Annotated in this window: 111 protein-coding genes and 1 pseudogene (2 of these 112 running past the window's edge); 21 read left to right on the top strand and 91 right to left on the bottom strand. The window is 45.6% G+C overall.

Features of this window, described 5'->3' with window-relative positions; all coding sequences use genetic code 11:
• From GQF01_RS34630 to GQF01_RS34685, 12 genes are all read right to left on the bottom strand, one after another.
• Positions 1–127 carry the 5' portion of a uracil-DNA glycosylase gene (locus GQF01_RS34630; protein WP_161411867.1) on the bottom strand. 548 nt of this gene lie to the left of the window's left edge, so only the first 127 of its 675 coding nucleotides appear in the window; its start codon is at positions 125–127; its stop codon lies beyond the left edge, outside the window.
• 13 nt (positions 128–140) lie between these two features.
• Positions 141–2,408, bottom strand: coding sequence for a type IA DNA topoisomerase (locus GQF01_RS34635; RefSeq protein WP_161411868.1), 2,268 nt, complete (start codon positions 2,406–2,408; stop codon positions 141–143).
• Between the two features lie 141 nt (positions 2,409–2,549).
• On the bottom strand, positions 2,550–3,926 hold the full coding sequence (locus GQF01_RS34640) for a BclA C-terminal domain-containing protein (RefSeq protein ID WP_161411869.1): 1,377 nt from the start codon (positions 3,924–3,926) through the stop codon (positions 2,550–2,552).
• Positions 3,927–4,027: 101 nt separating this feature from the next.
• Positions 4,028–5,191, bottom strand: coding sequence for an exosporium glycoprotein BclB-related protein (locus GQF01_RS34645; RefSeq protein WP_161411870.1), 1,164 nt, complete (start codon positions 5,189–5,191; stop codon positions 4,028–4,030).
• Between the two features lie 152 nt (positions 5,192–5,343).
• Positions 5,344–5,898, bottom strand: coding sequence for a hypothetical protein (locus tag GQF01_RS34650; RefSeq protein ID WP_161411871.1), 555 nt, complete (start codon positions 5,896–5,898; stop codon positions 5,344–5,346).
• Positions 5,879–6,307 (bottom strand): hypothetical protein, encoded by a 429-nt coding sequence (locus GQF01_RS34655; protein ID WP_161411872.1) that lies wholly within the window; start codon positions 6,305–6,307, stop codon positions 5,879–5,881. The genes GQF01_RS34650 and GQF01_RS34655 overlap by 20 nt, the downstream gene beginning before the upstream one ends.
• Positions 6,295–6,618, bottom strand: coding sequence for a hypothetical protein (locus tag GQF01_RS34660; protein WP_161411873.1), 324 nt, complete (start codon positions 6,616–6,618; stop codon positions 6,295–6,297). The genes GQF01_RS34655 and GQF01_RS34660 overlap by 13 nt, the downstream gene beginning before the upstream one ends.
• Positions 6,619–6,786: 168 nt before the next feature.
• A complete protein-coding gene (locus GQF01_RS34665; RefSeq protein WP_161411874.1) occupies positions 6,787–7,092 on the bottom strand; it encodes a hypothetical protein in 306 nt (101 codons plus the stop codon).
• 85 nt (positions 7,093–7,177) lie between these two features.
• Positions 7,178–9,082, bottom strand: a complete 1,905-nt coding sequence (locus GQF01_RS34670) for a glycosyltransferase (RefSeq protein WP_235960811.1) — start codon at positions 9,080–9,082, stop codon at positions 7,178–7,180.
• Complete coding sequence (locus GQF01_RS34675; RefSeq protein ID WP_202556849.1) at positions 9,079–10,143, bottom strand: glycosyltransferase family 2 protein; 1,065 nt, start codon at positions 10,141–10,143, stop codon at positions 9,079–9,081. Before GQF01_RS34675 ends, GQF01_RS34670 begins: the two co-directional genes overlap by 4 nt.
• A gap of 25 nt (positions 10,144–10,168) precedes the next feature.
• A complete protein-coding gene (locus tag GQF01_RS34680) occupies positions 10,169–10,864 on the bottom strand; it encodes a glycosyltransferase (RefSeq protein WP_161411876.1) in 696 nt (231 codons plus the stop codon).
• Complete coding sequence (locus GQF01_RS34685) at positions 10,857–11,513, bottom strand: class I SAM-dependent methyltransferase (protein ID WP_202556833.1); 657 nt, start codon at positions 11,511–11,513, stop codon at positions 10,857–10,859. Before GQF01_RS34685 ends, GQF01_RS34680 begins: the two co-directional genes overlap by 8 nt.
• Before the next feature lie 265 nt (positions 11,514–11,778).
• Between GQF01_RS34685 and GQF01_RS34690 the strand changes: the two genes are divergently transcribed.
• From GQF01_RS34690 to GQF01_RS34700, 3 genes are all read left to right on the top strand, one after another.
• Positions 11,779–12,906 (top strand): glycosyltransferase, encoded by a 1,128-nt coding sequence (locus GQF01_RS34690; protein WP_161411878.1) that lies wholly within the window; start codon positions 11,779–11,781, stop codon positions 12,904–12,906.
• 154 nt (positions 12,907–13,060) lie between these two features.
• Positions 13,061–14,161 carry a WD40/YVTN/BNR-like repeat-containing protein gene (locus GQF01_RS34695; protein ID WP_161411879.1) on the top strand — a complete coding sequence of 367 codons (1,101 nt, stop codon included), beginning with the start codon at positions 13,061–13,063 and terminating at the stop codon, positions 14,159–14,161.
• Between the two features lies 1 nt (position 14,162).
• Positions 14,163–14,438 carry a MoaD/ThiS family protein gene (locus GQF01_RS34700; RefSeq protein WP_161411880.1) on the top strand — a complete coding sequence of 92 codons (276 nt, stop codon included), beginning with the start codon at positions 14,163–14,165 and terminating at the stop codon, positions 14,436–14,438.
• A 25-nt stretch (positions 14,439–14,463) separates the two neighbouring features.
• On the opposite strand, the gene GQF01_RS34705 is transcribed toward GQF01_RS34700, so the two are convergent.
• Positions 14,464–14,961: a metallophosphoesterase family protein gene (locus GQF01_RS34705; RefSeq protein ID WP_161411881.1), complete on the bottom strand. Its 498-nt coding sequence runs from the start codon at positions 14,959–14,961 to the stop codon at positions 14,464–14,466.
• Between the two features lie 184 nt (positions 14,962–15,145).
• On the opposite strand from GQF01_RS34705, the gene GQF01_RS34710 reads away from it, so the two are divergent.
• Positions 15,146–16,447, top strand: a complete 1,302-nt coding sequence (locus GQF01_RS34710) for an AAA family ATPase (protein ID WP_161412118.1) — start codon at positions 15,146–15,148, stop codon at positions 16,445–16,447.
• Positions 16,448–16,458: 11 nt separating this feature from the next.
• A complete protein-coding gene (locus GQF01_RS34715) occupies positions 16,459–18,168 on the top strand; it encodes a vWA domain-containing protein (RefSeq protein WP_161411882.1) in 1,710 nt (569 codons plus the stop codon).
• 994 nt (positions 18,169–19,162) lie between these two features.
• On the opposite strand, the gene GQF01_RS34720 is transcribed toward GQF01_RS34715, so the two are convergent.
• The 4 genes from GQF01_RS34720 to GQF01_RS34735 all read right to left on the bottom strand — a co-directional run bounded on the left by GQF01_RS34720 (position 19,163) and on the right by GQF01_RS34735 (position 21,549).
• On the bottom strand, positions 19,163–19,699 hold the full coding sequence (locus GQF01_RS34720; protein WP_235960815.1) for an MOSC domain-containing protein: 537 nt from the start codon (positions 19,697–19,699) through the stop codon (positions 19,163–19,165).
• A 37-nt stretch (positions 19,700–19,736) separates the two neighbouring features.
• Positions 19,737–20,414, bottom strand: a complete 678-nt coding sequence (locus GQF01_RS34725; RefSeq protein ID WP_161411883.1) for a PIG-L deacetylase family protein — start codon at positions 20,412–20,414, stop codon at positions 19,737–19,739.
• Positions 20,415–20,437: 23 nt separating this feature from the next.
• The gene (locus tag GQF01_RS34730; RefSeq protein WP_161411884.1) at positions 20,438–20,806 is read right to left on the bottom strand and encodes a hypothetical protein; all 369 of its coding nucleotides are present in this window, start codon (positions 20,804–20,806) and stop codon (positions 20,438–20,440) included.
• Positions 20,807–21,069: 263 nt separating this feature from the next.
• Entirely contained in the window at positions 21,070–21,549 is a 480-nt protein-coding gene (locus GQF01_RS34735) for a glutathione peroxidase (RefSeq protein ID WP_161411885.1), read from the bottom strand.
• Positions 21,550–21,728: 179 nt separating this feature from the next.
• On the opposite strand from GQF01_RS34735, the gene GQF01_RS34740 reads away from it, so the two are divergent.
• Positions 21,729–23,891: a HelD family protein gene (locus GQF01_RS34740; protein WP_161411886.1), complete on the top strand. Its 2,163-nt coding sequence runs from the start codon at positions 21,729–21,731 to the stop codon at positions 23,889–23,891.
• Positions 23,892–23,954: 63 nt separating this feature from the next.
• On the opposite strand, the gene GQF01_RS34745 is transcribed toward GQF01_RS34740, so the two are convergent.
• The 3 genes from GQF01_RS34745 to GQF01_RS34755 form a co-directional block, all read right to left on the bottom strand.
• Complete coding sequence (locus tag GQF01_RS34745; protein WP_161411887.1) at positions 23,955–24,800, bottom strand: DegV family protein; 846 nt, start codon at positions 24,798–24,800, stop codon at positions 23,955–23,957.
• Between the two features lie 18 nt (positions 24,801–24,818).
• Complete coding sequence (locus GQF01_RS34750) at positions 24,819–25,667, bottom strand: DegV family protein (protein ID WP_161411888.1); 849 nt, start codon at positions 25,665–25,667, stop codon at positions 24,819–24,821.
• Positions 25,668–25,800: 133 nt separating this feature from the next.
• Positions 25,801–26,571, bottom strand: coding sequence for an SDR family NAD(P)-dependent oxidoreductase (locus GQF01_RS34755; RefSeq protein WP_161411889.1), 771 nt, complete (start codon positions 26,569–26,571; stop codon positions 25,801–25,803).
• Positions 26,572–26,631: 60 nt separating this feature from the next.
• Here GQF01_RS34755 and trhA point away from each other — a divergent pair, with 60 nt between their 5' ends.
• Positions 26,632–27,264, top strand: a complete 633-nt coding sequence (gene trhA, locus GQF01_RS34760) for a PAQR family membrane homeostasis protein TrhA (RefSeq protein WP_161411890.1) — start codon at positions 26,632–26,634, stop codon at positions 27,262–27,264.
• On the opposite strand, the gene GQF01_RS34765 is transcribed toward trhA, so the two are convergent.
• Together GQF01_RS34765 and GQF01_RS34770 are read right to left on the bottom strand one after the other, a co-directional pair.
• Entirely contained in the window at positions 27,265–27,918 is a 654-nt protein-coding gene (locus GQF01_RS34765; RefSeq protein WP_161411891.1) for a GDSL-type esterase/lipase family protein, read from the bottom strand.
• Positions 27,919–28,010: 92 nt separating this feature from the next.
• Positions 28,011–28,295, bottom strand: coding sequence for a hypothetical protein (locus tag GQF01_RS34770; RefSeq protein WP_161411892.1), 285 nt, complete (start codon positions 28,293–28,295; stop codon positions 28,011–28,013).
• Between the two features lie 157 nt (positions 28,296–28,452).
• On the opposite strand from GQF01_RS34770, the gene GQF01_RS34775 reads away from it, so the two are divergent.
• Positions 28,453–29,619, top strand: a complete 1,167-nt coding sequence (locus GQF01_RS34775) for a M20 family metallopeptidase (RefSeq protein ID WP_161411893.1) — start codon at positions 28,453–28,455, stop codon at positions 29,617–29,619.
• A 296-nt stretch (positions 29,620–29,915) separates the two neighbouring features.
• Here GQF01_RS34775 and GQF01_RS34780 read toward each other — a convergent pair whose 3' ends face one another.
• The 5 genes from GQF01_RS34780 to ytxJ all read right to left on the bottom strand — a co-directional run bounded on the left by GQF01_RS34780 (position 29,916) and on the right by ytxJ (position 34,446).
• Positions 29,916–31,238 (bottom strand): MFS transporter, encoded by a 1,323-nt coding sequence (locus tag GQF01_RS34780; protein WP_161411894.1) that lies wholly within the window; start codon positions 31,236–31,238, stop codon positions 29,916–29,918.
• A gap of 73 nt (positions 31,239–31,311) precedes the next feature.
• Positions 31,312–32,193 carry a DMT family transporter gene (locus tag GQF01_RS34785; RefSeq protein WP_161411895.1) on the bottom strand — a complete coding sequence of 294 codons (882 nt, stop codon included), beginning with the start codon at positions 32,191–32,193 and terminating at the stop codon, positions 31,312–31,314.
• Positions 32,194–32,401: 208 nt separating this feature from the next.
• On the bottom strand, positions 32,402–33,466 hold the full coding sequence (locus GQF01_RS34790; RefSeq protein ID WP_161411896.1) for a DUF1648 domain-containing protein: 1,065 nt from the start codon (positions 33,464–33,466) through the stop codon (positions 32,402–32,404).
• Positions 33,463–33,849: a GntR family transcriptional regulator gene (locus GQF01_RS34795; protein ID WP_235960817.1), complete on the bottom strand. Its 387-nt coding sequence runs from the start codon at positions 33,847–33,849 to the stop codon at positions 33,463–33,465. Before GQF01_RS34795 ends, GQF01_RS34790 begins: the two co-directional genes overlap by 4 nt.
• A 255-nt stretch (positions 33,850–34,104) precedes the next feature.
• On the bottom strand, positions 34,105–34,446 hold the full coding sequence (gene ytxJ / locus GQF01_RS34800) for a bacillithiol system redox-active protein YtxJ (protein WP_161411898.1): 342 nt from the start codon (positions 34,444–34,446) through the stop codon (positions 34,105–34,107).
• A 148-nt stretch (positions 34,447–34,594) separates the two neighbouring features.
• On the opposite strand from ytxJ, the gene GQF01_RS34805 reads away from it, so the two are divergent.
• The gene (locus tag GQF01_RS34805) at positions 34,595–35,464 is read left to right on the top strand and encodes a metallophosphoesterase (RefSeq protein ID WP_161411899.1); all 870 of its coding nucleotides are present in this window, start codon (positions 34,595–34,597) and stop codon (positions 35,462–35,464) included.
• A gap of 30 nt (positions 35,465–35,494) precedes the next feature.
• Here GQF01_RS34805 and GQF01_RS34810 read toward each other — a convergent pair whose 3' ends face one another.
• From GQF01_RS34810 to GQF01_RS34840, 7 genes are all read right to left on the bottom strand, one after another.
• Positions 35,495–37,093, bottom strand: coding sequence for a PucR family transcriptional regulator (locus GQF01_RS34810; RefSeq protein ID WP_161411900.1), 1,599 nt, complete (start codon positions 37,091–37,093; stop codon positions 35,495–35,497).
• 207 nt (positions 37,094–37,300) lie between these two features.
• A complete protein-coding gene (locus tag GQF01_RS34815; protein WP_161411901.1) occupies positions 37,301–37,717 on the bottom strand; it encodes a PaaI family thioesterase in 417 nt (138 codons plus the stop codon).
• A 63-nt stretch (positions 37,718–37,780) separates the two neighbouring features.
• Entirely contained in the window at positions 37,781–39,451 is a 1,671-nt protein-coding gene (locus GQF01_RS34820) for a long-chain-fatty-acid--CoA ligase (RefSeq protein WP_161411902.1), read from the bottom strand.
• 36 nt (positions 39,452–39,487) lie between these two features.
• Positions 39,488–41,260 (bottom strand): acyl-CoA dehydrogenase family protein, encoded by a 1,773-nt coding sequence (locus tag GQF01_RS34825; RefSeq protein WP_161411903.1) that lies wholly within the window; start codon positions 41,258–41,260, stop codon positions 39,488–39,490.
• Positions 41,261–41,536: 276 nt separating this feature from the next.
• A complete protein-coding gene (locus tag GQF01_RS34830) occupies positions 41,537–42,718 on the bottom strand; it encodes an acetyl-CoA C-acyltransferase (RefSeq protein ID WP_161412120.1) in 1,182 nt (393 codons plus the stop codon).
• A gap of 76 nt (positions 42,719–42,794) precedes the next feature.
• Positions 42,795–45,188: a 3-hydroxyacyl-CoA dehydrogenase/enoyl-CoA hydratase family protein gene (locus tag GQF01_RS34835; RefSeq protein WP_161411904.1), complete on the bottom strand. Its 2,394-nt coding sequence runs from the start codon at positions 45,186–45,188 to the stop codon at positions 42,795–42,797.
• Between the two features lie 37 nt (positions 45,189–45,225).
• Positions 45,226–47,259, bottom strand: a complete 2,034-nt coding sequence (locus GQF01_RS34840; protein WP_161411905.1) for a heterodisulfide reductase-related iron-sulfur binding cluster — start codon at positions 47,257–47,259, stop codon at positions 45,226–45,228.
• Between the two features lie 245 nt (positions 47,260–47,504).
• On the opposite strand from GQF01_RS34840, the gene GQF01_RS34845 reads away from it, so the two are divergent.
• The 4 genes from GQF01_RS34845 to GQF01_RS34860 all read left to right on the top strand — a co-directional run bounded on the left by GQF01_RS34845 (position 47,505) and on the right by GQF01_RS34860 (position 50,614).
• Positions 47,505–48,092 carry a TetR/AcrR family transcriptional regulator gene (locus GQF01_RS34845; RefSeq protein WP_145654979.1) on the top strand — a complete coding sequence of 196 codons (588 nt, stop codon included), beginning with the start codon at positions 47,505–47,507 and terminating at the stop codon, positions 48,090–48,092.
• A 39-nt stretch (positions 48,093–48,131) separates the two neighbouring features.
• Positions 48,132–48,896: an electron transfer flavoprotein subunit beta/FixA family protein gene (locus tag GQF01_RS34850; RefSeq protein WP_161411906.1), complete on the top strand. Its 765-nt coding sequence runs from the start codon at positions 48,132–48,134 to the stop codon at positions 48,894–48,896.
• A gap of 19 nt (positions 48,897–48,915) precedes the next feature.
• The gene (locus GQF01_RS34855) at positions 48,916–49,899 is read left to right on the top strand and encodes an electron transfer flavoprotein subunit alpha/FixB family protein (RefSeq protein WP_161411907.1); all 984 of its coding nucleotides are present in this window, start codon (positions 48,916–48,918) and stop codon (positions 49,897–49,899) included.
• 298 nt (positions 49,900–50,197) lie between these two features.
• The gene (locus GQF01_RS34860) at positions 50,198–50,614 is read left to right on the top strand and encodes an ester cyclase (protein ID WP_161412121.1); all 417 of its coding nucleotides are present in this window, start codon (positions 50,198–50,200) and stop codon (positions 50,612–50,614) included.
• Positions 50,615–50,693: 79 nt separating this feature from the next.
• Here GQF01_RS34860 and GQF01_RS34865 read toward each other — a convergent pair whose 3' ends face one another.
• The 4 genes from GQF01_RS34865 to GQF01_RS34880 all read right to left on the bottom strand — a co-directional run bounded on the left by GQF01_RS34865 (position 50,694) and on the right by GQF01_RS34880 (position 53,426).
• Positions 50,694–51,638: an alpha/beta fold hydrolase gene (locus GQF01_RS34865; protein ID WP_161411908.1), complete on the bottom strand. Its 945-nt coding sequence runs from the start codon at positions 51,636–51,638 to the stop codon at positions 50,694–50,696.
• Between the two features lie 121 nt (positions 51,639–51,759).
• A complete protein-coding gene (locus GQF01_RS34870; RefSeq protein ID WP_145654988.1) occupies positions 51,760–51,969 on the bottom strand; it encodes a YezD family protein in 210 nt (69 codons plus the stop codon).
• A 21-nt stretch (positions 51,970–51,990) separates the two neighbouring features.
• Positions 51,991–52,821, bottom strand: a complete 831-nt coding sequence (locus GQF01_RS34875; protein WP_161411909.1) for an alpha/beta hydrolase family protein — start codon at positions 52,819–52,821, stop codon at positions 51,991–51,993.
• A gap of 185 nt (positions 52,822–53,006) precedes the next feature.
• Positions 53,007–53,426 carry a DUF4395 domain-containing protein gene (locus GQF01_RS34880; protein ID WP_161411910.1) on the bottom strand — a complete coding sequence of 140 codons (420 nt, stop codon included), beginning with the start codon at positions 53,424–53,426 and terminating at the stop codon, positions 53,007–53,009.
• Positions 53,427–53,844: 418 nt separating this feature from the next.
• On the opposite strand from GQF01_RS34880, the gene cysT reads away from it, so the two are divergent.
• The 4 genes from cysT to GQF01_RS34900 are packed head-to-tail and all read left to right on the top strand — an operon-like array spanning position 53,845 to position 57,694.
• Positions 53,845–54,651, top strand: a complete 807-nt coding sequence (cysT, locus tag GQF01_RS34885) for a sulfate ABC transporter permease subunit CysT (RefSeq protein ID WP_328803593.1) — start codon at positions 53,845–53,847, stop codon at positions 54,649–54,651.
• Positions 54,648–55,454: a sulfate ABC transporter permease subunit gene (locus GQF01_RS34890; RefSeq protein WP_161411912.1), complete on the top strand. Its 807-nt coding sequence runs from the start codon at positions 54,648–54,650 to the stop codon at positions 55,452–55,454. Before cysT ends, GQF01_RS34890 begins: the two co-directional genes overlap by 4 nt.
• A gap of 13 nt (positions 55,455–55,467) precedes the next feature.
• On the top strand, positions 55,468–56,553 hold the full coding sequence (locus tag GQF01_RS34895; RefSeq protein WP_161411913.1) for an ABC transporter ATP-binding protein: 1,086 nt from the start codon (positions 55,468–55,470) through the stop codon (positions 56,551–56,553).
• A 34-nt stretch (positions 56,554–56,587) separates the two neighbouring features.
• The gene (locus GQF01_RS34900) at positions 56,588–57,694 is read left to right on the top strand and encodes a sulfate ABC transporter substrate-binding protein (protein WP_161411914.1); all 1,107 of its coding nucleotides are present in this window, start codon (positions 56,588–56,590) and stop codon (positions 57,692–57,694) included.
• Positions 57,695–57,764: 70 nt separating this feature from the next.
• Here the strand turns inward: GQF01_RS34900 and GQF01_RS34905 are convergent, their stop codons facing one another.
• The 12 genes from GQF01_RS34905 to GQF01_RS34960 form a co-directional block, all read right to left on the bottom strand.
• Complete coding sequence (locus tag GQF01_RS34905; RefSeq protein ID WP_161411915.1) at positions 57,765–58,559, bottom strand: TIGR00266 family protein; 795 nt, start codon at positions 58,557–58,559, stop codon at positions 57,765–57,767.
• A 77-nt stretch (positions 58,560–58,636) separates the two neighbouring features.
• On the bottom strand, positions 58,637–58,912 hold the full coding sequence (locus GQF01_RS34910; protein WP_161411916.1) for a hypothetical protein: 276 nt from the start codon (positions 58,910–58,912) through the stop codon (positions 58,637–58,639).
• Between the two features lie 129 nt (positions 58,913–59,041).
• Positions 59,042–59,524, bottom strand: coding sequence for an acyl-CoA thioesterase (locus GQF01_RS34915; protein ID WP_161411917.1), 483 nt, complete (start codon positions 59,522–59,524; stop codon positions 59,042–59,044).
• 46 nt (positions 59,525–59,570) lie between these two features.
• Positions 59,571–60,749, bottom strand: coding sequence for a formate-dependent phosphoribosylglycinamide formyltransferase (gene purT / locus GQF01_RS34920; protein WP_161411918.1), 1,179 nt, complete (start codon positions 60,747–60,749; stop codon positions 59,571–59,573).
• Positions 60,750–60,903: 154 nt separating this feature from the next.
• The gene (locus GQF01_RS34925) at positions 60,904–62,799 is read right to left on the bottom strand and encodes a nitric oxide reductase activation protein NorD (protein WP_235960819.1); all 1,896 of its coding nucleotides are present in this window, start codon (positions 62,797–62,799) and stop codon (positions 60,904–60,906) included.
• Between the two features lie 25 nt (positions 62,800–62,824).
• Positions 62,825–63,706 (bottom strand): ATP-binding protein, encoded by an 882-nt coding sequence (locus GQF01_RS34930; RefSeq protein WP_161411920.1) that lies wholly within the window; start codon positions 63,704–63,706, stop codon positions 62,825–62,827.
• 73 nt (positions 63,707–63,779) lie between these two features.
• Positions 63,780–64,013: a hypothetical protein gene (locus GQF01_RS34935; protein ID WP_161411921.1), complete on the bottom strand. Its 234-nt coding sequence runs from the start codon at positions 64,011–64,013 to the stop codon at positions 63,780–63,782.
• Positions 64,014–64,147: 134 nt separating this feature from the next.
• Positions 64,148–64,855 carry a YhcN/YlaJ family sporulation lipoprotein gene (locus GQF01_RS34940; RefSeq protein WP_161411922.1) on the bottom strand — a complete coding sequence of 236 codons (708 nt, stop codon included), beginning with the start codon at positions 64,853–64,855 and terminating at the stop codon, positions 64,148–64,150.
• A gap of 22 nt (positions 64,856–64,877) precedes the next feature.
• Positions 64,878–65,036 (bottom strand): hypothetical protein, encoded by a 159-nt coding sequence (locus tag GQF01_RS34945; protein WP_161411923.1) that lies wholly within the window; start codon positions 65,034–65,036, stop codon positions 64,878–64,880.
• A gap of 369 nt (positions 65,037–65,405) precedes the next feature.
• Positions 65,406–65,891, bottom strand: a complete 486-nt coding sequence (locus GQF01_RS34950) for a hypothetical protein (RefSeq protein WP_161411924.1) — start codon at positions 65,889–65,891, stop codon at positions 65,406–65,408.
• 62 nt (positions 65,892–65,953) lie between these two features.
• Positions 65,954–66,589, bottom strand: a complete 636-nt coding sequence (locus GQF01_RS34955) for a trimeric intracellular cation channel family protein (RefSeq protein WP_145655003.1) — start codon at positions 66,587–66,589, stop codon at positions 65,954–65,956.
• A gap of 16 nt (positions 66,590–66,605) precedes the next feature.
• Complete coding sequence (locus GQF01_RS34960) at positions 66,606–67,682, bottom strand: Gfo/Idh/MocA family protein (RefSeq protein WP_161411925.1); 1,077 nt, start codon at positions 67,680–67,682, stop codon at positions 66,606–66,608.
• A gap of 291 nt (positions 67,683–67,973) precedes the next feature.
• Between GQF01_RS34960 and GQF01_RS34965 the strand changes: the two genes are divergently transcribed.
• On the top strand, positions 67,974–68,195 hold the full coding sequence (locus tag GQF01_RS34965; RefSeq protein ID WP_127451768.1) for a hypothetical protein: 222 nt from the start codon (positions 67,974–67,976) through the stop codon (positions 68,193–68,195).
• On the opposite strand, the gene kapB is transcribed toward GQF01_RS34965, so the two are convergent.
• From kapB to GQF01_RS34980, 3 genes are read right to left on the bottom strand one after another with little or no spacing between them, the layout of a single operon-like run.
• Complete coding sequence (gene kapB / locus GQF01_RS34970; RefSeq protein WP_235960820.1) at positions 68,192–68,581, bottom strand: kinase-associated lipoprotein B; 390 nt, start codon at positions 68,579–68,581, stop codon at positions 68,192–68,194. The two genes, GQF01_RS34965 and kapB, sit on opposite strands and share 4 nt — an antisense overlap.
• Positions 68,582–68,600: 19 nt before the next feature.
• Positions 68,601–68,918, bottom strand: coding sequence for a thioredoxin family protein (locus GQF01_RS34975; RefSeq protein ID WP_161411927.1), 318 nt, complete (start codon positions 68,916–68,918; stop codon positions 68,601–68,603).
• Between the two features lies 1 nt (position 68,919).
• A complete protein-coding gene (locus GQF01_RS34980) occupies positions 68,920–69,438 on the bottom strand; it encodes a hypothetical protein (RefSeq protein WP_161411928.1) in 519 nt (172 codons plus the stop codon).
• Positions 69,439–69,511: 73 nt separating this feature from the next.
• Here GQF01_RS34980 and GQF01_RS34985 point away from each other — a divergent pair, with 73 nt between their 5' ends.
• Positions 69,512–69,724, top strand: coding sequence for a hypothetical protein (locus GQF01_RS34985; protein WP_161411929.1), 213 nt, complete (start codon positions 69,512–69,514; stop codon positions 69,722–69,724).
• Positions 69,725–69,781: 57 nt separating this feature from the next.
• Here the strand turns inward: GQF01_RS34985 and GQF01_RS34990 are convergent, their stop codons facing one another.
• The 25 genes from GQF01_RS34990 to GQF01_RS35110 all read right to left on the bottom strand — a co-directional run bounded on the left by GQF01_RS34990 (position 69,782) and on the right by GQF01_RS35110 (position 97,412).
• Positions 69,782–71,395, bottom strand: coding sequence for an ABC-F family ATP-binding cassette domain-containing protein (locus GQF01_RS34990; protein ID WP_161411930.1), 1,614 nt, complete (start codon positions 71,393–71,395; stop codon positions 69,782–69,784).
• 37 nt (positions 71,396–71,432) lie between these two features.
• Positions 71,433–73,394 (bottom strand): ABC-F family ATP-binding cassette domain-containing protein, encoded by a 1,962-nt coding sequence (locus GQF01_RS34995; RefSeq protein ID WP_161411931.1) that lies wholly within the window; start codon positions 73,392–73,394, stop codon positions 71,433–71,435.
• A complete protein-coding gene (locus GQF01_RS35000; RefSeq protein ID WP_202556852.1) occupies positions 73,391–74,413 on the bottom strand; it encodes a M42 family metallopeptidase in 1,023 nt (340 codons plus the stop codon). The genes GQF01_RS34995 and GQF01_RS35000 overlap by 4 nt, the downstream gene beginning before the upstream one ends.
• Positions 74,414–74,594: 181 nt before the next feature.
• Positions 74,595–74,885, bottom strand: coding sequence for a Dabb family protein (locus GQF01_RS35005; RefSeq protein WP_161411933.1), 291 nt, complete (start codon positions 74,883–74,885; stop codon positions 74,595–74,597).
• Positions 74,886–74,906: 21 nt separating this feature from the next.
• Positions 74,907–76,469, bottom strand: a complete 1,563-nt coding sequence (abc-f, locus tag GQF01_RS35010; protein WP_161411934.1) for a ribosomal protection-like ABC-F family protein — start codon at positions 76,467–76,469, stop codon at positions 74,907–74,909.
• Positions 76,470–76,564: 95 nt separating this feature from the next.
• Entirely contained in the window at positions 76,565–78,007 is a 1,443-nt protein-coding gene (locus GQF01_RS35015; protein ID WP_161411935.1) for a DUF6382 domain-containing protein, read from the bottom strand.
• A gap of 14 nt (positions 78,008–78,021) precedes the next feature.
• The gene (locus GQF01_RS35020; protein ID WP_161411936.1) at positions 78,022–78,513 is read right to left on the bottom strand and encodes an A24 family peptidase; all 492 of its coding nucleotides are present in this window, start codon (positions 78,511–78,513) and stop codon (positions 78,022–78,024) included.
• A gap of 43 nt (positions 78,514–78,556) precedes the next feature.
• Complete coding sequence (locus GQF01_RS35025) at positions 78,557–79,222, bottom strand: TadE/TadG family type IV pilus assembly protein (RefSeq protein WP_161411937.1); 666 nt, start codon at positions 79,220–79,222, stop codon at positions 78,557–78,559.
• 17 nt (positions 79,223–79,239) lie between these two features.
• Complete coding sequence (locus tag GQF01_RS35030) at positions 79,240–81,522, bottom strand: TadE/TadG family type IV pilus assembly protein (RefSeq protein ID WP_161411938.1); 2,283 nt, start codon at positions 81,520–81,522, stop codon at positions 79,240–79,242.
• A 14-nt stretch (positions 81,523–81,536) separates the two neighbouring features.
• Complete coding sequence (locus GQF01_RS35035) at positions 81,537–82,610, bottom strand: TadE family protein (protein ID WP_328803594.1); 1,074 nt, start codon at positions 82,608–82,610, stop codon at positions 81,537–81,539.
• Positions 82,531–82,761, bottom strand: a complete 231-nt coding sequence (locus tag GQF01_RS35040; RefSeq protein WP_328803595.1) for a Flp1 family type IVb pilin — start codon at positions 82,759–82,761, stop codon at positions 82,531–82,533. The genes GQF01_RS35035 and GQF01_RS35040 overlap by 80 nt, the downstream gene beginning before the upstream one ends.
• Positions 82,762–82,773: 12 nt before the next feature.
• Positions 82,774–83,349 (bottom strand): type II secretion system F family protein, encoded by a 576-nt coding sequence (locus tag GQF01_RS35045; RefSeq protein WP_235960822.1) that lies wholly within the window; start codon positions 83,347–83,349, stop codon positions 82,774–82,776.
• 292 nt (positions 83,350–83,641) lie between these two features.
• Positions 83,642–84,526, bottom strand: coding sequence for a type II secretion system F family protein (locus GQF01_RS35050; protein ID WP_161411942.1), 885 nt, complete (start codon positions 84,524–84,526; stop codon positions 83,642–83,644).
• Positions 84,523–85,785 carry a CpaF family protein gene (locus GQF01_RS35055; RefSeq protein ID WP_161411943.1) on the bottom strand — a complete coding sequence of 421 codons (1,263 nt, stop codon included), beginning with the start codon at positions 85,783–85,785 and terminating at the stop codon, positions 84,523–84,525. Before GQF01_RS35055 ends, GQF01_RS35050 begins: the two co-directional genes overlap by 4 nt.
• Positions 85,782–86,900 (bottom strand): P-loop NTPase family protein, encoded by a 1,119-nt coding sequence (locus GQF01_RS35060; protein WP_161411944.1) that lies wholly within the window; start codon positions 86,898–86,900, stop codon positions 85,782–85,784. The genes GQF01_RS35055 and GQF01_RS35060 overlap by 4 nt, the downstream gene beginning before the upstream one ends.
• Positions 86,901–87,162: 262 nt before the next feature.
• Positions 87,163–87,675 carry an acyl-CoA thioesterase gene (locus GQF01_RS35065; protein WP_161411945.1) on the bottom strand — a complete coding sequence of 171 codons (513 nt, stop codon included), beginning with the start codon at positions 87,673–87,675 and terminating at the stop codon, positions 87,163–87,165.
• Between the two features lie 74 nt (positions 87,676–87,749).
• The gene (locus GQF01_RS35070) at positions 87,750–89,342 is read right to left on the bottom strand and encodes a serine/threonine-protein kinase (RefSeq protein ID WP_161411946.1); all 1,593 of its coding nucleotides are present in this window, start codon (positions 89,340–89,342) and stop codon (positions 87,750–87,752) included.
• A 136-nt stretch (positions 89,343–89,478) separates the two neighbouring features.
• The gene (locus GQF01_RS35075; protein WP_161411947.1) at positions 89,479–90,516 is read right to left on the bottom strand and encodes an SAM-dependent methyltransferase; all 1,038 of its coding nucleotides are present in this window, start codon (positions 90,514–90,516) and stop codon (positions 89,479–89,481) included.
• Positions 90,517–90,536: 20 nt separating this feature from the next.
• Positions 90,537–91,304, bottom strand: coding sequence for an ABC transporter ATP-binding protein (locus GQF01_RS35080; protein ID WP_161411948.1), 768 nt, complete (start codon positions 91,302–91,304; stop codon positions 90,537–90,539).
• A 22-nt stretch (positions 91,305–91,326) separates the two neighbouring features.
• Positions 91,327–91,680: a cyclic-phosphate processing receiver domain-containing protein gene (locus GQF01_RS35085; protein ID WP_161411949.1), complete on the bottom strand. Its 354-nt coding sequence runs from the start codon at positions 91,678–91,680 to the stop codon at positions 91,327–91,329.
• A 35-nt stretch (positions 91,681–91,715) separates the two neighbouring features.
• Positions 91,716–92,552, bottom strand: a complete 837-nt coding sequence (locus GQF01_RS35090) for a deoxyribonuclease IV (RefSeq protein WP_161411950.1) — start codon at positions 92,550–92,552, stop codon at positions 91,716–91,718.
• A gap of 15 nt (positions 92,553–92,567) precedes the next feature.
• Positions 92,568–93,377, bottom strand: a complete 810-nt coding sequence (locus GQF01_RS35095) for an Fpg/Nei family DNA glycosylase (protein ID WP_161411951.1) — start codon at positions 93,375–93,377, stop codon at positions 92,568–92,570.
• A gap of 71 nt (positions 93,378–93,448) precedes the next feature.
• On the bottom strand, positions 93,449–94,852 hold the full coding sequence (locus tag GQF01_RS35100) for a ribonuclease H-like domain-containing protein (protein ID WP_161411952.1): 1,404 nt from the start codon (positions 94,850–94,852) through the stop codon (positions 93,449–93,451).
• On the bottom strand, positions 94,849–97,137 hold the full coding sequence (locus GQF01_RS35105; protein WP_161411953.1) for a DEAD/DEAH box helicase: 2,289 nt from the start codon (positions 97,135–97,137) through the stop codon (positions 94,849–94,851). Before GQF01_RS35105 ends, GQF01_RS35100 begins: the two co-directional genes overlap by 4 nt.
• Positions 97,138–97,196: 59 nt before the next feature.
• The gene (locus GQF01_RS35110; protein WP_202556835.1) at positions 97,197–97,412 is read right to left on the bottom strand and encodes a hypothetical protein; all 216 of its coding nucleotides are present in this window, start codon (positions 97,410–97,412) and stop codon (positions 97,197–97,199) included.
• A gap of 153 nt (positions 97,413–97,565) precedes the next feature.
• Here GQF01_RS35110 and GQF01_RS35115 point away from each other — a divergent pair, with 153 nt between their 5' ends.
• The gene (locus GQF01_RS35115) at positions 97,566–98,168 is read left to right on the top strand and encodes a nitroreductase family protein (RefSeq protein WP_161411955.1); all 603 of its coding nucleotides are present in this window, start codon (positions 97,566–97,568) and stop codon (positions 98,166–98,168) included.
• Positions 98,169–98,414: 246 nt separating this feature from the next.
• Here the strand turns inward: GQF01_RS35115 and pilO are convergent, their stop codons facing one another.
• The 8 genes and pseudogenes from pilO to GQF01_RS35150 all read right to left on the bottom strand — a co-directional run bounded on the left by pilO (position 98,415) and on the right by GQF01_RS35150 (position 105,900).
• On the bottom strand, positions 98,415–99,020 hold the full coding sequence (gene pilO / locus GQF01_RS35120) for a type 4a pilus biogenesis protein PilO (RefSeq protein WP_161411956.1): 606 nt from the start codon (positions 99,018–99,020) through the stop codon (positions 98,415–98,417).
• Positions 99,004–100,608, bottom strand: coding sequence for a pilus assembly protein PilM (pilM, locus tag GQF01_RS35125; protein ID WP_161411957.1), 1,605 nt, complete (start codon positions 100,606–100,608; stop codon positions 99,004–99,006). Before pilM ends, pilO begins: the two co-directional genes overlap by 17 nt.
• 15 nt (positions 100,609–100,623) lie before the next feature.
• Positions 100,624–101,082: a prepilin peptidase gene (locus tag GQF01_RS37000; protein WP_328803606.1), complete on the bottom strand. Its 459-nt coding sequence runs from the start codon at positions 101,080–101,082 to the stop codon at positions 100,624–100,626.
• An 81-nt stretch (positions 101,083–101,163) separates the two neighbouring features.
• Positions 101,164–101,382 (bottom strand): annotated as a pseudogene (locus GQF01_RS37005) (prepilin peptidase); the annotation flags it as partial.
• Positions 101,383–101,454: 72 nt separating this feature from the next.
• Positions 101,455–101,910 carry a type II secretion system protein gene (locus tag GQF01_RS35135; protein WP_161411959.1) on the bottom strand — a complete coding sequence of 152 codons (456 nt, stop codon included), beginning with the start codon at positions 101,908–101,910 and terminating at the stop codon, positions 101,455–101,457.
• 44 nt (positions 101,911–101,954) lie between these two features.
• Complete coding sequence (locus GQF01_RS35140) at positions 101,955–103,163, bottom strand: type II secretion system F family protein (RefSeq protein WP_161411960.1); 1,209 nt, start codon at positions 103,161–103,163, stop codon at positions 101,955–101,957.
• Entirely contained in the window at positions 103,163–104,215 is a 1,053-nt protein-coding gene (locus GQF01_RS35145) for a type IV pilus twitching motility protein PilT (protein ID WP_161411961.1), read from the bottom strand. Before GQF01_RS35145 ends, GQF01_RS35140 begins: the two co-directional genes overlap by 1 nt.
• A 20-nt stretch (positions 104,216–104,235) precedes the next feature.
• Positions 104,236–105,900, bottom strand: coding sequence for a GspE/PulE family protein (locus tag GQF01_RS35150; RefSeq protein WP_161411962.1), 1,665 nt, complete (start codon positions 105,898–105,900; stop codon positions 104,236–104,238).
• Positions 105,901–106,264: 364 nt separating this feature from the next.
• Here GQF01_RS35150 and GQF01_RS35155 point away from each other — a divergent pair, with 364 nt between their 5' ends.
• Positions 106,265–110,827 carry a DUF5057 domain-containing protein gene (locus tag GQF01_RS35155; protein WP_161411963.1) on the top strand — a complete coding sequence of 1,521 codons (4,563 nt, stop codon included), beginning with the start codon at positions 106,265–106,267 and terminating at the stop codon, positions 110,825–110,827.
• A gap of 42 nt (positions 110,828–110,869) precedes the next feature.
• Here GQF01_RS35155 and GQF01_RS35160 read toward each other — a convergent pair whose 3' ends face one another.
• The 5 genes from GQF01_RS35160 to GQF01_RS35180 form a co-directional block, all read right to left on the bottom strand.
• Complete coding sequence (locus GQF01_RS35160) at positions 110,870–112,663, bottom strand: pilus assembly PilX family protein (protein WP_161411964.1); 1,794 nt, start codon at positions 112,661–112,663, stop codon at positions 110,870–110,872.
• Positions 112,664–112,675: 12 nt separating this feature from the next.
• Positions 112,676–113,212, bottom strand: coding sequence for a prepilin-type N-terminal cleavage/methylation domain-containing protein (locus GQF01_RS35165; RefSeq protein ID WP_161411965.1), 537 nt, complete (start codon positions 113,210–113,212; stop codon positions 112,676–112,678).
• Entirely contained in the window at positions 113,196–113,771 is a 576-nt protein-coding gene (locus GQF01_RS35170; protein WP_161411966.1) for a type IV pilus modification PilV family protein, read from the bottom strand. The genes GQF01_RS35165 and GQF01_RS35170 overlap by 17 nt, the downstream gene beginning before the upstream one ends.
• A 197-nt stretch (positions 113,772–113,968) precedes the next feature.
• On the bottom strand, positions 113,969–114,964 hold the full coding sequence (locus tag GQF01_RS35175; RefSeq protein ID WP_161411967.1) for a metal-dependent hydrolase: 996 nt from the start codon (positions 114,962–114,964) through the stop codon (positions 113,969–113,971).
• Between the two features lie 34 nt (positions 114,965–114,998).
• Positions 114,999–115,343, bottom strand: partial view of a lysophospholipid acyltransferase family protein gene (locus GQF01_RS35180; RefSeq protein WP_161411968.1) — the final stretch only. Its footprint extends 603 nt past the window's final position; the window shows 345 of its 948 coding nt (coding positions 604–948); the start codon falls outside the window, past its right edge; it ends in the stop codon at positions 114,999–115,001.

Genomic DNA, 115,343 nt, shown 5'->3' on the forward strand with positions numbered 1-115,343 from the left:
CATCTTGTTCCGGATAAATCGTGTGATCTTGGTATTCGTCTATGAGAAAGTCACATAATGTTTGAAAATAAGGCTCTCCAAGCTCGGAGCCCACGACTTTAGCCCAATCGTTTGTTAAATGAAACACTGTAGATCCTCCATTACTCGGTCTCCGTGCCAAGCTCTCCTGTATCGATGTTTTTCAATACAATACGTCCGTCTGCTGCAGTTCCGTCTGAGAGCACGAGCTTCAATTTGGTCGTTTTCCCTTTATTCACAAGTGCTTGCACCTGCGTATCGGTCAAATTCCGTCCAAAACTTTCCTTCCAGATGACAAATTTGCAGCCTTCCTTATAGTGAGAGCACCCGTACCCTTTACGCCCCATAAAAAGAGATCCCCCACAGCCTGGCCGTGGACAAGTCGCCAGAAAAGTGCTTGCACCATCTGACGGACTGGTTTTGGATTCCGCTGATTTCTTTGGCGCTGCTTTCGTTTTGGTTGCGCTGGATGAAGAAGCTGACGAGCTCGCACGTGCCGTCGATCCTCGCTTATTACCCCCAGCTGGTGGAGTTTCACCTTCAAAGGCTGTTTTGGAAGCTCTTGGCTGCACCCGCACTTTGTCAACGATCAGTGTTGCGAATCTTTTGACATTATGCATAAACTGCTCGTCCGACGCTGTGCCGCGGGAGATCTCGTTGAGCCTGCGCTCCCATTGGCCCGTCATTTCAGGGGATGTGAGCAGCTCGATCCCGGCTCCGCGAATGAGTTCGACGGCCATTCTGCCCTTCTGGGTAAGCACAATCTTCTTGCCCTGCATGTCGATATAGCCTACCTTCTTCAACCGTTCAATTGTCGCTGCGCGTGTCGCAGGCGTTCCGAGACCGGAATCTTTCATCGCATCGCGAAGCTCCTCATCCTCAATCTGCTTGCCTGCGCTTTCCATCGCTTTGAGGAGTGTGCCTTCATTGAAATGTTTTGGCGGCTGCGTATCTTTCTCTTTGACGACGGCGTCACTGCAAACAACTTGACCTTGAGCATCGATCGAAAAAGGCTCGCTGACTTCTACCTCTTCGTCTTCTTCCTCTTCCTTCTCTTTGCCCTTCGTACTTTTGGGCTTTTCTTTTTTCTGATCGGCATAAATGACCTTCCAGCCCAGATGGAGAAGTTCTTTGACAGTCGTCTTGAACATCTCTTGCTCGACCTCAGTCATTACCGTATGAACCTTATACTCGGCAGGCGGGTAGAATTGGGATAGAAACCGTCTCACAATCAAATCGTACAATTTCTGCTCATCCGGTGTGAGTCCAGATGCCTTACGATTCGTTGGCAGAATCGCATGATGATCCTCTACCTTGGACGGATTGCAAATATTTTTATTGTTTTTGTGCACCAGATTACGATTAGCGCCTTGCACAAGCTCATGATAAGCGGTGCCTTGTAAGGCCGATAAGGACTTGTGCATTTCCGGAATATTTTGCTCCGTGACATAGTTGGAATTCGTCCTAGGATACGAAATGACCTTATGCTTCTCGTATAGCGCCTGAGCGGTATCGAGCGTCTTCTTCGCCGAGAAGGCATATTTCCCATTCGCCTCGCGCTGTAGCAGCGTTAAATCATACAATTTAAAGGGATATTCCTTCGTTTCCTTTACTTCATAGGAAATAATGCGTGCCGGTTTTCCTTTCACTTTGGCCGCCAATGCTTCCACTTTCGGTTGGTCAGTTAAGCGGTCGCCCTGCCACATACCTCGATATGTGGTATCGCCTTGTGTAAAGTATCCCTCCAGCTCGTAAAACTTGAGTGAGGAAAAGGCTTCAATTTGTTTCTGGCGATCATAAATGAGGGCAAGAACCGGTGTTTGAACGCGGCCAACAGAAAGCAGGACATTATGCTTCGTTGTAAAAGCACGTGAGCCGTTCATGCCGATTAACCAATCTGCTTCACTTCGGGAGCGTGCGGCCCGAGTCAGATTCTCATATTCGGACCCGTCTTTCAGTGTTGCAAAGCCATTGCGAATCGTCTCGGATGTTAAGTCAGAAATCCAGAGACGTTTCACCGGCTGCTTCAGTCCAAGATGCCGCTGAATCAATGAGAAAATATGCTGCCCCTCTCGCCCGGCATCGCAGGCGTTGACAAGTTGATCACATTTTTTCGCAAGTTCAGCAATCACTTTTAATTGATCATACGTCCGCGGATTGGGAATCAGCTTAAATTCCTCCGGAATGATCGGGAGATGGCTTATGTTCCATTTTTTATATTTGTCATCATATTGATCTGGTTCAGCCAACTCGATTAAGTGTCCGATCGCCCAGGTGATAATGTACTGCTCACCCTCCAGATAGGACCTAAGATTTTTGGCTTTAGGTTCTATTGCGGCGGCTATATTTCGCCCCATGTCCGGTTTTTCCGCAATAATTAGTGTCTTCAAAAGAGTATCGCTCCTTATTCATACTTTCTAAATGGATCTCATCTATCGACTCAGTGTATCCCACTTTATTCACCTCTGCAATATGGCAAAGGTCGAATTTATGAATTCCACAGAGCAGGAAGACGGCTCATTTCGTCCATATTAGCTAAGTCGAATGATATTTATGGTCGCTCCCGGAGGTGACAAAACTACGGTAGCAACTAGTCCGAATAGTTGGAGAATTATGGTCGACCCCGACGTCACAGTAATGATAAAATCGGCTAAATAAGAGGACGCAGCAACCGCAGGCGATGTCACCGATGCTGGAATCGAAACACCGTTTAACATAACGCGAGATTGTGCGAGCACGCCAGCAGTGGCGCTTATTTTATAAGAAATGTAATACCGGCCCGCATTCGCAAGAGTAAAAGTCGTATTTGCGCCATTAATCGTGATCCCTGGGCCAATATCTTGGTTATTCGGCAGCGGAATATTAAGTCCACCCAAGACAACCAATAAAGTGCCTGATGTGTTTGATGCAAACGCTGAATTGGCGGTCAGACTGGTTCCAGTCTCTCCTGTCGCGCCGGTTGCCCCTGTGGCTCCAGTTGCCCCTGAACCTGTTGCGCCAGTTGCTCCTGTTGCACCTGTTGCTCCTGTTGCTCCCGTCGCTCCCGTTGCACCTGTTGCTCCCGTAGCTCCCGTAGCTCCCGCCGCACCCGTAGCTCCCGTTGTACCCGTAGCTCCCGTAGCTCCCGCCGCACCCGTCGCTCCCGCTACTCCCGTTGCTCCCGTCGCACCCGTTGCTCCCGCTACTCCCGTTGCACCTGTCGCTCCCGCTACTCCCGTTGCACCTGTTGCTCCCGTTGCACCCGTTGCTCCCGCTACTCCCGTTGCACCTGTCGCTCCCGTTGCACCTGTTGCACCCGTTGCACCCGTTGCTCCCGCCGCACCCGCTACTCCCGTCGCCCCCGTTGCTCCCGCCGCTCCCGTAGCTCCCGTTGCCCCCGTTGCTCCCGTTGCCCCTGTCGCTCCCGCTACTCCCGTTGCACCTGTTGCTCCCGTCGCACCTGTTGCTCCCGTTGCTCCCGCCACTCCTGCCACTCCCGTTGCACCCGTCGCTCCCGCTACTCCCGTTGCCCCTGTTTCACCAGTTGCGCCTGTCACACCAGTTTCCCCTGTTGGTCCTGATGGACCGCCGAGAGGACCCGTCGGTCCAGTTGGCCCTGTAGGACCTGGCAACGTTTGAGCGGCTAAAATATCTGCTAATTTAGCTTGCAGAATAGCTTCCTCAAGACTTACCGCTGCAATCGTATTCTTAATGCTTTCATTGACAAGCAAGATGTCGCTAATTGTTGCTGGGATAGGAGTTACGCCAGGCAGAGTCCCTAAAACATACTGGAGCTTCTCACCTTCAGCGTTCAAAATATGACTTAATCCTAGTTCCTGCAGGGCGATTGAGGCTAGAAGCAGATTAATGGCTTCTTCCCTTGTAATCGAGATGTTCGGTGAAATATTAGGAAAGTCACTTAAAGACATTATGAGATCCCCCCATTCTCTTCTATGGAATCATTGAAAAACGAAAAGAGTTGACTATTTGCAGAAGTCAACCCCTTTTTCGTTATGTTTTAAATTTCAAATTAAACCATGGCAACCCCAGCGCTTGCATAACCAATCACCGTATTAACCAAAGAAAGTCCAGCAGCCGTGCAAGAGAATACAAGTAAGAGCCTTGTTTGAGCTGTTACTGGAATCGTTAAACCAGTCGTGATTCCATTTGAAATTGTGCCAATCGGTAAAAGTCCGGTTAAGGCTGGAGCCAAAGTAACCACAGCACCTGGAATAGCTGTAAAGTTGTTACTCGGCGTCGCTGAGCTAAATAATTGAGCAGTAATTGTTACAGTAGTACCCGTCAATAACAAAGCTGCAGTTGTACTGAAATAGGCAGCGATAGACGTTATCGTTCCTGCCCTAGGCATGGAGAAGGCAAGGTTTAGCAATGTACCTCCAGCACCTGTTAAATCAATGATTCCACCTAAAATAGAAACACCTGGCGCCATGTTGCCAAAGCCTACTAGACTTGCGGTCCCCACCGCTCCGCCAAGAATAGTTGTCAAACTCGCTGGTAATCCCGATGCGAATGGAATAATTGGTCCAGATCCATCCAGTCCCGTTGCGCCCGTTGGTCCAGCTACCCCTGTTGCTCCCGTTACCCCTGCCCCAGTCGGACCCGTTACACCAATCGATCCTGTTGCTCCCGTCGGTCCAGCTACACCAGTTGCACCTGTTGCACCAGCTCCAGTCGGCCCCGTCACTCCGATTGAACCCGTTGCGCCCGTTGGACCAATGTCACCTGTTGCACCAGTTGCTCCTGCCCCTGTTGCTCCAGTCAGCCCCGTTGCTCCAGTCGCTCCTGCAATACCTTGCGCTCCAGTCGGACCTGTTGGACCAACGGCTGGCCCACCAGTCGGACCTGTTGGACCCGCCGGACCTGTAGCTCCTACAGAAATAGGAGTCTCAAGAATGCTTTCCAACTTGGATTGTAGAAGGAATTCTTTTCTAGCTACCGTGTTAATCGTGCTTTTCATGCTCTCATTAATAAGTAAGATATCGCTGATTGTCGCCGGCGGTCCCGTTAACCCCGGCAATGTGCCCAGTACATACTGAAGCTTCTCACCTTCTGCATTAAGTATATGGCTTAATCCAAGTTCTTCCATCGCAATCGAAGAAAGCAATAAATTAATTGCATCTTCACGCGTTACAGTTATAGTAGGTGATATATTAGGTATATTAGCCTGTGACATGTTTCCCAACCTCCATTCGATAGTTACAGCGTATTCCCAGATCTTGGAATGGTGATCGCATGCATACCTAATTTTGGAAAATAAAATGAAAACGTCTACAAAATCAAAAAAGGCCGTCCCAACCAGTCAATTAATGACTGTGGGGCGGCCCTTCATGAGCGTCTATTCTTATTACGCTTTCTTTCACGCTGAGTAAACATAAGCGGTGGTGAGACTGGCGTATAGATTGGTTTGCTCGTATTTTCCTCCACGTGCTGGGGACTTACCGTTGGTATTTGTTCAGATACAGCTACACGTTTGTCTAAACTGAACAGCACACTTTCATTCTGAATCGGATTATCCCGATGATAGAAAAATTTTATCTCATTTAACCTCTCCACACATTCTTTCTTTGATGGAAGATCCGTTTGTTGGAGTAGTGTTTCTATATGACTTATCATCCCACTCACTTCCGAGGATGAAAAGAGCTCATGCTTGACTTTTTCAATCCAGGAAAGACTTTGGTGTTTACGTTGTTGAGCGGCATGAACATCCAGTAAAGACGTGAGTAAGACACAAATTTGAAAAGACAGAACGTCCCTGTCTTCATCCACTTCGCTTTGAATCCGGTGCAATAAAGCCTCTACAAGTTGGAAAATAGATAAACTTAACTGAGAGATAGCGGCTGCACATTGGTTTACGGTTTGATCAGTAGTCGAAATGCTCATACTCCAAGTTTTCCAGTTCCATAATATTTTCTGGCTCCCCTTCTTTAAGCAGCGTTGTTGATCTAGTTTGAAGGAACTGCATATGAGAGATGGTGTGCAGCTTCTTAAGCATTAACCACTGGGTCATCACCATAGAATCCAGGAATTGTATAACACTGTGATTATAAAGAAGAATTTCCTGTGTGGTTGGTGCCGTAGGGAAATCGAGATCTCTTCCTACAAAGGATGATGTTTTATCCGCTTCTGTTCGCATTAGTTTCGCGAGGGATTCCTCTTCAGAAGCAATAGACTGCAGTAGATGAGTGATCGCAGCCGAGTAGGATGGAGGTACTTGCTCAAATGGGAACTTTGCATGGACACTCAACGATTCACTCCCCTTTTGCCGGAAAATAACATCTATTCTTCGCATTCATCTATAAGATACTCCGTAATCTCTTCCTTTTCTTCGAGTTTCATGATGTCCGATAACTTAAAGGTCAGGAGCATCTGATTACTAATAATATTTCGCATCATTCGATCCACGCTGGAATTAATAAGCAATGCTTCATTAATGGTCAGGCAACGATCTTTCAGAACGTGCTGTAATTTCTCCGCTTCGGCATTAATAATGTGGGAAAGTCCGATCTCTTCAAGAGCAATTGAGGTCAATAATAAATTAATAACTTCTTTTCTCTTCAGGATAATCTCAGGTTTAATGTCAGGAATATTAGGCATGGACATGTCTTTCAACTCCTGTATAGGTAAGATAGGAACTTTTCGGCATATATCCGCACCTTCTGTTTAGTATATGATGGTTGTCTCCATTCATGATTTTTTCGATCTCTTTTTGGAAAATAAAAACAGAAAAGCCCCTGCGGGCTTTTCTGTTATCAAACCATTTATTGAACTTTAAGTTGGGAAAATCTCCATAATATTTTCCATTTTAAATTGCAGCAGCATTTCTTTCTTTATTACATCTTGTAAAGTTTTCCTAACACTGTCATTAATCAACAACAAATTCGAGATGCTAGTCACTGGCGGTGTAACTGTTGGAAACAATGTACCAACCACATATTGTATTTTCTCTGCTTCCGCATTGACGATATGCGCTAAGGCAAGTTCTTCCAAAGCGATGGAAGCCAATAATAAATTCACAGTCCCGCCTAATGTAAGTGATATGATAGGAGTAATATTTGGTATATTCGCTTGTGACATTTTCTTCCCTCCAATCTCACTTGAGAAGCTTAAGTTGCTAATATATATGCAAGAGAACTTGGTTTATGGTTCATTTATTTTAGTGCTAGTTAATTCCAATCTGTTCAAAATACCGTTGATTATGAATAACAGATGGATGTGTAGGGTTATAGGAATAAGAGATATCATGATGAAATTTCGCCTTATCCAACTTACCGATCCGGTCGTAGCACAAACACAACTGAACATGTGGCAGCCACGTCCAGGACGAATGATCCAAAAAGCCCATTGATTCCTTCGGCTTAGGAAACTGCGCAGCGGACTCATACCAATAAATAGCTTGCAAATATTCTTGTTCCTCCAGAAATATAGAGCCGATTCGGCAGCAGCAGTCTGCACGTGGGGTATCAAATTCAAAAGCCCTGAACAACGCCAAGAGCTGTTCATCTCTCTTCCCTAAATGGCTGTAACAAGTCGCCAGATGAAGTGCAGCAGAGATTTTATCTTCCAGCCAACCGTCTGGCGATTGAAGAAAATCTTCATAATACATCACAGCTTCTTCATAAAAACCATGCTCTCTGCATTCGTTAGCATAATAGAACTGGTCACGTAAACTTAATATTTCTCCTTTGGCGAGTTTTTTCCGATATATTTGTAAATTGCGGTCCGTATGCTGTTTATCTTTTCGATGTGTGACTGCAATTTCACTATGGAGCACAGAACCGCTTGCCGCTAAATATTCATGCACAGCGCCAATCCATTGGAACTGGCACTCTCGGCGCACTAGACGATTCCTACGCAGGCTGTATGACACGTTCTGATTCTCGTCAAAGCTGAGATTGTAATTCATCGTTAACCGATCCACAGGCGATTCCAATGTGCGAATCAACTCGAGGAACAGCAATCGATCTTTCTCTGTCAACGTATCATCAGCGTCCAGCCATAGGATATATTGCTGCGTGGCTTTGGAAAAAGCAAAGTTTCGGGCAGCGGCAAAATCATCCATCCAAACAAAATCATAAATTAGATCCGTATAGCTTGAGGCGATTTCCTTTGTCTTATCTGTGGAGCCCGTGTCGACAATAATGATTTCATTCGCAATCCCACGAACGGAATGGAGACAAATAGGAAGCGCGTTTTCTTCATTTTTGACAATGATGCATAAACTGATTGTGATTTTACGCTCAGCGTCTTTCACCTCAATACCGCCTTGCTTATAGGCATCAACTCCTGCTAATTCGGATTGACGGTAAATATGATATGCCGGAAAATGGGTGTCTACATAGAGTGGAAACCCCAGAGCACGCGCGCGTATGCAAAAATGCCGATCTTCTCCCCAAAATGATAAGTTGGGAATTTCTGCAAATCGAACACCGGCTTGAATAGCTTGGCGGCTGATTAATGTACATGCTCCAAGCCCGCCAACTTCATAGATACCTGGGACTCTTAGTTGAGCAAAAAACTGCCAGGTCCGCCTAGCTGACTCCTCATCGGATAATGATTCCTGTCTGTTTTTGTGATACAGCGTATACTGGTCACTCAGCCACACTTGGGGCATTTCCATCGTATCCGGCTGCCATTTCGTCCAAAAAATATTGGAGATAATCGGTTTGTTCGCCGAAACAAGCTGCTCTAGTGTATGGGGATGTAAAATGAGATCGGAATCAATCAAAAATACATAATCGAATCTGTTTTCCAAGGCATAAGTAAGGATTGCGTCCTTCATTCTGGCTACTTTCCAAATCGTTCCTTCCGGCCAATAGTGCGTGAATTCATCCTTCTCATAAGTTTCGGGCTGATTCTCCTCGTTGTGAATGACTGTCCTGCCATACTTCGTTTGAAAATCAATTAATAATTGCTTTGAATTTTCTAGCTCGTTATCGTCAATGAATAAGTAACTCACCGTGAAGTTTTTTCGCTCAAGCTCTGCAAGTGAAGACAGAAAAGGACTAAGAATTTCGGGTATTTGACGAATAGGACTTCCAATCAGCACACGCTTTTTAGGACTCAAAGTGCCTTCTCCTCTCGGCGGAGATTAGCAAAATAAACTTTATTATACATGATACTGGGATGGGTCGGGTTGTAGACGGATGCAATCTCATTATGCAGCTCCGCCTTCTGCTTCTGTCCCATTCGGTCGTAACACAAACAGAGCTGTAGATGCGGCATCCACGTCCAAGCCGCATGATCGACTACACCCGCATAGTCGGTTGGTTCTCCCAAGGATGTTGCTTTCTGAAACCAATAAATTGCGAGTTCGAGCCGATTGTCTTCGAAGAAAAAGTTGCCTACCCGGCAGCACATCTCCGCTCTTGGCTTTCCATAGAGTAAAGTTCTAAACCAAGTTCTCAGCTGCATCTGACGATTCGTCAGATTGCCGTAACAATCTCCCATTTTTAAGCAAGCGGCAAAACAATCCTCACGCCAACCTTGTTTGGTAGCAAGAAAACGCTCGTAGTACGTAGCCGCCTTTTCATCAAGGCCATGATCTTTGAGCTCATTTGCGTAATAGTACAGATCACGGGGAGAAAAGATTTCATCTGCAGCCTCGCGCTGCTGATATATCCGCAAATTTCTGTCGGTATACTCCTTATCTTTCTTATGTGTAATGGCTATGTCGGAGTGAATCACGTGCCCGCTGACAATCAATACTTCGTGAACGGGACCCTCCCAACGAAATCCGCATGCTCGCTTAACTAAACGGTTGCGCTTAAGGCTCGTGATTACTTTGTTATCCGCGTCAAAAGCTAAGTGATAAGGCATCATCACGCTGTCAACGGACGGATCTAAGGAAGCTTTAAGCGCTTTGAATTTCAGTCGGTCCTCTTCTTCTAGCTCATCATCCGCATCCAGCCATAAGAGATAATCCTTGGTCGCTTTCGAAAAGGCAAAGTTCCTAGCTTCAGCGAAATGATCCTTCCAAGTCAAATCATAAATAAATGGTGTAAAAGAGGCAGCTATCTCCTTAGTCCGATCAGTAGAACCTGTATCAATGATTATGATTTCATCTGCTACTTCTCTCACTGACTGAAGGCAGCGGCGAAGTGACTGCTCCTCATTTTTGACAATCATACATAAGCTTATCGTTATCACTGGGCTATTCCTCCCAAGTCACAAGGTTGGGATGTTCATCTAAGATGGAATCATACTGCTCTTTCCAGCCATATTGGGCATTCGGATCAAGCCGCATGTAGCGCTCATATTTCTCTTTCCTGTCTGCCGGTCTGGCCCAGCCATAATGCTTGATTCTGGCAGGGTGACATAGATATGAAAAGTGGTTGATCGTAGCTGGGAAGCGGCCGCAATGCTGAGGCGTCTCCTTCCAGATGTATGGATAATCCGGTTTATACCTAATAAGAAAAGGACGATAGTAATGATGGGCACTCCAATAGGCATCATCCCGATAGCTAGTTTCACTCCACATATCGTACAGCCGGAAATAGATGGCATCCTGCTCACAATTGTTTAGCAAGTCGCCAACTTGATGGGCAAATTGGTCCTCCAAGACCTCATCCCCATCCAAATTCAGGATCCATTCTGGATTCGTCTGCACAGTTGCTTCCCACTGCTGCTTTCTTAGCTGCACTTCATTGGCAAAACGTGACTCAGGATTGCGAATCAACTGCAGCGGGATCCCGGATAGCAGCTCTTCACAGATCTCTGAAGTATGATCTGTACTTCCGTCATCGATGATGACCGCTTCATCAATCCAATCGCGGTGCTTGAGCAAAGCCTCACGCAAGTAGCGGTGTCCTTCGTTTTTTACAACCATGGAAAGAGTCAGTTTACTCATGGCGAGGCTCCGCAACGCAATAAATTTCATGTCCGTGCCAACCTGACTGAAGTCCAACCATCATCTTCGTTTTATCCCTCTCCGTCATATTGGGAGTACCCGCCGGGTGGATGCGCAAGTCATATTCGAGCCTAGTTGGCTCCTCTCTAGAAAATAGAGAGATGATTTCAAAGTCACTTAAGGCCATTAGCTGTTCAATGTGCCTTTTGGCATAATGAATCAGATGGTCCTCTTCTACAAACAGGGGTGAAGAAGATCCTTGCAGCACATTAGTCAGCGAATGTTGATTAGGCAAACTGAATAACACTCTCCCTCCGGGCGCTAGTAAGGAATTTACTTGCTTCATAAATGAAATCGGAGATGGAATGTGCTCTAAAACATGCCAAAAAACGATCGCATCAAACTTTTCATCCTCTTCAAAAATGCTCATTTCCCATCGTTCATTTCTGAGTTCTAGTCCGTATCGCTCCTTCGCGTATTCGCAAGCAACGGCTGATGGCTCGATCCCCTCAACTTGCCAAGCTGTTTCCTTGGCTAACCATAGAAATTCTCCGGTACCGGAGCCCACTTCAAGCAATTTGCCTTTTTTACGAAAAAACATATCAAGCAGCAATGCGCCGAAGGAGGCATGCTCTTTAAACGTATTCATGGCATAAATATCCCTCATCGCAACCCAAGTACTATCATATATATTCTTAATTAGTTGCTCCTGCTGAACTTGATCGACTTGTAACCGATAAATAAGCTGACAAGATTTACACATCACAAGGGTGAATGTCTCGTACGAATGGAAAAGAATGCTTTCTTTTTCTTGACAAAGCGGACATGGCTGCATGTGATCATCCCTTCTTTCATTTAAATGAAGGTATTCGCATATCTTTGGCCATAAGTGTATAAACCGGAGGTGCCTTTGAATGAGCCGCCCTACAGTTTCACTGTGCATGATTGTAAGAGACGAAGAAAGCCTAATTGCAGCGTGTTTACGAAGTGTTCACGATTGGATCGATGAAATGATCATCGTAGATACGGGTTCATCGGACAGCACCATGCAGATTGCCCGTTCAATGGGGGCTACTGTCCTTTCCTACGAATGGAATAACCATTTTGCGGATGCTAGGAATTATGGGCTAACGCATGCCCAATCAGATTGGATCCTCTACCTGGATGCTGATGAGGAGCTCTCGCCTCTAGGTGATTTCGATTTGCATAAGGTGCTGCAGGAGACGCATGCCTCCGTCTTATCCCTCCATTTAGTTAATTATATTGGCGAATCGCCAAATGAAGACGAAGCATTTCATATTGCTCATCCCCGTTTTTTCCGCAACCATATCGGGCTGAAATTTAAATATGCCATTCATGAAACGCTGAATATCGACGACATTTACCCTGATCGTGAGAGCGCGGAGATATTGGGTACGATTCCGCTAAAATTATTTCATCGTGGATATATGGAGCCGATTACGATTCAAAAGAACAAGTTTACTCGCAACATGACCCTTCTACAGCAGGAAGCAAGCACACGGACAGCCAACTCTAACCCATGGATTGAATACCACATAGCCAGCGAGTACTACCGAGTCCATCAGTATGACAAAGCATTTGAGTATGTAAATCTATCCATTGTTCGTTTCGTTCAAGCGGGTAGAATGCCTCCCTCTATGCTGTATAAACTGAAATATGCCATACTCTTCAATACGGGCAGCATTGATGGCGCTTGGCCTGGCATCGAGAAAGCTATTGCCTTGTATCCCGATTATGTTGATCTTCATTTCTATAAGGGGGTCATTTGTTATTTGAAGGGGTGGTACGCTGCGGCAATTGACGTTTTTCAGCATTGCATTGCGTCAGGGGAAACGACAGGCCAACATCTAACCTTGCGAGGCACTGGAAGCTTTCACGCTTATTATTATCTAGGTCTATGCTGGGAAAAATTAGGAAATAACCAGGCGGCAATAAACGCCTATGAAAAAGCCTATGAACTGTCACCTTCCTACACCATCGCCAAAGACGGGCTTAACAGACTGAATGAAATTGAAATCTAATTTTTTCAGTAGTTACATGTAAGCTGCACGCACGAAAACCACTCTCGACATCCCGGGAATGTGTTTTTGTGCGTTTTTATTTCAGCAATTGCTAGAAGGAATTATTTAACATTCGTCGAATGTAGGCTAAGAGGAAGCATTGAGGAGGGAATCTATGGCTAAACGCGTTCAATTGCTAGTGGGTACCAATAAAGGCGTTTTCATCTATACTTCTACAATGGAAAGACGAAATTGGTCATTGCAAGGACCTTTCCTACCAGGTTGGGAAGCCTACAGCATTCTTGGAGACACACGCAACGGAAATAAGCTTTATGTCGGCTCCTCGCACGCCGCCTATGGCGCCACACTTCGGATGTCAGACAATGGAGGCGAAACATGGGAACAAATTGAAGAAAGCCCTTCGTATTCAGTTGAAAGCGGTTTCTCATTGAATCGCATTTGGCAAATCGTCCAAGGCCACGCGACAGAGCCTGAAACCCTCTTCGCTGGTGTCGAAGAAGCCGGTATTTTCGTAAGCCGCGATAATGGACTTTCTTGGCAGGAGCTAGATGCGTTAACGAAGCATCCTACTCACCCTGATTGGTTCCCTGGAGCTGGCGGTATGTGCTTGCATACCATCCTCGTCGATCCTCGGAATGCACAGCGGATGTGGGTTGGCATTTCGGCAGTAGGTGTCTTCCGAACGCTGGACGGCGGGACTAGCTGGCACCCATGCAATAACGGTCTGAACCGCGTCCCGACCGGTCAACCAGATGAGCGCGTAGGCTATTGTGTGCACAAAATGGTGCTCGATCCGCAAAATTCTGATGTGCTGTATATGCAGGAGCATAGCGGGGTATTCCAATCGGTCGATGGCGGCGACAGCTGGTTCCCGATCGAAGAAGGACTAACACTACGCGAAGGCGACATGCCCTTCGGTTTCCCAATTGCCATAGCGCCAACTGGTGATTTGTTCCTAATTCCACTGGAAAGCAGCGAACAGCGCTCGATGCGAGACGGCAAGTTGCTTGTCTACCGCATGGCATCTGGCGAATACAGTTGGAAGCCTATTGGTGATGTACTGCCGGAAGAGCAGCGCCATGTAAGTGTACTTCGCGACGCCATGACTGTTGACAATTTAGATCCATATGGTCTTTACTTTGGCACTACTTCTGGTGAAGTGTTCTGCTCGTTAGATCGCGGAGAAAACTGGGAGCGTCTACCTGGTCAATTTTCGCGTGTCCTCACGGTGAAAACACTAATTCTGGAGGACTAGTATGCACATTACGGTCAGTCTCCCCTCTTTACTGCGCGATTGCACGGGCGGTCGAGTGAAGTTTGAATTGCATGCGCTCACCTTGCAAGAGGCACTAAATCAGCTCCTGCTTAGTTACCCTAAGCTGCGAATTCACCTTTGGACAGAAACAGGACAAGTTCGAAAGCATGTCCTGTTATACTATAATGATACGAATATCGCCTGGCTGGACGACTTGGATATCCCGCTTCAGCTCGGAGATCGACTCACTATTTTCCAAGCAGTCTCGGGCGGATAACCTTGAGCTTACAGCATTCATAAGTTTAAGCTTTACTCTCATAATAGTAGTGCTGTGCCCGAATACTCTCGCCCAATTCGATAATGCCATAGGAATATTGCGGCTGCCTTCTTTTATCCGTTGGCGAGCCTGGATTGAACATCAGTATCCCGTCAATCGTTTGACTATAAGGAACATGAGAATGCCCGAAAATGACGATATCCGGCTGTTCTTCCCGGAACGCCTCCCGGGCTCTTTCTTCTGTCGTCTTACGGAAGCCGTCACCGTGAATGAGCCCGATTCGATATTTCCCGGCATTCACAATTTTTTTCAATCCAAACCGCTCTACAATCTCATGGCCGTCATTATTCCCGGCCACGGCTTCACATGGAGCAATTTGTTCAACGAGGTCGACCACATGCTCGCTCACCCAGTCTCCTGCGTGAAGGATGAGATCAACACCTTTTAATCCTGCTACCAGCGTATCAGGCAGCTTAAGTACCCTCGCAGATAGATGCGTATCGGAAATGACACCAATTCGCATAAAATCACCCCTTTTTCTCCATTTGCTCTTATTTTCTCACTCGAGAGAAGGAACTGCAAATACAAAGCAGAATGATGAGCAGACTAAGGTGTTTGGCTTATGAATCAGATATCTTGAAAATTCGATGTTTGCAGCGCAGTTTGATACAATAATGCTGAAGTATACGCCAAGGGGGACAACCATGATGAAAGATCCCATCGTCATACAGAACAAATTAAGAGAAGCTATGGGGCATCTCGAGAAAAGGTTCATGGAGCGGGAAGAACTCATCCGAGTTTTGCTCCTTGCCAGCATGAGCGGTGAACATGTTCTTTTGGTCGGACCTCCCGGTTCGGCGAAATCACAGCTGGCTCGAGCGACAGCAGAATTATTCGGCAATGAGCCCTATTACGACTATTTATTGACTCGCTTCACTACACCAGACGAGCTATTCGGCCCAGTCTCCTTGCAAAAATTAAAACAAGATGAGTACAGTCGCCTCACGGAAGGATATCTGCCTAGCGCGCGTTTCGCCTTCCTTGATGAAATATTCAAAGCAAACAGTGCGATTCTCAACTCACTCTTATCGATATTAAATGAGCGCGTTTTCTTCAATGGACGTCTGAAGCAGCCGTCACCGCTGTTATTTTTAATGGCAGCCTCCAATGAATTGCCAGAAGATAACGAGCAGCTAGCTGCACTTTACGATCGCTTCTTGTTCCGGTTTGAGGTCGAATATGTTAAGCAAATTTCCAGCTTCGAGCTGATGTTTCAGGCGCCAAGATCACCTCTTCCCACTTTGCTTTCAACAGAGAACATTAACCAATTGAAAACACAAGCTATGGATGTGCACTTGCCAGATGCTTTGATCTACATGCTCTTCCAATTGAAAACAGCCCTGCACGAGAAAGAATATGTGCTCTCGGACAGGCGCTGGAATAAAATTGGTCACACTTGGAAAATCTCAGCCGCCATTCATGGGCGAAGTTCGGTTGGCGTTTGGGATACCGTCCTCACTCCCCATATGCTTTGGGATTTTCCAGAAGATTTGCCTGAGGTTAAAGCCGTTTTTGATACGTTATTTCAGGATATGCTCAAACGCGAGATGGAACAGGAGCTTCCTTTACAGCAGTACAATATGACAGTTAAAAAGTGGCTCGACAAGGAAGATGAGCTCCACGCCTTCCAATTTAAAAAAGAAATCGGCGGTTCCTTATCCAAAGAGGCCGCTGAACGTCTTAAAGGCAGCTTGGAAGAATGCCGCACTGAACTTGAGGATACAGCACGCAGTTTGCGAGGCAGACTCGTCTCTTGGCAGGAAAAAGAAAAGAAACTGCCTGAATGGATTGCCTCACAATCCATTTTCCTGCAGCATCCCGAGCAATATGCCGTTAAATTTACTCACCTTCGTATCCAGGGTGAACGCATTTTACAATCCATTCAAGGCTTATATCGCACATTGTTTGACCGTGAAATTCCGGGAATCGTGTACGACTATACCCTTTAAGAGGTTACGCTATGATCATACGCTGCACACGGGTCGATCGGTATGTGTTTGAGGGCTACGTTCATTCTTCCCGCGTCGCTCAGGAGTGGATGCGCGAAGCAATACGGCAAGCTCCTTGGTTTTCGATAGAACTGTTTGCCGATTTCTTCATGTGCTTTTATTTAACGAAACCTGAGATCGATGCTGCCTCTGAGGAGACACCTTTCCACCGCTGGATGGTGCTAACCTTGACCAAGCAATACTTCTATGTCTCCATTCATCCACGCACCATCGGACAAGTGAACGCTTCTTTCAAGACGGCACTCAAAGCGTTGATGTGGCTGACAGAATCGTATGAGAAAGAAGTGAAAAAACGTCAAAAGGAACAGCAGCAAGTCGGTATCGGTCTAGAGAAAAAACAGCAGATGAGCGGTCAAGAGGACCAAAGCGTTAGCGAGCGGCTCACCGACAAGCAAATTGAGAAGCTGCGGCTTGTCGGTTATACCCTGCAGCAAGGAAAACGAGCTGTCGAAGACAAGCAAGAAGCCTCCGACTCGCGGCCGCTTGTTGTAGAAGAAATACGCGCGTTGAAACAGCGTATTCTGGAACTGCAAGGCGAGCTGCGCACGGAGTTCATGAAACGCGACAAGCTGAAAGCGAAGCTGCGCAAGGCGGAAGAGGAACTCGAGCGCCGCAAGCGGCAGCTGGATCGCATGAGCGCCCGCGACCTCGCCGCGATGCAAGAGCTTGAGTCCGAGCTAGGCGACTGGCTCGGACGATCTTTGAAGGAGACGCTGTCCCTCGAAGAGGCGGACAGCTTTAATGTGCACGAGCTCGTGCAGGCGAGTCAGCGGCTCGCGAACCGGCGCTGGGGCAGCGAGCTGGGTAAGCTGCGGAGGCAGACATTCGAGCACTACGTGCAGTGGATTGACAAGCTGAAGCGCAGCAAGGACTTGGTGGCTTTCTTGCAGGAGGTGGGCCGCAACATCCATCATCTGCGGGTTCAGCGGAAGAAGCAGCGCTCGCCGTATGTACCTGAATCTTACGATGATTTGCGGCAATCCGGAGACATCGCGCATTTGCTTCCCAGCGAAGCCAGCCTGCTCGCGGACGAAGATTTTGAGCCTTATTTTCTCGTCAAATGGATGGAAAATAAGCTCATGACCTACAACTACAGCGGCTCCTCGCCAGAACCGCAAAAAGGTCCCGTGATCTGTATGCTCGACACGTCGCATTCGATGCGCGGCAGCAAGCTCCGGCTTGCTCAGCTGTTTACCGCGACCTTCGCCTCTTTCGCGCTTCTTGAGCGGCGGGACTTCGTCCTGCTGCTGTTCGGCGCCAAAGGCGAGCTTGTCGAGCACGTCTTGTCCTATAAGCGTCCCGACTGGGATCGCTTCTACGGCCTTGCGCAGCTCGCCTTCGGCGGCGGGACGAACTTCGACGCCCCGCTCGGCAGAGGCATGGACATCGTTCAGCATCAGCCGCAGTTTCACGATGCTGACTTCGTGATGGTCACCGATGGCGTTGGCCAAATCTCCAAAGCGACGCAACAGAAGCTCGCGCTGCTGGGCCACAAGAAGCAGCTGCGCCTGCATTCCCTGATCATCGGCTCCGCCCGCCAGCATCTAGCGCACAAATACGAGATTGTCGGTGTTTCGCATCAGGTGCGATTTGCAACTGCTTGGGACATGCAGGATCCCGTTAAGGATGAGCTGCTGCTAGATGTGTTTGGGAAGCGATAATCATAGCAAATAATCCCCTGATTGCCTCATGGGCCTTTCGGGGGATTATTTATGCGCAAATAAATAAGGACCCCTTTCGGAGTCCTCATGACGGTGAATAGATTTATGGTACTATGCTTTGAACCTTACTCAGCTCGGTTTCGACCTCATCAACACTATTGCAGTACCTGACTACATTAATGATTTCTGCGGCACATCTCTTCGCTTCCATACGGATTCAACAACAACTTCCCTTGGTGTAAATGTAAATTGTCTTTGACACGACACCTCTCTGCTTTCACCGTCAAAGATAGTATGTCCGCTCACTTCTGTTTTATGTATGTAAAAGTAAAAAAATATCATGTCCTCAACGGTTGTTAACTCCCCGCCGCTCCAAACGCGCCGTTAATTGATTCAAGAATTCTACTGGGGAACTACAGTCCGTTATATCACTGAAAATCGGCATGTTCCGCCTTCAGTGGGAAGTACAGTCCGCTATTTCGCTAAATTCACCAGAAAAACATGCCAAGGAGTGTGAATAAAGCCCTATAGTTCCTCACGAGAGGAAACAGCTCGTATTCCTCCAAATAGCGGACTCCAGTTCCGTTATAGTATAGCCTCCGCTAGATTCTTATCAGCTCAACACGGATACTTCGCCGCGAAACTACCACACTACGATCGTGTGCTATCTTCCACTCTCACTCATTCGACTGTATCAAATCTTTGATTGTCTGGAGCGATACGCCCGTCTCATGATAAACTTCAATCAGCGTAGCCCCTGGATGGTTCCGAACATAGTCCTTGACCTTATGGGACTCGTCCAGCAGTAGCTGTGCACATGGTTTACAACGTTTTTCAAATTTCGTTATGAATAGTTTTCCGCATGCTTCACAGTTGCTAAGTGACATTTCTCTACACCTTCCAAAGCCAATTATTACCAGACTATTTCTAATTCGAAATAGCTTTCGAAACAACGCGCTGTTTTGAGGGGGTAGCTTGGCAACATATTGCAAAATTATAGGTGAATCTCAATATGATCTCCAGGCTTTATTTCACCGGGACATTCAACATAAGCGACGATCCCCCTGCTTTTTTGCGCTTGTATGACAAATTGCTTCGTTAAACTTTTGTCATCATAATGTTCCGCGATCACTCTGCCAGGTCCCGCACAGGGCACATTTTCTCCTTCGCATACTAGTCCGCCGCCGCTTGAGAGCATCATTCGAATGCCCATAGGAAGCTTGGTTAATTCAGGAGCACCACTCACCAGAATGTTTGCCCCCAGCCACTCAGGTCGAATCGTTTGGACGCCTAGTCTGTCTGCAATTCCTTGAAGCTCCTCGACAGATACAAGGCTAAGCTGCCGACGGTTCATGATCTCCGTGCCTCTCTTATACATGGGCTGTCTCGAGTCAGCTTTGGCCAATACGCCAAAATGTCTGTCTCCTTCCATACCTCCGAAATTCAGCTCTACTCCGTCAATTTCCCTCGTCACAAATGTTGCTGGATTATCAGCGATAAGTACAGCTTCAACTTTTACGATCATCATCATTTATGCCTACCCGCCTTGTCCAAAATTTCTTTGCAGCCTAATGCCTACCCGCCATCTCCGGCCACATGACACCATTTTCCCATCCAAGTACAAAAGCTTCCCATCTGCGCGCCTCCGAAAAAACATCAACATCACCAAAATACTTGGCAATAGCTATGTGCTGGGTCGCATGAGCTTTCAAGGCAGTTGCTTTGACAGCCCAGCCAGATTCTGTATCAACGACGATTGAAGGCTCAAGTCCCCGCTCCTGCGTAAATCCGGACGCCGCATAATAGAGCCTGCGAACGCTTGGACATTTCCCGCTTAATACAGCAGCCGTCGAAGCTTTGGAGATGGTTACGTGGTCTGGATGACCATTCCCGCCATCTTCTGCAAAACTGAACACATTTTCTATTTCATACCGTTGTATAAAAGAAATAACCCCGGCGACTAGCTCATCGAAATTAATATTTGCCAATTGACCGTCCGGGAAGCCCAAATGCTCCACAATTGAAATCCCTAGCACTTCAGCAGCAACGTTCATTTCTTCTTCCCTCAGCCTAGCAAGCTCCGACTTATCCGCGGCCCGCTCTAACCCATGTCGACCAGCGTCTCCTCGAGTTGCTAACAGCAAAGCGGGTCTGCTGCCTTCATCCGCGTACTTGCGAATTAAACATCCGCTCAGAAATGTCTCATCATCCGGATGCGCATATACAAAACCATATTGAGTTCCCATCTTCAAGTTCACTCCGTTTTCTTTTATGTAAAATTTGCGGGCGGATACACTTTTTCAATCATATAAATGGCTCGATCCCAAGGCATCGTCATCTCAGTCTGTTCCTCTAAATCCATCAAGCTGACTTCATTCTCCGCCTTGCCGCTGTCACTTATCGAAATGACAAAGCGCATGCCAAGCCCTATCGCTATATGTTTCCCAGAATCGTATGTCAGACACTCTATTCTTACCCCAATACCAACTAGTTGCAATTCATTCGTTAGTTCACTTATCCGCTCATTCGCTTCCGTTGAAGCTTTAGGTGTTAACAGAATTACACTGGCCTGTTCGAGGTGATTCATGAACCGACTCTCATCTTCCGGACTCTCATACCTTTGGTTGCTGTTTCCCATACCTTCACCTAGCCCCTTCTCCCGAGATAAAAAAACGCGCCGGACCTATGGTCCTGCGCGAATTGCTATCCCGCAGGGAGGCCAACGCGAAATGCGTTAGCCCACCCTGATAAGTTCAGGTATGTGCTAACGCCTATAAAAATAATGAAATTGTACGAACCAAGTTGTCTTATTCATATTGATTCGACTCCTTCACTTTCAATGATTATTACTGATTATAGTGAGGGGTTGTCAGCATTGCAACAACTTTTTTCTTAAATAGGTTACGCTATAACTGCTTCAATATCTGGTGCAATATCAGAAGGTTCCGTTCTCGCGCTGTATTGTTTGACTACATTTCCTTTTGCATCTACAAGGAATTTCACGAAGTTCCATTCAATATCGTTAGTAGCATAAGGTTCTGGTGTGTGGCTTAGCAAATAAGTGAACAAAGGATGAGCGTTTTCACCTTTCACATCCACTTTGGCAAACATCGGGAAAGTGACGTTGTAATTAAGCTCGCAGAAGCTTTGGATCTCTTCATTAGTCCCAGGCTCTTGCCCTGCAAATTGATTACAAGGGAATCCTAGAACAACAAGGCCCTTCTCCTGGTATTGCTCATATAAACTCTGCAACCCTTTGTAATGAGGCGTTAGGCCGCAGGCGCTTGCTGTATTGACAATGAGTAATGCTTTCCCTTTGTAATCCGAAAGTGACTTCGTTTCTCCCGTGATGGTCTGAACCTCAATATCATAAATGGACACCGCAATCTACTCCTTCAACGATAAAATAACTACTTGTCCATTATAGCATTGTTTCCCATCACCCCCAAATATCATAACGTAACATGGTTTAGCTTCCCATATCCTGACAGGTGTGTTATATTGTTTACCTGTTTATTCGCAAAATAGACACAACATCTGATCTTAGGAGGTAACTGATCTTGGACACAAAGACTCAAAGTGCCTATCAAGAAGAACTGCAAAGACTCGAAGAAACGAATCTAGAAATTGACAAGCAGCTGGCTAGGCTTAGATCAACTCCAGTCTATTACGGCCCTGATCTAACGGAACAAGCACTAGAAGTCGCACGCGAAAATGGCCGACACAACTTGGCCAAAGCGGTCGATGAGCCCTATTTTGGCCGTCTAGATTTCCAAGAGTCAGGCACGGCTTCATCCCAGCCATTATATATTGGCAAATCAGGCGTAGAAGACGAACGTACCGGTCACCTGTTAGTTATTGACTGGCGTGCACCCGTTGCCAGCTTATTCTATTCATTCACTGGTGGACTTGACGCTGCTTCCTACGACTCACCGGACGGACTTATTGAAGGTCTCGTCTATTTGAAGCGAAATCTCGTTGTTCGCAAACAAATCCTTCAGCGTGTCGTGGATACCTATGACCGAACTGAAGACTCTCTAGCCGTTGGTGACGAATTTCTGCTATATCGATTAGGGGAAAATAAAGACAACAAGCTTCGTGATATCGTCTCCACGATCCAAGCGGAGCAAGATCGGATCATCCGAGCAGCCAAGAATACGGCGCTCATTATTCAAGGGGTCGCAGGCAGTGGTAAAACAACTGTTGCCCTTCATCGTCTCGCCTTTTTGCTATATCAATATCGTGAACAGGTTCGCGCAGAGCGAATGATTATTTTCGCACCGAACTCGATGTTCCTCGATTACATATCAGGTGTCTTACCTGAGCTGGGTGTTGGCAATATTCAGCAAAGCACTTTTACAGACTGGGCATTACATGTACTCGATCAAGAAGTGAAGTTAGCCGATCCAGCACTGACCCTCCAAACTTGGTTCTCTCTTGGAAGCAAGAGACCTCCTGTGGATGATCATGCACCAGGCAGATTTAAAGGATCGATTCTTTTCAAACAATATTTAGATGACTGCTTAACGAAGTTCGAGTCCTCCTATGTCCCAACAGGGGATTTCATTCCTTGGGAGGGCGTTAAGCTGCCCCTAGCCAATATACGCGAATGGTTTTTCGTCGAGAATAAGCATTATCCACTCGTCAAACGTCGTGAACGCGTCGTAGCCCGCATCAAGCGTTGGATGGAAATGCAGCTCGACAAAATCTGGGAGCAAACCCGGAAGAAAGATCTGAAAAAGAAGTCCGCGCAGCGCTTGCGGACCTATTTGACCAGTTGGCCAGAGCATACGGCATTCAGTTTCTACAAAATGCTGTTCGCTGAAACCAACCGCCCAGACAGCTTGCCTACTGAGCTTCTACGTGAGCTGCCTGAGCCAATTGTTCTTGCATCGCTCAAGCTTTTCAAGAAAAAAGAAGTGCAGCTTGAAGATCTCGCTCCACTCCTTTATATCCATACACGTCTGTACGGCATTCCGTCCGATCAATTGTTCGACCATGTCGTCATTGACGAAGCCCAAGATTTTTCACCTTTCCAGGTGGCGGTTCTAGATAGCTATACACGTAATAGTTCCTTTACAATTCTGGGTGATTTGTCGCAAGGCATTCACGCTTATCAAGGCATCCAAGACTGGAAGGAATTCTCAAGTCTATTTCAAGAAGACCAAGGCGGCTACTTCGAGCTCGAGCGCAGTTACCGGTCAACGATGGAGATTATCCAGTTCGCCAATCTTGTGCTGCAGCGAGGCGTCGAGAACCCGCTCCTTGCAGTTCCTGTGTTCCGCAGCGGGAACAAAGTTCGGGTGTTACAGACAGACCTCAAAGGACGAATTCCCTTGTTAGAGCAAGCTATCGCGACTTTACAGCAAGGAACTTCCAGCACGATTGCCGTTGTGGCCCGTACAGAGAAGCAGGCTGAGGAATTACATGACGTCCTGACGAAAGCCGGCATTGAAACGAATCTTATTACATCCAAACAACGTGTGTATCGCGGGGGAATCTCGGTCGTGCCGGTCTATTTGACCAAAGGACTGGAGTTTGACGCCGTTCTGCTGATGGATGTGACGGCTGGACATTACGAAGCAACGCTTATAGATGCCAAACTGCTTTATGTAGGCTGCACACGCGCACTACATGAGTTGTGGTTGATGGCACCTGGCGAATTATCACCGCTTGTCTCGACAGATGATCCTGAGATTGTAACAACAGTTGCACCTTCATAAAAAAGACACCTGATTCCTCTAAGGCTAAAGCCATAGAAATCAATCAGGTGTCTTTCTTTTTCTTTAATAAGCGATCAGTACGCCGCCTTCTCCCGCATAGGTGCCAATGACAGTCCCCATGTTCGCAAATAACACGTTGCGGAACGGATGCTTTTGGAGGAGTTGGTTCAACACCTCTCGCGCTCTTTCCTCACAGTTGCTGTGTGCGACGGCAATCACATCTTTTTCGTAGTCGTGAACGGCCTCGCCCACTTTGGCGATCATCCGCTTCAACGCTTGCTGCGTGCCGCGAATTTTGTCCATGACTTCAATCGAGCCTTCTTCACTGGCTTTCATGACGAGTTTAATATTCAAAACAGAAGCCACGGCCCCTCGGACCCGATCAAGCCGTCCGCCTTTGATGACATTTTCTAACGTATCCAAGAAAAACAGTGTCCCCGAAGACGCGACTGAACGTCGTATCGCCTGGACGATTTGCTCAAAAGGAACATCATCCTCTGCCATTTTCGCAGCTTTAAAGGCTAACACACCAAGCCCTAAAGAAGCTGTTTTCGAATCAATGACTTCAATACGTCCTTGATAACCTTCCTCCTGGAGCATCTCCTTGGCCATAAGGGCATGATTGTACGTACTGCTCAGAGCAGAAGAAAGACAAATCACAAGAATATCCTGATTTACCTCAGCTTTTTTCTGATAATCTGTGAGAAAATGCAGCGGTGAAGGACTAGACGTCTTAGGCAGTACACTCTCCGCTTTCATTCTCGCATAAAATTCACAAAGCTCCATGTGAGGGGGCATGCACTCCTCTCCAAAATGTACGGACAAAGGCACAATTGTAATTCCTAGCTCGTCCGCAATCAATTTGGGGAGGTCACAGCTGCTGTCAGTGATAATCTTGATTGTCGTCATGTTGTGTACACTCATTTCTTATTTTTTGGCGAAAACGATTCCAACCGTACGAGGACCGCAGTGACTGGATACCACACAGCCAGTTTCGGTTATATAGACTTGCTTAATATTGGTTTGTTGTTCGATCTGCTCTTTGACATACGCAGCTTCCTCAGCTGCCATGGCATGAGTAATGAACAGAAACTCAGTATCCATCTCGTCTTTTTGTGCAAGTGCACGATCTAACAGTTGTTGAAGCGCTTTCTCCCGCTTCCCTCTCACTTTGTCCGTCAATGTCATAGCCCCGTCAATCACTTTCACAACAGGTCTAATTTTCAATAGACTTCCGAGGAAATGCTGGACGCTCGAACATCTTCCGCCTTTATGCAGATATTCCAAAGTATCAATGATAAACTCTACTTCAATATGGGATCGAAACGCTTCGATCATCGTTTTGATTTCCGAACTGCTCTTACCTTCCCGAGCCCAATGAGCAGCTTTCAGCGCAAGCAAACCTATCCCGGTTGATAGCGTTCTAGAATCTATTACGGCAACTCTATCATCTGGAAAATTTGCAGCCGCAATGGATGCATTTTGAATCGTCGAAGACAGTTCCGACGAAAGTCCGATATAGACGACATCATCACCAGCCTGTACTGCCCCTTCGAACGCCCGCTCAAAATCAATCGGAGAAGGCGCTGCTGTCTTGGGCAGTTTCCCGGTTTCATCTACAAGCTCAAAAAGTCGACCTGGTTTGATTGAAACACCATCTTTTAACGATAGCTCCTCAAAAACAACATAAAGAGGCACAACTTCAATCTGATATTTGTGAATGAGTTCATCACTTAAATCACATGTGCTGTCTGTAAAAATACGCACCGGGGACATTACGGTCAACCACCTTATCTCTCTATCTATCCGTCTATAAACTGAAAACCACAATAAAACTATGGATTGTTGTGTGTTCAGTATAAAGGATATGTATGGAAAGCTCAATCATACAAAATGAAGTAACTATACATTAGAAACCATAAATCGTCATGCCGCCGTCAACAAATAGCGTCTGACCCGTCACGTAATTCGCTGCATCGGAAGCTAAGAAAACAGCAGGTCCCACCAGCTCTTCAAGCTCCCCAACACGCTGCAGGGGTGTGCGCGCAATAACATCAGCCAGAAAATCAGGATTAGCCAATATTTTCTCCGTAAGCGATGTTTTAAAATACCAAGGACCAATGCTGTTCACGTTAATTCCGAATTTTCCCCACTCCAGCGCCAGCACCTTCGTCATTTGAATCATGGCTGCCTTTGTAGCCGCGTATACAACACCTGTACGTAGGGCAACATGTCCGGCAACAGAAGCAATATTGATGATCCGACCATATCCCTGCTCTTTCATTTGATGACCAACAATTTGTGCGCACAAAAAGGCCGATTTGAGATTCGTTTGCATGATGGTATCCCATTCTTCATCCGTTACGGCCAGTGCTTGACTGCGGATATTCATCCCGGCATTGTTGATTAGAATGTCTAATCTACCTGTCTTTTCAATGATTTGTCCTACAGCCTGTTCAATTTGTTCCCTATTCGTGACGTCCACTTGGAACGGATAAGCTGATCTGCCCAACGCACGAATTTCGGCAGCAACTTCTTCGATATCACTTGATGTACGCGCAAAAAGGGCGACATCAGCACCGGCCTCAGCAAGTCCGATTGCCAGCGCTCTGCCGATCCCTCTTCCTGCTCCTGTCACCAGGGCAATTTTATTATCTAGTCGAAATGAAGGTAAAAACATAGTCTCATCGTCCAATCTATTAGGGAGTAGTTGTAGCTAATAAAGAAAGTAGGGATTCACATGAATTATTCCGTTCAAGAAGAGAAAGCAAATGCCATCAGCCATGGGATTGGCGTCCTTTTAAGCATCGCAGCGCTTATCCTGCTCGTTGTTCAGGCTTGTCTGCACGGAGATGCGTGGCATATTGTGAGTTTCAGCGTGTTTGGTGTGGCGCTCGTTATTTTGTACACCTGCTCCACTTTGCTGCACAGCGTCAGTCAACCACGTTTGAAAGATATTTTTGAAGTGCTCGATCATTCCGCTATTTACGTCTTAATTGCTGGCACCTATACCCCCTATTTGCTTGTGACGCTGCGTGGACCTATGGGGTGGTCATTCTTTGGTGTGATTTGGGGGCTTGCCTTAGCCGGGATCGTGCTCAAAATATTTTATGTGAAGCGATTTATCCTCATCTCAACGTTATGTTATATTCTCATGGGGTGGCTCATTGTTATTGCCTTTAAGCCGCTTTACGCGAGCCTGCCCTTCGGCGGCATCGTTTGGCTGGTAGTTGGCGGATTGCTGTACACGTTCGGTTCGATTTTCTATGTATGGAGGCGCATCCCTTATCACCATGCCATTTGGCATATTTTCGTGCTCGCCGGTAGCGCCTGTCATTTCGTTTCTATCTTCGGATATGTCATCATGTCTTAATTAAGGAATCAGTTGCTGCAGCTGCTGAAGTGAAACGACGCTCTCAACCTGACGCGCCAGCTCATCATAACCATCCTCATTCGGATGAATGGCATCGTCCGAAAGATAACGGGTATCCTGCCCGATAAAAGCATCATATACCTGAACGATATGAATATGCGGCTGCTCTAATTTCCGTAAAAATAGGTTAAAACGCTGCACCCAATAAGCCGATTCAGGGACCTGCGGTAATGGATTATACAATCCAATCAAGGCAATGACATACGGGGTGTCGATACCTTGCCGCAGCGTTTCTATTTTCGCCATAATTTCTTTGTAATTCGATTCGTACGTTTGAAGTGCTGACTTTAGAAAGGCAGGATCATTTTGGTAAAAGAAAGGAATTGCCGCTTGGATTAAATCATTACCGCCAGCTGTAATCGTAATAATATCCGCTTCTTGGATATCCTTCTGAATTTGCGGATCGGACTCCAGCGTTTGGAGCAATTCGCTAGTCGTAGCACCGTTCGTGCCTGCTTGGATTAATTGAACAGGAACGTTAAGCCACTGCTCTACTTTCATCTTAAAGCTGTACACGAATCCACGACCATCCGGTGCACCAAAACCAACGGTTAGTGAATCGCCAAATGCCAAATAGTTAATCGTCTTATCCATGCTATCCTCTCCCTGAAGCCTGACGTAGGATAGTATATGCGTCAGCGCCCAGTTTGGGAAGGGACACTCCTACCAGTTGTGCGGCAAGATTTTTATACGTTTACATGCTCCTGAACAAAATTTTCGATTTGCGCTTTTTCTGCATACGTGAATTGAAACTCGCAGTCACAGCCCTCGTCATGAAGCACAATTTGCACAATAACCCCATCCAAATTGCAAATCACAAGAATCGTTGGATCGATGAGATCCTCCGGAAACGTTTCGCCGGCCTCAAGATGCATCCTTAGATAAATGTCGCGCCATTGTCCGCGTACCTCGGATTCCATAAAAGATAACGTAAATTTGTGTTCAACGTGCTCTGCGCCATATTTCATCATCTGACTTTTCCCCCACAATATGTTTTTCTCAGCAAGTTGATCTTTTTTATTTGAACTTCGTTCACTTTATTGTAACTCAGAGCTCCTTAAAGTGGTAGTTTGCGCTCCTTTATACTACAATAAAAGCAAGTAATTAGATAAAGGAGCCTTCTCACATATGAAATCAACCATCACACAAACCATTGACAATAACGCGGACAGATTCAAAGCCATTTCCAGCTTTATTGGCGCGAATCCTGAGCTCGGACATGAAGAATTCAAGGCTTTCGCCCGCTTAACGGAAGAGCTGGAACATCATGGATTTGAGGTTGAACGCGGCGTATTAGATATTCCAACAGCTTTTATCGCCACCTATGATTCAGGGAAAGCGGGCCCCGTTGTTGGCTTCTTAGCGGAGTATGATGCTTTGCCAGATCTGGGACATGCCTGCGGACATCACTTAATCTGCATGATGAGCTTAGGTGCAGCTATCGGGCTTAAGTCTGTACTCGCCGAAACAGGCGGCAGTATTCGTGTCTACGGGACTCCCGCTGAGGAAACCAAGGGTGCGAAAGTGCCCATGGCCGAAGCAGGACTATTCCGCGACGTGGATATCGCTTTGATGGCACATCCTTATTACACCTACGAAAAATCCGGTGAGTCCCTGGCAATGGATGCGATTCAGTATGAATTCTTCGGCCGTTCTGCACATGCCGCTGCACAGCCTTATGAAGGCATTAACGCGTTGGACGCCGTACTCCAGCTATTCAATTCCATCAACGCGCTGCGTCAACAGATCAAATCGGATGCGCGTATTCACGGCATTATTAATGAAGGCGGCAAAGCGCCTAACATTATCCCGGACTATGCCGTCGCGCAGTTCTATGTCCGATCAGGGACTCGCGCCTACACCGATGAGCTTGTCCAGAAAGTGCTCCACTGCGCGGAGGGTGCTGCTTTGCAAACAGGCTGCACGCTCAAAACGTCCTTCTACGAATATTCGTATGACGAGCTGCGAACCAACGAAACGTTGTCCCAGGTATTCTCGGATCAACTTCACGAGATGGGAATCGACCCTAAGGACATTGAAATCGGCAAGGATCACGGCTCACTGGATCTCGGTAACGTTTCGATTCAATGTCCAACGATCCACCCCTTCGTTAAAGTCGTTGGCGAGAAGCACATGCTGCACACCAAGGAATTCCGTGATCTAGCGCTGCAAGAGCCTGCGCTTGACGCTATGATTTTCACAGCCAAAGCGCTGGCTAACACGGCTTACGAAGTCATTAGCAGCCCAGAGTTGCTGCAAAGAATCAAAGATGAGTTTACCGCAACAACAAAGTAAGACAGAAAAGGGGTTGTCACAACAGGACTATGATAGTCCTGAGGGACAGCCCCTTTTTCCCCGCTCCAGCGGTACATGCCAGTTAGCCCACCAAACTGAAATAGATGGAAAAACTACCGTTAATCTAACCTGCTCATTGGCATGAAATAAAATAAAGGTAGAAACTCCAGCTAAATTACCTGTAGCTGCACGAAATCCGCTAGAATTGGTGAAATTAGCGGTGGAAATTCCAGTTATTTGGTATAAACTGGGGTTATGATGAGAATTACCAGGAGTAATCGGCGCTAATTACAGGCTCAAGCCGTGACGCTAGCTGATGAAGCTGCAACAGTTGCCTCCCTGTGGCTTTTCTCCGCCTTTTCTTTACGCTCTTCGAGCTGACCCAAAATGGCGTAAAACATGATCATCCCAATGACTCCGCTAATCGCAATAAGCGTTGCCATCAACCAAGATGGCATCCAGCCTCCAAGGATTACGCCTAAACCGCCGAGCAGCGTTGCTCCTTTATATACCATCCCGAAGAGAGCCATATATGAGCTTCTTGCATGGTCTGGGGCAATATTCCCCAAGTAAGCTTGCTTAATCGGCACATACATCAGCTCGCCAACGGTTGCAATGAACATCGAGAGCAGCAGCAGCCAAGGTTGGTTGCTGTAAGCTAAATAGCTATAGCCCAAAATGTAACAAGTGTAGCCTACAAACAGCACTTTGCTATCCGAGAACCGCCGCATGAATACACCCATGAGCACGGAAAGAACAACCACGAGCACTGTATTCTCTGTACGGATAAAACCTAACATCTTGAGTCCATCTACCGTCCAGGATGACTCCATCCAAGGGATGAACGGGGCAGAGACCATTTCTTTTTCCAAACGGACACCCACATAATTTCCCAGATGAAACTCCACTGAGACCAACAATAAAGATGCAATTGTGAAGATCATGAATGTTTTATCATGCAGCACCAGCTTGTAATTAGACCATATGGACGTCTTTCTATGAAGATTGCCCTCTACTCCATCAGTATCATCAGGTAAATGTTTTGGCTCGTAGACTTCATGAATGAAGAAATAAGTGATAACTAGCGATATTAGTCCACTTACCGATAAGCCTATGAACAGCTCAAACAGGTAGGATTTGAATAAGAACGCCCCTGCTATACCAGCAATCGCAAAGGATAAGTTGTTCATCCAGTACATAATGGCATACATGTATTTGCGAATATCAGGAGCTGTAACGTCGAGCAGCATCGCATCATTGGCAGGTCCATGAACGCCCCAGAACATACTCACGCCAATCATCAGAACAAACGTCATCCACGGGGACGACAACCATGGCGAATTACACAAAGCCATCCCCATAAAGCAAAACATCCAACCAACTTCTGCGGTAAGCATCAGCTTTTTACGACCAATTCGATCCGCATAATAGCCACCTACAATACCCGCGATGACACCTGCTAGAATCCCGAGAATGACCACAAGTCCAGCGCTCGTATCCCCTAATTTTCCAGAAAAGTAAATAGACATGAAGGGAAGCACCATATTATTCGCGGTACCAGAAAGAAATGAAAGGCCGATTCTTAATTTAACATTACGATGAAAATCGCGAAATCTCACGTTAACCCTCCAAGTGGAAAAACAAATCTGCCGAGCCTCGTATTTCACCTTTGTTCAATTAACGCCTAATAAATTACTGTTTCTCGTTGCTCCGCAAAAACAACCCAACTCCAACTAACAATAGGCATCCAGCCAAAAGCTGAATCGAGGTAATCTTCTCACCCAGTAAGAAATAAGCCAAAATAGATGCTCCAAGCGGCTCACCTAAGACCGTCATCGAAACGGAGGAAGCCTTCATATACTTGAGCAGCCAGTTGAATACATAGTGACCGAAGACCGTCGGGATGATGGCAAGCAGCAAGAAAACGCCCCACTCTTTCGCTGGATAAGCGGTGAAGGAGGTTCCCGTAATAACGTTCGTGATCGCAAGTACAAGCCCAGCGAACAGGAAAACAAAAAAGCTGTACACAAAAGCGGAGATCCGCTCTCTCAATCCTTTGCCCCAAAGCATGTGCAGCGCAACCGCTACGGTTCCGATCAGGGATAAAAAGTCGCCTTTCAATGCCGCGCCTGAAAATTGAAAATCACCCCATCCAATAAAAACGGCTCCTACGATAGCCACACACATCGCCATAACAGCCGCGCGGCTTGTTTTTTGCCCATAAAACAGAAACGCTCCAACCAAGACAAAGATCGGCTCCAACGTGAGAATCGCTGTCGAGCTTGCCACCGTCGTAAATCGAAGGGAATCCATCCAGAATAAGAAATGCAAGCCAAGCGCGATGCCGGACGCCGCCGTTCGCAGCCAGTCTCTTAGGCGAATGCTAGTAATCTCTGACCGATAATTCCATAGAAAAGGCAGCATTAATACATTGGTCATCAACAAACGATACATAGCCGTGACTGCTGCAGGTGCATCAGACCATCTAACAAAAATAGCTGAAAACGAGATTGCGATAATACCAATTAACAAAAAGACAGGAATTGGAACCTTTGTTCTATTCATTGCATTCATCTTACAAAACTCCTTGCTGCTTAGTTACCCTGTTGATGCCAAACACCAAATCATTATATAGGAGGATGCCTGGATTGCCAATCTTTTTTAGACATTGTTCAATTGTTGTCAGATGCAGAAAGGATTTTAAGTACTTGGAGAACGAAATGGGGGAACAAATTGGAGAATGGATTAGAGGAAACAGATGCCGCTCACCAGAATGAACATCTCAACGAATACTAAACCAGATCATGGCAGAAGCGAAGAATACAGGCGTAAACACGACTGCCCATCCGCCGACTCGACCAAAATTAACAGTAAATCCAGTTCCCTCCAACCGCTCAACAATGATCGCAGGGTCTTGAGCATTAACGTAAAACAATCCTATCTTCCAAACCTTTCCTTGCTGCGAAGGATATGTTATTAATGCTGTCTCGTGCTGGGAAATTCGTTTCGAATCACGACCGAATGTAAATGCAATAGCGAGAATTAATAGATTCGCAGCCTCAATTAGCCAGCCAATATTGGATGAAAGAAATTGGATTATTGCCATTTGTACAATAGAGAAAAGAAGCAATCCGATTGCTGTAATCGTATAAATAATCTGTACGTGTCTCTTACGCAAATATTGATTAGTTGGATCATTAGGTACCGTCATATCTACTTGTCGTTTACTTCTTCCAATCCCTTCTATGACACCGAGCATAATGGCAAGAAAACCAAGCTGAATCAAATTAGTTAAAAATACGTAAAGAATCGACTTCTCCGCTATACGATCTACTTCACCATTCGTGTAATGAATAGGAAATTGATCAGGAATTCTATCATAAAAGTAAACAATAACAAGTACATTGAGGGCAATAAAAAATATGGGGAACAAATAGAACCAACGGGACATGAAGACTCGTTTTTTAGTAGAAAGGTCGACTCCCACAAAACGTTGATTTCCCACTTGCCATCCTTGCTCCTTTTTCATGGAGTTTACTTTCCTGTACGTGATGATATAAATAATAAAATTCGCAGTTTGAGACAAGGGCATGAGATAAATCAATGCTGCTAATGAAGAGATAACTTCCAACTGCACCAAAACAAGCTCTGCAATCAAAAATAAGCCACCAATGCAACCGCTGACTACGCGGTACCAATTCTCGATGGAACGCAATGGAATATAATTTACTTTGTCAGCAGGAATTACAACCCCGAAACGAACAGTACGTCGTCGAGCAATCGTAGGATAAAGTACATTTACAAGAAGTAGTATAATTCTAAATATTCCATACTCCCAAACATTCATAAGTGATCCCCTTCCGTATCATTGTGTATGGACTGAATAAGCTCAGCGACGACAAGATTGATTTGAGCTGATGAGATCTCTCTCCTGACTGACCAAACAACTATAGGATGCAGCATTTCTTTTAACTGTACGATGTGTTGCGGTTCGCTCTTTCGTTCTGGAATAAGCTCAGCAATAACCGCACCTTTACGCCTATGCATCCGAATATATCCTTGTTGTTGAAGAACCTTGTAAGACTTACTCACTGTATGAATGTTGATACCTATATCAGAAGCTAATCTGCGTACAGAAGGCAATGATTCCCCAGTTTGAAGCCCTCCACTTAAAATTCCTTCAACAATTTGCTTTATTATTTGTTGATAGAGAGGCGTTTGTGATTCCATGTCTAACTGTATAAACATCATCCACCTCCATTGTTCTACATTGTATATACAATATAGAACAGATAGAACAATTAATCAACAGTATTTTCCAATTATGGATGACGCGACACTTGAACCATTTTATGAAAATCAATCGTTCTTATTTATAGCAAATAATGTGCGTAGATTCATCATCCAAAAAAAAAGCCCACAGCAACCGCCTAAGCAATCATAGGCAGCCACCATGGGCTTTTCATTTAAATCCTGAGCACTATTTTAGTCTAAAACAGCTGTAATATGCTTAGTTGTAACAGACCAGTGCGATGTATTCCATACGGATTCTTTATTTTTGAAATAAAGAATTTGCGGTGATGCGTGCTTGATCCCCAGATCTTCCGCAATTTGGTTAGAAACTGGGCGAGACTCGATTACCTTAACCAAGTAATAATCTACTTCCTCGTTTGGTTTTCCTGACAAATATTGCTCATATTCATCAAGCGCGCTTGCGCTTACCGGGCAAGTTGTGCTGTGTTTCAGAACGACTGCTGGTTTATCGGAGGAACGGTCCCAAACTTCCTGCCATTGATCAACCGTTGTGAGCTCTTTCCATGCTGACATTTCAATCTCTCCCTTCCTATTAAATAATAATTATTATAAATTAAGTAAGGAGCTTATGCAACTCGCCAGACCTCGCAAGATTCGCAAACACAGCATGCTATTGCTATAATTAATATATAAAATGAGCTTTGGAACTAGGAGGAACATGATGCAATCAACACCCCCAGTGACTCGACGTACTTTTCTCAAAAAAGGCGCTCTGCTTGCAGGTTCTCTGCTGGCTTCCGGAGGTCTTGTTGGCAGTTATTCCAGCTTCATTGAAACAAAATGGTATGATACGACTAGAATCACACTCTCATTCGAGAGGCTACCTAATGCCTTTCACGGCCTTAAACTTGTACAGTTCAGTGATCTACATATTGGTCATCATTTTAATTTAAGGGATTTAGAACGTATCGTCACACTTATTAATAAAGAAAAACCGGATCTTCTAACTTTCACAGGGGATTTATTCGATGCCCGAATTACGGAAGACGAAACATTAACAAGCAAACTGCTCGCCAGCTTAGAGGCGCCACTCGGCAAATGGGCTGTGCTTGGCAATCATGATAAATGGATCGATAAAAACTATACGCTGCCAATCCTCCAAAATGGCGGGTTTCAAACACTGATTAATGCCTGCAAGAAGATCACCTATAAAGGGCAGACCATTCAAATTGCAGGCGTCGAAGATCGTCTTACAGGTTCCCCCGATATCGTCAAAACTCTCCAAGGCACCAATGCTCAAATGTTTACGCTCTTGCTCTCGCATTGTCCCGATTTCGCTAATCAAGTTGCCGCGCAACCCATTGATTTGCAGCTATCCGGCCACTCCCACGGAGGACAAATCCGCTTGCCTCTCCTAGGTGCACTCTTTACTCCGATGCAAGGCAAAAAATATGTGATGGGACTTTACGAAGTACCCGACTCCAAACTGCTTGTCTATACGAATCGGGGAATTGGCACAACGTTCCTCCCATTTCGCTTCCTTTGCAGACCCGAAATTACCGTTATCACACTGGAAAAACGAAAACCCTGAGCGCCAACAAAGCGACTCAGGGTTCAGGAATTATTGTCTGACATGCAAGAACTGACGGAATAAGAAAACAGCTTTCAGTTTCAAAAGATCGTTAACTTTCTTGAAATCTACCTGTAAAAGATCACTGATCTTCTCTAAACGGTAGGTGACTGTATTTCTATGGATGAATAATTGCTTGGCCGCTTCGCTAACTTGACCATCGTTTCGAATGAAGACCTCTAAGGTTCGAATCATTTCTTGCGAATATTCAGCATCCTTTTCCAAGAGCGGACGCAATACTTTGGCACAGTAGTCTTCCATCATATTGACCGACACATGCTGGAATAGATGAGCGAACTCTATCGTCTCGTAGTGAACTACGCGATCTGATAACTCAAGCTTATTAGCCATTCGCTGTGTCTCCATACATTCCATGTAAGCTTCTCTTAATGCAGTCGGCTTAGCTTTCATGGCGCTAGTATAGAAAATCATATCTCCGGCTTCCTCCCGACAGCCTGAATCTCCTGCATATTTGATCAGGAGCTGTGCCAGTTCATCCTCAGGAAAGCCCTCGGCTTGATTCGCTGAATAAATGGAGAACATCATATCTTTGAGTATGAAGTGATTCGCGCGCAATTGACTGGATTTGGGATGCAGCTCCATATACTCCTTTAGCCGCTTCATTCTTCCCTGCCGTTGCTCGTCTAACTGAGCTTCAGGCTTACTTTTGCTAATCACACATTGGTAAGAACCCGTAAAGAGCGTTAACCCTCTGCCCTCCGCCTGCTCCAGGAACTCCTCAAGTGACGTCCCTTTTTCCAAATAGCGATATAGCGAGTTGTGCAAATCCCGTTCTGCTGAAGCTTCCACATGTGATCGGAACGTATAGTTCATATGAAACGTTAGAATGTCAGCCGCTTGCTGGAACAAGCCTTCCTCTACATTCGCTAGCAAAACGGCATCTGGCATGATTAGCAAATGTCCAAGGAGCTCATCATCCTGTTGGTAAAGTCCGACTCGGTACGCGCGGTCTTTATTCGAATATACCCAGCCACACTTTCGCTTAGGCCAGTTCTGAGCTAGTTGATCTTGCTTCCATGCGCTAGTATTATATAAAATTTGCCCTCTGGCCCCAACGACAGCCATGGGATAACCAAGAATATTACTTAGTAATTGGAACATTGAAGCCATATTGTCCTGTTTCAAACCGAACTGCATTAATCTCGTCTGTTTCTCCAGCACGGATTGCAGCAGCTTCGTGTTACGGCGATATTCTGCATTGAACAAGGCATTCATTTGATCAGAAAAAGTAAACTGGAAGGGCATCTCAATAATCGGAAAATGCAGCCGATCCGCTTCTTCAACCACAGCCTGTGGCAGCTCCGTCCAAAAGCGACCAAGCTTGATCCCTAGTCCAGCGGCGCCGCGATCATTTAATTTACGAAGTAAATTGACCGTTTCCTGCGGACTATCCTTCATGGCGAAAGCGGTGGTGAAGAGCATTTCACCGGACTTCGTCCAGTCTGCAATATCTGGCGCGTCCATAACATTGACCGATTTAACGATGCGGGATTCCCCTTGCTTGCCAGCTACAAGCTTCGCTTCCGTTAATGGATAAATGGATAATGCTTCACGAATGGTAAGATGCATCGTGCTTCCCCCCTTATGCCTTTTAACAGATTATAGGATGACAAGGACCAAACAGTCAATGTATTTGTGTTAGATTATATAACATAGGTTAAATATTTTTGAACGATTTATGTCTATATCGCACAACGATGTTATTTAATGTAACATATAGACACAGAAACGAGAGACATGCTCGCACATGCCCCTCGTCCCAAATGCCTTTTTCCACTAAATCACACGAAACGTCCCTGTGCCCATCGTTCCTAGATTTCCTTCGCGATCCATTACTCGTCCTTGCGTTGTAATCATTTTACGGGATTGATGAACAAGCTCAGCCGTTACAATCAGCCGCCCCTCATAAAGCGGAGCGACGAAGTGAACGTTCAAATTCGTTGTTACAACCTTATCCTCCGGCCTTGCCGTCATAACGACAATCCCCATCGCATTATCCAGCAAAGAGGATAACACACCGCCATGGACAATGCCGATCGGATTCAAATGATGAGGTTTTGCCTCCAAAGCAATCGTAATAAGGCCATCTTTCATTTCGACGAATTCACAACCAAGAAACCCCCAAAACGTAGGTTCCGCCGCTGCTGCTAACTGCTGCAGTCGTCTATTCACTCGCTCGTGAGCATTATCCATAGGATCCCCCTCCACTCTCCTTGTAAAGGGCTAACCCTTATCCGAACAAACAAGAAGAGACGCTCAAGTTTTATTCTCTTCTTCTAATAGTTGCCTGCGCAGCACTTTCCCAATCATCGTCTTGGGCAGGGATTCCCGGAACTCTACCTTCCGTGGAACTTTAAAAGCAGCTAAACGCTCACGGCACCACAGCTCAAGCTCTTTTTCCGTTAACGTCATTCCGGGTTTCAACACGACGAATGCTTTCACCGTTTCCCCCCGGTATTCATCCGGCACCCCAACAATCGTCGCTTCCAAAATAGCTGGATGTTCAAAGAGCACTTCCTCGATTTCTCGCGGATAAATATTGAATCCTCCAGCTATGATTAAATCCTTTTTACGATCGACGATGGAGAAAAAACCGTCCTCGTCCATACGCCCCATGTCCCCTGTGTAGAGCCAGCCATCACGAATCGTCATGGCCGTTTCATGCTCACGCTGCCAATACCCTTTCATGACCTGCGGGCCTTTGATCAGTAATTCACCGATTTCCCCAACAGGTAGCTCTTCACCCGTGTTTACATCAACAACCTTAGCAGCTGTATCAGGTAAAGGCACACCAATCGAACCAATTTTACGATAACCCCAAATGGGATTGGCGTGTGTAACGGGAGAGGTTTCCGTTAATCCGTAACCTTCAATTAGCTTGCCTCCAGTCAAAGCTTCAAAACGCTCCTGAACTTCCAAAGGCAGTGGTGCTGAACCGCTTACACAAACATTAATGGAAGAAATATCAACTTCTTTGACCCTTTTATGATTAATAATTGCAATGTACATGGTCGGCGCGCCAGGAAAAATTGTGGGCTTCATCTTATTGATCGTATCTAAGATCAAGTCGATATCAAATTTGGGGATTAGAATCAGATTACCTGCCTGCAGCATGGATTGATTGAGCAGCACCGTCAAGCCAAACACATGGAAGATGGGGATTGCTCCGAGGAATCGCTCGCCCCCCATTTGAATCCGATAGCACCATTTCGTCGTTTGGTACGCGTTGGCGATCAAATTGGTGTGAGTCAGCATAACTCCCTTCGAAACCCCCGTAGTACCTCCAGTATACTGAAGCAAAGCAATATCCGTATCTGCGTCTGCTTCCACACATATAGGTTGCGATGAAGCTTCTCGAAGCAGCTTTTTGAAAGCGTACACGCCTTCGCCGTAAGCAACCTCTAGCTTTGCTCCGTCTTTTTTCATTTTAATCGGATATAGCAGATTTTTCGGAAAAGGTAAGTAATCCTTAATCGATGTCACAATGACATGACGAATCAGCGTCTGCGCTTTGGCCTTTTGCACACGATTAAATAATAAATCCAGAGTAACTATGACCTCTGCCCCGGAATCGGAGAGCTGGTGGACCAGCTCTCTTTCCATATACAGCGGATTCGTCATGACGACGATCCCACCCATCATAAGCGTGCCGAAGTAGGCAATAATGGCAGACGGACAATTGGGCAACATGATCGATACACGATCCCCCTGGCACACACCAAGCCCCTTGAGAACATTCGCAAAGCGATAAGACGCTTCAAGCACCTCATGATAACGCATCGTTTTGCCAAGGAAATATAAGGCAGGTCGATCTGGATACTTATGCGCGGAATCTACCAACAAACGTGCAAGATTATGCTTAGGGTACTCATACGTCGGCGCCACTTCCTCTGGATAATGACGCAGCCAAGGCTTTGCCTCACTCATACAAAACCATCCCCTTCAGGTTCTTCACACGGATGACTAGACGATGAATTTCTCACCCTGAATAACACGTGCGGCGATGTCGCGCTTCAGCTGGGTCGTATTGACAGTGCTGCGTCTTGACAGCTTTTTCAAAATGGATAACTGAGTCCGAAGAACATCTCCTTCTTCCATCGTACTGAGCGCTTCCTTCGCGTATGCCTCAATTTTATCAAAAGCTTCATGCACGAAAACCGTTGTCACTTGAATGGCATTTTTCGCCTTCTCTTCGCCACTCTTGGCAATTAGCTTTTGGGTACGGAGCAGACCGCTTTCTCCCGCAAAAATTTGAATCATGATATCCGCCAAATTGCTTAACACTTCCTGATTTTTCTCTAATGCCATTCCATACTTCTGCACGGCAAGTCCGCCAACCATTAAGAAGATTTTCTTCGCCATCGAAATCAGATGAATCTCTTCAGCCAGTGTACCTTCAAAAGTTTGGCCTGGCACAATCGACAGCAACTCTCCTTGGAGCGCTTGCGCTTTTTGCATCAAAGGCAGCTCGCCTTTCATGGCTTTCTTCACCAATGTACCCGGAATTAGCAGACGGTTAATCTCATTCGTACCTTCAAAAATACGATTAATCCTCGAATCGCGATAAATGCGTTCAACTTTATACTCCTGGATGTAGCCGTATCCACCATGAATTTGCACGCCTTCATCTGCAACAAAGTCCAGAACTTCCGAGGCGAACACCTTATTGATCGAGCATTCCAGCGCGTATTCAGAAATGCCTTTTGCCGAATGCTTGCCTGCATCCAAACTCGTATGATCGATATCTTTTAGGATTTGATCCATAAGCCCTGTCGTTCTATAAACCATGCTCTCTAGCATATAAGTTTGAATATTCATTTCAGCCAGCTTTTTCCCGATCAACGGAAATTTGGATATTGGCGTATTGAACTGTTGACGGGTATTCGCATACTTGGCGGACAATTCGATTGTTTCCTTCGATGCGCCCAGACAGCCAGTAGCCAATTTGTAACGGCCGATATTCAAAATGTTAAATGCAATCAGATGGCCCTTCCCAATTTCGCCCAGCAAATTCTCCACAGGTACTTTGACATCCTCAAAAAATAGTGGACGGGTCGACGAACCTTTAATCCCCATCTTCTTCTCTTCAGGTCCCATCGTAAAGCCCGGATCCCCTTTTTCCACGATAAATGCCGTGAAATCCGTTCCATTAATTTTGGCATACACTATGAAAATGTCGGCAAAACCCGCATTCGTAATATATAGTTTGGAACCATTCAACAGATAATGTTTGCCATCACTTGAAAGCCGCGCAGTTGTCCTCGCACCCAAAGCATCTGAACCAGAAGTTGGCTCGGTTAAGCAGTATGCCGCAATTTTTGCGCCTGTGGCGAGGTCTGGCAAGTATTTTTTCTTCTGTTCGGGAGTCCCGAAGAAGACAATCGGCAGCGTCCCAATCCCGACATGCGCGCCAATTGATAAAGCGAAAGCAGACGCTTGCGCCAGATTTTCACTGATGATCGTGGAGCTTACCTTATCAAGTCCTAGGCCGCCATAAATCTCCGGCACATCAGCTCCGAGCAAACCAAGCTCGCCTGCGCTTCTCATCAGTTTAACCGTCAAATCGTAATTAAGCTTCTCGATATGCTCATCATTCGGCATCACTTCACCCGCTACAAAATCGCGCGTCGTCTCTGCGATCATGCGATGCTCCTCGGTAAAATCCTCCGGGGTCACGATATTGTGAAAATCGATATCTGAAATGACAAAACTGCCGCCTACGACTTTATCTGACATGGTTCATCTCTCCTCAGAATGAATTGGACAAGGGTTAATAAATGGATGGGAAAAGCTGGTTACCGCCAGTGATGAACTGGAATTTCTACCGCTATTTCAGCGGAATCCAGCAGAAAAAGGGATATAGATGGAGAACCTCCCGCTAATTCAACCAGAACGGTTCAATTGGAGCGATTTGATGGCCAATAGCGGGAGAAATTCCATGTAATTGGATGAGCAGTCCATCATGACGAAGGATTAGCAGGAATTTTTCCAGTTAGTTACACTCCATTGCAGTCAAGCATGCACCTGGAACACACCAGCAGCACCCATCCCGCCGCCGATACACATCGAAACTACACCATAACCGCCGCCGCGCCGCTGCAGCTCATGAATTAATGAGGTCGTCAGCTTCGCGCCGGTGCAACCTAGCGGGTGCCCGAGGGCAATCGCGCCGCCATTCACATTCACCAGCTCCTCGTTCAATCCGAGCTCGCGAATAATATGCACGCATTGCGAAGCGAATGCTTCGTTAATTTCAAAAAGATCCACCTGATCCAGGGTGATCCCCGCCATTTGCAGCGCCTTCGGTATCGCCTTCACCGGGCCAACCCCCATAATTTCCGGCTCCACACCGGAAAGGGCAAAAGCCTTAAACGTCGCCAGCGGCTTCAACCCGAGCGCCTCCGCGCGCTCGCGGCTCATCAGCACGGCCGCCGCTGCGCCGTCCGACGTCTGTGACGCGTTGCCCGCCGTCACCGTGCCGTTCAAGCTGAACGCAGGCTTCAGCTTGGCAAGCCCTTCCACGGATGTATCGGGGCGTACGCCCTCATCCGCGGCAAATACAAACGAACGCTGAAACGCTTTGCCGCGTTCGTCTATGCCCTTCACGCTCGTGCTGACCGGCACGATCTCATCCACGAACTTGCCGGCTGCAATCGCAGCCGCCGCCAGCCGATGGCTCCGCGTCGCGAAGCCATCCTGCGCTTCGCGCGTAATGCCGAAGCGCTGCGCCACAGCTTCGGCGGTATGCCCCATGCCCATATACACCTCGGGCATGGTCTCAACCAGCCGCGGATGCGGCGAGAGCTTGAAGCCCGTCATCGGGACGTGGCTCATGCTCTCTACGCCTCCGGCGATGATCACCTCCGCGTGGCCCAGCATAATGCGCTCCGCCGCATAAGCGATGGCCTGCAGCCCGGAGGAGCAAAAGCGATTGACCGTGATCGCCGGTACGGTCACCGGGAAACCCGCATACAGCGACATCGTGCGGGCGAAGTTGAGCCCTTGCTCGCCTTCTGGCATGGCGCAGCCGATGATGATGTCGTCTACGTCGCCTTTGTCCAGGCCAGGGGCCCGCCGCACAGCCTCCTCCAAGACGGCTTTGCCTAGATCCTCCGCTCTCGTTTGAGCGAAGCTGCCTTTCTTCGCGCGCCCGACTGCGGTACGCGTAATCGATACAATGACTGCTTCCTTCATCATTTCTCACCTCAATTAGAATAATAAGGAGTTCTCACTCATGCATTTCAGGTCGCGCTTCCATTCACATCCACCATCAATTACGCAGCGCTTTCCCTTTAGAAAGCATATATTGCATACGCTGCTGGGTCTTCAATTCCCCACACAAGCTAAGAAAAGCTTCTCTCTCCAAATCGAGCAAATATTGCTCAGTAACCAAAGTGCCAGCCGGGACATTCCCGCCTGCCAGCACATGCGCTAACTTGTTAGCGATAAGCACATCATGATCGCTGATATAGCCGCCCTGTTTCATGGAGTAAGCACCAACCTGCATGACCGCTTTGCCATTTTCGCCGACAACGCGGATTTTCTCTTGCGCAGCCGGGGTATAACCTGCCGCATCCATGCGCAAAACGGCTTGTTTAGCCTCATAAATCCGATGATCCGGATTAATAACGACCGTATCCTGGGGCCTCATATAACCAAGCCGTTTCGCATCATGACCACTCGTCGAAACCTTGGCCATCGCTACAGTCTCAAAGCTTGCATTAATCCAAGGCTGCAGATCTACCTCAGGATCACGCACTAGCGAGCTCGCCCTAAGCGCCAGTTCCTTACAGCCGCCTCCTGCAGGAATTAAGCCCACGCCAACCTCAACAAGTCCATAATACGTCTCCGATGAGAAAATAATTTGATCTCCCGGCATACAAGCTTCAACACCGCCGCCGAGCGTCATTTTATGAGGGGCAGCAACCACAGGTTTATCAAGGCTTTTGAGCTTCATCATAGAATTTTGGAATAACCGGATAATGCCGTCCACTTCATCCCACTCGCCGTCTTGCGCCTCCATGAGCAGCAGCATTAAATTAGCGCCAACACAGAAGTTTTTCCCCTCATTTGCAACGACTAGCCCGCGGTAATTGCTGCGAACTTCGTCTACACTCTGCTGAATCATAGTGAGAATATCTCCGCCTATCGCATTGTTTGGAGATTGAAACTCCAGACAGGCAACACCGTCGCCAAGATCAATCAAATTTGCCCCGCTATTCGAGCGAATGATTTTATTTTGCTGCTTTAACGCTGCCAGAGAGATAAGCTCGGGTTTTGTTTCTACGCCTTGGTACTCATTTTTCAAATAGTAAAAGCTGTGTCCATCTTTACTTGTATAGAAACTGTCGTTGCCCGCGGCAATCCAAGCTTTGACCCAGTCAGGCACCTCGCTGCCTTCGGCCTCCATTCGCTCCACAGAACGCTTAAGTCCAATGGCATCCCACGTCTCGAAAGGCCCCAAATCCCAGTTAAATCCCCACTTGAGCGCATTATCGATCTCGACAACAGAATCAGCAATTTCATCTAATTTAGCCGCGGAGTACAGCAGCACTGGCTTCAAAATGTTCCACGCGAGCTCAGAGTATCGGTCTTTGGTACCCAGCAACGCCTTAAGCTTTCCGCTTGTGCCTTTGGCTTGTTTGGCAGCTTCCAGGGAGGCTGCACTAATTTTGCGGCTTGCCGCATACGTCATGCTGTTTAAATCTAACGATTGGATTTCTTTTCCAGATTCACTTTTTACTTTTTTATAAAACCCTTGACCTGTCTTCTCCCCAATCCAACCTTTTTCCACCATAGTCTGTAAAATAGCTGGCGTGTCAAAAACAGCTTTCTCACTCGGATCATCTACAAGTCCAAACACGTTATTCGCGACATGTACAAAAGTGTCCAGACCGACCAAATCCAGCGTTCGGAACGTTGCGCTTTGGGGACGCCCCATAGCAGGCCCCGTCACTGCATCGACTTCTTCAACGGAATATCCGCTCGCGAGCATTTCACGCAGTGTAACCAGAAGCCCATAAGTGCCAATCCGATTAGCGATAAAATTCGGCGTATCTTTGGCTTGCACGACACCTTTCCCCAGCTTCTTCTCACAAAACTCGGTCATCAAGGAAATAATCGCCGGGTCTGTGTGTTTACTTGGAATGACTTCGAGAAGCTTCATATAGCGAGGCGGATTAAAGAAATGAGTGCCTAAGAAATGCTTTTTAAAGTCATCGCTTGTGTTCTCGATCATCCCATGAATGGAAATACCGGACGTGTTAGAAGAAACGATCGTCCCCGGCTTCCAAACCTTTTCAATACGGCTTAATAACTGCTGCTTCGCCTGTAAATTTTCCACAATGACTTCAATGATCCAATCCACATGGCTGAGCTTTGCCAAATCATCTTCCAAGTTGCCAGGAGTAATTCGATCGATGAAGGCTTCACTATAAAGAGGAGCTGGATTCGTCTTTTTGAGCTTATCCATCGCACTAACCGCCAGACGATTCCGTACTTTCGGATGCTCCAGCGTTAAACCTGCGCTTTCCTCTTGCGGCAGCAATTGAGATGGCGCCATATCGAGCAATAACACGGGAATGCCTACATTTGCTAGATGGGCAGCTATGCCGGAGCCCATCACACCGGAGCCGATTACGGCAGCAGTACGAATCTTTGTCATATGGATATATCCTCCTACATGAAATTTTCAGTCTGTCTTAAGCTGTTCCAAATACCGACATAGCTAGAATTTCCGCGATATCTCGCGCTTTGACTCGCTCCTCAACCTCCTTCAGCTTGGTTCCATCCTCCACCATCGTTAAACAATACGGACAGGCCGAAGAGATGACCGTCGGATTCACACTCAATAACTGCTCCGTGCGTGCTACATTAACTCGCGTGCCAGCGGTTTCCTCCATCCACATCATGCCGCCTCCGGCACCGCAGCACATGCTGTTTTCACGAGAACGCGGTTGCTCCACCAATACAGCTCCTGGAATAGCACGCAATATGCTGCGTGGTTCCTCATACACCTCGTTGTAGCGGCCCAGGTAACAAGAATCGTGATACGTGATGCGTTCGTGCACCTCATATTGCGGTTTCAAGCGCCCTTCTTTCACCCATTGATTGAGCAGTTCTGTGTGATGAAAAATGTCGGCCTCCAGGCCAAATTCCGGGTACTCATTTTTGAATATATGATAGGTGTGCGGGCAGGTCGTTACGATTTTCTGAACCTTATACTTTTGAAAAGTCGCAATATTGTCGGCACACAGCTGTTGGAAAAGAAATTCATTCCCCATACGACGGGGGGTATCGCCGGAATTTTTCTCCTCATTCCCCAAAATAGCAAAGGAAATGCCTGCTTCATTCATCAGCTTCACAAAAGCATGCGTAATTTTACGGCTTCGGTTATCATAAGCCCCCATTGAGCCTAGGAAGAATAGATACTCAAAATCGGGATTTTCCTTCACCGTACGGACGTTCAATTCATTACTCGGATCTACTTCCTTCACCCATTTCACACGGTCATTCCGACTGATTCCCCACGGATTCCCTTGACGCTCAATGTTTTGCAGGGCACGCTGTCCGTCATGCGGCATACTGCCTTGCGTCAGAACCAGATGTCTGCGCAGATCTATAATTTTGTCTACATGCTCATTGCCGACTGGACATTGATCCTCGCAATTACGGCAGGTGGTGCAAGCCCAGAGCTCCTCCTCCGTGATGACGCCGCCGATCAGCTCCACATCTAACGGGTTATGCCCGCTATGTGTGGCGAATGCCGCCGCCGGAACCCACGGCGATTTGGACGTGATGGCAGCGCCTTTTTCAGTCAAATGATCGCGCAGCTTCGTAATGAGATGCATGGGTGAAAGCAGCTTGCCTGTCGTATTCGCAGGGCAAACATTCGTACAGCGACCACACTCTACACAGGAGTAGAAATCGAGCATCTGTTTTTGTGTAAAATCCTCGATTTTACCGACACCGAACGATTCTGCCTCCTCATCTTCCAAATCAAGCGAAGCCAGCTTGCCAGTTGGCTCTGTACGTCGGAGCAAAATATTGATTGGCGCAGTAATAATATGAAAATGCTTCGATTGTGGCACATAGATCAGGAAAGAGAGCAAAATCAGCAAATGCATCCACCAGCTGGCATAAAACCCTATCGTCGCTCCTGTATGCGAAAGTCCACTAAATATCCCCGCAAAGACCGATGATATAGGCGCATAACCTGAGGCTCCAAGCCCCTCACGTACCCGTTCAAAACCTCCGCTGACAACGACGGATAACAGGAGGAAAAAGATGAAGAACACAACAATACTAGGCTTCCAGCCCCGCTTGAGACGTTTAAGCTTTTCAATATAACGACGATAGGTCGCATAACCCATAGCCAGCAGAATAAGTGCAACCGTCACTTCCTGAATGAAGGTGAAATAATCGTATCCGGGGACAGGTAACCCACGGCCAATTAATCCTTTTAGAATCAGATCAAGCGCCCCTAGCTGTAAAATAAGAAAGCCATAAAAGATGATGATGTGCATAATGCCGCTTTTCTTATCCTTCAGCAGCTTCGTCTGGCCAAACACTTGAATGGCGAATTCCTTCAACCGAGCCTTGGCTTCCTTTTTCAAATTCACTGACTTTCCTAACTGGATGTACAAATACCGATGGTAGACAATTCGGCCAAATAAGAACAACGCATATCCGGTAACCGCTAGAAACAAGACAAATTGAATGAGTGAACCAATCATGGAGGACCTCCTTACATAAAAAGATAGCGCTTACATTGAAAGATCGTAAAAAAGCAAGTTCCATATGACCCTATTTCCAGAGTTGAAAAATGCTTGTTTGCTTGTGTAAGCCGGCTAACTTTCTTACTTGCTTCTTAGGCTGAATAAGTCGTTGACAAGGCGTACTACGTATTTTATGATGAAATTACAAAAATGAATGAGTATTCATTCACCGATAATTGTATCTTAACACCGAGGTGATCTCCTTGACAAGTAGCAAAAAACCAGACAAGTATTACGCAATTCTCGAAGGCGCTCTGAAAGTATTCGCAGAGAACGGCTTTCACAAATCGCAAGTATCCCGAATTGCCAAGGAAGCTGGTGTCGCGGACGGAACCATCTATTTATATTTCAAAAAGAAGGAGGATATTTTGACCAGTTTGTTCCAAGAGAAACTAGGCGAGCTTGTGGAGAAGTTCAACACGGGTGTCAACGAGCAAATGACTGCGAAACAAGCCCTATATAAAGTTTGTGAAATTCATTTCAGCGAGCTTGAAGGGAATGTCAATCTTGCTTTTCTCACCCAAATTGAGCTGAGACAAAGCGATTTGGAGCTTCGCAAAGAGATTGGCCTTGCCCTCAAGAGATATATTATCCTGATTGAAAATATACTAGAAAGAGGCAAACAAGACGGGAGCTTTCACGCTGATTTTGATGTAAAACTCGTACGGCTTCTCATCTTTGGAGGGATGGATGAAGTTGTGACCTCTTGGCTCATCTCCGGGCAAAAGTATTCTTTAACTGCTCAAGTCGGCCCTACGGTTAACTTTTTCATGAAAGGCATTGAGGCTTAAGGGTCTGTATAACATGTATATTCAGGAAGGAGCTTGGCTATGGACATTTTTGTATTATTGAAGCAAACGTTTGATACAGAGGAGAAAATTGTTCTGCAAGCGGGCACTGTTCAAGAGGATGGCGCCAAATTCGTCATTAATCCTTATGATGAATATGCCGTAGAGCAAGCCATTCAGCTGCGAGATGAATTCGGGGGCAAAGTCACTTTGCTCTCCGTAGGACCAGACAGGACGGCTGAAGCATTGCGCACTGCACTCGCTATGGGCGCAGATGAGGCTATTCTCATCACCGATGAGCGGATTCAGGGCGATGAATACGAGGTCGCTGAAATCTTAGCCCAATTCTTGCGCGGTCAAGCATTCGATCTCGTGCTGGGCGGTAATTTCTCTGTAGACAATGGAGCTGGGCAAGTAGCCATTCGCCTAGCCTCTCTTCTTGATATCCCACATGCTGCTTCCATAACAAAACTTGAAATCTCTGGTGGCGAAGCTGTTGCTCACCGAGATGCTGAGGGGGACATTGAAGTCATTCAGCTTCCGCTCCCTGCCCTCTTCACCGCCCAGCAAGGGTTGAATGAGCCTCGTTACCCTTCCCTGCCAGGCATTATGAAAGCGAAGAAAAAGCCGTTCCAGCATTTAACACTGGATGACATTGAAGGCGCCGCCTCAGGTTCCGCCAAGACGACAAGACTTGAATTAACGCTGCCGCCTGAACGCCAAGCTGGCCGTATTCTCAAAGGCGAACTCGCTCAGCAGGTAACTGAGCTTGTCCAAGCACTACGCAATGAATCCAAAGTGATTTAACAAAAGGGAGGCTACGATTATGGCTAAAACATTTCTCGTTGTCGCCGAGGCTCGCGGTGGCAAGCTGCGTCAAGTATCCTTTGAAGCGTTACGCGCTGCCCAGTTATCTGCTGCTGAAGGTGATAGCATTCATGCTGTACTCATCGGCGGGAGCGGCACCAAAGCTCTAGCAAGCGAACTGGCTGCATACGGCGCAGAATCCATCTATGTTGTAGAGGACGCTGCTCTAGACAACTACAACTCAGAAGCCTATTTGAGCGCATTATTAGCTGTAACTGGCGAGGTAAAGCCAAGTGCATTATATTTCGGCCACACGGCTGCTGGCCGAGATCTGGCACCGCTGGCTGCAGCGAAGCTTGGCGCCGGCCAGCTGTCGGACGTGACGGCGATCTCGCGCAGCGGCGATCGCGTGGCGTTTACTCGGCCGCTTTACGCTGGCAAAGCCGTTGAGAAGAAAGCGTTTACCGACCCGGATGGCACATGGGTCGTCACGATTAGACCGAACAACATCGCCCCGCAAGCGCCAGACGCCTCGCGTCAGGCCCCGGTCATCGATGTTGCCTACCCTGCCCCCTCCCTGCGCAGCATTATTCGGGAGGTGGTCAAAAAAACGTCCGGCACCATCGACTTGGCAGAAGCCAAGATCGTTGTCTCCGGCGGACGGGGCGTGCGCAGCGCCGAAGGCTTCCAGCCGCTCGAAGAGCTGGCTGCCGTCTTGGGCGGCGCTGTTGGGGCATCCCGCGGAGCCTGCGACGCGGGCTACTGCGAATACGCGATGCAAATCGGCCAAACCGGCAAGGTGGTAACGCCGGAGATCTACATCGCGTGCGGCATTAGCGGCGCCATCCAGCACCTTGCGGGGATGAGCTCCTCGCGTGTCATCATCGCGATTAACAAGGATGCCGAGGCGCCGATCTTTAAAGTAGCCGACTATGGCATTGTCGGCGATCTGTTCGAGGTTGTGCCGCTGCTGACCGAGGAGTTCCGGCAGCTGCTGAAGTAGTCGCTCCAGGGTAAATAGGGTCCGCTAATAATAGCAAAAACAGCTGATGTGTCGATCTTAGGGAACTGTGCGCCGCTATTCCTCCGTTTCACGGAGGAATAGCGGCGCATTTTCAGGGCAATTAGGCTCTGCAGTTCCCTCAGATCTTGCATTTCGCTGTTTTTTGCTTGAATAGCGCCCTCTAGTTCCTTTTGCTGCACGCTCCTGAAACTCTGCTCTTGTAATCCTCACGTTACTCCAGTAAACTCATCGTACATTCTCATTTACATTCCAATTGTTAGGAGTCCTCTTTATGTCAATGACACCAACCGAAGTTGTACAACAATTTTTCGCTAAAGCTCGCTCTGGCCTACAACCTGATGCCGCTTTTGATTACATGGCCGAACACGTGCTGGCCCATCAAATGACAGGAGAAAGCGAAACTACCGTTCCCCGCACACCTGCCAATTATGCTGATCACGTCAGAGAAATGATTGCTGCCTATGGTGATTTTCAACTAGTCATTCAAGAAATGATCGCGCAGAACGATCGCGTCTACGTGCGTTGGAAGCAAACCGGTACACATATTGGCGAAGTGGACGGATTTGCTCCTACAGGCAAAACGATTGTCGAGATCGCAAGCGCTGTTTATCGTATCGAAAACGAACGAATCGTCGAGTACTGGATTCAGATCGATCGCGAAGGCATCCGCTTGCAGCTTCAGCGGAATGCTTAGATCACTCACAACTAACAAGATCCCCCATCTAATTGCGCGCAGCAGTGTGTTTGCGTAAATCAATGGGGACTGTTAGCTACTAACCAACCTGCTCATCCAGCCATGCTGCCAAATCAGCCATAACTTCCTCACGATTCACTTCGTTCAGCATTTCATGCCTGCCTCCTGGGTAAAGCTTGCTGCTAACGTTCCGAAGCCCAAGCTCCTCATACATTCGTATGAGCTTCCGCACGCCTTTTCCGTGTCCGCCCACAGGATCTTCTTCGCCCGAAAAAATATAGAGCGGTATCTCCTTCGGTATCCGCTGAACATGATCTGGGCGATGAATCTCCCTCAATCCCCTGAAAAAATCCTTGAAAAAACCTGAGGTGAACACCACGCCACAGTAGGGATCAGCCATGTATTTATCCACTTCCACTGGATCTGAGCTTAACCAGTCGAAGGACGTTCGATTAGGTGCGAATTTTTTATTATACGCGCCAAAAGACAACGATGTTAGCAGTAAACTCCGGTGATGGTCTCCCCGAATGGCTGCTTCAGCAGCCGCTAGAGCAATTCCAGCGCCCAGAGCAGCTCCTTCACGGCCATTCGATCCAGACAATATGATCCCTTGTACTTGGCTAGGGAATCGGCTGAGGTAGGTACCCATGTAAGATTGAGTCAAAAAAGAACCCATACTATGCCCCATCACGAACAAGGGCAGCTTCTCCCGATGCCGCTTATGAATGTGCTCCGTAATTTGACCCATCGTCTCGACCATTCGCTGGAAGCTATTCTTTCCAAATTTGCCTACGGCATCCGGCGATCCGGCTGTTCGCCCATGACCCAAATGATCGTTCGCGTAAACGGCATACCCACTTCTCGTCAGCACCTCAGCTAGTCTCTCATATCTTCCTGCTGTTTCAGCCATACCATGCGCTATTTGTACAAGCCCTTTAATTGTAACCGCTTCCTCAGGAAGCCATTCGTAGACATAATGATTCACATCCTGATCGTCCCGCCAAATAAAATGCTGCTGTAGCATAATTATCTGCGCCCCCCTTCCTAATTTATCTGCTTATATTCTCTTCAGTATACTGCTCTTTCCACATGAAAACAGCCCCTTTCCGAAGAAAGCGGGCTGATCGGTAATATACGTATAATAGCTAAACCTTGCTCGTTTGTTTGACTGATTTTACGGCTTGCAGCTGAGACTGTGATTGCGAAGCCGTGTCAAATCGTTTTCTCTCTGTTTTATCAATTTGCGCAATTTTTCCATCGTGCACGACAATCTGTACCGATCCATATTCTAACCCATTCAACATCTGCTTAATTCGGTCTACCCAAACGTCATCTAACTCTAATGGTTTCGCCATTTCAATTCCTCCGCTTCTTGATCAGATCGTCCAATCATTCCAATCGTTTTTCTGTTTTTGAATGAAGGATAGCCAATTGCTTGTTTTCTCTAATAATTCTTTCGTCGTTCCTGAAGTTGAGTAGGTGTGATCCGCCTGATAAATCAGATCCATATCGCACTGCCCTTCATTTCGTAACCAGAACATCTTTTGATATAAAGGGGCATAATCTACAGGGATCGTTTCATCCGCCGTTCCGTGAATGACGAGAACATCCCCATTAAATTTACGTAGTTGTTCAAAAGGCTGATGCTGAGCCAACGTATCAAAAAAATGGCTGGTTAGTGAATAACCATGATGGTCAATGGCGCCACCAAGTGGCAATTTCTCGTATTCGTTTCTCCCAACGATTCGAACGATATCATTATGCGGGTGGGCTACTGCTGACCAAAGCACAAGAGTTTTAACACGGGAATCTTTCGCTGCTGTCAGAACCGCTGTAGCTCCGCCTAAACTATGTCCAACCAATATCACTCGGCTCAAATCTACGCAATCAATTGTCAACGCATAATCAATCACTCTGCGTGTCTGTTCAATCAAAGTATCCAGCCCGCCTGCACCATAATCCCCGGTGCTATCGCCGCAACCGCCATAATCAAATCGCAAGACCAAATAGCCTTTTGAGCTAAACTCACGCGCTGCCTTCACAAACAACCGATCCACCCCGATTCGGCTGCCGATGAAACCATGACAGATGATAATCAGCGGCCAGCGCTGACAATCAACTTTTGCAGCTCCTGTTTGATTCGTTGGGTAATGCAGTGTAGCGGCCAATTCGATATCGTCGCTTTGTATAGTGATGGCATGCTCCATGATGTTTACTCCCTTTCGTATAATTCCGATAAGATTAGTATGAATTAACTATATACCAATATTAGCATCCGCTTACGAGGGTGTCAATCCTGTTTTTAACATATTTTCTTAAAAATAAGTTGATTTGAAAAACCCTCACTCAAGTTATCCCCCTAAGTAGAGAGTCTTTCCATATTTGGCATTCATTAACCGCGTTTAATTCGGTGTCTACTCACAAATTGCTTGTACTGAAAATAAATCGTGCAGCCTACACAATAGCCTAACAGCGCTGCGCCAGCGGCCAGAAGCAAACCAGCGGCAAAGAGATAACCCACCAATGACCAGCCGACTGCGAAGGCTAAAAAGGATATAGAAAGAAATAAGACTGCCAAAGCGTTGTTAAACTTGGTCAATTCAAGCGCTTGCGTTTCTGTCCTCTTTCTCGGAAAAAACCTCTGTAAGGCTGTTACGAACAGATTCCACTTCGCACCACCAGCTAATCCGAGCACTTGTATAACCCACAGAATTACAATTAACCAAGGCCATTGAAACGCTAAGGCCAGTACAACAAAGATAACAATTCCTGTCTGATTCGCCTTCACAAGGGATAGCGGAACTTCTCTCATCAGCATCACTCCTAATTTGTCTAGCACCTGCCACACAGTCGCTTGAAAACAAAAAACTCCCAACCCCTGCTCGTAAAATAAGAAGCAAAGACGGGAGTCTCCAGTCATCCGGTCGACTTTCGTTAAAATAATAATTCACATTGTTTTACTCGGATATCAATTGATGCCTATGTTACCATCGCCTTATAGCTCAGTCAACGCTTTTTTCAAGAACTTGTCCACGTGCTGGGCTCTTTCCCTGTATCCTTTCATCTAATGTTAAACTCACCTTGACGTACCTTCGTAACATTTATAAATATTTTTGAATAAATCCATAAATATCGGAAATAGGCATATTGACAAATTCGGCCACATACTGATATATTCAATTTAATATTCCGAGTAAAGCACTATGATTAATATTAATGGGTGGTGTAAAGTGATTAACACGGTATTTAAAGCTACGGTTCGATCTGTGCTTATTGGCTATCTGATTGTACTTCTGCTCATTCCGATTGGCGCCATTTATTTCAAAGGTTTTTCCTTAGGATGGGAGCCCTTTTGGCAGGAAGTAACAGGACCACTAGCCTGGAAATCCATTTTGCTTACAGTCAAACTAAGTATTGTCTCAACAATTATTCAAGCCATTGTAGGCACCATCATCGCTTATGTTCTTGTAAGATATACATTCCGAGGCAAGAGCATCTTGAACAGTATGGTCGACCTTCCCTTCTCACTGCCAACCTCTGTGGCAGGACTTATGTTCCTAACCTTGCTTGGACCGTCTAGTCCACTAGGCGCCTGGCTCGATCACGCCGGTATTAAGCTGCTCTACAATCAGACAGCCATTGTCATCGGCTTGGTATTCGTTACATTCCCATTCGTGATTCGAACCGTTCAACCACTGCTTGAACAAATTGATCCCGCTGAAGAGCAAGCCAGCTTCACACTAGGCGCGAGCAGATTCTATACGTTCTGCCGAATTGTTTTTCCTGCTATTTTCCCCGGTATTCTTGCCGGCAGCATGCTTGCCTTTTCCCGATCACTAGCCGAATTTGGCGCCATCTCATTGATCTCCGGTAATTTGCCAGGAAAAACGATGGTTGCTTCGGTCTATATATACGGTGAGACGCAGAACTATAATCCTGAAGGCGCGGCCGCGATTTCTCTTGTGCTCCTTACATTGTCACTCCTTATTTTATGGATCATCAATGTATTGACACGCGGAAAGGGGCGCCTAGCATGAGAAAAATTTTAATTAGCATTTCGTTTCTCGTCATTTTCTTATTAATTATGCTGCCGTTCCTAGGCATTACCTTTGGCGCTTTTGAAGAAGGTCCGCAAGCCTTTATCGATGCTCTTGTAAGACCCGAAGCGCTGCATGCTTTGAAAATCTCATTTATTATCGTCCTTATCGTTACTTTACTTAATACAATCGTCGGTGTTTACATTTCACTAGAAATCGTTAGAGGTTCCTGGATCTCTCGCTGGTTGAAGCCAGTGATCAATGCTCTGATTGATTTGCCTTTTGCCGTATCACCAGTCATCGTCGGTTTAATGGTCATCTTGATTTTCGGACCCAATACGGCGCTTGGCGCATTCTTCGAAGATCATAACATGAAGATCGTTTATGCCATTCCCGGTATGATTCTTGCTACGATGTTCATTACATTTCCTCTTATGGTTCGTGAGGTCGTTCCATTGCTCGAAGAAATCGGTACACAATCCGAAGAAGCTTCGGCTACGCTTGGCGCTGGTCCATGGCGTACCTTCTTTCAAATCACATGGCCAGGTATTCGCTGGGGTGTCGTGTACGGACTCATTTTAACTGTTGCAAGATCGCTTGGTGAATTCGGCTCTATCTTAGTTGTCTCAGGCAATATCATCAACCAGACGCAGACGGCTACAACACTCGTGTATCAAGATGCTGAGCAGTTCCAGCTCGTTGCAGCGAACAGTGTCGCATTTGTGCTCGGACTCATCTCAATTACGATTTTGCTAACACTCGAGTGGTTGAAAAGAAGAAGCGAAAAATTAAGCAGTCATTAAGGAGGAACCCTGTATGCATATCGAAGTTAAAAATTTGAATAAAAATTTCGGAGCTTTTCATGCCATCAAAGATGTTAATTTCAGCATTACGAAAGGGCATCTCGTTGGTTTAATCGGTCCCAGCGGCGGCGGTAAAACGTCTATTCTACGCATGTTGTCTGGCCTCGAGAGTCCCACGACAGGTGACATTTATTTCGATGGGAAGCTTGCTACACATCTGCCTGTTCAAGAAAGAGGAATTGGCTTCGTTTTTCAAAGCTATGCCCTTTTTAAACATATGACCGTTTTTGACAATGTCGCTTATGGCCTCAAAGTTCTTAAAAAACCGAAAGAAGTCATCCATGACCGAGTCACGTATCTACTGAACCTAATGGGACTTGCCGGCAATGAGCGCAAATATCCGCATCAGCTTTCAGGTGGACAACGTCAACGCGTTGCTTTCGCAAGAGCATTAGCTCCTGAGCCGCAATTATTGCTGCTCGATGAACCTTTTGCAGCAATCGATGCCAAAATTCGTAAAGAACTGCGCCTTTGGCTGCGCAATTTGATCGATGAATTTAAAGTCACCACCCTCTTCGTCACCCATGACCAAGATGAAGCCATCGAAGTTGCTGATGAAATCATTCTCGTTCAAGGTGGGAAAATCGAACAGCAAGGCAGTCCTTGGGAAATTTATACGAAGCCGGCCTCCTCATTCGTCGCATCTTTCATTGGTGAGTCTAATGTTATCTCACAATATACGCCGCTAGTTGGGTTCCCCTACTTAAATGAGATTCAACAGGACGGCAAATGGCTGCCAGATGTGAACGTGTTGATTCGACCTGAATCCATCGAGGTTCGTCCGCACGATGTTAGCCATCTAGCCACAGCTGGTGAGAAAGGTACTGTAACGCATGTCCATTTCCGCGGTGACTCCTGGTATCTGGAAATCGATACAGGTTCAATCAAGCTGTTTGCTTATCAATCCGTAAAAGAAAAAATTTATCGTCCCGGCGATGAAGTAAATATTTTGATCCATCAGATTTCCGTCTTTACGAAAACTGAGAATGTCGTCATTGAAAATCAGGCTAAACAAGATCCGCTGCCTGTTTTTATATAAAAATAAGCTTAGAAATGAAGGGGAGTTGTAAACCATGAAAAAATTCAAATCACTAGGCCTTATCACTGCTGCGTTATTCACTGCAAGTATCACGCTTACAGCATGCGGAACAGGAACAAAATCGGCGAGCACACCTGCTCCATCAGCTGCAGCAACAGCAGCAGCTACGGCTAAGGCAAGCACAGCACCTAAAGCCGAAAAAGTAACGATCACGATTGGTGCATATTCCATTCTTAAAGACTCTTTCGATGTCATTTTGCCTAAATTTAAAGAAGAGTGGAAAAAGAAAACCGGTCAAACCGTAGAATTCCAAGAATCCTATGTGGCATCCGGTTCACAAGCTACCGCGATTATCCAAGGTTTTGAAGCGGATATTGCCCCTCTTTCCCTAGAAGGAGATATCCAAAAAATCGTAGAAAAAGGCTTGATCACTCACGACTGGAAAAACAACCCTTACAAAGGCAATATCACTGCTTCCATCGCGGCCATCGGTGTTCGTGAAGGCAATCCCAAAGGCATTAAAGACTGGACTGACTTAACGAAGCCAGGCGTGGAAGTATTGATTCCAAACCCAAGCACCTCCGGTGGAGCCAAATGGGACATTAACGCGATTTATGGCGCAGGTCTCAAAACTTCTGAAGCTGCTGGCAAAAAAGATCCTGCCTTCGCCAAAGATTATTTGGCTAAAGTCTACAAAAACATTAAAGTACTTGATAAAAGCGGCGCTGATTCCCTTGCCACTTTCGATAAAGGCGTAGGCGATGCCATCGTCACATATGAAAATGAGCTCATTTCCCGAATTCAATCCGGCAAAAAATATGTGGAAGTTATCCCACAATACACGACTACAATTGAAAACCCAGTTGCACTCATTGATAAAAACGTAGATAAACATGGCAATCGCGAAGCGGTTCAGGCATTCCTTGACTACCTATGGAGCCCTGATGCTCAAAAAGTATTCGCAGACAAAGGCTTCCGCTCCGTACTGCCGGAAGTTGCTAAGCAATACGAGAAAAATTACACAACACCTGCTGGCGTATTCAACATCGAATATCTTGGCGGTTGGGATAAAGTCAACAAAGAACTGTATGGCAAAGGCGCAATCTGGGAGACCATCCTCGCAGAAGGCGGATCCAAATAAGACAGCCCCAAAAAAGCCCGGAGCGAATGTGAAATTCGCTGCCGGGCTTTCTTCATGCTGACATTAGAACTTATCTTCCGTCCCCATCGAGTAAATTACCTAAACCGCCTAAGATGCTTCCCTCTTCTTTCCTGCCGCCTGCTCTTGACGCCGATGCCATACGATCTGCCAGCCTACTGAACGGCAAGGATTGAATCCACACACGACCTGGTCCGCGGAGCGTTGCGAAGAATAAGCCTTCACCGCCAAATAACGCTGTTTTCACACCTTTCACCATCTCGATATCATAATCCACCTCTTGCGTCATGGCCACCAAGCAGCCTGTATCTACACGGATGACTTCACCTGGACGAAGCACACGCTCGCTAATCGATCCGCCAGCATGTACGAAGGCAAGGCCATCGCCTTCAATTTTCTGCATAATAAAGCCTTCGCCGCCGAAGAAACCTGCTCCTAATTTACGTTGAAACGCAATGCCAACGGAAACACCTTTCGCTGCGCAAAGGAAAGAATCTTTTTGACAAATCAGTCGTCCTCCAAGCATCGACAAGTCCATCGGGATAATTTTACCGGGATAAGGCGCTGCAAAATTCACTTGCTCCTTACCGCTGCCGCTTTGGTTCGTGAAAACCGTCATAAACAAGCTCTCGCCGGTTAATAAACGTTTGCCCGCTCCTAGAAGTTTACCCATGAACCCTTTGTTATCACTGCTGCCATCCCCAAAAACCGTCTCCATCTGAATGTTCTGATCCATCATCATCATGCTTCCGGCTTCCGCCACGACGCTTTCACCTGGGTCTAACTCGATTTCTACATACTGCATTTCATTGCCTAAAATACGATAATCAATTTCATGTGCATTCATTGTGAGATTACCTCCGAATAGTTTAAGTTGAAAATAAATCCGATTTTATTTCAATACGATGTTTGTTCTTGTAGGTTTCAAGGGTTTCTTATTTTCTTCCTAACATAGCTTCCTGATAAATATGTAACGACACCGATGACCATAATTGTCAAAATCTCAATCACCACTTCAGCAGGTGCAGCCTTAATCCCGAAAGCAACTTTACTGCTTCCGAAGTTCATTGCAGCATACGATCCACGGATGTCCGGCACGTATTTCAATGTGGTATAGAAACCCATTAACACTTGAAAAGCATAGTACACAATGACTAAAGTAATGGCGAAGATCAAAGAACGGAATATCCTTTTTCCCATTAAGAGCTCCTTTCGAGTCTAAATATGTTTATATTTTCCATAATAATCCTTTTCGCGTGAATACTCCAGTTTGCAAGAGGCATTAAAAAAAGCAGACCCCACAAGGGATCTGCTCGATGTCGATGTCGACTACAGGTGTAAATTTCGCTCCTCTTTCCGAAGCTTGCGTGCGGCATATCGCATTTCGGCCGTTTCGAAAAGTCGTTTCTCCTCTTCCGTCTCGGGAATAATGCCCGGAACCGCAACAGGCTGGCCATATTCATCCAAGGCGACGAAAGTTAAATAGGAATTGGCTGTGCGTTTCTTCTCGCCGGTTAACAGGTTTTCCGATTCGATTTTCACGAATACTTCCATTGAACTTCGGTGCGTCCAAGTGACGAACGCCTCTAGCTGAATAGCTTCACCAAGCTTAACAGGCGCATAAAAATCCAAGCTGTCGCTTGAAGCGGTGACAACCCCCCTGCGCGAATGGCGCATGGAAGCGATTGTTGCAACTTTGTCGATGTATTGCATCACACGTCCGCCAAACACGGTATTGTGATAATTCGTGTCAGCAGGCAAAATAATTTCGGTCAACACGGTTCGGGAGAGTCTTGCTGGTTTAGCTTCCATGTCGTTTCCTCCTGATGATGACGATAGGCTGTACATAAATTACTTCTTATTCGTAGTTAAGCTGAAGCTTGCCAGCGGCCTGCTTCGCCAAACTGCGTGCTTCCTCGGTAGTTTCCCCACTGCTAAGCGCAACCGCCATGCGGCGGCCGACTTTTGTCTCGGGCTTACCAAAGACGCGAACTTGCGTATTCGGAACGGACAACGCTTCTTCTAGCCCGCTGATTGTGTATGCCACTTGCTCGCGATCTGCTTTGAGCGTGTAGCTTGCGCCTGGCGTTAAAAGGCGAATGCCCGTGATCGGCAATCCAAGAATCGCTCTTGCGTGCAGAGCAAATTCGCTCAGATCCTGCGTCGCCATAGTAACCATACCCGTATCATGAGGACGAGGTGAAACTTCACTGAAGTACACGCCATCTTTGGTCAAAAATAACTCAACGCCATAGATGCCATAGCCGCCAAGTGCGTCTGTAATCGTTTTGGCCATATGCTGCGCATCAAGAATTTGCTGTGCCGACATTGCGTGCGGCTGCCAGGATTCGATGTAATCCCCATCTTTTTGGATGTGGCCGATTGGCTCACAATAGGTCGTTCCGGATACGGAACGAACCGTCAACAGCGTTATTTCGGACTCGAAATGAATGAATTCTTCAACAATGACGCGAGCGTTTTTGGCACGTCCGCCTTCCATTGCGATATTCCATGATTGTTCCACATTCTCAGGCGTCCGGCACACACTTTGACCTTTGCCAGAAGAGCTCATAATTGGCTTAATAACACAAGGCGTACCGATCTCAGCAACAGCAGCATGCAGCTCTTCAAGACTGTTTGCAAAAGCATATTTGGCTGTTCTCAGCTCAAGTGTTTCGGATGCGAGCCGGCGAATACCTTCCCGATCCATTGTTAATCGAGAAGCTGTTGCTGTTGGAATTACACGATAGCCCTCTTTCTCAAGTTCGACAAGAACGGGAGTGGCAATGGCTTCAATTTCAGGTACGATGAGATCTGGACGCTCTTGCTCGATCAACACTCTAAGCTGCTCTCCATCTAGCATATTGATCACATGGCTGCGATGCGCGACTTGCATAGCTGGAGCATTCGCGTAGCGATCCACGGCAATCGTCTCAATCCCTAGACGCTGTGCTTCGATGACGACTTCTTTCCCAAGCTCTCCTGATCCCAGCAGCATAATTTTCTTCGCTTTATTTGATAATGGTGCACCGTACATGAAATGATTTCCCCCTTAATGTTTTCCAAACGGAAGTAAACTTATAACAGCAAATGGATATGTATGTAAATAAACATAACAAGAATGGTATTAACAGGGTAAATAGCCAGCAATCCTGTGCAAATACCCTGATCTATTGTAAAGGATTTCGACATTAAAAGATAGATTTCAGCAAAAGTTTGCGTAAAATCGGGACGAGCTGCTCGGTTAATTCCTCCACACGAGGCACAACAATGCTGCTTCGGCCGTACATATTGCGCATCGCAGCCCGTTCTGTCTCATGAACGGTTCCCCCGCTCGCCAAAAAGATTGAAATGACCTCGATACCCAGCCTGCGTGCTCGCATGACAGCTTCGTAGGTATCCAGAATGCCTACGTCGTTATAATTTGCTGCGGACGGCTCTCCATCCGAGAACACGAGGAGGATGCGCTGCCGCTCAGCACGCCGCAGCAAGCGCTCTGTCATACAGCGAATCGCGAAGCCGTCGCGATTATCCTGCTGCGGCTCCAGCTGCATCAGAGCCGCGCCGCTTCCAGAAGCCAGCGAGGAGCCGAAGCCCACAGCAACCTGGAACAGGTTAGGTGCTTCGTGCTCCGTAACGCGGTCCGCGTCCTCCCAGAATCCCACGATTTCATGGGGGATTCGCAAGGACTGGAGGGTCTCGTGAAATAACACGAGACCCAGCTTGGTTTCGTCCATTTTGTCGTACATGGACGCGGAGCAGTCGACGAGCAGCGCGAATGCTGCGTCGAGCTGCGGGACCGGCGCGCGCTTCTTATAGAAGAGGCGCGGCATCTCTTGCGTGAAGGCTCGCGTCAGCCGCTTATCGAGCCGGCCGAACAGGCGATCGCCGCGCGGGGCGATCCGCTTCTGCTCCAGTGTGCGCCTAATCGCACGCTGCAAAGGCTTCGCGAGCGGCGCTGCGCGCTCGCTCAGGCGCCTGAAGGCGGCCTCCTGCGCAGCAGTTGGCCGCTCAGGCGCCAGCCAAGTCGCCGTCGCGAACGCGGCGACATCGCCCTCCCCGTGCCCCGCAGCAGCGGGCACGGCAGCCTGCTGGCGCCGCTCGCCGGAGGCGGCGCCGGTGCGCTGGGCGCGCAGCGAGCGCCCCTGGACGATGGCGAGCGCCTGATCGGCAGCGTCGCCCTCGCGGGGCGCAGACCCAAGCGCGGCTGTGCGTGAGCCGCGCTCCAGCTCGAACCGCAGCAGCCCCGGGCTGCGGTCGCTGCTTTCGCGGTGCCAGGTCGGCAGACGCTCCTGGCCCGGCAATTGACGCTCCCCCTCTTGCTCGGGGAGCACATCTTCATTGGCGAGCCGCTTCGCGCGCTTGAGCTCGCCTTGATACCCCGCGGGCAGCGGCTCTGCCACGCCGCCTCCTGGCTGCATCCAGAAATAAGCGGAGCTCGCATCTCTGTCCAGCCAATACGCCAGCGCGTCTACCATTGCCTCGCAACTGGCGGCTACCTGCGCTGTATGTTCCGCTTCCTCGATACCCTCTAGAATCGGATATAACGGCGTTAGCCGAGCCGTCAGCCCTACACTTTCAGCTGCGCTCCACTCCGCCCCGGTAAACCAGCCGTAGATCAGTAAAATAACAGCATCAGCTAGTTCTCCCTTGCTCAGATGCGTTCTTAGCTTATGTCCGAAATAAGCCCCGTAGATACGGTGCCTCTGTGCAAATACACGCTTTGTCCCTGGTCTCCGGGCACGACAAATTCGTTCCAGCCGCATATCTTCACACAAGGCAAAAAGGGAGTTCGCCAGCTTAGGAAGTGAAGATCGCTGACTGTTTTTGAGGTACGTCTTCACCGCGTCAGCGCTGGTAAACCATGCTGTTCCAATGCCTCGGAGGTATACATCGCTTTTCATCCCTGAAGCTTTATCCTGTGGCGGATAATCCCACCAGAACTGGCTCACTGTCATGCGCGCCAAGCTCTCATCATAATCAGCGTGAAAAGCTGCTTCCACCTCAAGTTCCTTGCGTTTCGTGAACATCCGAGCCAAATCCACCAACTGCATTTGCAGCATAGCGTCTATTTTATCCTCAAGCATACTGATTTTTCCTACAAACATAGGTTTAAAATAACGTTTCTGCCGTGTTGATCACGGCTGCACGTTCCCTTTCATCCTCCAGCTTGTCCGCAATCGCTCGGGCCACGGCTCGCATCGGAGGAATATAAGCTGTAAGATCACACGCATCGAGCAGCGCCCGTATTGACCCCGCTTCATCAGGCAATTGCCCCATCTCAATCAGGGTTACCAGATCAGCCGACAGCTGCACATAAGTTCTCAAAAGCTTGTCATCATGCAAAACAGACTTGCTCTTCAAAAGCTTGTACAAAGCTTCCCCTTGCAAATAAGGGATATCGACCGTCACAAACCTATTTTTCAATGCTTCGTTCAAAGGCACTGTTCCCATGTATCCTTCATTAATCGCAGCTACGACTCTGAAATCAGGATGAGCGGTGATAACTTCCCCGGTAAATGGATTCGTAATTGATCTCCGATAATCCAATACACCATTGATGAGTGACAATGTCTCTGGTTTCGCCATATTAATTTCGTCTATGTATAGAAAATGTCCCTTCGTCATCGCTTTCATGATCGGCCCAGGGATAAAAACTATCTGCGAATGCCCCTGTTCGTCATGCGATAACGTTTTGAACCCAAGCAAAGCTTCGGCATCCAAATCGGTTGAGCAATTCACGGCATGCATCGGTTGATTGAAAATTGCCGAAACATGCTCGGCAAGCTTCGTTTTTCCCGAACCCGTTGGGCCCTTGAGCAGCACATTTTTACCTAAATATAGTGCAATAATGGTATCGACCAAAATATCTTCACGAGGCGCCTCAAAAGCAGCTGCTCCGATTAAGTTTGCATCCTCTGTGTTCGCGTTCATTTGTTCTCTCTTTTGTTCCAGCTGCTCTCGGATCTCTTGCGGTATGGCTTCTGTCAACATATCTTCTGATGTTCCTCTCCTGATTCCTTTGTCCTTTAACTATTTATCAGGAAAGCTTAGGTTGTCAAGCCTTTCAAGGCAGCCACGGTTCTTCAATAACCGAATGTGAGTAGAAAGCCATCGCTTCTCCACATTTGGGGCAGCTTGGCTTGGAAGACGACTCGTTGTACAGCTGTGCCAATGCATAGGAGGTCTCACTATTTATTGCTTGAATGACATCATCCGGATGCACATAATCGCATTGGCGTGAGCTGCAGTAGGCTCGGACTTTAAATTTACTGCTCATTTTTGTGCTTTGACGTGTCATGCCTGTAGATCACACCTTTATGTTGAAACATCATCATACTCCTTTTTCTAATGGGATCATGTCAAATCCTATGCCAAAACCCCCAGCGGGAGGCTGAGGGAGATAGGTGAACCTTGAGCGCCTAGAGTCTTCTCTTAAGGCAGCTCGTTTCTTTGGCCTGTGGAATAGCTCGGGAAAGCGTACTGGATCATCGTGTTAAACTCGTTAAGATACGTATCCATGTGTTTATTGTTTTGCTGCTGACCATCGTAATACATCATGCGATTCACGAAATGCGGATTCGTAGATATGAAAATATTTGCTTCTGGATAAATCCGAGTCAGCAGATTCCTTATGGCGTTGGCGCTTTCTGCCGGCAGAGGCTTGGCGGAGAGCCAGTCCATCTGAGCTCCCGCTCCAGAACCGAATAAACCCGCCCCGCTCTCGGGGTCATTGGTTTTACTAAGCATCTTCATGCCATCGTCACCCACGCCCATGGCTTGCATCCCACCCATATCGACAGCCACATAAATATTGTTATCCGTAATCGCTACAGCCGTGTTCCCAAGGTGAGCCGCCTGAATGACGCCATCGGCTAAATCCCGGTTCATCGTTAAGTGCGTATTCGTGTGTGCTTTTACGTTATCAAGCGTAGTCGGTTGCATGGATGGCAGTGGTGATTGATTGACACTTTTGGCACCTAGTGTAGGATTCTCATTGTTCCTGAGACTCGTATCCCATGCACCAGCATTCGGGTTAGAGGAACTTGCTCCTGCATGATTGTTCGGACTTGCAGCTGAACAGCCTGCTGCTGTGGCAATTAGTACAACCGAAACTGTAAGTTGGATCAACGTTTTTTTCATAAAAAGCTCCCCCCTTTTTTCTTTACTTCTTGCCATTTTCCTTCGCTTCTGGTGTGTAAGCAATCAAGGAGACTTCATAACCTAATTGTTCCCTCATTCGGGATTCTAATTTGCGGAGATCCTCCAGCAGGTCCTCATGCGGCCCTAAGTTTGCGAATTGATAAGCATTTATGCTCATCATTTACATCCTCCTTCCTGAAAAATAACGATTAGCTTTAATATGGTCATTTATCCCCATTTTTACTAATAGCTTCAACAAAATCATCGTATTGAACTTATTCTTTCCGCCAAACACAGAAACAAGAGAACTACGGGGCGTTATTTCACTGAATTCAGTCCTTTTAACTGCCAGCGGCAACTACAGTCCCTTATTTGAGCGAAATTCATCCTTTTTGGCGAAAAAGTAATAGATAACGGACCATAGTTCCCATTCACTAGGAAAAACGCTTTATTCGGCGAAATTATGTACCACAGTTCCCTAGACCCACGCATATGCAACAAAAAAAGCCCGTCGCCAATTGATTCATTGGCAAACAGGCTTTTCAACTTCCTAGTCGTCTTTCTTACGCGTTTCATCCAATTCTTCAAGCAATTTGCGAACCGCATCCGGGTCGGCCGATCCGCTTTCTTTAAAAGCTCTTAGCTTATTCAGCAAATCGGCTGCGATAGCTTCATCCTCTGACTGCTCCGCTTCATGTGCGGGATCGAACCAGATGTAGAAACCTTCTGGCCCATTGCGCAAGAAAGCTTTCCGCCAAAATTCTGGATATGCATAGCCCTGCTCACCAAAAATCATGCCGAGCACATCATCGCTGTCAATCGGCAGCAAATAATGAAATGACTCCGGTTCTCCGGTACTTGTAAAATCACGGTGCATATAAGCATAATGAAGATAATGCTCACCTGTCTCCGCATCTTTGGAAACCTCATACAGATCCAGCTCCGTTTGGAGCAGTTCTTTGACAGGAACAATCCGTGAGGCAATGGTTTCAGCGGAAATCTTTTGATGATGAATGAAGGATGCTTCTTGTTCCATGTAAACTCACCTCTTTCCTTACCTCGACTATCTTTCGATTTGTTTAGCTGACTAACATTAGGTTATGAGTCTGATCTACGAGTTGATTCCATGATCGCATTGCGCAAAGAGCGTTTAGGCAGCTTCCATTTATAAAACACGGATAACATTCTCAAAATGACGATAAGTGCAAAAAGCACGGAAATCTGCCAAGCTCCCTGCGACCAGCCCAAACCAACCAACGCACCCGCCAACATGCCCCATACCGCATAAATTTCGTCCTTCAACACAAGCGGCTTACGACCCGCGAGCACATCTCGGACCATCCCGCCGCCAATTCCTGTTAAAACAGCAGCCACAATGACAGCACTAAGCGGATGCCCCATATTCGTTGCATAGAACGCACCTTGAATAGAGAAAGCTGCCAAGCCTATAGCGTCAAAGAAAGCTTCCCACGTCTTCCACACCCGAATGTATTTGACCGGCATCAGGAAGACCAAGGTCATAGCAAATAACGCAATTTGAAAATATAACCCTTGCTCCCACAGCAAGACAACCGGTTTGCCAATTAGCAAATTCCGAATGACACCACCGCCGAATGCTGTTACAAGCCCTAGAACGTAGACCCCTAGAATATCATAATCCTCTTCCATCGCAACAATCGCTCCACTCACTGCGAAGGCGATCGTTCCGATGATACTAAACAACTCCCAATTCACTTGCTGCAGCCCCTGTCTACTCGATGTCCCAGTTCAATTTCACTTCATTGCCGGTTTGTGAGGATTGGTAAATCGCATCTAGAATTAAATTATTCGTATAACCCGTCATGACGGAGGTAATTGGTTGTTGACCGCTTTCGATACAGGATAGGAAATGTCTCATCATACGTACACGAGGTCCTTCATCCAGCTCGGGTATCGTCAGATCCACATCAGCTTGGCGGTCAAATATTTCCGCTAGCAGCTTCCCTTTATTGCCACGGATCGAAGCGCCTCCTTCGGAACCAAGGAGATGAACATAAGGCTGACTATCTGTTTCAATAAGGGCAGCCCAGCTTACATCGAGCGATAGGGTAGCACCATTATCTAGTTTAATTAACGCTGTAGCCAAATCTTCTACATCATATTGCCCATCCCAGTTCGGTGTCCCCCAGGAGCCGATCCCCTTTTTGCGCGGACCAAACTCCGCATAGGTTGCCCCATAAACCGAAACCGGCTTCGGATTCCCCATCAAGTAGAGCGATAAGTCTAACATATGTACACCTAGATCAATCAAGGGGCCGCCGCCGGATTTCCCCATCTGTGTAAACCAAGTTCCCCAGCCAGGAATGCCTTTGCGTCTCATCCAGCCTGCTTTGGCATGATAAATATGGCCTAGCGCGCCTTTGTCAACCTGTTGTTTGACAGCCTGAGACAGGACCTCCCACCGCAATTGGTGCGGAATCATCAACACTTTACCGGCCTTACGCTCTGCTTCTACAATTTGTCTAGCCGATTCGAGATTGATTGCCATAGGCTTCTCCAGCATGACATGTTTGCCCGCTTCTAACGCTTGGATGGCAATAGGCGCATGCCATTCATTGGATACAGCAATAACTACCGCATCAATGCTTGGATCAGCAAGCAGCTTGTCCGTACTCTCATATACCCGCTCAATGTTATGTTCCTTGGCTCTAGCTTCTGCAAGTGGTAAGTACACATCTGTTACCGCGGCAATTTCTGCTTCCGGCACTTTTTTCAGCACTTCCATATGTACATTTCCGATGTTTCCGGAACCGATAATACCGATGCGGATTGGTTTTCTTTCTGTCATTTGAATCCCCCCAAAACATGTTTGATTACAATCTTTCTTATTATAATTGTGCTTATCTTTCCCCGCAACCGCTAATCTATCGCTCAGACTCGTCATTTGTAGACAGGTATCCCGATTAATTTAAAAAGTTATTCGAGGAACTAGCCCTCTCTTGCTATTCTTTACATATAATAAGATACTAAAACTTTTTTAATAGTTTGTCTCAAACATACCTAACATTTGAAATGTATCCTAAGTAGGGTAGACCAGCTGGTACATTTGCCAGATGGAAGACGTGAAGGAGGACTTAACATGCAAGCAGTTACCATTAAATTCAAAAACAAATCCATTCCCGTACTTAATTTCACACATCGTAGTTCACATATGGAATTGTTATCCAGTAAGCTTAAGGAATTTGAACTGCATTTTGAATTCCGCCGCAAATTAAAAATGATCTCGCTCATCGAGATCATTGGTGATGTCGCTATTTTTAAGTATAACGACGGCACAAAATTGTATTTGGAAGTTTCTTAAGTCGTCTTCGGGAAATATTCCTTCTGCAGTTGACTAAGCTCCTGAAGAGAGCGCCTAGCCCATGCTTCCATTTCCGACAACTTAGAGATTTGAGCCATAAGCGCTCTCTCCAGTGATACTTGATATTCAGGGATTACACCTGCATAGGAACGTATCGTTGAAATCGGCATTAAAGCAATCTCCTGAAACGATAATGCCCGTCTTTGGTGAAAAAAAGCTACACTCGGATCCATCGGATTGTGTAAATCCCCTTGCGTTGGATGTTCTTTTACAGCCAGAATGCGGACTGCTGCTTTCATCGTACTTGACATTTCCACCACTTCACCATAATAAACCCCAGTTTTGTACTCAGCTATGACGTGATCTCCGATTTGAAAGTTGCTCATTCTTCTCATCTCCTATTCATTACTTGCTGCTTAAGGGCAGCAGTTTGCGATATAGCTCATCCACAGATTGCATGCGATAAATCAGTTGTTTGTCATGCCCTTGTTCAAAAATAGCGATGCAAGGCACGCTGGTCACTTGCCATTCACGGCTAATTTGCGGAAGAAAATTAATGTTGCTCTTATACAGTGGCAAAGAGGGCTGCATTGTCATAATGATCTCTAACATACGTTCAGTCACTTTGCATGTCCCGCAGAATGGTGTATACAAAAATACAGCAAAGGACTCCTCCTGCCTGTTAACGATATCTAACAATTCTTGTTGAGAAAGCTCCTTCATGCTAACCTCCACGTTCATCTAACCAAGTCAAACTGTCGGCCGCATAGCCGATAAGATGAGGAAAATCATCCAAATGGCTCTCATCGACTTTTCTGCCGAATGAAAGCGAAATTTGATTATGATACATCATCGGGAAAATTCCGAATTTGTAAGAAAGAAGTTGCGTGATTTGCGGACGATGCTCCCAAATACGACCTAACTGCTCTTCGATATGTTTGCATTCTATTTCTGGATTCTTAACTTTCGTGAAAAGCTTAATCGTAAGTGTACAACCCGGTTTAGCTGTAGGATTTTCTAAAATTTCAGCAGCCAAATCACTTAAATGAACATGCAAATTGATTTCAGCTTTGCTCGGCTTATCGATTTTTCTTGCAAATTCAATCGCATACGTTCGGGACATCGAAGAAAGATCTACAAGATCTTCCCGGCGTGTAATTAAAATTTTGCCATCCAAATCCAAGTCGTAGACGGCTCCTTCTAATACCACCTTAATGTTGTCGTAGATCGTTGGGTCAAACATCGTTCACACCTTCTTTCATCTTTTGTTTGATTCGATTATACTATTAACATATCACGGTAAAGAAGGTGTTTCTATGTCAGACAAGCCACAAGATCAGTTGGACGAACAACAAGGTCCTAAGAAGGTAAGCCTAGCGGATGCGATCAAACAAAAATTAGCTCAGAAGAAAGCGGATCAAGCCGCAGCACGTGCAAACCCTAAACAAGCAGGCAATGGCAACCAAAGTGCCAAAAGTCAAATGACCAAAAAAGTAAATAATCAACGCCGTCGTACTGGCGGAAGCTAGAGCTATGTAGGCAAAAGCGCCCTGAGAGTCATACATCAGGGCGCTTTTCATTTGGTCTTACGCGTATTGAGCTTCGCGCAGTTTTTTCACATCTTCGTTTTCTAGGTATTCATCATACGTAAGCATCTTGTCGATGAATCCTTTTGGTGTGATTTCCATAACACGATTGGCAATCGTTTGAATGAACTGATGGTCATGTGAAACGAATAGCATCGTACCGTCAAAATCAACAAGGCCGTTATTGAGCGCTGTGATGGATTCCAGATCCAAGTGGTTGGTAGGTTCATCAAGAATAAGAACATTGGCACCACTTAACATCATTTTGGAGAACATGCAGCGTACTTTCTCTCCTCCGGATAGAACATTAGCTTTCTTCAAAGCTTCTTCACCAGAGAACAACATACGTCCTAAGAATCCGCGAAGGAATGATTCATCTGGGTCTTTGGAATACTGGCGAAGCCAATCCACCAAGTTCAACTCAGAATTGAAATATTCTTGACTATCTTTTGGGAAATACGCTTGCGAAGTCGTAACTCCCCATGTGTACGTACCCGAGTCTGCTTCCATTTCGCCCATGAGGATTTTGAAAAGCGTCGTTTTGGCAATACCATCCGGACCGACGAACGCGACTTTATCCCCTTTGTTAAGCGTGAACGTAATGTTATCCAATACTTTAACGCCATCAATCGTTTTGGAGATGCTCTCAACAGCTAGCAGCTGTTTACCAGCTTCACGCTCACCTTTGAAGTGAATGAACGGATATTTACGGCTAGAAGGACGAATATCTTCAAGAGTAAGCTTCTCGAGTTGTTTTTTACGGGAAGTGGCTTGCTTGGATTTGGACGCATTCGCACTAAATCGAGCGATAAAGGCTTCCAACTCTTTACGTTTTTCTTCTGTTTTCTTGTTCGCATCTCTTGTAAGTCTAAGAGCCAATTGACTGGATTCGTACCACCAATCATAGTTACCGACGTACATTTGAATTTTACCAAAATCAATATCCGCAATGTGCGTACACACTTGGTTCAGGAAGTGACGATCATGGGATACTACGATAACCGTTCCTTCGAAACGAGCAAGGAAGTTTTCCAGCCAGCGAATCGACTCTAAGTTCAAATGGTTGGTAGGCTCATCGAGAAGCAAAATGTTCGGATTGCCGAACAACGCTTGCGCCAAGAGAACACGAACTTTCTCGTTGCCGTCGAGATCTTTCATCTTCGTATCGTGCAAGGAAGTTGGAATACCAAGACCAATCAATAGCTCTGCCGCATCGGACTCCGCCTGCCAGCCATCTAGATCCTGGAACTCGCCTTCTAGTTCTGCAGCTCTCATGCCATCTTCTTCAGAGAAATCTGCTTTTGCGTACAGGGCATCTTTCTCTTCCATGATTTTGAACAAACGAGAATGTCCCATTACAACGGTTTTCAAAACTTCGATTTCGTCAAACTCGTAATGGTTTTGTTTGAGTACGGCCATTCTTTCACCAGGAGTGATAGACACTTCGCCTGTGTTCGGCTCAATTTCACCGGAAAGAATTTTTAGAAATGTGGATTTCCCTGCACCGTTCGCGCCGATGAGTCCGTAACAGTTACCTGGTGTAAACTTAATATTAGCGTCTTCAAAAAGCGCTCTTTTGCCGTAACGAAGCGTCACGTTATTAACATTAATCATGTGGAATACATACCTGCCTTTATTGTAGTTTCTTCTATCATAACTTATTTCGCTCTATTTCTTCTACCAACTCGGATAAATAAGTCCATCTTTCCATTGCTGCTTCCAAATCGGTTGTTGTTTGCTGCTCCTGCTCATACAAATCACGAACACGATCAAAATCGCTGCCAGCCGCTTCAATTTGTTGTTTCAAGCTTGCCGCCTTGTCTTCCAAAGCTGCAATCGTCCCCTCTATTTCATCCCATTCCTTCTGTTCTTTGAACGTTAACTTCTTAGGACGGTTTGAATTCGCTGAGCCGCTTGAGGCTGCGGAATTATTGGCTGCTGCTGCTTTGCTATTTCCAGCATTGCTGCTTGCTTGACGGGCCAATTCTTTGCGTGCTTGCTCTGCCTCTTCTTGCTCTTGCTTCTCCTCCAAATAATCAGAGTAGTTGCCGATGTAAGGCTCGATTCCACCTTGGCCATCAAAAGCAAATAGATGCGTAACAGTGCGATCCAAAAAGTATCGATCATGGGAGACCGTAATAACGGCTCCTGGGAAACTATCCAGATAATCTTCCAGTATGGTCAACGTTTGGATGTCCAAATCGTTCGTAGGCTCATCAAGGAGCAGCACATTCGGTTCACCCATAAGTGTACGTAACAAATAAAGTCTGCGGCGCTCGCCGCCTGACAGCTTCCCGATAGGTGACCACTGCAGTGTCGGAGAGAACATGAAGCGTTCGAGCATTTGCGAAGCAGGAATTGTTTCGCCATCCGACGTGCGAATCAGCTCAGCTGCTTCCTTGATGTAATCAATGACGCGCATCTTTTCATCCATCTCGACCGTTTCTTGCGTGTAGTACGCTAGTTTCACGGTTTGGCCAGTCTCGATCGTGCCGCTGTCGGGCTGAATACGCCCGGCGAGCATGTTCAGCAGCGTCGATTTGCCGCTGCCGTTAGGGCCAATGATGCCGAGGCGATCCTTCGGCATCACGATGTAGCTGAAGCCGCTCAGCAGCGTCTTGCCGCCTTCGAAAGCTTTGGTGACGGCTTCCAGCTCCATCACCTTCTTGCCAAGGCGGCTGCCAGCCAGCGCCATGTCCAGCTTATCTCCGGGACCGTCCACTTTGTGGTCCCGCAGCTCCTCGGCGCGCTGCACGCGCGCCTTCTGTTTCGTCGTGCGCGCCTTCGCGCCGCGACGGAGCCAAGCCAACTCGCGGCGCATGAGATTCTGCCGTTTATCTTCGCTGGATGCTTCGGACTCCATCCGCTCCGCCTTTTTCTCGAGGAACGCCTCGTAGTTGCCCTCGTAGCTATAGATCTTGCCCCGGTCCAGTTCCAGGATGCGGTTCGTGACCCGCTCCAGGAAGTACCGGTCATGGGTAACGAGCAAGAGCGCGCCGCGCCACTTGCCGAGGAACTCCTCGAGCCAGATAGCGGTCTCGTTATCGATATGGTTCGTCGGCTCATCCAGGATGAGCAGATCGGCCGGTTGAATCAGAACGCGCGCCATGGCAACGCGTTTGCGCTGGCCGCCCGACAGCAGGCCGACGGGCTTGTCGAACTCGCTGATGCCTAGCTTCATCAGCACGGTTTTGGCCAAGGTGCTGGCTTCCCAGGCACCTTGTTCATCCATGCGCGACTGGGCTGTGAACAGCCGCGCTTGCTTCTTCTCGCTGGAGGGATCAAGCTCCAGCTCAGCAAGGGCCCGCTCATAGTCGCGCAGCGTCTTCATGAGCGGCGTGTCGCCGTGGAATACTTGCTCAAGCACCGTGGAGTTCGGATCGAACTCCGGGTTCTGCGGCAAGAATTCCACTCGGAAATGATTCGCGTGCACGAGCTTGCCGCGATCCGCTGTCTCTAGTCCCGCTAGCAGCTTCAGCAGCGTGGATTTGCCTGTGCCGTTCACGCCGATGAGACCGATGCGCTGCTTCTCGTTCACCGTGAAGTTGATGTCATCGAACAACACTTTATCGCCAAAAGTTTTGGTAATGTTGACTGCACTCAAAATATTCATGCTTCCACAGGCTCCATGACGTATGCTGCAAGAAGTGCTGCTGTGTTAACTACAGCATCCATATGCGTCCGCTCCATGCTGTGTGACGCATGAACACCAGGGCCTACAAGCGCTGCACGAATATCACTGCCGGCTTTGAGCGCGGCCGAGGCGTCTGAGCCGTACCTTGGATAGATATCAACCGCATAGCCAATTTCCAGTTTCTCGGCAAGCTCGATCATTTTGGAAGTCATCTGATAGTCGTAAGGACCTGACGAATCCTTGGCACAAATGGAGACATCACGTTCGCTGCCGCTCAAGTCATCGCCAAGCGCACCCATATCAACAGCGATAAAGTCCGTAATATCTTCTGGAATAAACGCGGAGCCGTGTCCAACCTCTTCATAATTGGAGAAAAACAGTTTTATCGTAAAGAGCGGTTTCAAGCCCTCTTCTTGGATGAGTCTAAGCAGACCAAATAAAGAAGCTACACTCGCTTTATCATCCAAATGACGAGATTTCACGAAGCCATTTTCCTTCACTTGAACACGTGGATCGAAGGAAATGTAATCCCCAACCCGGATACCAAGATCCTGAACTTCTTTTTTGGACTTAACAAGCTCATCGATGCGCACTTCCATATTGGCTTCATCGCGTTTGAACTCTCTGGCATCTTCATACACATGAACAGATGGTCTCGAAGTGAGAATTGTCCCATCATAAACACGCTCATCACGTGTATGAATTTGAACATATTCATTCTCAATAGCCCCCATCATAAATCCGCCCAATGATGTGATTTTAAGTGTTCCATTCTCTTTAATAGAACGAACCATCGCACCAAGGGTATCCACGTGCGCAGAAATACCAATAACTCGGTCATTACGGACACCTGGTACCGTCACAATGCCGCAGCCCTTATTCGTATATGTAAGCTCATAACCAAGCTTATTCACTTCTTGTTCTACCTTTTTCATAATGTGGTGCGTATAACCTGTTGGACTTGGTGTACGCAGCAGCATCTCGAGGACTTCCGTCATATAAGCTTTATTTAGTTTGGATTTCACTCGGGATTCCTCCCTTTTCTATAAATTATTAAGATTCCTATAAACACACAAAAAACAGTGCAGCCTAGGAATTTTAGCTGCATTAGCGACATAAGCCGCAATGCGAACCCCTTCTAAGGATACTACACTGTTCCTTTATGTTTTTCAAACCCAATTAGCTTACAAAATCAACGCAAATGGAAGTCCCATCAAGTACTGTCTTCATATGAGCCTTCACACCTTCATGAATAGGATGAATGTCATATGCTTTTAAATCTTCTAAAGAATCGAATTTCGTAATTAAAGCAATATCGTACGAACGCTCCAAATGAAGAATATCTGTCCCTACTTCAATATGGCGCAATACGGGAATTTTCCCTTCCATATTCGTAAGAACCGCTTTCGTTACTTCTACAGCTTCAGGACTACGATCTTTGAGTTTAAAAAACACAACATGAGTTAACATTGGACATTTCCTCCTAATGGGTTAATTCGTTACTTTTGCTTTGGCAGACCATTCTTCTACATCCCAAACTCTAGTAACCCAGCCTTCATAAAATTCCGGTTCGTGGCAAACAAGCAAAACCGTTCCTTTATAAGCGATCAGAGCTCTTTGAAGTTCTTCCTTGGCAACAACGTCCAAATGGTTTGTTGGCTCATCAAATAACAACCAGTTGCTTTCTCTCATCAGCAGTTTGCATAGCCTAACTTTGGCTTGCTCTCCCCCGCTGAGCATACTCATGGCACGCGTGATGTGCTCATTTTTCAAGCCACATCTGGCAAGAGCGCCTCTGACTTCATTCTGATTCATGGAAGAAAACTCATTCCAAACATCGTCAATCGGCGTCATATTTGGCGCTTTAACCTCTTGCTCAAAGTAAGCTGGGCTTAAGTAATCGCCTTGATACGTTTTGCCGCTGAATGGCTCGATTTTGCCAAGAATTGTTTTGAGCAGTGTCGATTTCCCCACACCGTTGCAGCCAACGATCGCAATTTTCTCGCCGCGTTCAATCGTCACATTCATTTTCGGTAAAAGCGGACGGTCGTAACCAATTTCCAAATTTTCTGCCTCAAATACGATTCTACCACTTGTACGAGATTCCTTAAATATGAACGTGGGTTTCATCGCAGTTTCTGGCTTTTCGATTCGATCCACTTTCTCTAGCTGCTTCTGACGGCTTTTTGCCCGCGTAGAGGTGGAAGCCCTCGCTTTATTGCGAGCAATAAAGTCTTCCTGTTTTTTAATGTACTCTTGTTGCTTCTCATAAGCATCAATATGCTGCGATTTGTTCATTTCCGCCATGTCTAGGAATTTCTCGTAATTCGCCGTATAACGAGTCAACTTCGTAAACTCCAAATGATAGATCACGTTAACGACTTCATTCATAAACTCCGTATCATGTGAAATCAGCATAAACGCATATGGATAATCTCTGAGATACATTTTTAGCCACTCGATATGTTCCACGTCCAAATAGTTCGTAGGCTCATCCAAAAGCAGTACGGTTGGCTTCTCCAAAAGCAGCTTGGCCAAAAGAACTTTGGTCCGCTGTCCACCGCTAAGTGACGTCACATCACGGTCTAACCCGATTGCGTTAAGGCCAAGTCCGTTCGCCATCTCATCGATTTTGACGTCCAGCAGGTAGAAGTCGCCGATTTCCAAACGTTCCTGAATTTCGCCCATCTGCTCTAGGAGAACTTCCAGTTCTTCCGGCGAAGCATCCGCCATCTTTTCGGTAATGGCCATCATCGCTTTCTCTTCTTCAAAAAGAGGTAGGAACGCATCGCGCAAAATGTCGCGAATCGTCCTGCCAGCCGCTAGTACCGAATGCTGATCCAAATAGCCATACTTAATTCTTGGCGTCCATTCTACTTTTCCTGTATCTTTCAATAGTTTCCCGGTCAATATATTCATCAATGTGGACTTGCCCACACCATTTGCTCCCACTATGCCAACGCGCTCGCCTGCCAGTAGACGGAAGGAAACATTCTTAAATAATGTTCGATCCCCAAAACTGTGGCTCAAATCCTCTATCGTTAAAAGACTCATTTTAAAAATCTAAACTCCTGTCTGTTAAAAAATCGCACATTCTCGTGACTTCTTATTATACCACTGCTATAGCTTGACAGGAAATAGCTAAATTTTCAATATCGAAAAATTATGGTTTGGCACACAATTTGGATCTCGTCGCCATCTTTTAACAAGTAGGATTGATAGGTAACAAGCGCCTCTCCATTGAGAGAAGTTCCGTTCGTAGAGCCCGTATCTTTCAGCGCATAGCCCTGATCACATTTTGTTATTTCAGCATGTATTCTGGATACCCCAGCTTCCTCTAATACATAGTCAGCCTTTAAATTGTCATCACCTCGACCAATTGTGAAATGGTCACAAAGAATTGGCACTGATGTCGGCACCGATGTCTGAACGCCTTGATGTTGCCTTTCGAGCCTAGGCCCTTCGGGTTTGATCTTAAGATTTTGATTCCCAAGAAAAACCGTTGCATTCCTAGCGTTATTTTGAAGTAATGTTGTATGCATATGTAAATTTTGATAATGGCTTTGAATGTCCGGAGGTTCTACTTTGGATACGGTAGACGCCTCTCTCTTATTCCCAGAATGCTTCTCTGTATGATCAGAAAAGAAAGGCACATGCTTTTCCCCAACACGGTTGTACCGCGGCCGCCCTAGAAATTTCAATACAAACCATACGTCTGCTAATAACATAGTTATTCCAGCTGACAGGTGCAGCGTGCTAGTTGAAGGAGAAGATACGTAATGCTGCCAGAGCAAAGCCATTACCAGTATGACACCAATAAGGACAATTATTTGCGTTCTTTGTGTGGTTGGGGTAAAAACGACCGATTGAGCACTGACTATTTCTTGCTTCGCGTCCAAAACTGGCGAATGAATCGGTGACTCGTCCGCTGAGTTGATTAAATTGAGAGGTTTAATCACCGCATTTTGTTTCCATATCGGCTTTGGCAGCCCCTCTTGAACGGTAGATTGCTGATCCATAAGCTTCAATAGTTTTATTTTGAAATCCTGCAGACTTTGGATACTCGCCATTGTTTCTAACGAAGCCTCTACATCTCTCCTTGTTTCGTCATTCAACTTCGAGCCAATCTGCCTCATTAAATCCAGTATTGCGTTGTGTACACGCCATTCATCCGTACTTTGATCCATTGGTACATACGTCAAAAATACATCAGACCATCCGTTGCCTATAAAGATGAAATTATCTTTCAGAACAAATCCCGTCTCATGCAGCATGTAATTCTTACTTTCATCAATTGCACAAACAATGGCATACATAAGCTTGGCGAAATGGCACTTAGAAAGTTCTTCGACCTTAAGCACCTGAGCAAGCATTCTCTTAGCTGATAAGCTATACAGTAAGTTTATTCGATTATCTACCTCTTGAATTTCGAGCGGTAATATGTTGGGGATCGTGTTGGCCTCAAGCATCTTCAGTTGCAAATTTGAAAGAGCATCTGCTGCCAGACCCTCTCCATCATCTTTATAGAGTCTCATATAATGACCATGCTGGTAGACAAATTCATAGCGCAGTCCGAATATTTCCTCTGTCACGGGCTCACCTCTTCTCAAATAAACGAGTAATACCAGGTCATTATGGCGGCTGGCATAACGGCATACATAAAGGGAAACTTGATATTAGGGTCACGTTTCATCCCCCTAACGATGTTCAGATCATGTAACACGATGATTGAAAAAAGCCACTTTACCAGCTTCTGGCCCGTAGCTGCCATTTTTTTGTGCAGCATTAGTAAAACTAGTCCCATCAAGGCAGCACAAAGAATGGCATATACCATCAATTGGAAAACAAAACTTGTGCCCATCATAGCTCCTATAGCTGTAAACAACTTTACGTCCCCAGCCCCAAGCGCACCGATGAGATAGAGCAGGAACATCGCAATAAAGGCAATTCCTGCACCGATAAGCGAAAAGCTTAATCCGTTCAAACCACTTAATGAGACATTCAAAATTGTTCCTATAGCTGCTCCGCAGATTGTTAATTTGTTGGGGATTACCGCTCTTCGTACATCAGTAACAAAAGCAATCGCAATAAGAATCAAAAATAAATAATGAATTCAAAGCCCCCTCTTTCTGAAACAGTAATTAGGCACCGACCCATGCCCGTTCATACGCCCTCTTTTTCAAAATAATCGTTTGACTTAGAAACGGAATCGGAAGGCGATACGCTATTTCCGCCTCAATGCCAAAATAAGCATCACCGTCGTTATATAGACTTGGGAGTGTTATAGAACTAACTTTAAAGTTAGTTCTCGTCACCGTTGAAGGATCGCAAAAAGCATAAACAATAGGTGTAAACGCAGCATTTATGCGAGGTATAACTTGCTGCTCGTACAACTCATCTTTCTCTTCTGTCACGAACTCCTCACCTTGCAGCCGCTTCTCTTTCTCCCATTTAACTAATTCGAGCAATGGTTCAGGGATATATGCGGCATATTCATCTGCTAAACTTTCAGTGTTGGACACTTGTTCCCGTACAGATTGAACATGGTCAATGGCTGAATTCATTATTTCTGCTGGGCCGCTTTGATCAAACTTCGCTTTAGCTTCGTGCACGAGAAGTCTTACCGGGTATAGCTGACCAGCTATAGATTTAGTTGCTTCAGAAACCCCAGCTTGCAGCGCCATTTCTAGGCAAGCGATTTGAATACAAATAACAAGGCCAACAACAAAGGCAAGGAAGAAAGGCAGTATTAAAGCCGCTTCCAGCACTATGCCTCCCTTTTGTTCCCTATAAAACTTATGTAGCACGCACTCCCTCCTAACATTCAATACGCTACTGAAGCCGTGCTAGTAAATTGACACCGATTCCCAGTTACTTTACAGCCTAATACCCCGCTTCCATCCAGCAGCTTCATGATTTGAGGAATAAACCACAACTTCACATCACTCGCGGCATTACCCTGTATGTAAGTTGTAGCTTGCATTAAATCCTTTCCGGTTTCGAGCTCAATAAGCGCCTGCATTCTAGCCATTAGTTTTGTATTATTGCTATGGATGAGCATGAAAACTCGCAAATAATCCTTGTATGTCAAGCTTAAGGCCGGGCTTGCAAATTTTGCAGATAACTCTACAGCTTCTCCTTTCACAAGTTTGGTCATGTCTTGGAAAGCTACAACAGCTCCCTCTGCCGCTGCAGCCAGAAGTACGAGAAGCGGTGAGCCAAGATTAAGCAGCTCTTTTTTGGGGTCAAGGAGAGCCTCCACTGTACGAATAGCTAGTCGAAATGAGAACATCTCCGCATAAGCCGATGAAATATTCGCTGGACATGAAGAGAACCCATATAGCAAATATTCTACCTCTTGATTAGCTAACACGTGAGATCTTGGATCTCCCCGCTCATTGGAAATTTTGGGGGCTCCGATTTGATCCATTTCTAAAGCAAGCGTACGGTAATTGAATTTAGTAAGTGCATATTCATTCACATAAAGCTCATTTCGCATAACCTCTGCCGCATTGTTGAAAGCTTCAAGCATATCCATGGCCTTTAGACTTACTGGCTCAGATTTCTCTAGATCATAAGCAATTTCGCTCCCGATTCCAGTTTCTTGCGCATTTGCCTCCCGATATTTCTGGTAGAAACCTTTGGGGGATGATTGGGAACCAGAATCTTGAAGTCGATCATACAGCTCATCATCACTACTCTGTGTACTCACTAAGCTGCATCCGCCAATCGATTGCTTCGCTTGATCCAAAATCGTTTGAATCTTATTTTTTTGCTGCTGTTTATTTGCTGAGATAGCGCCATTTTGCTCCATTCTCGTACTCTCTAAAACGCTTTGCGTTTGATTGAAATTTTGTGATTCTGTCCAGTAACCATCATTGGCTTGATTTGCTTTGTTCGTATTCTCAGCTGTATAAAGTTGAACAGAGTCAACTACCTCTTGGAAAGCTGTAAATAAGGCTGTAACGCTTGCTATTGCTGTCTGGTATTTGTAAAAGTATTCGTCCCCTATCACAGGAACGCTTTGAAAAACGTCATTTGCACCGTTCGCCGCACTCTCTGAGTCGGGACGTGAAGTAATCCCCATAAGCTTCGTGCGTATTTCATCATTTCGCTGCTTTGCTGTACGCAATGCCGGCTCAATCGTCTGCTGCAACAACCCGATTTCATTGGCATTTGCCTGAACCTCAAGCTTCGTAACCGCCAGGAGTGCCACATATTTGATAATTAATTGCAGAAGATTCTGAAGATCCTTTAGTTTCTGAGAAAGTAATTGTACTTGAGTGCCTAATGCTTGACGGGATTGCAAAATGGCTTGCATGCCAGCTATCCCGCCTGGCCCTGCTTGACTGATCGCGGATATGGACATATCCAAGTCTCTTATTGATGTCTGAACATCCTGCAGCTGACTTTCCACCTGAACGATTTCATTTCTCACTTCGTCTACGGTTTGAATACCAATTTGCGATGCTAAACTGTCCAATTCTGCTATCCGCGATTGATAATAGGTGTGGGATATGCCCGTTTTACGATACAGCTCTTCACTGCTCTGCCAAGCTTCATCTAGCTTCTTCTCTCTTTGATCTATGAGCTTCTCTAGCTCAGCTGATTCTTTAGAAAATTGGCTTCCAAACTGAAAGGGAGCCTTCGTTCCCGTTTTGCGAAATTTATCCGTAATCTCTAGCGTGAATTCGATTGGCGCCTTAATTTTCATATCCTCTAGTAATTGACGTTCAAAAATGTCATGACTGGCTAACGTGTACACAGGTGTAACACGCTCTCCCTGAACGATCGGCCTGGTATCCACATAATGAAAAGCTCCTGACGATACTTGACCTGACAAATTTTTAGCAAATACGGTTCGAAAAACTTCCTCTGATTTCTCTTGCGAAATCCCCAGACCGTATAAGCCCATCGCCTGAAGCTTTGTATCAAAAGATGACATAACTGAGCGCGTAGCGGCCTTGACCGCTGATTCCGCCTCTTTTTCCGCCAATTTAATTCTCGCAAAATCTATGAGTACCGCTTGAAATAAAAAGACCGGCACAATGATGAGAATCAGATAGACGGAAACGGCTCCTCTTTCAGAGCGAACGAATCTCTTCAAAAACTCCCCCCATTCTAGTTATGGATGACAACGACGATCCCTTTCCGCTCAAGCTCTTTTCGAAAAGCACTGGAGGGCATGCCTTTGCCACCAGCATCTTTTTTGAAAAAATGCCAAACCACACCTTTCACTTTCGTTCCTTGACGAATCAGCTCAAGATCTTTAGGTAGCTGCTCCATTCGAAGCTGTGCCTCTGTTAGACTATAAAAGGCTTGATGACCAATCCCGCGTGCATCCAACGCATCAATTGTTCTGCTTTTACCAGACTCTGTAGTCAAAATAACTTCCGTGCCACTAACCAATGATCGTAAATAAGCCGCGGCCTGCCGCTCCGATTTTATCGTAATGCTTGGCCCTGACAGATCGCTTTGCGCAGGTTCTGCAAGTGCCTCTCTTGCTTTTTGAGGAGAAATGCGATCCTTGATCGTTTTAAAATAAGTTCGCGTGATATCTGTTAATCGGATAAGCTCAACTGGTTCTACAACATGAGCGACAGCACTTCCACCTGTTTGAGTAGCCTTGAACCACCTGCTCATGACCGGAGATACATGAAAAGCTTTACGAAGCTTCACTTCCACTTGTTGGTCTAAAATGAAATTAGAAAACTTGGCTGAACCTGTCACCCCCTGAGGCAGCAATTCAGAGGATTTAGCCAGCTTTCTCTCAACGAGATCGCTAGCAGCCCCCGATGGAAGTGCTATCTCAGATGATGCGTTCGAAAACAACCTTCCAAATAAATCGGATACATGGTTTTGTGTAAGTCGAAAGTAAAGCCCGTCTGTCTCCGAAGGATTAAAGTTTCCAGTCACCAAATCTTTATGACTGTTATCCCAAGTAAAAGCTAACCGCTCGGCTGCTGTTCTAGCAATTTGCTGAAGATAAACTTTTTGATAAGCATATAAGCTAACAAATAGGACGGTAATTGTACAAAATAAGATAAGAGGTAACACTAAGGATGCTTCTATTGTAAAGCTTCCCTGCTCACCATCTCCAAAGCTTTGTCTCCGGTTATGGCGCACAGCTAGTCGTTGGAGTTGGCGCACAAGGAGCCACTGCACTGTTGTCTTTGAGGTCAGAATTGGCGTCACCAATCAGCTTCTGAAACCATGAGACTATCCACTTTCTGAAGATAATTGCTATAGCAACGAGCACAGCTACTATCAATAAAATTTCTAAAGTACCGAGTCCATCTTCCTCTTTCCAAAAGGATTTCAACCCTTCCATCATGCTTCTCATCATTTCTAACCTCCATTATTTCATCATCAGTAAAGCTGGCATGGCGACAATCACCATCACCACAACAAAAATAAGTACCATGGGAAAAACAAGCTTAGAGGAAGCTTCCTCTCCTAGCGTACGGGCAACTGATTTTCTGCGCTGCCAAAGCTCCAGGGAAAGTGAATGTAGTGCTGCTACGAAATCGCTCCCTCCTCGTTTATGATTGAGCAGAATGGCTGAAGTAAACAACGATACCTCATGAAGCGCACAACGCTTACTGAAGTCTTCCATCACTTTTGTAAATGAAACGTTCATCTCCAACTCGTGAACAGCTTGCGCCAGTTCAATGTACAGCGGCGATTTCGCTTTATGAGGTCGAACTTCTACGCAGCGAATCCATGCTCGATTGACGGTTTCCCCTGCATTGACGAGCAGCACGATTGTGCTCAAAACTTCAGGAAGTTCCATGATCATCATGAGCTGTTTCTTCCTAATTTTCACATCCAAATCACGTGTCATGAGCAAGGGTATAGCAATCGCAACGATAAAACCAAAACCGAGCAGGGAAGCATCTCCCCCAGCAAGGACCGAGAAACTCGTGACAATCACAACACATAGCAAACACATCGAGACTATTTCTGCAAAAAACCATTTACTCCCATAAGCTGATAAACTTCTACCACGCAGTTTGATTAAATTATGGTGGATCTTGGAAGTGAAATCCGGTAGTTTTTCCATCAAGCTCAGGCGATCAACTATTAAATAACTGCATGGAAATAGTAATTTTATCCGAAAGGGGTACGGGTGCGAGGTAATTATCTCTGCATATCGTTTACGCCCCCATAACAGCAAGGTGAAAATAACCAATATTTCGAGAAAGAGCAAAATAGTGATCCACATGTTACACCTTAATATTCATGATTTTTTGAGTGAGCATATAACATCCCCCTAGCAGCAACAAACTCGCACTCATGATGAATATCCCGCTCCCTGTATAGAGAGGCTGCATGTACTCCGGCGATGAGAAGGCAAGGACAGCAACAATGACGATCGGGGCAAACAAGAGTACCCTTGACTCAAAGCGTTTCTGTGCAATCATGACACTTATATCCTGAGTAATCTCAAGTTTTTCTCCAATGACAGTAGCTGTACGCTTCATCACCTCCACCAAATTTCCGCCTGTCCGCTTACAGGTAAGGAACACGTCTGTGAAGCCAATTACATCCTCTAAATGACTGCGATCCGCCAAATTCTTCAGGGCTGCTTCAATAGGCTCGCCATTCTCAACTTTTCGGCAAATAACACTGAATTCAATCACTATTAAGCAGGCCGGGTCAGGATACAACAGCTTTAGATCTTCTAATGCCTCTTGAAAAGCACTTTCAATGGACTTGCCGACCGCCATGGAGGAAGATAAACAACTTAGTGCTTGTTTGAATTGAACAAACAGTTTATTTTTGCGTAACTGAATGAGTTGTTGTTTGCGAATGCGAGGAAACATCAGTCCTACTGCTGAAAATGCGGCAGCAAGAACGAGGCTTTTATAGAAAATATAACCTACAACAAATGCAGGCAAGGCGAGCATAAGTATCGCGCTCAGTTTTTCACGAGGAGTCAACTGATACAAATTATAATCAACTAATGTGAGGATGGAACGGTGGTGCTGCGTTTCCGGAATGTTAGCTTTCTTCTCAGCGGTACTGCTGCTATGCCGGCGTTTCTCCAAGTACAACAGGACCATCCAACTAAGTGTCCCCGTCAGGAGGACAAGAAATAACATTTTCATTTAGCTTCACACACTTCTTTATTATGTGAAAACCAAGTGGGGAGGCTTTTGCCAGCCATACGAATTTTGTGCATGTTCTGCAGTGGACTGCCTGTATAGGTAAGTTCACCAATTACATTAGAGTCTGACACATTCCCTCTCTCTTCGAATAGAAACAGCGGGTGCAGCTCAACTTCACCATCCTTAATTCCAATAACTTCATGGATCTCAGTCACCTTCCGTGATCGATCACGCATTCGGCTGATATGCACCATTATATCGAGTGCCGATGCGATCTGTTTGCGGATAACCTCAATCGGCAGCGAAGCGCCACTTAACACCATAGTTTCAAGTCTGCTGAGCATATCAATTGATGTATTTCCATGCCCAGTGCTCAAACTTCCGTCATGTCCAGTATTCATCGCTGCCAACATATCTAACGCTTCGGCACCACGAACTTCCCCAACAATGATCCGATTCGGACGCATCCGTAGCGAAGCACGAATTAGTTCCCTTATGGAGATTTCACCTCTGCCCTCTGTATTGGCGTTTCTAGTTTCCATTCTGACTAGATTAGGTACGGTTTGTATCTGAAGTTCTGCCGAATCTTCAATCGTAATCATACGTTCATGTGCAGGAATCCAGCCACTTAGTGCATTAAGAAAAGTTGTTTTGCCCGAACCTGTACCACCTCCAATAAAAATGTTGTATCCAGACTCAACCAGCGCTTGCAGAACTTCTGCAGCCTCTACAGAGATACTCCCCATCTGGACCAGATCTTCCATAAGCAGAGGCTTATCCGGAAACTTACGAATTGTCAGCGTTGGACCGCTCAAGGAGGCCGGTGGAAGCACGATATTAACCCTCGAACCGTCCTGCAGCCGGGCATCGACAATCGGCGTAGATTGATTAACAATCCGATTTACTTTAGACACAATCATTTGAATAAGATCCTCAAGCTTCTCAGCACTTTCCAATGCGTACGGATATTGCTCAACTGCTCCTCTACGCTCGAAAAAAATATGCTCATGCCCATTAACCATAATCTCTGTAACAGATGGATCATCGATTAGCGGCTGCAAAACATCCAATCCTCGAAATGAATCAAACATACGCTTGACGGAAGCGTGAATCTCGTTCGATGTCCATTTTTCCTCTTTTGACGCAAGAAAAACAGCTTCTTCAATAAGCTCCATCAACTTGGCATCACTGACCGTGCTTGAAAGATCTAGCTTTTCTTTAATTTGTTGCTTCAACCTCATAAATTGATTTTGATTCATGAAGCTATAGCCCCTTCAGCATTCGTAGAATAATGTCTATTACTGATAAATAGAGCTGCAGCCATCTCATAGGTCTGTTCCGAAAATATGCTGGATGTCCACATCTGTTCTGGTGTTCTTATACTTTTCCACTCCGGGATATAAGGTAGGTTAAAAGCGATATCGCGGCCTAGCTCTGAGAAATCGTTCATTTGCACGCCTATATATTTATTCATAACAAAATGAACGTTCTGCATCGCACCCAACTGCTTATAAAGAGCCTTCGATTTATAAACATCATTCAAGTCATCCCGAACAAGCCAAATGATATGATCACTGATCTCCAGTCCTTTTACAATTCGCGGATGTACAGATGCTTCAAGATCTATAATGATGTAGGCATATTCATTCAAGGAAATCAGTGCGTCGATGAGAACTCGAATCTGGTCCCCGCTTATTTCTTGCATTTCCCTGATCTGATCATTAGGCGACAAATAGTCAAATCGCAGCTGCGGATCAAACGATTTAAGCAATTGCAGCTTAGGCCCCAGCAATCCAGGCGAACTTTTCAAGTAGTAAATTAACTGTGAAAATCTACCTGTTTCGCCCATCAGCCAAAGTGAAGTTGAACTAACAGATTCCAGGCTTAAATAAAAAACTCGCTCACCACGAAATGAAAGCTGCTTAGCCAGATGAATAGCTGTCATGGTCTTACCGCTATTTCCACTTGAGCTATAGACGGAAACAACACTGGTTCTATTAGCGCCATGGCTGTTGCTCGCTTCATTCAGTTTTTCAGTATAGAAAGCCTGAAGGCGTGTGAGCAGATTGTGCAAGGATTGAAATCTGTATAAAAATGGAACCTTCGTTTCTGCATCCAAGGAATTCGCAATCGTCTCGCTTAATATCATCTTGTGAAGGCTGGTTCTACGGTTCATAAGAAGCCGATAATACGTCTCAGACAGTAATAAAACGCCTGTGGCTTGCTGAGTCTCAAGAACTTCTAAGATCAATTCTAACTTCGAAAATAACTTCACCTGCATTCGTTCCCCGAACTCGGAAGCACGAATAAAAGAAGCCAATCGCTGACCATATTCCTCATCATCATCTAAAACATAGAGTTGAAACTTTTTCATCTAAACTCCCTCCAATACGCTTTAAAATCAAGAGAAATGGCTATACACGCCACTGCCAATTAAAACAAGACTAATCACCCCGATTACGATCGCTAGTCGTATCGTAGTTGCAACTTTCAAAGCATCATCCTCCTCTTCGTTGACGAAAAACAAAAAAAAGCACACGCCGACTTCAGAGAGATAATCTCTAAAATCAGCGGTGCTTCCGCTCGTCTAACAATTTATCCAAATTGTACCACAATCTACTGAAAAATCAATCCTTTTATTCCCAAGGATACTTCATCGTAAAGAATCCAGCTAGCCTTTTACTTTCACCTCTGCGAATACGTCTCATTTCTGCTCGCTGCGGCGCTGATTCGTGAAGTTTCGTCTCTTCTTCTGTTTCTGGAATCACGTGAGGCACCTCGACCGGCACTTTATTGTCATCTAAGGCAACAAAGGTCAGGAACGAAGTTGCGGCGATTTTTCTTGCTCCGGTTTTCAGATCCTCCGTAACGACTTTCACAAAAACCTCCATTGAGCTTTTCCCTGTCCAAGTCACAAATGATTCCAAACAAACAGAATCCGAAGTGTGGATCGGATACAAAAAGTCAACCGAGTCTGTTGAGGCCGTTACGACGGATCTCCGGCAATGTTTATGAGCAGCAATCGAAGCAATGTCATCAATGTAGGACATCAGTTTTCCGCCAAATAGCGTATTGTGATTATTTACATCCGTCGGGAAAATGCGTGATGTTTTGAAGCATCTGGATTCTCTGGCAAATCTTTGTTCCATAATTAAGTGCCCCTTTACTTTCAAGCTTGTTCAAATATGAAACATCATATCATACTTATCATGAAATAAAACAGCTATCCGTGCTTTTTAAATCTTGAAAATAAGGAAGGTTTCGTTTTCAAATTTTCGTTAACATCAAATCGATTACCTGGTAGGATCTCTTTAATAAGGGGGGACAATGCTATCTTTAATTGTTGCAACACCTCAGGGCGATCCTGAATGCACTCCCCTTTCCAGACGGCACGCACGACTTCAGACCGAGGCAGTTCAGGTATCGTGCACAACGGAGAGGCTGGAAGCGACGCCATCCATTCCTTACGAAAGTGATTTTGCATGCTGCCATTTGCAACATAATGTACTTTTTTCCCACGCTGCATATAGGAATCAAACCGTTCGAAATGCGCTCGTGAACTGGGCCGATTGCATTTTCCTGGGGAAGCATCGAGAACAACGACAATTTCATCTGCACTATGACAGAGTTCTTGCACAGAAGGATGCTCCCACTGAGTCGATACGTCCCATATGACGATTGGCTTTTTGATTGTATGCAGAAGCTTAAAAGAGTCTGCTGGCTGCCAATCTCCATGATACCCGTCAGGATGAACAGGAAACCACGTTGAGAGGCCATTTTCCCATGAAGTTATAGGAATTAAGCTATAATCTTGCTCCCTTAGAGAAGTAGCAGCAAATTTGTAGGCCTCAGGAGCTTTCAAATCACCATATAGAAGCATGTACAAGTCAGGTTCGATGGTCGGCTGCTCAACAAGTGCATTAGGAACCTGATTGGCGTTCAAAATTCTTGCCAAAGTAACTGCCAAGAATGTCGATCCGACACCTGCAAAAAGACCTCCGACTACAATTAATTTATCTTTGAGCAGCAATGGATTGGCAGGTTTTTGAATATTCATAGGTTGATCTGCATCGGGGTAAATGGAGCGAAGGCGCATCTTCACTTCCATGGCGGATTGGCAGCGGTGTTGAGGATTTTCTTGGAGGAGTAATTGTACCGTAGTAGTAAGAGCTTCTGGGAGCCCTGGATTTAATTGTTCCAAAGTTTTATGAGTGACATAAGCGTACTGACCACCCGTTAATAAGTAATACAGCATGGCACCCAGCGAATATAAATCGGAACGCGAATCAGTTTGTAAGCCCATAAATTGCTCAGGAGCAGCAAAGCCTATTGTCCCCATTTGCATCGTATCGGTCTGTTTGCCTTGTGTGAAATGCCTCGCAACACCAAAATCAATTAACCGAACTTGCGACTCCTCGTTCAGCATAATATTAGAGGGTTTGAGATCCCGATATATGATTGGACGAGGCTGGAAAGTATGGAGATAATGCAGCATATCGCATAGTTGGAACGCAATTTGGACGATTTGGACAGTTGGAAGTTCTCGCCGTTTCTCTTCAAACAAATCTTGCAGCGTTGGTCCTTGTATATAATCCATTACCAAAAAACCTGTTCCATCTTCCGTTGTAAAATAATCAACCAGCTGCGGCAGTTGGGGATGATGAAGCCGTGCAAGCATTTCTGCTTCCTCCAGGAACGATGCTCCCTCTTGCTCCATTGGCAGGATTTCCTTAACAGCCCACTTCTTTCCCTTTAATTTCAGATCTTCTGCTAAGTAAACTTGACTCATTCCTCCCTGCCCTAGCAATGATTCCATACGGTATCTTCCGCCGATACAGGTTCCAATCCAATTCTTCTTAGAATTTGCGATAAAAAAAGCCCCCTTCATCAAGTCATAATTACCTTGATTATAAGAGGGGCTTACAAGAAAATCTACATTTTTTCCCAAATTACTATGTCTTCTGCAAATAAAGGGTCAATTCCTCACGATTATGAAACAGCTGTTTCGCTTTAATCAGGAAAAGAGAAGGCTCCAGAATTCGTAAAATATCGCGAACCGTTTGGAATGGTTTCTTATGCATCAGCTTGACCGTAATAATCGCCGTGCCGCCACTTTGCAGTGCGTACAGCAAATCAGCCACCAAACGCCCCATCTGGCGAGGGTCCCAACTCATATCACAAACAAGCAAGTCAAACTCTTGATCCCGCAGCTTCACATCACTTGCATTTTTCTTATAAATTTTGAGATTAGGGTTGCCAAGCAGCCTCGGATTCATCGCCGCAGGGTCTATAGCCGTAACTTTCAAGCCGCGCTCTAATAACAAAGAGGTCCAGCCTCCTGGAGCGGCACCGATATCAAGTGCGGTTCTAGCGATGCTAAAATCAATGCCAAACCGCTGTTCCGCCTCCAAAAGCTTGAATTTGGCGCGTGAAATTTGGTCCTCTTCCTTCATAAAACGAATGGCTCCGCCAGACCAGTCAGACAAATTGTCAGCTGGTTTAGAGATTCCTACGAACAATTTTTTCGCATTAATGTAGATGGAAATAACTTGGTCAGCATAACGAACTACCGGTTCAGCATGAACTTCCGAAACAAGTATTTCGTCTAACGCAGCTTTGATTGTAAACGGCGCGTAGGGTACATCTGCCCGTTCTTCTTTACGCACTTGGATGGCTATTTTCTCACCTGAAAGAATTAGCCCTTCCGCATGGGCATTTTTTAACCAACCTTTTAAATGTTCAAGGTCCTCATCAGTTCGAGTGATTTCCCACTCTTGCAAAACGGGCTGAATATGTCTAAGAAAAATGGGTTCTTGCTCTTTGATTAATGTTAAGGCATCTTCCGTACCGGAGGGCACTTCGAATAGAAAAACTTCAGTTGGTACCAGTAATGTAAACTTGGTCAGCGGAAATAATTTACGGATTTCATCCTGCGCGTACTGCGCAAACCCATGATTCGAAGAGCCAATATATGTCGTAATTTGTGTCATAGCCGCATCCTTTATCTTCTTTAATCCAAAACCTTAATCCACGGTCGATCCTGAAACCACTCCAGAGCAATATCCACATCAAAAGCTTTGCGGATATTTTCCGGCGTCAGCACATCTTTCTTAGGTCCAGCAGCAATTAATTCCCCTTGTTCAATAATGGCAACATGCGTAATTAAAGGAATGATTTCTTCAATATGGTGAGTCACATAGACGACCGTAATGTCTTGTTTACTTAGTTCATTCACATCTTTTAAAAAGCGTTCTCTTTCGTATAAATCCAAGCCGGCAGCAGGTTCATCCAAAACTAGAAGTGATGGCTTCATCATTAAAGCCCTGGCAAGCATCACTTTCTTTCGTTCACCTTGTGACAAACTGCCTAATGTTTGATGAGCCAAATGTAGAATTCGTACCCGCTCCAACATCGCCATTGCGCGATCCAAAACCTCTTGCGGGATCTCTTGATAAAATCTGAGATAGGCATACTCCCCAGTAGCGACAACCTCAATGACAGGATCGCTTAGATTAAGCTTTTCCATTAGCGATTGAGAGATATAACCTATTCTCTTGCGGACTTCTCTCACATCGCATTGACCATAACGATTACCCAGCACGTCTACAGTTCCCCGACTCGGGAATTCGTAACCATTCATCATTTCGAGCAGTGTAGTTTTGCCTGAGCCGTTACGACCTAATAGTACCCAGTGTTCACCTGGATTAATATGTACATTCACATCATTTAAAATATGTCGTTCGCCTCGAATAAAATGAATATGCGATAAATGAATCATAACAGGCTACATTCCTTTCTTCTTACACTTCACTTTTGTAGGTTCCTTGTGCAATTTGCAGCAGCAAATCGTCCGGAATACGGTGAGGATATAGGTTCATCCCATCAGGTTTGGCGGTATACAGCGTTTGGTACATAGCCGTACAAGCAGCTTGGCTGGAGGTATGAATATAAATTTTCCGCGGAAATTTCCGCTTCTGAACAAGCCAAATGACAACATCCATGCCTGTTTGCTCGGTAGACCAACCCATATCATGATCCAGCGATAAAATATCGACGTCACATTCTTCGAGCAGCAGCAAACACTCCTGTATATTTCTAGCTAGCGTAAATCCTTGGGGACAAGGACGCAGATCATCTAAGTATACATGAATCATGAGCAGATTTCCTTCCCTTCCTGTTCATGCAATCGTCAGTCGGCGTTACTTAATAAAGTTTGAACAAGAGATATTTCCTCAGCGTGTGTACCATTGCTCCCTTTTCCCGTTTCGAGAACAACCGGAATATGCCTTAAAAAGGAAGAACTCAACATCTGCCTAAAGTTATCAAGACCGATATGTCCCGATCCAATATTCGCATGACGATCTCTACGCGAGCCAAAAGGATAAAGAGAATCATTCAAATGAACAGCTTTCAGATGGGGGAAATAATCAAGAATTATGCCTCTAGCTTCCAACTCAGCCCATCCATGGCTCGTCCATAGACCACTGGCAAAAGCATGACACGTATCCAAACAGAAGCCAATTTTCTCTGGACGTTGACAAAGCTTACGCACCTGAACCATTTCTTCCAATGTAAGACCAAGCTGAGAACCTTCACCAGCTTGATTCTCAAGCAAAATGAAAGACGCCCCCTCATAGCCTTGAGTGGCGCTATTCAAACATTGTATTATATTTTTATAACCTTGTAACGGGTCTTTTCCAACATATTTCCCAAAATGCACCACAAGACCAACGGATCCGCATGCTTCTGTGATCTCGAGTCCGTTCTTTATCAGGCTAACCATTAAATCGCGCTCAGCAGCATCTGCTGCAGGATTCAGTGGATAAGGTGCATGCCCAATAGACAACATATCGTGCTCACGGCAAAACTCAGCACAGGAAGCAGAATCCCGCACATTGAGTATTTTCGTAGATAGGCTCCTCGGATTCATCGGGAAATATTGAAAAGCTTTAGCCCCCATCGCAAGTGCTGCTTTGGCTGCTCCGCTATATCCGCCCCTTGTACTTACATGCGCACCAACATACATGACCCCTCAGCCCTTTCACGATTGACAGTTCGCACAATAAAAGCATTTGCGACTAGAAACTTCTGTCTTCACAAGTGGATGACCACAACGTAAGCAGGGTTCGCCTTCACGGTCATATACACGGCATTTGGCATCAAACTGCCCTGTCAGCCGATCTCCAACAAATAAGGGTTCATCGATATAGCCGCCATACTGAATGGCTTCGAGCAGAACTGTACGCATCGCTTGAAATAATCGACTATGCTCCTCACTAGTTAGGGAAGGCAGCTTACGCAGAGGCAAAATACTCGCCATAAAGCAGATCTCGTCCGAGTAACAGTTCCCAATGCCTGATAAAAAGGATTGATCAACTAAGGTCATTTTCAGATTGCCATTTTTTCCTTTAAGCAGACTCTGAAATCGAGCAAATGTAAAACTAGGCTCCAAAGGTTCAGGTCCTAATTTACTTAAAACCTTCTCTGCTTCAGGTATGGCGTGCATGTGTAAATATCCTAATCGTAATCCAATGAAGTATAAGTGCTGCGAGCCAAAATGGATTACCACCTGCGAAGTCCGGTCCGGTTTCTCCTCCTCCGTCCCATAGAACATCCAGCCCCCAAGCATCAAATGCAGTAGCAATACTTCCCCAGATCCCAAAAGAAATAGCAAGTGCTTCGCTCTGCGCTCAATTCTTACAATTCGATTGCCGGTCAGCTTCTGGATAAAGAGCTCCGGATCCACATTCAATGATTTAGGACGCTCAACATCCGCCCCTGTAATTGGAAAGTTCTGGATGAGTCTCGTTAACTGCTGACGATAGGTCTCCATCTCCGGTAGCTCGGGCATGACATATTCTCCTTGCCTTTTCTACCTTGTATATCCAAATGATAGGGAAAGTAAACGGCTGTGAGCAAGACTTAGATTAATCCCTCACTCGCGTATATCGGTTTCATCTTGCGAGCTTTGGTTTTCGTTGGTGGCCCTCCGTTTCTTGAAAGGGATCCTTCACGGACATCCGTGTTTTCCGTTTTTCTTACTTTATTTTTCAAGCGGCTAATGCGCTTCTCTAATGCTTGCTCAATCTCATCCTGTTTCCGATCGCCTCGGTGCAAAGAGCGCCTGCGCCATAGTTTGGCCCAAGCCTCCTCTGCATAAAAGATTGCCTGAGACAAATTCTTCTCCCGATGCTCGTAGTACATAGCCAGTTCCAAATAGGGCTCCAATTGCAGTGCGAGGCTTGCATTCTTGATATCAATCCAACGTTGCCATAGCACAACCGCACGCGAATAATCCCCTTTTTTCTTGTAAAAAGCAGCTAGCTGGAGAATGGCCGACTCATGTTCGGATGAATTCGCAGGTTTAGGGTCTTTCATTAACCTAGAAAATAAGTCTTCTAAGAACGTTTCCGCACGAGCAGAACGATCCATCTTATCCAGCCAAAGACCTGTTCGATACAGTTCTTCTAATTCCATTAGAGACTCACCTTCAAGCTCCGTGGTTTCAGATGATGTTATCGGTTCGATTTCTCCGCTTAGCAGCTTGGAAAAATGGATCGACAAAGCTGCTAACGTGACAATATCATGCTCATTATGAACGAATACGCCTTGCAAGACGGATGGATTCTTCTCCGCCAAGTATTGAAAATATAAGACTGGCGCCATAGAGCCAGGCACATCGTCTACACGTTCAAAGCCTAATCGGCTCTCTTCAACTTTGCTCAGACGGCATGAGGGCAGTGTATTCCGCCATAAGCTTCTGGAAGGGTAAAGCAAATCTAACTGTAGAAGCTTCGAATCGTCGAGCTTAAGCCTATTAAGTACATATCGATTCTTCAAGATAGGCCAATCAAATGTCCGTCCGTTGTAGGAAACGATATGGGTGAAGCGGTCAAGCAGTTCTTGCAAATACACAAGCATCGCCTGCTCTTCCGCTGGATTGCGAATCAACAGCTGCTCCACCGTAAACAGCTCGCCGCTGTAATAGCCGATGCCGACCATGAACGGCACATTGCCCGCGCCAACACCGAGGCCTGTCGTCTCGGTGTCAAAGAAAAGCAGCGCGTCATGCCGAACGGCAGCGCCGTGGTCGTGAAAGCAGACCAGCTGCTGCGCGCAATCGGCCAGCTCCCGCAGCCGATACTTGCCGTGCACGCTGTCTGTGCCGTACACCCGGCGCCGCATGACGAACGAGCCTCCCGGGCTCGTCTCAATATGGGCGCCGAGCTGCGCCCATTCGTCGTCTGCCGCAGGCACGGACGGCGTAACGGTCTGCGCCGCCCCGGTACCCCGCAGGCGGCCAAGTCTTTCGCGGAGCCCGCTCATCGGGCACCGCCGTCCAGCTGCGCCAGCAGCTCCAGGGCGAGCTTCTTCCCAAGCAAGCCAACCTCTTCGATTGGCCCGACGCAGGCCGGACAACCGCTGATGCAGCCGCAATTTCGGATGAGGCTGCGCGCTTGGTCCATGAGCTGTCCATGCACCTCATACAAGCGGTCACTTAGCCCTACGCCGCCAGGGTAGCGGTCATAGAAAAACACTGTCGGCAGCTTGTTATGCACCGCCTTAACCTGCGGTACAACCCGGATATCCATCGGATCGCACATTAAATAAAGCGGCGCAAGATGAGATAGGACATTCGCAATACCTAGCAGTGCATATTGCATGTCGTTGGCTGAACGGCCTGCAGCCATTTCTTCGTCAAAAGTGAACCAGTAAGAACTGGTGTGCAGCTCTTCTTCCGGTAAACGGATGGGACCGGAGCCTATGTTCTCATGTGTCCTCAGACGGATTTTCTTAAAAATCGTTGGCTGCGCATTGACTGTTACCTCGCCAAGCTGCCGCAGCAAGCCGCCGCTCCGCCCTTCCCGGTTCACATGCAGCACTTTCAGCTGCACCGCCAAACTCGCATCCGTGAAATAGTCCACATCAACCTGGCGGACAAAGGCCTTCTTCTCTTCATAATCCAGTTTCTCCACTTGAAATTGGACGCCTTCATGTATATAAATCGCCTCTTCATGAATTAAGGTAGGCGCGCTGAAACGATCACATTCCCCAATCACTCGATTCGCATTGGTCATATCGATAATAATGAAATTTTCCTGTGCCGCAGACCGCAAGGAAATGTTATGTGCCGGAAATGACTGCTCCATCCAGTACCAGCGGTCATTCACCTGATGCAGTACCTGCTCTTCCGTTAAATACTCTAGAACGTCTGTCAGCGACTCATCGCCAAACTTCTCATTCGCTTCAAACGGAAGCTCATAGGCAGCGCACTTCACATGATCCACGAGGATGATCAAATTGTCAGGATGAATACGCGCCTGTTCTGGCGGGCGCTCGAAGAAATAACGCGGATTCTGGATCAAGTATTGATCCAGCGGATTGCTGCTCGCGACGAGTACCGTCAGCGAGGTCTCCTGCCGCCGTCCGGCACGCCCGGACTGCTGCCAAGTGCTGGCTATCGTGCCTGGATAGCCATTGAGCACGCACGCTTGCAGCTGGCCGATGTCGATGCCCAGCTCCAGTGCGTTCGTGCTCACTACGCCGCGGATTTCTCCGCTGCGCAAGCCTTTCTCGATCTCCCGGCGAAGCTTCGGGAGATACCCGCCGCGATAGCCGCGGATCGATTTGCTGCCCAGCTCGTGGGTCACGAGCTCCTGCAGATAGGTCAGCAAAATCTCCACGCGCACGCGGCTTCTTGCAAAAACAATCGTCTGGATTCCGCTTCGCAGCAGCGTGCCTGCCAGCTTGCGTGTCTCCAAGACGGAGCTTCTACGAATCCCCAGCTGCTGGTTCACCACTGGCGGATTGTAAAAAACAAAGTGCTTTTCGCCTGCCGGCGCTCCGTTATTGTCGATCAGCGCTACGCTTTCGCCAATAAGTCGCTCCGCATGCTCCTTTGGATTATCAATCGTCGCTGATGCGCAAATAAATTGCGGCTTCGAGCCATAGAATTTGCAAATCCGCTTCAACCTGCGAATCACATTCGCTACATGACTGCCAAAAACACCACGATAAGAATGCACCTCATCGATCACAATGTAATTCAAGTTCTCAAATAACTTTACCCACTTGGTATGATGTGGGAGAATCGCGGAATGCAGCATATCCGGATTCGTCACAACAATGTGTCCTGCATTTCGAATCGCTTGTCTGACTGTTGGTGGCGTATCTCCGTCATACGTATGCGTTTTGATGTCTACTTCCATGAAATCTACCATTTCCTGCAGCTCGGCAACCTGATCCTGTGCTAGTGCCTTCGTAGGGAATAAGTAGAGCGCACGGGAAGCATCATTCTCCAAAATCTTCTGCAAAACCGGAAGATTGTAACAGAGTGTTTTACCAGAGGCCGTTGGCGTCACGGTGACCACATGATGACCAGCCGTTACTTGACGAAATGACTCCGCTTGATGCGTATATAACTGGTTAATCTGCTTATGTTGAAGCGCAACCCGAATACCCTCGTGCAATCCCGCTGGAAAATCAGCCAGCTTCGGATCACGCGGGGGTATGGTGTGCCAGTATGTAACTTGCGACATGATGTCCTGTTGCTTGCGCAGCCAGTCAATCATTTCGTTCATAGAAGAAACCTTGCCTGTTAAAGGATTCATACGTCGAATCTCCTTACCAATATCGTTTCTTCCATTTTACAGAATATACGTTCGTATGTCTACATGAGATCGGATGAATCATCATAATCATACCGAATCCCTTCGTGATCAGCTATCGCAACGGGGGCGTTGACTTGAAAGGCTTGGATAGCACTTTCTTGCATTTTCAACAAAACTTCCTGATAATCTCTAGAACGGTGCTCTTCCAAATCATGTTTCATCGCAGTTCTCAAAGCTCTTTCAATGATCACAACATCATGACTAGTAAAATTCACGGTTCCTCGCACCTCTCTCGGTACTTTATTTCACAGCTTCTAGCTTTGCCATAATAGGGAAAACACATACCGCGCGTGGTTATTTTCCAAAACTCGTATTGTAGCAAGAAATCAGGTAAAATTAGGAATAGTATAAAAAAGGAGGAATTCATCATGACAACATCTTTACCCGCCGAAGTCGAATCCAATCGCGAGCCGGATCACGAGATCAATCCCCAATTCCTGACCCGTTGGTCACCTCGCTCATTCACGAATCAAGAGGTTTCCGAAGATGTACTCCTTAGCTTGTTTGAAGCAGCACGTTGGGCGCCATCTGGCAGTAATATTCAACCATGGCGGTTTATTGTTGCCCGCACGGAAGAGCAGCTAGCCAAATTCCACAGCTTTATTGCCCCGGCAAACCGGGAATGGTGTGAGAAAGCACCTGTCCTTGCTTTGGTCATTTCCTATACCAAAACCTCTAACGGAAATAACTCCCCGAGTCACGCTTTCGATGCAGGAGCAGCATGGGGATACCTGGCACTAGAAGCTAACAACCAAGGATTAGTTACACATGCAATGGGTGGTTTTGATCATAACCAAGCGCGTGAAATCCTGCAAATTCCTGAGGATTATCAAACGCATGCCGTAATAGCAGTTGGCTATCGGGGTCCTGTTGAAGCTTTGCCCGAACGCTTTCAAGAGCGTGAAGCTCCTTCAACTCGTCGTCCAGTAAGCGAATTTCTATTTGATGGATCATTTGGTCAAACACGATAAAAATTAAAAAAAACCGTCAGGACATTGCTCCTGACGGTCCACACTACGGAACTAAAGTCCGCTATTTGAAGAATATTGAGCATTTTTCCTTATGAACGGAACTACAGGCTCTTATTTGTTCACCAAGATCCGTTTTTCAGGAGAAATTAGGAATTTAGCGGACCATAGTTCCCCTCGCGTAGGAAAACTAACCTTTTTTAAAGAATTAGCGTACTGTAGTTCCCTCAAAATCACAAAAGTTACAAATTAATACGGAAGTTCGACCTTCTCTACTCTTGATTTATACGATGGATCAAAATAAGCCGTGAACGTTAGATTTACGGTCAGTTTTCGCGATAAGTCCTTGGGTAGATTTCCGAAATTTACCGTATCCACACGAATTAATCGAGGTAAAGCTTGCAGCTGCGTAATGGCATCCGTAACTTCATTAAACGTCCCTGCTACTGAAGTTGTCACTCTGACTTCCCTGACATTCGGGTACGGGTTTTTACTGTTCGGATCTGTCTGCTGCGATTTTGTACTCTTGTCACTTACCGCATAAGAAATAGAGTTGAAATTTACTTTTGAGCTCGTTTTAATCTGATTTAAATCAAGTGTCAACTGCTCCGTATTGTCCCACAATGGAAGAGCGGCTTGAATGTCTTTTAGAGACGGACCGGCATCTTCTTTCTTCTCACTTAATTTTTTCGTAAGCAGTTGAACCTGTTTCTCTACAGTAGCTATTTCACTTTCTTGCGCTTTGATTTTATTGGCTGAAGGCAGCTGCAAGAAATAGTAGAAAGCAAAGAGTCCTAGAAACAGCAGGACTGCGAGGAAAAGAAGAAGAGACTTGGTATTATTTTTGCCCGACATTCGTAAGCTCCTCTCCTTTCACTTCCGTAGCTCCCTTAGTTCCCGCTTCTTTTGCAGGTGCAGCTTTCTTGAACGCTATTACGTAATTAACTGTATATTGCTTAGCCGTAATTGTAATCAGGTTGTCCACAATAGGACTTGCTGGGTCTGCTGGTGTCTGGGTATTTACAGCTGCATTGGTAGAACCCACTGTCGTCTCAGTAATCGACTGAAGCATGGTATTTTCACCAAAAGACAACTTGCGCAAATCAAACAGGTAACGAGCCGAATCCTCCATGTTCGCAAAAACAACAGTTAACGTCATTTGTGATTCTGATGAATACGAAATTGTGCTGATCTGAGCATCTACCGGCAGCGGTTTCTTAATATCTCCGATCATGGCTACAACATCTTTGCGATTTGCCCTCGTCATTGTAATAAAGGCTGCAGGATCCCCCTGATTTGACGGTTTTGATGTTAATTTCGCTTCAGCAGCTGATTTTTGCGCATTGAGAGCCGTTAGTCTCGATGTGTTTTGAGTTATTATTTTCTGATTATCCATATAAGTTGTGCCTATCAATGCCGCACAGGCCACCCACACCATCATGCCTAAAATAGCTATTAAAAATTTAATTTTTGTCTCTGTTTTTCGATGCGGCAGCAAGTTAATTTGCGCTTTTTGCTTGGAAAACAAAGCGACCCCGATCGTGACACGATAATCGTTAGCACTAAAATCTGTTGTCCGTCCATTCGCGTATACATCAAAGTCGACCTTCTCCACCTTTAGCTCAGAGAGAGCCTGCTCAAGCTCCTGATGAAGCTGAATTCTGCCTTGATTCACACCCGTTACGACAATATGAGAAATTCGGCTTTTCCCTTCTTGAATGCTATATTGATAGAAATTCAGCATCCTAGAAATTTCTGCAATAATTTCCCCAACCTGGTCGGATGTTAATTCATCTTCAACCGTTGTACCGTGTTCCACAAGCGAAATCGCTCGCATAAAAATGGGATGACCATTCTGCAGCATGTACACTTCCAGATTGCCACGATCTAAGGAAACCAACATGGATTCCTCAAAATCCCCTTGCTCCGACGAAATCGCTCTTACTAAGGCAGTGGCTGATATCTCCGCCGCTTTCACGTGCACCCCAGCATCCTCAAACACTTTCACATAGCTCATAATCAATTTTTTGGGAGCTGCAAACACTAGAACCAACGTGCTTTCATCATCATGGCTTACCTTAATGTAATCGTAGACAGGGTCTTCAAAAGGCAGACGCAACGCAGTTTCCACTTCAAGCTCCACCAGTTGACGCAATTCCTGTGGCTTAATACTTGGAATTCGCATTTTACGAATGATAATTTGCGAGGTCGGAATGGCTATGGTCGCAGAAGCACCCCTCAGCTTCTCCGCTTTTACCCATTGTTTAACCTGCAGGCTCAGAGATTCCGAATTGACAATTTGATCTTCAATAATAATCCCTTGCGGGATGGGAAGGAAGCCGCTCGATCCAATTTCCCTCGTCTTTTTCTTTTTGACAGTAACATACCGGACTCCCGTTTGATCTACCGTAATCCCGATTCGCTTAGTACCTAAGCCGAACATATTAATCACACCCTGCTATCCGAGTAATGTTAGGTAAGCTTTTATCATATCCGATCCATAACCGTATGAAATCAAAATGCCCAGAGCCAATGACGGGCCAAATGGTATCGGTTGTTTTCTCTTGGTGATTTTTAGCAGAAGCAGCACCCCGCCTATCAGACTGCCGATCATACATGCCAAAACAAATGCGACCATGATATGTGATAAGCCCAAGACTGCTCCACAGACTACTAGGAGTTTGGCATCCCCCATTCCCATACCGCCGCGCGAAAGAACTGCTATTAACACAATAACTCCACCCCCGATTACAGCACCTAGCACATAACTCCACCAAGCCTGATCTCCGGGAAAAATGAATCGTAAAACAATAAAAATGGGAAAGAAAACCATCAAAATTTTATTAGGAATTAGCATATAGGACAAATCCGAAACCGTGATGATAACTAAAAGACTAACTAACGTTAAAGCAACCAATGATTCTCCTGTGATGCCAAGGTGCACGTACACCCATAAGAATAACAAGCCAGTAGCAAGCTCCCCTAAGGGATATAGGATGGAAACTCTTGTATGACAATGCCTGCACTTGCCTCTGGAAAAAAGATAGCTAATTACCGGAATGAGATCCCTGGATTTCAGCTTTGTTCCGCATTTCGGGCAAGCCGATGGCGGATTGATGACGGACTGTTTTGCTGGCACTCGCAGCGCAACTACGTTGAAGAAAGATCCGAGTACAAGACCAATTATGAAGATATAGCTTTCGATGAGGAGTGTCATTTGGTTGGGTCGCTTTCTTTGATTTTAAAAAAGGAATCGGAATGGACCGATTCCTTTTTTTTGTTTAGAAGATTATTCAGAAGTATACTCTTCTCCTGCTGCAGCTTTCGCTTTTTTACCAGTACTTGCAATTACGTCAGCAGATCCTAATGTGTATGTCCCATCCTCTGTCGACAGCGTAACTTTAGTTAGTACTCCATTGGTATATTCAACTTTACCTGCGCTTATTGCTTTTTTTGTACTAGGTAAAACAATGCCACTTTCCAAATATTTTGCTGTTACAAGCTCTGTTTTTACTTTTACTAAGTCCGGGGCTGTTCCATTCTTTTCGGCAGCTACATATAAACGCGAAGCTTCATACACCTGATGGAACATAGCCACGTCAGAATTTTCTTTTGATTTATCAACGATGCCAAGAATATATGGAACAGCAATTGCAGCAATAACTGCTAAAATAACAATTACAGCAAGCAACTCAATGAGAGTGAACCCTTTTTCGTCTTTTCTTAATTGATTTAATAGTTTCATTTTTGCTTCCTCCAGTATGATATTTTTTTAAAAAAATTGCTTAACTAACCTAGTTTATCGTACATACTAAACATTGGTAGCATAATCGCAGCTACAATCGCACCAACTAATCCCGATAATAAAACTAGCAATAGCGGCTCTAGCAGTGACTTCAATCGATCAACCGTATTTTCAACGTCCATCTCATAGAAATCTGCCACTTTCTCAAGCATCTGATCAAGAGCACCTGTTTCTTCCCCAATTGAAATCATCTGTGTGACTAGAGGAGGAAATACCCAAGCCTGTTTAAGCGGTTCTGAGAGTGGATTTCCCTGCCGTAACGATTCCGCCGATTTTTTAATAAAACCACCAATAACCTTGTTACCCACTACTTCTTCTACTATTGCTAGTGACTGTAGTACAGGCACAGCACTTGAATACAATGATGATAATGTTCGAGTCATTAAGGCAATTGAACCCTTTTGCTTTAGCTTACCAAAAATAGGTATTCTGAGCTTTAAGTAGTCAATCCCATAAGCGCCTGCTTCAAATCTTTTTACGACTTGGTAAGCAATAATCACTGCAAGCAATATAACTAACCAAAGAAACCACTGATGTTGAATACTATAGCTTAGCTTCAATACAACTCTAGTAATCAAAGGCAGCTCTGCATGCAGAGACTCGAAAGTAGTTACAAACTGAGGAACAACAGACTTTAGCAGGTAAATGACAGCTACAATAGACAATCCACCAACGGTTGCCGGATAAGTCATCGCCGACTTAATCTTCTCCCGGGTCACATGCTCCTTCTCAAAAAACTTGGCAAGTCGTTCCAACGTGCCTTCCAAGTCACCTGTCTCTTCCCCAGCACGAACCATGTTGACAAACATCGGTGGAAAAATCTTTTTATGCTCCGAGATCGAGCTAGAGAAAGATACACCCTTCGAAATATTCGAAGCAACCTGTACTAGCGCCTTGCGAAGCGGCTTACTTTCGGTTTGTGAAGCCAGGATCGATGTTGCTTCCACGATATTGACCCCAGCCCTAATCAAAGTCGCAAACTGGCGACAATACACAATAAAGTGTATCGTTTTTACCGGATTACCGATGTAGATCTCTGTTTTAAGGGCTTTAAACTGTTCTTCTTTTACAGAGAGAACAATATAGCCTTTCTTACGAAGTTCCTCAACCGCAGTCGATTTATCAGAGGCTGATATTTTACCTTTTAGCTGCTTGCCACTGCTGCCCCTTACTTCATACAGATATTCTGACATTACATCACACCACCCTCAGCAAGATAAGCTCTCGCTGCGATTGGATCAATCAGTCCCTGCTGCATCTGTTCCTTAATAGACATGTCCAGCGTGTGCATACCTAAGCTCCGCCCAGTTTGCATAACACTCTTGATCTGATGGATTTTCTCCGAACGAATGAGATTGCCAACAGCTGGTGTATTGATCATGATTTCCGTAGCGCAAGTTCGTCCTAGGCCACCAGGCTTGGGAAACAATCGCTGTGAGATGACTCCGACCAAAACTGCTGCCAACTGCACACGAATTTGCCCTTGCTGATGTGCCGGGAACGCATCGATGATGCGATCAATCGTTTGCGGTGCATCTGTTGTATGCAAGGTCGCAAAGACCAAATGTCCAGTTTCAGCTGCTGTAACCGCTGCTGAAATTGTTTCAAGATCACGCATCTCACCAACAAGAATAACATCAGGATCTTGACGCAAAGCCGCTCTCAAGCCATTCGAGAAAGACTTTGTATCACTGCCTATTTCACGCTGGTCAATAAGGGATAACGAATGAGCATGAAGAAACTCTATCGGATCTTCCAACGTGACAATATGCTTCTTCTCTGTTCGATTGATGTAATCGATCATGGCAGCAAGTGTTGACGATTTGCCACTTCCCGTTGGCCCGGTCACTAAGACAAGTCCTTGTGGTTTCAACGCTAATGCACTTATCACACTTGGCAGCTGAAGTTGCTCAAGAGATGGAATCTTCGTTGGAATCGTCCGAATGGCTACACTTACGCGTCCTCTTTGACGATAGGCATTGATTCTGTACCGAGAACATCCTTCAAGCTCATACGAAAAGTCTAACTCCCCAGCTTGATTGAATCGATCAATTTGGTCAGCATTCAAAAGAGCTTCTGCCATGGAACGGGTGTCATCAGCTAGCAGCGATTCATTACCTAATTGCTGCAGTGTGCCATGCACACGAAGGATTGGGGGCGAACCTACAGAAAGATGTAAATCTGATGCCTTTGACTCATGTGCCGTTTGTAATAAACTTACGATCCGCTCTAACGAAATTGACATTACCCACACCTCCTTTCTCGTTAATAAGCAACCGTTTCTCGGATAACCTCTTGCAGCGTCGTAATGCCTTGTCGTACTTTCTGAATCCCATCATCCATTAGTTGAATGAGCCCATGCTCCAGTGCAGCGTCCCGCATTTCCTGAACAGATGCTTTGTTACTAATCAACTGGCGCATCGTATCGTTCACGACGAGAATCTCGTGGATGGCTAACCTTCCGCGATATCCAGTACGATTACAGTTGCCGCATCCATTGCCTTTGTGAAGCTTTTCGACATGTATCCCTCTGTTATTCATGAAGATCCGCTCTTGTTCCGTCGGTGTATAAACAACTTTGCACTCATGACAGATTCTACGAACGAGCCTTTGTGCAACAACGCCAATCAGTGACGAAGCAATCAAATATGGCTCTATCCCCATATCCCGAAAACGAGTAATCGTACTCACGGAATCATTGGTATGTAGAGTTGACAGTACAAGATGTCCCGTCAAAGATGCACGGATTGCAATTTCTGCTGTCTCTGAGTCCCTAATCTCACCAACCATGACGATATTCGGGTCCTGCCGCAAAATGGAGCGAAGACCAGCTGCGAAGCTAAGGCCAATAGTTGGATTCACATGTACTTGATTGATACCTTCTAACTGGTACTCTACGGGATCTTCAATCGTAATAATGTTGGCATTCTCTTGATTTAAGTGACTTAGTGCAGAGTAAAGTGTAGTTGTTTTCCCGCTTCCAGTAGGACCTGTAATCAGCAAAATCCCATAAGGCTGCTCAATCATTTCACGAAAAACACCCATGTTACGCTCTCCGAATCCTAACTGCTCAATGGGCTTAACGCCGGTTGATAAGTCTAGAATACGTAAAACTATTTTCTCACCATGAATGGTAGGAAGAGAGGAAACACGGATATCTACATGCTTATAATCCACTTGCATTTTGATTCTACCGTCTTGAGGCAATCTTCGTTCGGCGATGTTCAGTTTAGCCATGATTTTCAGACGCGCAGTAATAAAGCCTTGCATTTGCTTTGGAATCACACGCTCAGTTCTTAAATGTCCATCAACTCGGTAACGAATGACCAAGTTTGTCTCACCTGGATCCACGTGGATATCCGAAACTTTTAACTGAACCGCTTGCTGTATCATTTGATTAACCAACCTTACGATTGGAGAATCTTCGTCCGTAATTTCGGTTTCCTTGATATCTTCGGTCGTCGGCATATCTGTCATCATTTGGCTCATCGAATCCTGAAGTCCATAATGACGGGCAATCGCACGCTGCAGTTCATCCCTGCTCGTAATTGCCGGTTCTATGCGATACCCTGTGCTCATTCTCATTTCTTCAATTGCAAAGTAATCCAGCGGATCCGCCATAGCCACCATGAGCTTTCCGCCCTCTTTGTGAAGGGGAATGGCTTGGTAGCGCCTTGCCATGCTTTCAGGAATGATTTTGGTTATTTCCGGATCAATCTGATATTTGAACAAACTCACATGAGGGATGCCTAGTTGAAACTCCAGCACCTCGATTAATTGCTGCTCTGTAATATACCCTTGCGTGATCAGCAGGTCCCCAAGCTTCTGTTTCGTTTTACTTTGTTCCTTAAGTGCCTCTTGGAGCTGAGTTTCTGAAATAATCCCGCTCTCTACTAGCAAATCACCCAATCTTTTCCTAACAAGAGCCATTTCCTTATCAACTCCATTACTGATTTCGCCCAAGAATATTATAGGACTAATTACCTAATTAAAACAAGATAAAAATCATTATACAATATCGGGAACCATTTTAGAATATATTTATTATCGATTTATGTCGATTCGACAAGTTTTCCTGTTCTAAACTGCCTCTAACGTTACAATTCGCTCCCCTTCTCGGATAATCCTCTTTAAAAAAATCATTAAAATTATGTATTTTTCGTCAACTTCCTTATACTTTCCTAAAATATTTTCGATATTATAGACACAAACTGTATATTTATAGGACCAAAAAGTAGTAAAATAGTCTCATATAAATGATATAACATTTTAGTCTGCGAGAGGAGAGAAAGGTATGTTTTCAGCCATACAAAAAAAGATCAGTATCCTACTGATCGCATCCATGGCAATATCATGGTTCGGGTTCACGGAGCTTCCGAGCCAAACCGTTCTAGCTGCTGCCGGAGACACTGTAACTGTAGCATTGAAATCTGTTAGTAACAGCAAGTACATGACGACAGATACGAGTAGCAGTTCTTCGCTTTATGCTAATAAGACGAACCCATGGGTATCCGATTTGTTTGATTTAGTTGAGCAAGGGGAAGGCATTTATGCTTTGAAATCAAGAGCAAATTCCAAATATGTGACTGTTGGGTCTAATAGAGAGGACACGTTGACAGCCTCATCCCAAACAATTGGCAACAAACAAAAGTTTAAATTAATTACAAACTCAGACTCTACGGTCTCCTTCCAACCAACGGAAAGTTTCAAAACTTACTATCTCAGTTTAGAGGATGATAACAGCGGTGAGATCAATGTGGAGCAAAGCAATTCCACGTCTTCACTTACAAAGTTTCAAATTTCCTATTTCGATCTCACTAAACCATTGAAAATTCTTGAGATCAAAGATCTGGATAAACCTTCCAGCGGAGATGCATCTGCCGTCGTCTCAGATTTGGCCTCAAAATTAAGTGCAAACTCCGATTTCACTTTGGAAACGATGAGTATTAAAAAATTCGTAGCACTCCGCGATGAGTTGGATGGCAAGTATGATGCGATTTATTTTGGTAAAAGTTTATTTAATCCAACCTCAGAGACTGGAAAAAATCATAATACAAGGTATCTTGAGAATGACATTACATCTCTCAAAGCAACGGAAATTACAGATAAATACATAAATAAAGGACTACCAGTTATTGTCTATAGTGACTCTTCAACGAAACGTGGTGCTTTGTATCAAGGATACTTAAACAGCAATGGTAACTGGACTAAGTCTTATGGTAATTTATACAATTTGTTTAATCCATACAATACGACAACACCTAAAAGCAATGTAATTTTTGTAAATGATACTGATATTGGTACTTCGTCTGCATTTATTGCGAAAACAAATTTGCTTGTCAATGCGAATGTTCGCCCTCAGCTAAATTTAACGAGTAAACCTAGTGACTACACGCTGAGCGCTAATCGAGAAACGAAGTATAAACCAGGTGATACACTCACTTATACATTTAATGTATCTAATGTTAGAAATATCAGTCAGCGTAATTTGGTAGCTAATTTGTATTTAGGTGTCGATAGTGTCTTGAAATTCGATGCTTCCAATTTAGTTCAAACTGTCCCAGTAACTTCCCTTACCAACAATACAATAAGTTTCACGCTTCCAAAAGGTTACTCAGGGCTTTATTACTGGCGTTTAGAGCTCGTTGATCAAACCAGCACTGGAAAACTGAAGGACTCCACTTCAGGTGTGTTCCGTTATAAAGACCAATCACCAACGATAAAAGTGCTTCAAGTTATTCCAAATTCACAGTCGACTAGTAAGACCAGCAGCCTGCTTCTAGAGTCAAACTTAAAACAAAATTATTTGCATTCAGACGATTACGATATCAACATCTCAGTCGTTGACTTCAATACTTTTAACTCGACAGAATACAATACATTAAATAGCAAATACGATATGTTGATCTTCGGTTTTAACGATTCTTATAACGGAACTGCAGACATTTCTGCAACAGCAGCTGCAGCTGTTAAATCATTTATCGCTACAGGTCAAGGCGTTATGTTCACCCACGATACCGTCTATCAAGGGAATCAAACATGGATCACTAATTTTCAAGCGGACACAGGTCAAATAGGTCCAATGACGAATATGGGACTCAATGCTACTAACACTTCGACATCAACTGTAAAAATAAATGAAGGTCTGCTAACGGAATTCCCTTTCTTTATAAGCGAAATGACACCATCCGTGGCAACAACGCATGATCAGTATTTTAGACTGGACCTGAATGATCCCAAGGTGATTCCTTGGTACAACATCAATGGCAGTCCTCGTGACGTTGAAGATAGTTGGAATCATTATTATACCTACTCCAAAGGAAATGTAACTTATTCAGGGACAGGTCACAATTTCGTAAATACAACCAAAAACAGTTCCTTCCCAGATTGGGAACAGAGGCTTTTCGTTAACACCATGTACAGAGCTTTCATCGGTTCAAATCATAAGCCTACATTGGATCTCATATCTCCAGCTCCTTTCAACGAATCATTAAAGAATTATATTTCAGCTAATAGTTCAATTTCTGTCACTTTTAAACCCGATGATTTGGATTTAAATGATAAAAAAGTTACCTCTTCCATTACTTTTAATTACAGAGACGCTTCAGGTACTAATCAATCTGTCAAAGTTTTAGGGGATACTCAGACGAATAAAGGTGAGACAATTACCAAAACATTCCCTAATCCTCTAGCTGCAAGCGGCGGCGATTTGACAATCTCAGTCTCAACCAAAGACGCTGCAGGCGCTCTTGAAACAAAACAAGTTGCTGTCAAAGTCATTACCTCTACTGGTTTAACGCCAGATCGCACGATATCAGCTGAAAAAATTGAAGTTAATAGTCCTGTGACTGTGAATTACATCATTAATCCAACAGCAAAGCCATACAGTGCAGCTACTAACCTAAATGATTTAAAAATTACAGGGCTGCATTATAATGAAACTTTCCCAGCGAACTTAGAACTTGTTACAGTTCCTACAGGTTTCACCAAAACGGGAACATTAACAAGCGGCTATACCCTTGATGGAAATATTGACCCTATTCCATACCGCAGGGAAGGCAATCAATTTGTAGCGAATAGCTCAACTTTCACCGTTGTTGTTAAGCCCACGAGAGCAGGAGATTATTCTTTATCAAATGCCAGCCTACAGTACAATGATTTTGCTTCAAGTAACCAAAGTGTTCTCTTCTCTAACAAAGTAATAACCGCATTCACGAAGTTAACGTCCTTGACTTTGGATAACGTCACTATCGCAAAAGGTGATTCCTCCAAACTGATTCCAAAAGTATTACCAGTCGACGCTACCTATCAAAGGAATGAAGACTTCACTTGGACAACGGATGAGGGAACCATTGTTACGGTCAACGCTAGTGGTGAAATTAAAGGTGTCACTGCTGGAACTGCAAAAGTTACAGCTGTCGCAAAGGATGGCAGCGGACTTATCGCAACGTCTGTCGTTTCTGTCATTCAACCCGGCTTGAATATCACAGGACCGAATGTCGTGAATGTCAATCAATCCATTAATCTTCTTTCAGTACTCGTAAAAACACCGGATGAAACCATCAAATCGATTCAATGGTTCTCTCCCAATAACAATGTCGCGAAGTTTACGTCAAGTAATACTGATACCGGAGTTTTACAAGCTGTCGCTCCTGGCCAAGTTACCATAACGCTTACCATCACAACAGACAAGAGAACCTACACGCAAACCTATACCGTGACCGTCAATGCTAATATCACTTCCTTAGAATTGAATGGCGAATCCCAATTGGAAGTCGGAGATACTTCAACTCTGAAAGCCAATTACTTGCCCGGATATGCAACTAGCCCATTGTTTGAGTGGAGTTCGACGAACACTGATGTCATTGAGATTACGAATAAAGGTGTAAACAGTAGCCTGCTTGAAGGCTATGCCACTATTAAAGCTAAAGCAGAAGGCGAAGCCACTGTTAAAGTGAGAGCGCTGGACGGTAGCAATCTTACAGATGAAATACATATTCAAGTTACTCAACCTGCTATTACGATCAATAGTCCGATTACACTTCATGTCGGTGATGTGCCTTCTCAACTCATTGTGAGCACGAATTTCCTTCATGATGATTTCGAACCTGCGGTATGGGAAAGAGACGACACTAGCGAGAACATAGTTAGATTCTCAGGCAATCAACAATTGCAAAGAAACATTGAGGGCAAGGCCGTTGGTACTGTAAAAGGCAAAGTAACGGTGAACTACCACGGTAATGCATACACGAAGGCCTTCACAATTGAAGTTGATAACCCGGTTCATTCAGTGACAATTGTTAAGAAAAATGAACCAGGCGAGTCTAATCCCGATTCCGTTATTTCCATCGATAAAGGGGAGTCTGTTGATTTACGAGCCATCGTTCAGCGACCAGATGCGGTTCACTCCGGCTTTCAGTGGTTCATCCTGCAAGAAACTGGATCAGCCACCCTTAACAGCACAAACACCCAAGATGTTACTCTCACAGGAGGTGTAAAAGGGACTATCAAAGTAAGAGTACTTGTAGGCGGCAAGGATGATACTAGAGATATTAAAATCAATCAAAGTCTTACTCGCATTGATCTTCCTGAAGGACCTATTCGATTGGTACTGAACACGAATAAAAATACGTATGACTTATGGTCTGAAACGACCGTTCTTCCTGCCAAATGGAAAGAAGAATTAAAAGATCGTTTAGAATGGATCTATGACAATAACGTTGTCACCATCAACAACGGTGTCGTTACTGGATCAAAAGCAGGGGACATTACAGTTACATTGCGCTATATCGATGATCATAGTGTAATTGATACTGTTCGAGTCATTGTTCAAAAACAATACGATAACCGTTATTAAAAAAAAGCATTCTTCCGTATCATGATACGGAAGAATGCTTTTTTACTTGACCAAAACTTTTTTGCTTCTAGATAAGTTGATCCCTTTTACTCGAGGTAGCGCAGATTGCTGGTGATTAAAGATGTCCTTGTTATATTCAATAATAAACCTTGAAAATGGATTCCCCAGGTTATCTTGACCAGGAGCAATGAGGAGGGAAGACAAATCGCCCGTTTCTTTTGTGTTTCCTCGCACAGCGTTGATGACTAGGTCATCTTTGGCAAAAAAACCACCCCGTATCCAGAATACGGAGCCAACCCCATACAACTCTGCATTGGAATCCGTGTAGAAGAAAGCATCCAACCTGGTAATATTCTCATTTTTAGCCACATCTCGTTTATACCCCGCACTAGGTAAGTCTTTAAAAGAATTTATCCTAGATATCAAAATTTCACCTTTCGAGAGTAAGACAAGTTCTTTATTAATTTGTCCAACTTCTTCTAGACCTGTAATGCTGGCATCTAAAATATTCGTACTTCCTAACACAAACATCGTTGCATCCATTGTGACATCACCTTTGATGTTGACATCTCCAGTTACAAGGATGTTACCTCGAATTTTGATTGGATCTCGTGCGATGTTATCCGTTGGTGTGTTGTCAATATTCAGATCGCCATCAATAATAAACCAATTACTAGTGAAATAAGTTGATTTAGGTACGATCGGATCGCGTTGCCCCTTAGAATCCTTTGTAAAAACTAGTTGCTTAAAGTCCCAACCATTTCCAATGTTGAAATTGCCATTGTAGAGATAAGAACCTCCCGATAAACCTGCATTATCGTTTATACTTTCAATATCTTTAGTTTTCTTCACTTCATAGTCTGGGTCAGTTAAATCTTCAAACACAGCTGGCTTAAGTTTATCTGTTCTACTTTTCAAATAATTTTTAAAAGCCATCACATCTGTCGAGAAGTAATTATTCTTAATGATTGCTCTTTCTGTTCCATTACCACCTACGGCTTCTGTAACTTTATCTATGAAAGATTCGTCCATATTTAACTGCACGAAATCCTCTTGTGTCTTTAGTTCCACGTTGCCTTTCTGCACACCAAGAACTGTCGGTATTGTTGTAGTCCCCTTGTCGCTGGTTGAATTAATACTTACAAATTGATCTGGAGAGCAATTGGGAGTTAACGTGGCATTGCAAAATATAAAATCGTCAAGCGATTGCACAAAAGCTCTGCCTTCTAGATAAGAATACTTCCCTACATTCGCTGTACTAATGGCTCCATTTTCACTGTTGTAAATGTATTCCGCTTGGTTTTTTATTTGTAACTTTTTACCTGCATAGAGGTCTCCTCCAAGAAAATAGGGAGATCCGTTCAAAATCAGATTCCCTTCAGAACCTGCTGCATAATTTAGGACGTCAGGAAAGGCGTTAATCCCGACAATCTGTTTCAGCTTCCGTTCGGTTCCATCGATGTTTGCCGTGACAGTAATTTCAATCTGATGAACATCATTCTCATCGATAAGTTCCGCTTCCGTTGTAGGTGCACTTGAAAATTCAGTTTTAACAGTGTTCGCTTCGATACCTGGAAACATACTTCTCAGTTCGGCATCTATCGCATCAGGATTGATATCTTCCCTCCCGTCCAATGTTGCTTTAATTCTAGCTACTGCTTCATTCAGAGCTTTTTCTGCGAGATGTAAACTCTGCACATCCTTCTGTTTCGTCTGAGTTCTGGTAGCCCCACCTATACTAGCGCTAAGTACTGTTAAACCTAGAAGCGTAAATATCAAGATCATGAACAGCACGATCAAAAGCGCTGAGCCTCTTTCCTCTTTTAACAGTTTCATCAATCCCACCTCCTAAAACCCAAATCTGCTTTCCATCTTTAATTGATGTTTAATATGTTTCTGATCTTCTTGCTCCAAGACGAGTGTTATCCGTATCAATCCATCACGACAAGCGCTCGCATTGCCACAATCCAATTGAATCGATGATCCATTCAGTAAGGCTGACTTCAAATTGTCGACCTTACCAGTTTCGATAGGAGCACTAGAATCAGCTATATATAGCGAAGAATTAGCTATTTTTATTTGTTTACTCGGAATAACGACATTGTTCGGCTGAGTTGTTCTAGATAATTCGATACCATTTTCATTGACTATATTCGAAACATACTCTGGTCCATATGTGTACAACTGCGTCATAACAGAGGACATCAGAATATCCGCTTCATCTCTCAAAGAATTTTCTACGTTGACTTTGTTGTATGCTGTAAATCCGAACGTAATGACGGAATAAATAGTCCCCATAACTAATGATAAAATAGACAATGCTGCTATCAACTCTACAAGGGAAAGCCCTCTTTCTTCTCTGGCAAAATCAACGAATCTTCTCATTAGTCACATATCCTTCTACGTATGTCTGATTTCTCAAACTTTCAACAGCACCAAGTGTTTTTACACTCACTCTAATTGGAATTAAATATTTACTCATTCTATCTTCTGTAGTCGGTGAAGGATCATCTGCTCGTCCCTTTTCAAGATCAGTTTGATAAGTTATGGTAATATCGTATTCTTTCCCATTTACACTGGGACGCAACACATTGCCAATACCAGAAAAGCCATTTAACAGTTCACTCTTTAAAGGCAGATGACAGGACACCCCGTTATTGGAAATGGTTATACAATTTTCCATTGTCATTATAGGATCTTTCCCATCCGATTCGCCAATTTGACTGAAATACTTCTCTACCTGATTGAAATTCTGCTTCTCCATATAAAACAAGGCATTCCTCGCCAAATTCACCATCACCGTCTTATTCTGATTCCCTTTATTATAGGACATCGCGTTGATGAAAAACGCCATCATCGCCATGGAAGCCACAGACAATATCACCGTCGCAGCCAAAACCTCTATCAGCGTAAATCCCTCTTCACGGGGCTCTCTTCTATTCATCTTATGTGCTCCTAGCATTCATATTTCAACTTACGCAAGACCTATCACATAGGACTATTGTACCATATTTTCGACTCAAACCTTCGATTTCCCTGCATAAAAAATGACAATCAGGGCTCAATTTGTGACTCTTTCACAAAATGTCAAAAAAGCCTCACTCCCTTATAGGAGCAAGGCTTCTTAATCTTTTCTCAACCTTAAACGTATGGCGGGTCCCACGCCTTTTTATCCCATCCAAGTGTGTCGCTGACAACGTTCATGTCCCGATCCAGCTGGACGTTCACTCCAAAAGGCAGCTTTCGTTGATGCCAGAAGCGAACATCGCGCCACTGCACTTCATAGCCGTCCGTTTTCTCGGTCCAGCATACATGGATGCGCTGTGCAAAGTGCAGGAAAGCTCGAACGCCATCCGTTGACAGAGTAGCTTGCACAATCGGATGTGACTGTTCCTGGTTATAGTCGATTCTGCTATATTCCACTTCAATCTCGACAGAACCATTCCGAATTTCACCCAAGTAAAACTGCGTGTCGCTCTCAATGACGAATTGCCAACGAAACCAACTGAGACTGGGAATAAGATGACATATCCCGTTTTCAAGATTCAGTTCCTTTTTCACCAACTTGATAAATCGTTTCCGCTGCTCGCTTCTAATCGCAATGTAAAAGAAAGTCGCTACATAAATCAGCGCGAACATTTCCCCGATATGAAGCCCCCCACTGCCATGCCAGACAAAAATCCAAATGAGTACGCCAGCCGTGTGCAGTATGAACAGGAATGGCTCGTAGAGACAAAGGGTATCAAGATGATGCCATTTGGAAGAAAACGGCCGGAAACACTGAACGCCATATACATTAAATAAGTCCAAAAACACATGAAAAACAACAGCCAACAAAGTCCACACATACAAACTAAAGAAATGATCCCATACCCCAAAGATAGCAGCAAGCGGCAAACTGAGCACAATCGGCCAAACAAATAGTGCTGGCAAGGAATGGGTAATTCCTCGATGAACACGCAAATAGTTCGTATATCCTTTGATTCTTGCAATCGTGTCAAAATCAGGGGCATGCGAACCAATGAGCGTCCCGGCCAGAATTGCGTGGGTCAAATTCGGATCTTGCGATACGACAGGCTCCAAGCAAGCAAGTCCTGCTAAGGTGACGCCGAACAATAAATGGCTTCCTGTGTCCATGTGTCAATCACCCGTCCTTTGTCTTATGTGTGTGTTATCCCACTTCAGATGATGTCGTTTGATCGGCATTTGTGACAGAATTCTCTTCCCAACGTTCATGTACATTGAACCAATAGAACCAAGAGCCCGGCTGCTCACGTATAGCCCGTTCCATGAACCCGTTCAGCACCAGATTCGCCTCAGCACGTGCATCGTGTCCCCGGAACTCAGCTTGAAGATAAAGCGGTGAACCAAAGATGAGCCTATGGTTAAAGCCGCGAGTACGGTGCCCGTAAAACGGTACAATTGGAATTCGCAAATCATGTGCAAGCATGGCCGCACCTTCAGGCGTGCGTGTTAATCTCCCGAAGAACCGAGATAACGGAAACGAGGAGCGCCA

It is taken from the genome of Paenibacillus silvestris (genome assembly GCF_009882985.1).
In the GTDB taxonomy this organism is placed as follows: Bacteria; Bacillota; Bacilli; order Paenibacillales; family NBRC-103111; genus Paenibacillus_E; species Paenibacillus_E silvestris.

Coding starts and splice junctions, on each gene's coding strand:
- GQF01_RS35115 (WP_161411955.1), top strand. CDS start 97,566: ATGACAACATCTTTACCCGCCGAAGTCGAATCCAATCGCGAGCCGGAT.
- GQF01_RS34645 (WP_161411870.1), bottom strand. CDS start 5,191: ATGTCACAGGCTAATATACCTAATATATCACCTACTATAACTGTAACG.
- GQF01_RS35175 (WP_161411967.1), bottom strand. CDS start 114,964: ATGGACACAGGAAGCCATTTATTGTTCGGCGTCACCTTAGCAGGACTT.
- GQF01_RS34720 (WP_235960815.1), bottom strand. CDS start 19,699: ATGATGATGATCGTAAAAGTTGAAGCTGTACTTATCGCTGATAATCCA.
- GQF01_RS35040 (WP_328803595.1), bottom strand. CDS start 82,761: ATGATGAGAAGCATGATGGAAGGGTTGAAATCCTTTTGGAAAGAGGAA.
- GQF01_RS34730 (WP_161411884.1), bottom strand. CDS start 20,806: ATGGGAAACAGCAACCAAAGGTATGAGAGTCCGGAAGATGAGAGTCGG.
- purT (WP_161411918.1), bottom strand. CDS start 60,749: ATGTACGGTGCACCATTATCAAATAAAGCGAAGAAAATTATGCTGCTG.
- GQF01_RS34865 (WP_161411908.1), bottom strand. CDS start 51,638: ATGCTACAGCAGCATTTTATTTGGCGGGACGATCAGGATGTGAATCAT.
- GQF01_RS34830 (WP_161412120.1), bottom strand. CDS start 42,718: ATGAAGGAAGCAGTCATTGTATCGATTACGCGTACCGCAGTCGGGCGC.
- GQF01_RS34945 (WP_161411923.1), bottom strand. CDS start 65,036: ATGATGAGCATAAATGCTTATCAATTCGCAAACTTAGGGCCGCATGAG.
- GQF01_RS35060 (WP_161411944.1), bottom strand. CDS start 86,900: ATGAAAAAGTTTCAACTCTATGTTTTAGATGATGATGAGGAATATGGT.
- GQF01_RS34890 (WP_161411912.1), top strand. CDS start 54,648: ATGAGAAAAATTTTAATTAGCATTTCGTTTCTCGTCATTTTCTTATTA.
- GQF01_RS34850 (WP_161411906.1), top strand. CDS start 48,132: ATGGACATTTTTGTATTATTGAAGCAAACGTTTGATACAGAGGAGAAA.
- GQF01_RS34985 (WP_161411929.1), top strand. CDS start 69,512: ATGTCAGACAAGCCACAAGATCAGTTGGACGAACAACAAGGTCCTAAG.
- GQF01_RS35145 (WP_161411961.1), bottom strand. CDS start 104,215: ATGTCAATTTCGTTAGAGCGGATCGTAAGTTTATTACAAACGGCACAT.
- GQF01_RS34875 (WP_161411909.1), bottom strand. CDS start 52,821: ATGGAGCATGCCATCACTATACAAAGCGACGATATCGAATTGGCCGCT.
- GQF01_RS34650 (WP_161411871.1), bottom strand. CDS start 5,898: ATGAGCATTTCGACTACTGATCAAACCGTAAACCAATGTGCAGCCGCT.
- GQF01_RS35160 (WP_161411964.1), bottom strand. CDS start 112,663: ATGAAACTGTTAAAAGAGGAAAGAGGCTCAGCGCTTTTGATCGTGCTG.
- GQF01_RS34795 (WP_235960817.1), bottom strand. CDS start 33,849: ATGGAATCACAAACGCCTCTCTATCAACAAATAATAAAGCAAATTGTT.
- GQF01_RS34685 (WP_202556833.1), bottom strand. CDS start 11,513: ATGAATACGTTTAAAGAGCATGCCTCCTTCGGCGCATTGCTGCTTGAT.
- GQF01_RS34805 (WP_161411899.1), top strand. CDS start 34,595: ATGCAATCAACACCCCCAGTGACTCGACGTACTTTTCTCAAAAAAGGC.
- GQF01_RS34710 (WP_161412118.1), top strand. CDS start 15,146: ATGAAAGATCCCATCGTCATACAGAACAAATTAAGAGAAGCTATGGGG.
- GQF01_RS34715 (WP_161411882.1), top strand. CDS start 16,459: ATGATCATACGCTGCACACGGGTCGATCGGTATGTGTTTGAGGGCTAC.
- GQF01_RS34925 (WP_235960819.1), bottom strand. CDS start 62,799: ATGCTTGAGGATAAAATAGACGCTATGCTGCAAATGCAGTTGGTGGAT.
- GQF01_RS34960 (WP_161411925.1), bottom strand. CDS start 67,682: ATGACAGAAAGAAAACCAATCCGCATCGGTATTATCGGTTCCGGAAAC.
- GQF01_RS34775 (WP_161411893.1), top strand. CDS start 28,453: ATGAAATCAACCATCACACAAACCATTGACAATAACGCGGACAGATTC.
- GQF01_RS34690 (WP_161411878.1), top strand. CDS start 11,779: ATGAGCCGCCCTACAGTTTCACTGTGCATGATTGTAAGAGACGAAGAA.
- GQF01_RS35170 (WP_161411966.1), bottom strand. CDS start 113,771: ATGAATAGAAGAGAGCCCCGTGAAGAGGGATTTACGCTGATAGAGGTT.
- GQF01_RS34965 (WP_127451768.1), top strand. CDS start 67,974: ATGCAAGCAGTTACCATTAAATTCAAAAACAAATCCATTCCCGTACTT.
- pilM (WP_161411957.1), bottom strand. CDS start 100,608: ATGTTCGGCTTAGGTACTAAGCGAATCGGGATTACGGTAGATCAAACG.
- GQF01_RS34640 (WP_161411869.1), bottom strand. CDS start 3,926: ATGTCTTTAAGTGACTTTCCTAATATTTCACCGAACATCTCGATTACA.
- GQF01_RS35150 (WP_161411962.1), bottom strand. CDS start 105,900: ATGGCTCTTGTTAGGAAAAGATTGGGTGATTTGCTAGTAGAGAGCGGG.
- abc-f (WP_161411934.1), bottom strand. CDS start 76,469: ATGAGTCTTTTAACGATAGAGGATTTGAGCCACAGTTTTGGGGATCGA.
- GQF01_RS34675 (WP_202556849.1), bottom strand. CDS start 10,143: ATGATTGTCAAAAATGAGGAGCAGTCACTTCGCCGCTGCCTTCAGTCA.
- GQF01_RS34980 (WP_161411928.1), bottom strand. CDS start 69,438: ATGTTTGACCCAACGATCTACGACAACATTAAGGTGGTATTAGAAGGA.
- GQF01_RS35095 (WP_161411951.1), bottom strand. CDS start 93,377: ATGCCCGAGCTACCGGAGATGGAGACCTATCGTCAGCAGTTAACGAGA.
- GQF01_RS34705 (WP_161411881.1), bottom strand. CDS start 14,961: ATGCGAATTGGTGTCATTTCCGATACGCATCTATCTGCGAGGGTACTT.
- GQF01_RS35140 (WP_161411960.1), bottom strand. CDS start 103,163: ATGTCAGAATATCTGTATGAAGTAAGGGGCAGCAGTGGCAAGCAGCTA.
- pilO (WP_161411956.1), bottom strand. CDS start 99,020: ATGTCGGGCAAAAATAATACCAAGTCTCTTCTTCTTTTCCTCGCAGTC.
- GQF01_RS34870 (WP_145654988.1), bottom strand. CDS start 51,969: ATGGCGAAACCATTAGAGTTAGATGACGTTTGGGTAGACCGAATTAAG.
- GQF01_RS34815 (WP_161411901.1), bottom strand. CDS start 37,717: ATGGATAATGCTCACGAGCGAGTGAATAGACGACTGCAGCAGTTAGCA.
- kapB (WP_235960820.1), bottom strand. CDS start 68,581: ATGAGCAACTTTCAAATCGGAGATCACGTCATAGCTGAGTACAAAACT.
- GQF01_RS34770 (WP_161411892.1), bottom strand. CDS start 28,295: ATGATGAAATATGGCGCAGAGCACGTTGAACACAAATTTACGTTATCT.
- GQF01_RS34900 (WP_161411914.1), top strand. CDS start 56,588: ATGAAAAAATTCAAATCACTAGGCCTTATCACTGCTGCGTTATTCACT.
- GQF01_RS35135 (WP_161411959.1), bottom strand. CDS start 101,910: ATGAAACTATTAAATCAATTAAGAAAAGACGAAAAAGGGTTCACTCTC.
- GQF01_RS34990 (WP_161411930.1), bottom strand. CDS start 71,395: ATGATTAATGTTAATAACGTGACGCTTCGTTACGGCAAAAGAGCGCTT.
- GQF01_RS34935 (WP_161411921.1), bottom strand. CDS start 64,013: ATGACACGTCAAAGCACAAAAATGAGCAGTAAATTTAAAGTCCGAGCC.
- GQF01_RS35005 (WP_161411933.1), bottom strand. CDS start 74,885: ATGTTAACTCATGTTGTGTTTTTTAAACTCAAAGATCGTAGTCCTGAA.
- GQF01_RS34810 (WP_161411900.1), bottom strand. CDS start 37,093: ATGCATCTTACCATTCGTGAAGCATTATCCATTTATCCATTAACGGAA.
- ytxJ (WP_161411898.1), bottom strand. CDS start 34,446: ATGTCAGCATGGAAAGAGCTCACAACGGTTGATCAATGGCAGGAAGTT.
- GQF01_RS35000 (WP_202556852.1), bottom strand. CDS start 74,413: ATGACGGAAGTCCTCGAGATGCTGCTGCGTACACCAAGTCCAACAGGT.
- GQF01_RS34655 (WP_161411872.1), bottom strand. CDS start 6,307: ATGCGAAGAATAGATGTTATTTTCCGGCAAAAGGGGAGTGAATCGTTG.
- GQF01_RS34700 (WP_161411880.1), top strand. CDS start 14,163: ATGCACATTACGGTCAGTCTCCCCTCTTTACTGCGCGATTGCACGGGC.
- GQF01_RS34765 (WP_161411891.1), bottom strand. CDS start 27,918: ATGGATAAGACGATTAACTATTTGGCATTTGGCGATTCACTAACCGTT.
- GQF01_RS34930 (WP_161411920.1), bottom strand. CDS start 63,706: ATGTTGACAGAAGCCATACCGCAAGAGATCCGAGAGCAGCTGGAACAA.
- GQF01_RS34665 (WP_161411874.1), bottom strand. CDS start 7,092: ATGTCACAAGCGAATATACCAAATATTACTCCTATCATATCACTTACA.
- GQF01_RS34975 (WP_161411927.1), bottom strand. CDS start 68,918: ATGAAGGAGCTTTCTCAACAAGAATTGTTAGATATCGTTAACAGGCAG.
- GQF01_RS34695 (WP_161411879.1), top strand. CDS start 13,061: ATGGCTAAACGCGTTCAATTGCTAGTGGGTACCAATAAAGGCGTTTTC.
- GQF01_RS35065 (WP_161411945.1), bottom strand. CDS start 87,675: ATGGAACAAAGATTTGCCAGAGAATCCAGATGCTTCAAAACATCACGC.
- GQF01_RS34995 (WP_161411931.1), bottom strand. CDS start 73,394: ATGAATATTTTGAGTGCAGTCAACATTACCAAAACTTTTGGCGATAAA.
- GQF01_RS34820 (WP_161411902.1), bottom strand. CDS start 39,451: ATGAGTGAGGCAAAGCCTTGGCTGCGTCATTATCCAGAGGAAGTGGCG.
- GQF01_RS34860 (WP_161412121.1), top strand. CDS start 50,198: ATGACACCAACCGAAGTTGTACAACAATTTTTCGCTAAAGCTCGCTCT.
- GQF01_RS34750 (WP_161411888.1), bottom strand. CDS start 25,667: ATGTCCCCGGTGCGTATTTTTACAGACAGCACATGTGATTTAAGTGAT.
- GQF01_RS34840 (WP_161411905.1), bottom strand. CDS start 47,259: ATGATTGGTTCACTCATTCAATTTGTCTTGTTTCTAGCGGTTACCGGA.
- GQF01_RS34950 (WP_161411924.1), bottom strand. CDS start 65,891: ATGGAACAAGAAGCATCCTTCATTCATCATCAAAAGATTTCCGCTGAA.
- GQF01_RS35080 (WP_161411948.1), bottom strand. CDS start 91,304: ATGATTCATTTATCGCATATTCATTTTATTCGAGGCGAACGACATATT.
- trhA (WP_161411890.1), top strand. CDS start 26,632: ATGAATTATTCCGTTCAAGAAGAGAAAGCAAATGCCATCAGCCATGGG.
- GQF01_RS34910 (WP_161411916.1), bottom strand. CDS start 58,912: ATGGGAAAAAGGATATTCCGTTCTTTGATCTTCGCCATTACTTTAGTC.
- GQF01_RS35155 (WP_161411963.1), top strand. CDS start 106,265: ATGTTTTCAGCCATACAAAAAAAGATCAGTATCCTACTGATCGCATCC.
- GQF01_RS34660 (WP_161411873.1), bottom strand. CDS start 6,618: ATGTCCATGCCTAATATTCCTGACATTAAACCTGAGATTATCCTGAAG.
- GQF01_RS34880 (WP_161411910.1), bottom strand. CDS start 53,426: ATGAGAGAAGTTCCGCTATCCCTTGTGAAGGCGAATCAGACAGGAATT.
- GQF01_RS34855 (WP_161411907.1), top strand. CDS start 48,916: ATGGCTAAAACATTTCTCGTTGTCGCCGAGGCTCGCGGTGGCAAGCTG.
- GQF01_RS35100 (WP_161411952.1), bottom strand. CDS start 94,852: ATGAGCGGGCTCCGCGAAAGACTTGGCCGCCTGCGGGGTACCGGGGCG.
- GQF01_RS34725 (WP_161411883.1), bottom strand. CDS start 20,414: ATGGGAACTCAATATGGTTTTGTATATGCGCATCCGGATGATGAGACA.
- GQF01_RS35085 (WP_161411949.1), bottom strand. CDS start 91,680: ATGATTCATGTATACTTAGATGATCTGCGTCCTTGTCCCCAAGGATTT.
- GQF01_RS35070 (WP_161411946.1), bottom strand. CDS start 89,342: ATGGAATCATTGCTAGGGCAGGGAGGAATGAGTCAAGTTTACTTAGCA.
- GQF01_RS35090 (WP_161411950.1), bottom strand. CDS start 92,552: ATGTATGTTGGTGCGCATGTAAGTACAAGGGGCGGATATAGCGGAGCA.
- GQF01_RS35050 (WP_161411942.1), bottom strand. CDS start 84,526: ATGAAAATGTTATTTCTTGTCCTCCTGACGGGGACACTTAGTTGGATG.
- GQF01_RS34680 (WP_161411876.1), bottom strand. CDS start 10,864: ATGAGTAAACTGACTCTTTCCATGGTTGTAAAAAACGAAGGACACCGC.
- GQF01_RS35165 (WP_161411965.1), bottom strand. CDS start 113,212: ATGAGAAGATTCGTTGATTTTGCCAGAGAAGAAAGAGGGCTTTCCCTT.
- GQF01_RS35055 (WP_161411943.1), bottom strand. CDS start 85,785: ATGAATCAAAATCAATTTATGAGGTTGAAGCAACAAATTAAAGAAAAG.
- GQF01_RS34905 (WP_161411915.1), bottom strand. CDS start 58,559: ATGAATGCACATGAAATTGATTATCGTATTTTAGGCAATGAAATGCAG.
- GQF01_RS34915 (WP_161411917.1), bottom strand. CDS start 59,524: ATGGAAGCTAAACCAGCAAGACTCTCCCGAACCGTGTTGACCGAAATT.
- GQF01_RS35075 (WP_161411947.1), bottom strand. CDS start 90,516: ATGACACAAATTACGACATATATTGGCTCTTCGAATCATGGGTTTGCG.
- GQF01_RS34790 (WP_161411896.1), bottom strand. CDS start 33,466: ATGAATGTTTGGGAGTATGGAATATTTAGAATTATACTACTTCTTGTA.
- GQF01_RS34785 (WP_161411895.1), bottom strand. CDS start 32,193: ATGAATGCAATGAATAGAACAAAGGTTCCAATTCCTGTCTTTTTGTTA.
- GQF01_RS34745 (WP_161411887.1), bottom strand. CDS start 24,800: ATGACGACAATCAAGATTATCACTGACAGCAGCTGTGACCTCCCCAAA.
- GQF01_RS34825 (WP_161411903.1), bottom strand. CDS start 41,260: ATGTCAGATAAAGTCGTAGGCGGCAGTTTTGTCATTTCAGATATCGAT.
- GQF01_RS34755 (WP_161411889.1), bottom strand. CDS start 26,571: ATGTTTTTACCTTCATTTCGACTAGATAATAAAATTGCCCTGGTGACA.
- GQF01_RS35105 (WP_161411953.1), bottom strand. CDS start 97,137: ATGAATCCTTTAACAGGCAAGGTTTCTTCTATGAACGAAATGATTGAC.
- GQF01_RS34835 (WP_161411904.1), bottom strand. CDS start 45,188: ATGACAAAGATTCGTACTGCTGCCGTAATCGGCTCCGGTGTGATGGGC.
- GQF01_RS34895 (WP_161411913.1), top strand. CDS start 55,468: ATGCATATCGAAGTTAAAAATTTGAATAAAAATTTCGGAGCTTTTCAT.
- GQF01_RS34940 (WP_161411922.1), bottom strand. CDS start 64,855: ATGAAAAAAACGTTGATCCAACTTACAGTTTCGGTTGTACTAATTGCC.